This is a genomic window from Geodermatophilaceae bacterium NBWT11 (assembly GCA_014218215.1).
GTDB lineage: Bacteria > Actinomycetota > Actinomycetes > Mycobacteriales > Geodermatophilaceae > Klenkia.
In genome coordinates, this window is the sequence record CP043652.1 from 4127653 (window position 1) to 4242995 (window position 115343).

A 115343-nucleotide genomic window follows, 5' to 3' on the forward strand; every position below is an offset into this window, starting at 1 on the left:
CGGTCCAGGGACACCAGCACCATCGGCGGGTCCATCGACAACGAGGCGAAGGCCGAGACCGTCGTCCCGTGCGGGACGCCGTCGGCCGACACCGCGGTCACCACCGACACCGGGGTCGCGACCCCGGCCATCACCTCACGGAACTGAGCGGACAGATCGGGCTGATCGGACACCTCGGGACCTCCTCGTCCTCGCCGTGCGGGTGGTGCTGGTCAGGGGTGCGCCGAGCCGACCGGTCAGGTGTCGGCCGGCGGGGGAGTGGTGGAGTGGTCGGGTCGGGGGACGACGTCCCCGACAGCTGCGGCGATCCGGACCACGGCACCGTGCGCGACGTCGAACAGGTTGTGCATCCGCAGGAACCCGTGCGCGACCCCGGGGCTGCGCTCGACCACGGTGGGCACCCCCGCTGCTGACAGGGCGGCCGCGTAGGCCTCACCCTCCCCACGGAGCACGTCGTGCTCGGCGGTCAGCACCAGGGCAGGCGGCAGGCCCGCGAGGTCGGTCGCGCGCAGCGGTGCGACGTCGGGGGAGCGGCGGAGAGCGTCGTCCTGGCCCAGGTAGTGGTCCAGGAACCACCGCATGTCGGCCCGGGTGAGCGGCAGCCCGGTGCCGAACTCGCCGTACGTGGGCCCGTCGGTGTCGGTGTCGGTCACCGGGTAGACCAGGACCTGCAGTCGGCACTCCAGCTCCGGGTGCCGGCGAAGCGCGACGGTGAGCAGGTTCGCGCCGGCGCTGTCCCCGGCGGCGACCCACGGCAGGTCGGCCCCGACCAGGTCGACGCGGGCGGACTGCACGTGGGCGAGCACGTCCTCGACGTCCTCGAGGCCGGCCGGGAAGGGGTGCTCGGGGGCCAGCCGGTAGTCCGGCAGCAGCACCGCGCACCCGGTCCGCGAGGCCAGTTCGCGACCGAGGGTCTCGAAGTCCTCGGGCTCACCGACCACCCACCCGCCGCCGTGCACGTAGACCAGCACGCCGGTGACCCCACCGTGCGGCACCAGCAGCAGCGACCGCACCGACCCCGACCGGGTGGGGACGGTGACCTCCCGGCGCTCGAGCAGGTCCGGGCCCTCGCCCAGCCCGGCCCGCCCGGCCGCGACGAGGGCCCGGGCGTCCTCGGGTGAGCCGGCCGAGAGCCCGGGGGCCCCGGCGGCGCGCTGGCGCTCCAGCAGGGCGGCGACGAACGGGTGCAGGGTCACGAGGTCCTCCGGTGGGTCGGTCGGGGCCGGGTCAGTCGAGCTTGAGCCAGACGGTCTTGGTGCCCAGGTACTCGTCCAGGTGCTCCACGCCGCCCTCCTTGCCGTAGCCGCTCATCTTGAAGCCGCCGAAGGGCACTGCCGGGTCGAGTGCGTGGTAGGTGTTCACCCAGACCGTCCCGGCGTCCAGCCGGTGCGCGAGGTGGTGGGCACGGCCGACGTCGCGGGTGAAGACGCCGGCGGCGAGTCCGTACGGCGTGGCGTTGGCCCGCTCGACGGCCTCGTCGAGGGTGTCGAAGGGCATCGCCGAGATGACCGGGCCGAAGATCTCCTCGCGGGCGATCGTCATGGAGTCCTCGACGTCGGCGAAGACCGTCGGTGCCACGAAGTTGCCCGCGGCCAGGTCGCCGGTGGTGAGCCGCTCGCCGCCGGCGACCACGCGCGCGCCCTCCGATCGGCCGGAGTCCAGGAACCCGCAGACCCGCTCCAGCTGGCGGGCCGACACCAGTGGGCCGATCTCGGTGGCCGGGTCCGAGCCGGCGCCGACGGTCAGCGCCCGGGCGTAGTCGCCGAGGCGCTCCACGAACTCGTCGTGGATCGAGCGCTCCACCAGCAACCGTGAACCGGCGATGCAGATCTGCCCCGAGTTCGCGAACGCGGAGAGCCCGACGGTGGGCACCGTGGCGTCGAGGTCGGCGTCGGCGCAGACGATCAGCGGGGACTTGCCGCCCAGCTCCAGCGAGACCCGCTTCAGGTTGCCGGCCGAGGCCCGGATGATGCTCTGCCCGGTGGCGGTCGAGCCGGTGAAGACGACCTTGTCCACGCCGGGGTGCTCGGCCAGCGGTGCGCCTGCCTCGACCCCGGTGCCCGTGACGACGTTGACGACCCCGTCGGGCACACCGGCCTCGGCCATGAGGTCGGCGATGAGCAGCGGGGTGAGGGGAGCTTCCTCCGACGGCTTGAGCACGATCGTGCATCCGGTGGCCAGCGCCGGGCCGATCTTCCAGACCGAGGCGGCGGTCGGGGCGTTCCACGGGATGATCGCGCCGACGACGCCGACCGGCTCACGGCGGGTGTAGGAGAAGTACTCACCCGGCAGCGAGTTGTCGATCGTCTTGCCGTCCAACGTGGTGGCCAGTCCCGCGTAGAAGCGGAGCATCCCGGTGACCCGGCCCTTGTCGGCGCGGCTGCGGGACAGCGGCTTGCCCATGTCCAGGGTGTCCGAGCCCGACAACTCGTCCCAGTGGGTCTCGAACAGGTCCGCGATCCGCAGGAGCAGCAGCTGGCGCTGGGCCGGGGTCCAGCGCCGCCACGGTCCGGTGAAGGCCCGGCGGGCGGCCGCGACCGCGAGGTCGACGTCCGCAGCGCCGGAGCGGGGCACCTGGGCGAGCTCCTGTCCGGTGGCCGGGTCCAGGGTCGGCATGGTCTGCCCGGACACGGCGTCGACCCAGGCCCCGTCGATGAACATCTGCCGGGACCGGCCGTCGATGGGGAAGCGCGAGGTGGTCTGGTCCAGCGTGAGAGTCACTGTCGTGTCCCATCGGTCAACGGGCGGCCCTCGGCGTCCAGGCCGAGGTCGGTGAGGATCCGGGCGGAGTGCTCCCCGAGGTCCGGTGGCGGGTCCTGCCGGAAGGACCGGACGCCGTTGTAGGAGATCGGGTGGTCGACCAGCCGGAAGTCGGGGACGTCGTCCTTCGGCCAGTCCCGGACGAGCCCGAGCGCCTGCACGTGCGGGTCGGCGACCACCTCGTCGACCGTGCGCACCTGGGAGCACGGCAACCCCGCCGCACGCAGCAGGTCCTCCCACTCCTGGGCCTCGCGGGTCAGCAGCACGCCCTGCAGCACGTCGTGCAGGGCGTCCCGGTGGGCGACCCGGTCGGCGTTGGTCGTGTAGTCGGGGTCCTCGAGCAGCTCGGGCAGCTCGAGCGCCACGCACAGCCGGCGGAACAGGCTGTCGTTGAGCGCGGCGAGGAAGAAGTGCCCGGACTTCGTCAGGAAGCCCTCGTAGGGCGCCATCTGCCCGTGCTTGGACCCGTGCGGCCGGGGGACGACGCCGCTGGCGAAGTAGTTGGAGGCCTGGTAGCCCATCCAGGCGACCCCGGTCTCCAGCAGGCTGGTCTCCACCAGCTGGGCGGTGCCGTCGGCGTCCCGCGACCGCAGCGCCGCGAGCACCCCCAGGGCGGCCCACATGCCGGTGCCCTGGTCGACGATCGAGGGGCCGACCCGGGAGGGGATGCCGGCCGGGTCGCCGTTGATGCTCATGACGCCCGAGGCGGCCTGCACGATCGTGTCGTAGCCGGGGCGGTCGCGGTCGGGTCCACGGCTGCCGAACCCGCTGATCGAGCAGTAGACGATCCGTGGGTTGACCGCCTTGACCGCCTCGAAGCCCAGCCCGCGCCGGTCCAGTGCGCCGCTGCGGTTGGACTCCACGACGACGTCCACGTGCTTGGCGAGCTCCAGCAGCACCCGGACACCGGCCTCGGTGTCGATGTCGGCGGTGAGGCTCTCCTTGTTCCGGTTGTTGGCCAGGAACAACGCGCTGTGCTCTCCCCAGGTGGGGGGCGTCCAGTGCCGGGTGTCGTCACCGGTGCCGGGGCGTTCGACCTTGATGATCCGGGCGCCGAGGTCGCCCAGGACCATCGTGGCGTAGGGGCCCGCGAGGTTGCGGGTCAGGTCCAGCACGGTGATGCCCTCCATGGGAGCGGTCACCTCACACCTCCTGGTCCGGCCAGAACAGCTGCCGTGAGTTGTCGTGGAGCACCCGCCGGAGCTGGTCGGCCCCGACGTCGAGTGCACGGGCGTCGCGGGTGGCCCGCGCCATGTCCAGCAGCGGGTGGTCGGAGGCGTAGAGCACCTTGTCGGCGCCCGCCGTGCCGTGCCAGCCGCCGCGGATGAACTCCAGCAGCGGGGCGGGCCAGCGCTTGGGCGACCAGGCCGACGTGCAGATGTAGAAGTGGGGGTGCCGCGCTGCCAGCCGCACCGACGTCTCGGTCCACGGGTCGCCGATGTGGTGCGCCACGATGACCAGGTCGGGGAAGGCCAGGGCGATCTCGTCGAGGTGGGCGGGGTCGTGGTGGCTCATCGGCCACAGCGGGCCTGGTGCCCCGACGTGCACGAACACCGCCAGGCCCAGCTCGACGCAAGCCGCGAAGACCGGCCAGAACCACTTGTGGTTCGGCGGCATCCCCCATGGGGACGGCGTGAGGTGCACCCCGACGACCCCGTGCTCACGGTGCGCGTCCTGCACCAGCCGGACGTTGCGCATGACGTCCCAGTAGGTGCCGGGGCCCAGCTCCGGCGGGATGAGCGTCGCCACGCCCTTCAGCCGGCCACCCGACGCCGCGGTCAGGGCGCCGATCTCGGCGTGCACGGCGCGGACGCCGTCCTCGGAGGCCGCGTAGTAGACCTTGGCCGGCAGGATCGCCCTGGTGGTCCCGGCAGCGTCCATCGTGGCCAGCAGGTCCTCGAGGCCGACCCGCTCGACCGGTCGGCCGTCGGGGTCGGTGTGGGCGAAGGTGTGCATGACCCTGGCCAGCCGGCGGTCGCCGTGCCAGTCGACGGTGTCCCCGCGCGGGTGCGCCGGGTCCTCCCCGCCCAGCCAGGGCGTGTGCAGGAAGGCGTCGACGACGGGGCCGTCGTCCACCGGGGCGGGAGCGGTCACGCCCGGGTCGCGGTGTAGTCGATGAGGCCGCGGATGTTGGTGCCGGCGTGCATGTCCCGGTAGCCCTGGGCGACGTCGTCCAGGGAGTAGCGGGTGGTGATCAGCTCGTCGAGCTGGAGCGCACCGGCCTGGTAGAGCCCCAGCAGCTTGGGGATGCTCACCCCGGGGGAGGAGGCACCGAACAGCGAGCCGACCAGCTTCTTCTGGAACAGCGTCAGCTCCGACAACGGGATCGGGACCCCGACGGCGCCGTGGTCGCCGAGGCCGGTCACCACCACGGTGCCGTCCTTGCGCACCCCGGCGAACGCAGCGGCGACGTGGTCCCCGGCGGTGACACCGACGGTGACGATCGCCGAGTCGGCGCCCTGCCCGTCGGTCATCGACCGGGCCAGGTCGGCTGCCTCCTCGATGCTCGACACGGCGTGCGTGGCGCCCATCGCCTGCGCCGTCTCCAGCTTGAACCCCACCGGGTCGACGGCGATGACGTTCATCGCCCCGGCGTGGGCGGCACCCTGCACCGCGTTGATGCCGATCCCGCCGATCCCCATCACGATCACCGTGTCGCCGGGGGAGACCCCGGCGGAGATGACCGCAGACCCCCACCCGGTGGCCACGCCGCAGCCGACCAGGCTGGCCACGTCCAGCGGGATGCTCGGGTCGATCTTCACCGCCGACATCACGTCGACGGTGGTGGTGGCGACGAAGGTGGAGATGCCGCACATCTGGCCCACCGGCTGCCCGTCCAGGCTGAGCCGGAAGCTGGACGGGTCGTCGAAGCGGTGCCCGGCCAACGTGTACTGCCCGTACTGGCAGAGGTTCTGCCGTCCGCTGGCGCACCAGGTGCAGTGCCCGCAGCCGGGGACGGCGAGCACCACGTGGTCGCCCTCGCGGAACCCACGGGTGTTGAGCCCGACGGCGGTGACGACGCCGGCGCCCTCGTGCCCGCCGGCGAACGGGTAGATGCCGGCGGTGAGGTCGCCGGTGGCCATGTGGTCGTCGGAGTGGCACAGGCCGGAGGCGGCCAGCTCGACCTGTATCTCCCCGGGCCGGGGGTCCTCCAGCTCGAGGTCGACGACCTCGTACTCGCCGGGGGCCTGCCGGATGACTGCGCCGCGGGTCTGCATGGGGTGGGTGCTCCTCTGTCTCGGTCTGGGGGTCTGGAGTCGGTCAGCGGGTGAGGCTGAAGCCGGTGTAGCCGTCGCGGGACACCTCGGCCAGCACCTGGCCGTAGGGGGCGTAACCGCCGACGTAGGGCATGAAGACGCGGGGCTTGCCGGGCACGTTCGCCCCGATCCACCACGAGTTGGCCTTGGGCAGCAGGGTGGCCTCGGCCCTGTCCAGGACGTGCTGCACCCAGCGCGTCTGGTCCGCCGGCTCGGCCTCGACCCGTCGCGTCCCGGTGGCGTGGGCGTGCTCGACGAGGTCGGAGATCCACTCCACGTGCTGCTCGATGGAGGCGACCATGTTCGTCAGCACGGAGGGGCTGCCCGGGCCCGTGACCGTGAAGAGGTTGGGGAAGCCGGCCATCGCCACCCCGAGGTAGGCGGCCGGGCCGTCGGCCCACTCCTCGCGCAGCGACACCCCGTCCACTCCGCGGACGTCCATGGCCAGGAGGGCGCCGGTCATCGCGTCGTAGCCGGTGGCGAACACGATCACGTCGAGCTCGTACTCGGCGTCCGTGGTGCGCACCCCGGCCGGGGTGATCTCGGTGATCGGGGCGGTGCGGACGTCGACCAGGGTCACGTCGTCCCGGTTGAAGATCGGGTAGTAGCCGGTGTCCAGCACGGGTCGGCGGGTGCCGAGCGGGTGGTCGTAGGGGCACAGCAGCTCGGCGGTGACCGGGTCGGTGACGATGGCGCGGATCTTCTGCCGGACGAACTCGGCGGCCGTCTCGTTGGCGGCCTCGTCCACGGTCAGGTCGGTGAAGACGCTGGTGAGCACCGGGCCGCCGTGCTCCCAGATGGCCTCGAAGACCTCCTGGCGCTCCTCCGCCGGGGTCGCCAACGCGGGCTTCTGGCCGGCGTAGGCGGGGACGGGGTAGCCGCGGGTGGTCTGCTTGGCCAGAGCCCGGTGCTCGGCGTACCGGGCCTTCAGCTCCCGTTCGAACTCCGGGTCCATCGGGCGGTTCTGGGCCGGCAGCACGTAGTTGGGGCTGCGCTGGAAGACCACGAGCTCCCCGGCGACGCCGGCGGTGGCGGTGGCGAACTGGACGCCGCTGGAACCGGTGCCGACGAGGCCGACCCGCAGACCGGTCAGGTCCAGGCCCTCGCGCGGCCAGTCGGCGGTGTGCACCCACCGGCCCCGGAAGGTGTCCAGGCCCGGGATGTCCGGGGGCCGGGGTACCGACAGGCACCCGGTGGCCATGACCACGAAGCGGCTGCGGTGGGTCTCGCCCCGGTCGGTGGTGAGCACCCACTGGTCGGCCGCCTGGTCGAAGACGGCGCTGAGCACCCGGGTCGAGCTCTCGATGTCCCGGGCCAGGTCGAAGCGGTCCACGACGTGCCGCAGGTAGTCCAGGATCTCGCCCTGGGCTGCGTACCGCTCGCTCCAGCTCCACTCCTGCTGCAGTGCCTCGTCGAAGGAGAAGGAGTAGTCGAAGCTCTGTACGTCGCAGCGGGCACCGGGGTAGCGGTTGGCCGCCCACGTACCTCCGGGGGCTTCCGGGGCGTCGAGGACCCGGACGGTGAGACCGGACCCGCGGAGGCGGTGCAGCGCGTAGAGACCGGCGAAACCGGCGCCCACGACGAGCACGTCGACGGGGTCCCGTGCTGTGTCCGTCGCGTCCTGGTCGAGGTCCTGCACGTCGTCCTGCACGTCCACGGTGCGCCTCCAGACAGCCCTCCTCGTCGAGGGACGTGGTGCACGTTACACACCGTCGACGTCGGTCGACCATGGTCGACACGGTGCCGACCGGGCTCGGATCTCGGATTGGATACGGCGGTCGACCATGGTCGACAGTGGCGCCGGTCACCTGTACGGTCCGCAGCCAGCACCTGCCCGAGGCGCAGCCCGGGGTCAGGCGCCCTTCCCCCGCAACGACGCGAGAGGCACCGCCATGGACCGCACCACCACGAGATCTGCCCGGAGGTCACGGGCGGGCGCCGCCGTCGCCCTCGCCTCCACCGCCCTGCTGACCGTCTCCGCCTGCACGACCGGGGAGACCACGACCAGCGCCGAGGACGACGGCGGTGCGGTGCAGGTGCTCGTGCTCGCCGACATCACCGGCAAGGCGGCGTTCTTCGGTGAGGCCATCGAGCAGGCTGCGGACTTCGCCGAGTCCTACGTCAACGAGAACGGGGGCATCGACGGGCGCGACCTGGAGCTGACCGTCCAGGACACCACCTCGGACCCGGCCCGGGCGTCCACGTTGATGAACGACGCCGTGCGTGGTGACGTCGACGCCGTGGTGTTCGGCGTCCTGTCCGAGGAGGCGCTGACGATCGCGCCGCTGGCCCAGGACGCGGGGCTCCCGATGATCAACATCCAGGCCGCGGCGGACGGCGTCGTGGAGACCGGCGACGCGATCTGGCGGATCACCCCGCCGCAGCAGAACTTCTACCAGAACTACGCCGACTACCTGGCCGAGGAGAAGGACGTGCAGACGGCGTCGGTCTTCTACGTGACCGACAACGCCCCGTCGGTCACCCTGGCCACCGAGGTCGCCCCGGAGGCCTTCGGCAACGCCGGCATCGAGATCCTCGACTCGGTGTCCAGCACCTCCTCGGAGACCGACCTGACGACCGTCGCCTCACGCCTGCTGGCGGGCAACCCCGACCACATCCAGACCCAGGCGATCGGGGCACAGAACATCGCCCTGATCACCCAGCTCCGCCGCGCCGGCTTCACCGGCACCATCGGCGGTGGCACCAGCCTGGGTGCCGGTGCGCTCTCGGCGCTGGAGGGCGACGAGGCCGACGGCATCCTCTACTACTCCTCCTTCGTGGGGTCCGACGAGCTCGGGTACGAGTCGGGCCGGCAGTTCGTCAGCGACTACGAGGCCGCGGAGGACGTGCAGCCCAACACCTTCCACGCCGAGACCTTCGACGCGTTCCGGCTGATCCAGGAGGCGGTGGCCGCCTCCGGTGACGCCTCCCGCGCCGGCATCGTCGAGGGCCTGGCCCAGGTGGCCGCCGACGGCGGGCTGACCGGTGCCGCCCAGGCCGAGACCGTGACCTTCGAGAACCGTGACGCCCGCACCCCCGGCGTCGTCATCGAGTGGATGGACGGCCGCGAGACCCTGGCCCCCGGTCAGGACACCGGTGAGTGACCTCTCCGGCGTGACGTCGGACCACCCCGCGTTCGGCGGGGTGGTCTGACGTGGCCCAGAACCTGGTCAACGCCCTCTCGCTGGGTGCCATCTACGCCCTCTTCGCGATGGGCCTGAGCATCGCCTGGGCCGGTCTCAACGTGCTGAACCTGGCGCACGGGGCGATCTTCATGGTCGGCGCGCTCACCGCGTGGCTGATGACCGACTCCTTTCCCGGCGTCTCCTTCTTCCTGGTCCTGCCGGCGGCGGTCGTGGTGTGCGGGCTGATCGCCCTGCTGATGGAGCTGCTCGTCTTCCGGCCCATCCGTCAGCGCGCGGTCGACGAGCACCAACGCACGCTCACCACCGTCATCGCGACCGTGGCCACGGCCGCCCTCCTGGTGGCCGCCGCCGAGCAGCTCACCGGCGGGCAGCCCCGCGGCCTGCCCGAAGGGCTGTTCAGCGTGCAGACCTTCCGCATCGCCGGGGTCCAGGTCACCGACATCCAGCTGGTGATCATCGCGGTCGCCGTGCTCGCCTCGGCCGGCATCGCCTGGTTCCTGACCCGCAGCCGACAGGGCCGCGCGCTGCGGGCGCTGTCCTTCGACCGGGACACCGCCAAGCTCACCGGCGTCTCGGTCGACCGGCTCTCCGCCCTCACCATCACCGCCACGGGAGCGGTGGCCGGTCTGGCCGGCGTGCTGCTCGCCGTCCAGGTCAACGCCGTCGACGCCACCATGGGGGAGTCGCTCTTGTTCAAGGCCTTCGCGGTGATCATCATCGCCGGGGTCGGCAGCATCGGGGCCACGGTCCTGGCCGCGGTCGCCCTCGCCGTCATCGAGACCGCCGTCGTCGCCTACTGGGTCTCCGACCTGCGCGACGTCGTCGTCTTCGGACTGATCATCGCCTTCCTGCTCGTCCGCCCGCAGGGCATCGCCGGGCGGGGGTGGCAGCGCGCATGACCGAGTTCCTGGCGGCCAACGCGCCGCTGCTGCGCAGCATCTCCGTGCTCACCCTGCTCGGGTACAGCGTCCACGTGGCGCTGCGGTCCGGGGTGTTCTCCTTCGCGACCGTCGGCTTCTACGCCGTCAGTGGCTACCTGACGGCGAACCTGCTGGAGGACGGTCTGCACCGCTACCTGGTGCTGCTGGCCGTCCTCGTGGCCACCGCGGTCGTCGCGGTGCTGGTCACCCCGGTGCTCACCCGGCTCCGCTACCTCTACCTGGCCATGGCCACCCTGGCGCTCACGCTCTTCGTGCAGTCCCTGGCCCAGTCCTGGCCGACCTACACCGGTGGCGCCCAGGGGCTGTTCGGGATCCCCCGGGTGCTGCTCCAGGGGGAGATGTTCACCCTGGTCATCGGGGTCGTGGTGCTGGTCTGGCTGACCCAGCGCTCGGCGGCCGGCCGGTCGATCGCCGCGCTCCGGCACGACGAGGTGCTCTCGGCCTCGGTCGGGGTCGACGTCCGGGCCACCCAGGCGCGGGCGTTCGTGGCCAGCGCGGTGATCGCCGGGACGGCCGGGTTCGTGCAGACCTCGAGCTTCGGGGTCTTCGGTCCCACCGACATCAGCTTCGGCGTCGTCGTCTCCTCCCTGACGGTGCTCGTCGTGGGCGGCGCCCTGCACTGGGTGGGTCCGCTGCTGGGCGGGGTGCTGGTGGCGGCACTGCCGATCTACCTGTCCGCGGCCGGCTCCTGGAACCTGATCCTGCAGGCGGTGGTCGTGCTCGTCGTCGTGGTCTACCGCCCCGACGGGCTGGCCGGGTTGTTCTCCTGGGCCTCGCGCCGGGTGCGCCGCAGGAAGCCCCCGGCCGCAGCCACGTCCCCCGCGCCCAGCCCTGCCACGACCGAGGAGGTCACCCGATGAGCCGGCTGGAACTGGACGACGTCCGGGTGCACTTCGGCGGTGTCAAGGCCGTGGACGGGGTCAGCTTCGCGGTGGAGTCCGGCCAGCTGGTCGGCATGGTGGGGCCCAACGGCTCGGGCAAGAGCACCACCGTCAACGCCGTCACCCGCACCGCGGACCTCACGTCGGGCCGGATCACCTTCGACGGCGAGGACGTGTCCACGGTGCGTCCGCACGTGCTGCGACGGAAGGGCCTGGTGCGCACCTTCCAGGGCATCCGGCTGATCCCCGAGCTCAGCGTGCGGGACAACGTCCGGCTGGCCGCCGAACAGGACGGGAGCCGTCGCCGCTGGCGCGTCGGCCGGGGGGAGAAGTTGCCCTCCGACGCTGCGTGCGATGCGGCCCTGGAGCGCCTGGACCTGCTCGACGTCCGCGACGAGGCGCCGTCGGCGCTGCCGTACGGGACCCAGCGACGGGTGGAGATCGCACGCGCGCTGGCCACCGGACCGCGGCTGCTCTTGCTCGACGAACCGGTCGCGGGCATGAACCGCGCCGAACGGGAGGAGATCGCCGCCGTGCTCACCGACCTCAACTCCGACGGGCTGAGCATGCTCGTGATCGAGCACGACCTGCGGTTGCTGCTGGCCCTCAGCGACCACCTGGTGGTGCTGAACTTCGGGCGGCTGCTCGCCCAGGGGGAACCGGCCGCCACCGCGGCGCTGCCCGAGGTGCGCCAGGCCTACCTGGGGAGTGCGGCGTGACCGCCCTGGAGATCGTCGGTGCTGACGTCCACCACGGGGCGGTGCACGCCGTCCGGGGCGTCGACCTGCGGGTGGAGGACGGCGAGGTGGTGGTCGTCGTCGGCCCCAACGGGGCGGGAAAGAGCTCCCTGCTCAACGCGGTGAGCGGCCTGGTCCCGCTGACCGCCGGGCGGGTGCTGGCCGGCGGTGTGGACGTCACCGGTCAGCAGGCACACCGGATCGCCCGGTCCGGGTTGGTCCAGGTGCCCGAGGGTCGGCACGTCTTCGGTCCGCTCAGCGTCGAGGACAACCTCCTGCAGGGTGCCTACGGGGTGCGGTCCAAGGCGCGCACGGCCGAGCTGCTGGACCGGGTGCTGACCATGTTCCCGGTGCTGGCCGACCGGCGGAAGGGCGCGGCCGGGCTGCTCAGCGGCGGGGAGCAGCAGATGCTCGCCTTCGGTCGCGCCCTGATGGCCGACCCGACCACGCTCATGCTCGACGAGCCGTCCATGGGGTTGTCCCCGGCGCTGGTCGACCAGGTGGTCGAGGCCATCCGGGACATCGCCGCCCAGGGACTGTCGATCCTCATGGTCGAGCAGAACGCCGCGGCGGCGTTCGGGGTGGCCAGTCGGGCCTACGTGCTCGACCAGGGCTCGATCACCCTGACCGGTCCGGTCGAGCAGGTGGCCGACGACCCGAGGGTGGTCGAGGCGTTCCTGGGGATCGCACCGTGACGCCCCCGGCGGGCACGGCGGCGGTTCGCGGGTGGGATCCTCCTCCGACGGGGACGACGACGTCCGTGAGGTACGCCCAGGGGGAGGTCCCGGTGTCGGAGAAGAGCACGGTGGCCGAGGACGCCACCCTGTACGACCGGTTGCACGCCCAGATCGTGGACGGTCAGCTGGCCCCCGGGTCGGTACTGGTGGAGGGCACCCTCGCCCGTGAGTACGGCGTCAGCCGCACCCCGGTCCGGGAGGCGCTGAGCCGGCTCGGTCACGAGGGGCTCATCGAACGGCACGAGCGGGGCATGCGCGTCCGGGTGCTCCGGCCCGAGGACGTGCTGGAGATCTACGAGGTCCGGATCGCGCTCGAGGCAGCCGCCGCGCACGCTGCGGCCCTGCGTCGGACCGACCTGGACCTGGCCCGGCTGCGTCGGTCGGTCGGGGAGATGCAGGCCCTGGACGACGAGGACACCGACGGTCGACCCCGGCTGGCGCACGCGTTCCACTTCGGCATCTGGGCGGCCAGCCACAACCAGACGCTGCTGGAGACCCTGGAGGGCGTTCACCGGCGCGTGCTGGGCCTGGCCTCGACCACGCTGCACTACCCGGAGCGGTGGCGGGTGTTCCTGGCCGAGTCCGTGGAGCTGGTCGAGGCGGTCGAGGCCCGGGACGCCGACCGTGCCCGCGAGGCCTCGCAGCGCCAGATGACCAACGCCCGGGACTTCCGGGTGCAGCTCTACAGCTCGAGCACCGCCCTCGACGACGGCGGTCTGCCCTTCCTCTGAACCGGCACGGTGGGGTGCGCCCCGCCGGGTCGCGTCGTCGCTCGTCCATGTGTTTGTCAGCCAACAACAAGGAGCCACCGATGTCTTCTCCCCGTCCCCTCGAGGTCTACAGCTACCTCACCCCGACCGAACACGGCCCCACGCTGGCCGACGTCCAACGCAGCGTCGACGAGGTGGCCGGACTGGACCGGGTGCTGATCGGCTACCACAGCTTCGGTCCCGACGGCATCGTCCTGGGCTCCACCGCCCTGACCCACTCCGACCAGCTCAACGTGCTCATCGCGCACCGCCCGGGCGTCGTGCAGCCGACGGTGGCGGCACGTGAGCTGGCCACCATGAGCCTGGTGTCCGGCGGGCGGGTGGACGTGCACGTGATCAACGGCGGGGCGCCGGGGGACCAGTACCGCGAGGGCGACTACCTCGGCCACGACGACCGCTACCGCCGAGCCGACGAGTACGTCGACCTGCTGCGCCGCACCTGGACGGCCACCGAGCCCTGGTCGCACGAGGGCGAGTTCTACAAGGTCGAGGACGTCCGCCCCAACGAGATGCACGACCCGCAGATCCGGGTGCACATGGGTGGGGCCAGCGACGCAGCGCTGACGTTCGGCGCTGCCCGGGCCGACGTCTACATGCTGTGGGGCGAGCCGCTGGCCGAGGTCGGCCAGCGCATCCAGGCGATCGAGGAGAAGGCGGCGTCCTTCGGGCGTCCGCGCCCCCGGATCAGCCTGAGCCTGCGGCTCTACGTCGCCGACACCGACGAGCAGGCCTGGGCGACCGCCAAGGCCGACCCGGCCTACCAGAAGTACCTCGCCAAGGGCGCCGGTGTCACCGACCGCGACCACGCCCAGGACGCCGGCCGCAACCGCCAGCTCGCGGTCGCCCGCGCGGGGGAGGAGCACGACGACTGCCTCTGGATGGGCATCGTCGCCGCCCTGCACGGGCTGGGCAACGCCGCTGCCCTGGTCGGCACCGAGGACAGGGTCATGAAGACCCTCGCCGCCTACCGGGAGCTGGGGGTGGACACCTTCCTCGTCGCCGGGGACGGCGGGAACTGGCGTCCCGAGCTCGCGCCCACCGTCGAGCGCATGCGTCGCGAGCTCTGAGCGCGCCGTGAGCATGGTCGAGGTCGACGACCTGTCCGAGGGCGTCGCCCGGTTGACGCTGACGCGGGGGGCCAAGCGCAACGCGGTGAACTCCGAGCTGGCCGCGGACCTCCGGAGCGCCGTCGAGGCGATGGTCTCCTCCGGCGTTCGCTCCGCAGTGCTCGCCGCCGAGGGCCCGGCCTTCTGTGCCGGCGCCGACCTGAAGGAGCTGGAGACCAGCGGGCACGCCGTCGACGACGTGGTGGACGTGCTGTTGAGCTCCCCGGTCCACTGGGCCGCCGTGGTCCGGCGGCCGGCGTTCGGGGCCGGTCTGGCCATCCTCGCCGCGTGCCCGCTGGTGATCGCTTCGGAGGGGGCGACGTTCGGTCTGCCGGAGCTGCGGGCGGGGTTCTTCCCGTCGGCTCTGATGGCCGGCCAGACGGCGCTGGTCGGGGCCCGGGCCGCCTACGACCTCGCTTTCAGCGCCGAGCCGGTGGACGCGGCCCGGGCCCGGGAGATCGGACTGGTCACCGAGCTGTGTGCCGACGCCGAGGCCGACGCCCGCGCAGTGGAGCGGGCGGAGCAGGTCGCGGCCCGTCCGGCCGAGGCGGTCCGGGAGGGCGTCGCGCAGTGGCAGGCGCTGCTGCGTCCGCAGCTGCTGGGGTGAGCAGGTGAGCGGCCGGTCGTCGGGCCAGAACGGGCAGCAGGAGCGGTCGGACATGTCCACCCGCCGGCTCCTGCAGGCCGCGGTGGACCTGATCGCCGAGCGCGGGTACGAGCGCTCGACGCTGGTGGCCATCGGCGAGCGGGCCGGGTACAGCCGTGGCCTGGTGACCGGCCGGTTCGGGTCCAAGGAGAACCTGCTCTGGCACCTGCTGGAGCGGCACTTCATCCAGTGGAGCGAGGACCGGCTGGACCCCGAGTTGGACCAGCTCGACGTCCCCGCCGCGCTCACGCTGGTGCTGGAGCGGACCCGGCAGAACGTGCACACGGTGCCCACCCACATGCGGGCGCTCTACTCGATCCTGTTCGAGTCGTTGGTGCTGGTGCCCGAGATCCGTGAGCGGGTCGCCGACATGCACCGGCAGCACCGGGCGACGATCGAGCGCCTGCTCCGGCGCGGGATCGCCGAGGGGACGGTGTCGGCGTCGGTCGACACCGTCGCGCTGGCCGGCGTCTGGGTCGGCGCCTTCCGCGGCATCGCCTTCCAGTGGCTGCTCGACCCCGACCACTTCGACCTGGACGGTGCCCTGACGAGCATGGCGCAGGTGGTGACCGGGGCCCTGTCAGGCCCCATGCCGGATCACTGACCCTCGGGGGGAGCAACGGCGCGGCCGGCCAACCGCACGTGGTGGGCGACGACGGCGTGATGGTCGGCGTCGCCGGCCCACAGGTGGGCGGCGTTGCACATCGCCAGCAACGACCGGGCGGTGAGCGAGGGGTCCAGGTCGGGCGCGACGTCACCGGAGGACTGCCCGCGGAGCAGGAGGTCCACGAGCAGGCCCTCGTAGTCCCGGCGGAGGGCGAGGATCTCGGCCCGCAGCGCCGGTTGCCGTTCCAGGGTGGCAAAGCGCTGCGCGTACAGCGCAGACAGGGCGGCGTTGTCCAGCACGTGCCCGACGTGGGCGCCGACGAAGGCCGCGATCCCCGCTGCCGGGTCCAGCAGGCCCCTGAGCGCGGCGGTCGTGTGCGCGCGCAGCTGCTCGTGGTTGCGCCGGAGCACCCAGAACAGCAGGTCTTCACGGCTGTCCATGTACTGGTAGAGGCTGCCCTTGCGCATGCCGACCGCCTCGCCGACGTCCTGCACCGAGGTGGCGTCGTACCCCCGCTCGGCGAAGAGCCGGGCGGCGGCGTCGGTGATCTCGGCGATCCGGACCTCGCTGCGGTCCTCCCCGGCGCGCGGGCGGCCCCGCGGGCGGGGGGCGACCACCCTCAGACCGCCGGGGCCGGCGGCCCGGTGTACTCGACGTCCTCGCTGGAGACGTGCCGCCACTTGTTGCCCTGCTCCAGTTCCTCCACCACGTGTGCGGTGAGCCCCAGGCTGCGGGCCGACATCACCACCCCTCGCACCGCCGTCCAGGGGAAGCCCAGGTCCAGCAGGATGCCGGCGATCGCACCGGTGACGTTGGGCTGCCGCAGGGACTCGCGGCCGGTGGTGTCGGCCAGCACCGCGCCCAGGGTCGCCAGGGCGGTGCAGTACGTGGCGGCGACGCCGTGCTCGGTCGCGATGCGCAGCAGCTGGCGGGCCCGGGGGTCGCCGTCGGTGTGCTGGGGGTGACCGAATCCGGGGACCTGCTCGCGTCGGCTCTTCCGGTCCCGCACCAGGGTCGAGCAGGCCTCGCGGAGGGCGGCCTCGTCGTCGGTGGCCAACGACGTCAGCAGCTGCGCGACCTCCTCCCCGGAGCCGCCGTGCCAGTCGGCGATGCTCAACAGCGCGCCGGAGATGCTGGCCTGCACCGGGGTGCCGCAGGAGGCCAGGGTCCGGGCCACGATCGAGGACGGCGAGATCCCGTGGTCGGCCAGGCTGACCAGGATCGCCTCGAGCGTGGCGCGCTCGGGGGCGCTGGGCAGCGAGCCGCGGATGAGCAGGAACGCCATGTCGCTGTACGTCACCGACCCGACCAGCTCGCTGAGCCGGTGGCCGCGGACCACCACGTCGTCCACCTGCACCTCGGCGATGGCCGTCTTCCACGTCATGTCCGACACGAGGGGTCCTCCAGCTCGACAAGAAATACGAACAGCGTTTGGATACAACCACGACGAGCCCCCGACGACGTGGAGAACCGACCCCGTGCGCAGCCCCCGTGACTTCTTCCAGCCCCTCGCCGTCGGCGCCCCCGCGCCGCTGCGGACCATCCCCCCGGTCGCCTCCCGGATGATCCACTTCTTCGACCCCTCGAACGAGAAGATGGTCGCCAAGCTGCCCGGCCTCGCCCCGCGGGTCGACGTGCTCCTGGGCAACCTCGAGGACGCCGTCCAGGCCTCCCGGAAGGAGGCGGCCCGCGAGGGCCTGGTCCAGTTCGCCCGCACCGCCGACCTCGGGACGACGGCCCTGTGGTCGCGGGTCAACGCCCTGAACTCACCCTGGTTCCTCGATGACGTCACCCGGCTGGTGACCGAGGTGGGTGACCGGATCGACGTGCTGATGATCCCCAAGGTGGAGGGGCCCGAGGACATCCAGTTCGTCGACCGGCTGATCGCCCAGCTGGAGGCCAAGGCGGGCCTCACGCGCCCGGTGCTGGTGCACGCCATCCTGGAGACGGCACGGGGTGTGGCCAACGTCGAGGAGATCTGCATCGCGAGCCCCCGGCTGCAGGGCGTCTCACTGGGCCCGGCCGACCTGGCCGCCGACCGGCAGATGAAGACCACGGCGGTCGGTGGGGGGCATCCCGGCTACCTGGTGCGCACCGACGCCGTCGACGGTGACGTGCACGGCCGGCGGGCCACCGCGCAGCAGGACCTCTGGCACTACACGATCGCCCGGATGGTCGACGCCTGCCGGATGGCCGGCATCCACCCCTACTACGGGCCCTTCGGCGACATCGCCGACGTGGTGGCCTGCGAGGACCAGTTCCGCAACGCCTACGTGATGGGCTGCATCGGTGCCTGGAGCCTGCACCCGGTCCAGATCGAGGTCGCTCGCACCGTCTTCACCCCCGACGCCGACCAGGTCGCCTGGGCCCGCCGGGTCGTGGAGACCCTGGCCGACGGGACCGGTGCGTCGATGGTCGACGGGAAGATGCAGGACGACGCGTCCTACAAGCAGTGCCAGGCCATCCTGGCCTTCGCCGATCTGGTGGCGGAACGGGACGCGGCGACCGCGTGAGGCCGCCCCCGTCTGGCACCTCCGTCTCGCTGGTGCGCGGCGGGCCCGAACACCTCCTGGGCGTGGGTGTCGTGACGCAGCATGCCGACGAGTTCCGCGGCTCGATGCGCACCGGCCGGTGGACGACGACGCCGGACGGCAGCCCCTGCGCCGGCTCGCTGGGGGTCGTGGTCGACGACGTCCTCGGCTCCTGCGTGCTGATGTCCCGCCCGGCGGGCTCGTGGTCGGTGAGCACCGAGATCACCGTCGAACTGGTCGCGGACGTCCCCGGTGACGGGGCGGTGCTCACCGTCGCCGGTCGGGTCGTCGGCCGGGACTCCTCCGGCGGTCTGGCCCGTGGCGAGGTGCGCGACGGGGAGGGACGGAGCGTGGCGGTGGCCACCCAGCGGCAGCGGTTCGTCCCCGGGGACCCCAGCGCCGTCGCCGCCGCCGTCCCCGTGCCGGCGGCTGCGGATGACCCGGACCGCGACGCGCTCGCGGCCATCGGCGGCCGACTGCACCGGCACGGCGAGGACGGCGAGCTGGTGCTCCCGGGGTCGACCGACCTGGCGAACCCGGCGGGGAACCTGCACGGCGGGATCTCGCTGCTGGCCTCGGAACTGGTGGCCGGCGCCGTGCTCGGCGACCCGTCCTTCGTCACCTCGTCGGTGCACATCGTCTACCTGCGGCCGCTCAGCGTCTCCGCGGAGACGACCTTCGGGTCCGAGCTGGTGCACCGGGGGCGCACGCTGGGGATGGTGCGGGTCGTGGGCCGCAACGCCGCCGGGCGGGTGTGCACCATGGCCACGGTGACCCGCCATGCCCCTCGTGGCTGAGGCTGGGCGGGCCGCTCAGGACGGCACCGACGCGGCCTCGAGCTTGGCCGCGATGTCCCGACGCAGCAGGTGCTTCTGGATCTTGCCGGTCGCCGTCGTGGGCAGGGCGTCCAGCAGCTCGAGACGCTCCGGTGCCTTCTGCACGGCCACGTCGCGGTCGAGCAGGTACTGCTTGAGCGTCTCCAGGGACGGCGGATCGGCCGGGTCGGTCGGGACGACGTAGCAGCACACCCGCTCGCCCATCCGCTCGTCGGGCATGCCCACCGCCGCGGCCGCCCGGACACCCGGGTGCGCCGACAGCAGGTCCTCGATCTCGCGGACGCTGATGTTCATCCCGCCGCGGATGATGATGTCCTTCGTGCGCCCGGTGACCCGGACGAAGCCGTCGGCGTCCATCCGGCCCAGGTCACCGGACCGCGAGTAGCCGGCCGGGGTGTAGAGGGCGGTGGTCTCCTCGGGCTGGTGGAGGTAGCCCAGCATGTGGCTGGGGCCGAGGAAGGCGATGTCGCCCTCGTCGCCCACCGGGACCTCGGCACCCCGCCGTCCACGACCTGGATCGAGCTGCCGGGCACCGCGGAGCCGTCGGAAGTCAGTGACCGTTCCGGCGCGTCGTCGACGGTGCAGGTCGTGGTGCACAGGTTCTCGCTGCGGCCGTACAGGCTGAGCACGCGCATGTCGGGCAGGGCGGCGACGGCCCGTTCGACCACGGCGCTCGGGATGGGGGACCCAGCGCACACCCAGGCCCGCAGGGACGAGGCGTCGTGCACCTGGGGGTCGTAGGCGGCCACCAGCATCTGCAGGAACGTGGTCGCGGTGACCGACACGGTGCAACCGAAGCGGGCGATCTCCTCCAGTCCGCGGTTGGGCTCCCAGTCGGCCATCAGGTGCGTGCCGGCGCCGACGAGCAGGGGCAGCAGGACGCTGGTCACCAGGCCGGTCGTGTGGGTGACCGGTGACGGGCCGAACTGCACGTCGTCGGCGGTGTACCCGAAGCCGATGACGAGCTGGCGGGCCCCGGAGCAGTAGGTGTTGAACGTGTGCACGCAGCCCTTGGGGCGGGCGGTCGTGCCCGAGGTGTAGACGACGACGTACGGGTCGTCCGGGCCGACCCCCGGGCCGACCTCCTCGGCCAGCGCGGCCGGGTCGCCGGCGACGGTGACGTCCTCGAGGGACACGACGAGGTCCCCACCGGACGGGGTGTCGCCCCGGACCACGACGACGGTGTGCAGACCGGGGCTCGACGCAGCGAGCTCGGTGATCATCCCGAGGTGGTCGAAGCCCCGGAACGTCCCGGGGGTGACGACGGCGCTGACCTCGGCGTCGGCCAGCACGTGGCCCACCTCGTCGCCGCGGTAGATCGTCATGATCGGCACCATCACCGCCCCGATCCGGCTCAGCGCCGCCGCGACGACGACGAACTCCGCCCAGTTCGGCAGCTGGACGGCGACCCGGTCACCGGGACCGACCCCCCGCCGACGGAGCCCGGCAGCCACCCGGAGGGCGGCCTCGTCCAGCTCGGCGTAGGTCAGGGAGACGGTGCCGTCGGTGACGAAGGTGGCGGACCCACGGGCGGCGACCTGCTGCGCGAGGACGTCCGTGAAGGTGTCGTCGGTCCAGAACCCGGCGGCGCGGTGCTCCGCGATCTGGGTGTCGTCGTAGCGGTCGCTCACGCTGGGCATGTGCATGGATCGGTCCTCACGTCGCTGGGGGGCCAGTGCGCCGGGAGCATGTCACGATCGGTCGCGTAAGCGAAAGGTCTGGCCATAGGCCGAGCAGAGGAGAACCGTGTCCGACACCCTCGTCCAGTACGTCGTCGACGATCGGGGCGTGGCCCGGGTGGTGCTCGACGACCCCGCCACCCGCAACGCGCTCACCGATGCCCTGCTCGACCAGCTGCTCGCCCGGTTGGAGGAGGCGCGCCGCGACCCCGCCGTCCGGGTGGTCGTGCTGGCCTCGACGGGCACCCGGGTGTTCTCCAGCGGGGGAGACCTCAAGGCGTTCTCCAGCACCCGGACGCCGATCGACAAGTACGCCGGGCTGGACCGCTTCCCTCGGGTGTTCCGGCTGCTGCGCGACCTCGGCAAGCCCGTGGTGTGCGCCGCGGACGGCGACCTGTTGGCCGGCGCCTTCGGCCTGGCCCTGGCCTGCGACATGGTGGTCGCCCGCGCCGGGGTGCAGATGGGGTGCCCCGAGATCAACGTGGGCGTCTTCCCGTTCATGATCTCCGCGCTGATCTACCGCAGCGTGCCTCGGGCGAAGGCCAACGAGCTGATGATGACCGGTCGGCTGATGACCGCCGAGCAGGCGCAGGACCTGCACGTGGTCAACGCCGTGTGGCCGGTCGAGGACTTCGACGCCGAGCTGGACGCCTGGGTCGGACACATCGCCTCGCGGTCGCCCCTGCTGATGCGGCTGGGCAAGGAGGCGCTGGCGGCCACCCAGGACCTGCCGTTGGACGGCGCGCTGGCCCACCTGCAGGGCCAGTTGGCCCTCGCGTTGACCACCGAGGACGTCGTGGAGGGGGTCACCGCCCTGCGGGAGAAGCGGCCGCCGGAGTGGCGCGGCCGCTGACGGTTGTCAGCCCGCGATCTCGATGCGTATGGTCTGACCAATTGCAGGACGGCGAGGGGTGGGGACGTGGAACTCCAGGACACACCGGTCGAGGCGGAGTTCCGGGCCCGGGTGCAGGCGTTCCTGGCCGAGCAGCTGACACAGCTGCCCTGGCCCGAGCCCGCCGACCTGGCGCAGAAGGCGCCGTTCTGGCGGCAGTGGCAGCGGATGCTGGTCGACGCCGACCTGGCCGGGCTCACCTGGCCCGTCGAGTACGGCGGCCAGGGGCTCGACGAGGGCCTGCGCGCGGTGTTCACCGAGGAGTGCGACCTCGTGGGTGCCCCCGAGCGGCTGAACACCATCGGTGAGGACTTCGCCGGCCCGACCATCGCGCACCTGGGCACGCCCGAGCAGAAGCAGCGGTACCTGCGGCCGATCCTGGACGGCAGCGAGATCTGGTGCCAGCTGTTCTCCGAGCCCGACTCGGGGTCGGACCTGGCATCGCTGCGCACCCGCGCGGAGCGAGCCGACGGCGGCTGGCGGATCACCGGCCAGAAGATCTGGACCAGCCGCGCGCAGGTCGCCGCACACGCGATCCTGCTCGCCCGCACCGGGGGAGGGGAGCGGCACCGCGGCATCACGTACTTCCTGCTGCCGATGGACACCCCGGGCGTCACCATCCGGCCGCTGCGGCACCAGCTCGGTGAGGCCGAGTTCAACGAGGTCTTCCTGGACGACGTCTTCCTGCCCGACGGGGCCGTCGTCGGCGAGGTGGACGGCGGCTGGTCCGTGGCCATGACCACGCTGGCCTTCGAGCGGGTGGCCATCGCCACCGGACGGGTCAACACCACCAAGGCCGTCCAAGACGTCATCGACGACGTCCGCACGATGACCGGTGCAGACGGCCGACCGCTGGGGGAGCGGCCCGACGTCCGGGCACACGTCGCCGACCTGTGGGCCCGGGCCTACGTGCACCGCACGATCGGTCAGCGGGTCGTCGCCGCGACCGTGGCCGGCGAGCCCCCCGGCCCGGTCACCTCCATCGGCAAGCTGTACTTCTGCCCCCTCGTCGAGGACCTCGCCGACTTCCGGTTGTCGCTGGAGCCGCTGGCCGACCAGTGGGAGCTCGACGAGGAGGAGGCGCCGGCCCGGCGCTGGCTGCGGCTGGCCAACCAGGCCCGGGGCACCGCCATCGCCGGCGGGTCGACCTTCATCCAGCGCAACATCGTGGCCGAGCGGATCCTCGGGATGCCGCGCTCGTGACGAACCGGTCAGGGCACGTCGATCTCGGTGCGGTCCTCCACCTCGAGCACGGCTTCGGCGTAGGCGTGCACGTGCCGGTTCATCCGGCGGACGGCGGCCTCGGGGTCGCGGTCGCGGATGGCCTGGGTGATCGTGCGGTGCGCGTGCACCGTGTGCCCGCGGACCTCGGCGTCGATGAAGCCCTTGTTGTCCGTCGAGGCGTAGATCGCCCGGGACAGCGCGAGCATGAAGCCGGTCAGCAGCTCGTTGTGGCTGGCCTGCGCGACCGCGACGTGCCAGTCGACGTTGGCCTGCAGGAAGTCCTCCAGCGAGCCGGTGTCCACCGAGATGGCGGCGTTGGCCGCCTCGAGGCGGTCCAGGTCCTCCTCGGTGCGGTACTTGGCGGCGAGCTGGGCGCAGACCGGTTCGATGCCCTCGCGGGTCTCCAGCAGGGCGACCATCCGGATGTGCTGCCCGCGGATGAGCAGGTCCACGGTGCTGGCCACCGACTCCTGGCCAGGGCGCTGCACGAAGGCCCCACCGCTGCGACCGGTCTTGATCCGCACCAGCCCCTGCACCTCGAGGATGCGCAACGCCTCGCGCACCGTCGTGCGGCTCATGTGGGTCTGGGTGACCAGCTCACGCTCGGGGGGCAGGGCGGTGCCCTCCGGGTACTCCGAGCGCAGGATCCGCTCGCGCAGGTCGTGGGCGAGCACGTCGGAGGCCTTCGGGACCTGGATCGGGGTCAGCTGCACCGAGCTGCGCAGTGCGGGGCCCGTGCTCGTCGGTTCCACCATGGCGGCACCCACCTCTCCGGTCTTTGGTCAGACCGTGAGCATAGGTGTGCGCCGGTCCCGTCCCGTACCCACCGACCGGTTTGAGGGAGACGACACAGTGCTGTGGTCGATGTCGGAAGAGCTGCTGGACTACGGCAGCGCGCTGCGTTCCTGGTTGGCCGACGCGGCCTCCCTGGAGGCCGCGCGCGGGTGGTACGACGCGCACGACCCGTCGCCGTTCGAGCAGCGGTTCGTGACCGACGGGTGGTCCGGGGTGGGGGTCGCCGAGGAGCTCGGAGGACAGGGTGGCGGGCTCGCCGAGCTCGCCGTGACCGCCGAGGAGCTGGCCCGGGCCTGCGCGCCGTCGTCGCACTGGCTGGCCACGGTGCTCGCCCTGCCGGCCCTCGCCGGGCGGGCCGAGTCGCAGGCCGCGCTGGAGGGCGCCGGTGCGGCGCTCGTCGTCCCGGCCGAGGTGGTGCCGGAGGAGACGGCGGGGCTCCCGTGGGCCGACGGCGTCGTCACCGGCGTGGTGCCCCGGGTGCTGGGGGCCGACCGGGTGCGCTGGCTGGTGGTCCCGGTCGCAGACGCCGAGGGGCGCCGGCTGGTGCTCGTGGACGCCCACGGCGAGGCCGTGCGCGTCGTCGCCCGCCGGCCGCTGGACCGCTCCCGCGCGATCGGTGACGTCCACCTCGACGGTGCCGCCGGGGTGGTGCTGGCCGTCGACGCCGACCTCGTGCTGGGCCGGGCCTCGGTGCGGGCCGCCGTGCTGCTGGCCGCCGACGCGCTGGGGGTCTCGGCCCGGATGCTCGAGCTGACCGTGGAGTACAGCAAGCAGCGGCACCAGTTCGGGAAGCCGATCGCCTCGTTCCAGGCGGTCAAGCACGCCGCCGCGACGATCCTGGTGGGGGTGGAGGCGGCCCGGTCGGTGGTGCCCGTCGCCGCAGCCGTGGTCGAGGCCGGTGGCCCCGACGCCGCCCGCGTGGCAGCGGCGGTCACGTCGCAGGTGACCGCCGAGGCGGTGCGGACGGCGGAGAGCGCGCTCACCGTGCACGGCGCGATCGGCTACACGTGGGAGCACGACCTGCACCTGTACGGCAAGCGCGCACGGCTCACCGAGCAGCTGTTCGGCTCCTCCGACCGGTGGCGCGAGCGGCTGGCGGACCAGCTCCAGCTGGCCTAGTCATTCGGTCTGACCAATGCTAACTTCGGCGGGTCGGCAGTCGAGCGCAGGAGGGTTCCCCATGGACTTCGACCTCACCGAGGACCAGACGACGATCCGCAAGGCCGTGACGGAACTGGCTGCGCAGTTCGACGACACGTACTGGATGGAGAAGGACCAGGCGCACGACTTCCCCACCGAGTTCTACGAGGCCTTCGCCTCGGGCGGCTGGCTGGGCATGACCACGCCGGAGGCCTACGGCGGTCACGGCATGGGGATCACCGAGGCCACCCTGCTGCTGGAGGGCGTCGCGGCCTCCGGTGGCGGGATGAACGCCGCCAGCGCGATCCACATGTCGATCTTCGGCATGCACCCGGTGATCGTGCACGGGTCGGAGGAGATGAAGCAGGAGAACCTGCCGCGCATCGTCAACGGCGACCTGCACGTCTGCTTCGGCGTCACCGAGCCCGGCGCCGGCCTGGACACCACGAAGATCACCACGTTCGCCAAGCGCGACGGCTCGGACTACGTGGTCAACGGCCGCAAGGTGTGGATCTCCAAGGCCATGGAGTCCGAGAAGATCCTGCTGCTCACCCGGACGGCCAAGTTCGAGGACTCCCCGCGCAAGACCGACGGCCTCACCCTGTTCTTCACCGACTTGGACCGAGCGCACGTCGACGTCCGGCCGATCAAGAAGATCGGCCGCAACGCCGTCAGCTCCAACGAGCTCTTCATCGACGACCTGCGGATCCCCGAGGAGCACCGGATCGGCGAGGAGGGCAAGGGGTTCTCCTACATCCTCGACGGGCTGAACCCTGAGCGGATGCTGGTCGCTGCCGAGGCCCTGGGGCTCGGCCGGGTCGCCCTGGACCGGGCGGTCCGCTACGGCAACGAGCGCGAGGTGTTCGGCCGCCCGATCGGGATGAACCAGGGGATCCAGTTCCCGCTGGCGGACTCCCTGGCACGCCTGGACGCAGCCGAGCTGGTGCTGCGCAAGGCCTCCTGGCTCTACGACCAGGGCCTGCCGTGCGCCCGGGAGGCCAACACCGCCAAGTACCTGTGCGCCGACGCCGGCTTCGAGGCCGCCGACCGTGCGCTGCAGACCCACGGCGGGATGGGCTACTCCGAGGAGTACCACGTGGGCCGCTACTTCCGGGAGGCCCGGCTGCTCAAGATCGCGCCGCTGAGCCAGGAGATGGTGCTCAACTTCCTGGGCTCGCACGTGCTCGGCCTGCCCCGGAGCTACTGATGTTCTCCCTGGCAGGGCGCTCGGCCCTGGTCACCGGAGCCGGGGCCGGCATCGGCGCTTCGGTCGCCCGGGCATACGCCGCCGCCGGAGCCGCCGTCCTGGTCTCCGACCTGGACGGCGACGCTGCCGCTGCCGTGGCGGAGGAGATCGTCGGGGCCGGCGGGACGGCGGACTCCGCCGCCCTGGACGTGCGCGACGCCGACCGGGCCGCCGAGGTCGTCGCGCAGGCCGCCGCGCTGACCGGTGGGACGCTGCACGTGCTGGTCAACAACGCCGGTGCGATCGCCCCGGCGATGTTCCACAAGATGACCGCCGACCAGTTCCGGTTCGTCCTCGACGTGCACGTCGGTGGCACCTTCACCGTCACCCAGGCCGCGCTGCCGCACCTGGCCGAGGACGGCACCGGGCGGGTGCTCAACGTGACGTCGGCGGCCGGGCTGGTGGGCACCATCGGGCAGGTCAACTACTCCGCCGCCAAGTCCGCGATCGTCGGCATGACGAAGTCGCTGGCCAAGGAGCTCGCCCGCCGGCAGATCACCGTCAACGCGGTGGCGCCGCTGGCCGCCACCGCGATGACCGAGAACATCCGCAGCAACGAGAAGCTGGCCGCGGTGACCCTGGCCCGCATCCCGCTGGGACGGTGGGCCGAGCCCGACGAGATCGCCGGTGCGTTCGTCTTCTTCGCCTCCGACGCGGCCGGCTACATCACGGGGCAGGTCCTGCCCGTCGACGGCGGGACGGTCATCTGATGGCGCGCACCACCGGGCCCTTCGCCGCGCACGGCCGCGAGGCGCTCCTGGTCGAGGCCCTGCGCACCCCGATGGGTCGCTCGCACCCCGAGAAGGGCTGGTTCCGCGACACCCACCCCAACGAGCTGCTGGGCACGGTCTACACCGCCCTGCTGCAGGCCACCGGGCTGGCGCCCGAGCTGATCGACGACCTCGTCGTCGGCTGCACCGCACCGTTCGGGGAGCAGTCCCGCAACATCGCCCGCAATGCCTGGCTGCAGGCCGGCTACCCGGCCGAGGTCCCGGCCACGGTGTTGGACCGCCGGTGCGGGTCGGCCCAGACCGCGGTGGAGATGGCCGCTGCGTTGGTCTCCTCCGGCACCCACGACCTGGTGCTGGCCGGGGGGGTCGAGCACATGGGACACGTGCCGATGACCGCCACCGGCGTCATCTCCGAGACCTACGGCGACCCCTGGCCGCCTCAGCTGCGCGAGCGCTACGACTTCGTCACCCAGGGCGAGAGCGCCGAGCTCATCGCCGAGCGCTGGGACATCAGCCGCACGGCGATGGACGCCTTCGCCGTCCGGTCGCACGCGCTGGCCGCCGAGGCCCTGGCCGCCGGGCGCTTCGACCGGGAGATGATCCCGACGGAGCGCGACGGCGAGCTGCGGGTCGGCGACCAGACGCTGCGCCCGGGCACCTCGATGGAGTCCCTGGCCGGGCTGCGCACCGTCTTCCGTGCCGAGAACGGGCGGGTCACCGCCGGTACGTCGTCCCCGATCTGCGACGGTGCTGCCGGCGTCATCGTGGCCTCCCGGGACGCCGTCACCGAGCACGGCCTCCGGGCCCGGGCCCGGGTGCTCGACCAGACCACCGTCGGGGTCGACCCGGTCATCATGCTGACCGGACCCATCCCGGCCACCCGCAAGCTGCTCGAGCGCAACGGCCTCTTGATCGGCGACATCGACCTGATCGAGGTCAACGAGGCGTTCAGCTCGGTCGTGCTGGCCTTCGAGCAGGAGCTCCGGCCCGACATGGACCGGGTCAACGTCAACGGCGGCGCGATCGCCCTGGGGCACCCGGTCGGGGCCACCGGCGCCCGGTTGTTCGCCACCGTGCTGGCCGAGATGGAGCGCCGCGACGTCGAGCTCGGACTGGTCACGATGTGCTGCGGCGGGGGTCTGGGCACCGCCACCCTCGTGCAGCGGGTCGACGGTTGATCGACCTCGCCGCCCTGCTCCGGCCCGGCGACGGCGTCTGGTGGGGCCAGGGCCCCGCCGAACCCGAACCGCTGGTCGACGCACTGCTGGACCAGGTCGGTGCGATCGGCCCGCTGCGCGCCTTCAGCGGCCTGACCTGGAACCCGCGGCTGGCCGACCCGCCGCCCGAGCTGACCGTGCTGTCCTACGGCGGGCTCGGCGAGCTGCGCGGCCTGGCCGCCTCGGGCCGGCTGGAGGTCGTGCCCTGCCACTACTCGGCGCTGCCCCGGCTGTTCGCCAGCGGCGCGTTGCCGCACGACGTCGGCCTGCTGCAGGTCTCCCCGCCCGACGCCGACGGCACGGTCTCCCTCGGCATCGGGGTCGAGTACGTCGCCGACGCGATCGCGCACACCCGCACCCTCGTCGCCGAGGTCAACGCGCAGATGCCGGCCACCGAGGGCACCGCGCGGCTGCCGCTGAGTGCCTTCGCCGCCGTGGTCCGCACCGACCGACCGCTGCGCGATGCGCCGGTCCGGGCCCCCGACGACGTCGAACGCCAGATCGCCGCACACGTCGCCGCGCTCGTCGAGGACGGCGACACCCTGCAGCTGGGCGTCGGGTCCCTCCCCAACGCCGTGCTCGAGGCACTGGCCGGGCACCGCGACCTCGGCGTGCACAGCGGCATGATCACCGACGGCGTGCTGGACCTGGTCGAGCGCGGCGTGGTCACCGGCGCCCGCAAGGAGATCGACCCCGGCCTGGTCGTCACCGGCGCCGCGCTCGGCTCGGCAGCCCTGTACCGACGCCTCGCCGACCACCCGGTGCGCTTCCGGGCCGCCAGCTACACCCACGACCCGGCCGTGCTGTCCCGGCTGCGCTCACTGGTCGCGGTCAACTCGGCGATCGAGGTCGACCTGCTCGGCCAGGTCGGCGCCGAGGTCCGGCGTGGTGTGCACGTCGGCGCCGTCGGCGGACAGGTCGACTTCAGCCGGGCGGCCAGCCTCACCGGTGCGCGCTCGGTGATCGCGTTGCGTTCGACGTCCGGCGGGGCCTCGACCATCCGGGCCCAGCTGGACTCAGCGGTGGTCAGCACCGGCCGGGTCGACGTCGACGCCGTCGTCACCGAGCACGGCACCGCACACCTGACCGGCTGCACCGTCGCCGAGCGGGCCCGTCGGCTCGTCGGCGTGGCCGCGCCCGAACACCACGAGGACCTCACCCGCAGCCTGACGGTGCGTCGATGACGCCCCGCCCACCCCACGACGACGTCGTCGTGGCTCCCCGAGAGGAACGCCCATGAGCAACCGCGTCGCACTGGTCACCGGAGGTGCCCAGGGCATCGGCCGGGGCATCGCCACCACGCTGGCCGAGCAGGGCTTCCAGGTCGCGATCGCCGACCGCGCCCTCGACGTCGCCACCCAGACCGCTACGGAGCTGGAGGCAGCCGGCGGAACAGCCGTCGCGGTGGCCATGGACGTCACCGACACCGCCGCGGTGCGGTCCGCGGTCGCCGACGTGGAGAGCCGGCTGGGCCCGGTGGAGTGCCTGGTCAACAACGCGGGCTGGGACGACTTCATGCCGTTCCTGGACACCACCGAGGACTTCTGGGACAAGATCCTCGACCTGAACTTCAAGGGCGCGCTGCGGGTCAGCCAGGCCGTCGTCCCCGGCATGGTCGAGCGCCGCTTCGGCCGGGTCGTGAACATCAGCTCCGACGCCGGCCGGGTCGGGTCGTCCCTGGAGGCCGTCTACTCCGGCGCCAAGGCCGGCATCATCGGCTTCGGCAAGACCCTGGCCCGGGAGGTCGCCGGCTCCGGGGTCACCGTGAACGCCGTGTGCCCCGGGCCCACCGACACCCCCGCGCTGCGGTCTTTCGCGGCCAACGCCGGCGACGCCGAGAAGGTCATCGCCGGGATGACCCGCGGCGTGCCGATGAAGCGGCTGGGCACCCCGGCCGACATCGGACCCGCCGTGGCGTTCTTCCTCTCCGACGGCGCCGGGTTCGTCACCGGCCAGACCCTGTCGGTCAGCGGCGGCCTGACCATGGCCGGATGAGCGACGCCGGGGTGGTCGGCTGGAGCACGTCGGCGCCAGGTGTCTGGTCGGTGGTGCTGCAGCGGCCGCCGGCCAACGCGCTGGCCCCCGAGCTGCTGGACGGGCTGCACGCAGCGCTGGACGCCGCGGAGGCCGCCGGTGACGTCCGGGTGCTGGTGATCTCCTCGACGCTGCCCGGCTTCTTCGCCGCCGGCGCCGACATCAAGCACCTCGCCACGATCGACGCCGAGTCCTTCCTGGCCTACGGCGCGCTGATGCGGGCGGCCAACGACCGGATCGCAGCGGCCGGGTTCCTCACCGTGGCCGCGGTCGACGGGATGGCTCTCGGCGGCGGACTCGAGCTGGCGATGGCCTGCACCCTGCGGGTCGCCGGCCCCGCGGCCCGGTTCGGCCTGCCCGAGGTGGCCATCGGGCTGATCCCCGGCGCCGGCGGCACCCAGCGGCTGCCCCGCCTGGTCGGCCGAGGACGAGCTCTGGACATCATGCTGACCGGTCGCCAGGTGCCCGCCGACGAGGCGCTCGCCATCGGGCTGGTCGACCGGCTCACCGACGGCGACGCGCTCACCGCCGCCCTCGCGCTGGCCGCCGAGCTGTCCCGGGCCTCGCTGCCCGCGCAGCTCGCCGTCGTCCGCGCCGTCGACGCCGCCGACGACCTGCCGCTGGCCGAGGGCGCCGAGTTCGAGGTGGCCCAGGAGCAGGGCCTGTTCACCGACGGCGAGGCCGCCGAGGGCATCGCCGCCTTCGTCGGCAAGCGCAAGCCAGAGTTCCGATGAGGAGTCTCCGATGAGTGAGGACGACGTGGTCGACACCCCGTACGAGACCCTGCTGCTGGACCGCCCGGCCCCCGGCGTCGTGGTGCTGACGCTGAACCGGCCCGGCCGGTACAACGCCATGACCAACACGATGTTCGATGAGCTCGAGCACGTGTCGCACACGCTGGACGCCGACGACGGGTGCCGCGTGGTCGTGCTCACCGGCGCCGGGAAGGGCTTCTGCTCCGGCTACGACCTGGCCGACGCCGAGGAGCTCCCGACGCTGGGCGCGCTGGGCATGCTCGACCAGCAGGAGCGCGCGGCCCGCGCGCTGCTGGCGGTCCGCAGCATGCGGGCCCCGGTGATCGCCGCGGTGAACGGACCGGCCGCCGGCGGCGGCATGTCGCTGGCCCTCGCCGCCGACCTGCGGCTGGGGTCGCCCACCGCGGTCTTCACCGCCTCGTTCGTCCGGATCGGCCTGTCCGCCGGCGACCTCGGGGCCTCCTGGTTGCTGACCCGGCTGATCGGCCCGGCCCGCACCAGCGACATCTGCTTCACCGGCCGGTCGGTCGACGCCGAGGAGAGCGCCCGGATGGGGCTGCTCAACCGGGTGGTGCCCGCCGAGACGCTGCTCGAGGAGGCGGTCGCGCTGGCCACCGCCATGGTCGCGAACTCACCCGGTGGCGTGCGGCTGTCCAAGCGGGCGCTGCAAGCCAACCTCGAGGTCGGCTCGTTCGCGGCCGCGCTGGAGCTGGAGAACCGCGGCCAGGCTCTGCTCACCCGGGGGTCGGACATGCCCGAGGCGCTGGCCGCTTTCAAGGAGCGCCGCCCGCCGGTGTTCACCGGCCGATGACCGTGCTGCTGCCGATGCGCCAGGGCCCGCCGCGCCCCGCGCCGCTGCTGGAGACGCTGTCCCTGGAGGTGCTCGACGAGCCCACGGGGGCCATCGGGGTGCTGCGGATCGACCGGCCGGACAGGATGAACTCCCAGACGGTCGCGATGTTCAGCGAGTACGTGACCGTGGCACGGGTGCTTCGGGACACCAGCCTGCGGGCGTTGGTGGTCACCGGGGCGGGCGACCGCGCCTTCTGCGCCGGCTTCGACCTGGACGAGGTCGAGGTCATCACCACCATGGGGCTCCTGGAGTTCCTCACCTTCCAGGAGACCGCCGCCACCGGGATGTCCCTGCTGCGGCACCTGCCCTTCCCGGTGATCGCCGCCGTCCGCGGCCCGGCCACCGGCGGCGGGCTCTCCCTGGCCCTGGCCGCCGACATCCGCCTCGCCTCGCCGGACGCGGTGTTCAGCACCGCGTTCGTCCGGGTCGGGTTGTCCATCGGCGAGCTCGGCACCTCCTTCCACCTCACCCGGCTGATCGGCACCGGACTCGCCGCCGAGATCGGCTACACCGGCCGGCTGGTCCGGGCCGCCGAGGCTGCAGCGATCGGGCTGGTCAACCGGGTCTCCACCGAGGACGTGCTGGACGACGCCCTGGCCACCGCCCGGCAGATCGCCGGCAACTCCCCGGGCGGGGTGCGGATGTCCAAGCGGTCGATCCAGCGCAACCAGGAGGTCGGCTCCTACACCGCAGCCCTGGAGCTGGAGAACCGCGGCCAGGCACTGCTGGCCCAGACCGCGGACATGGCCGAGGCGCTGACCGCGTTCACGGAGCGCCGGCCGCCGCGCTTCACCGGGTCCTGAGCTCGTGACCACCGACGTGCCGGCCGCGGCGCTGGCGCAGCTTCAGGCGGAGCTCCGTGGCCGGGGGCTGGTGCACGGGGACCTCCGGGCCCCCGAGCGGATCGGCGACGGCCACTCCAACCTGACCTACCGGCTCACCGACGGCACGGCGTCCTTCGTGCTCCGCCGTCCGCCGCCACCTCCGGTACCGCCCGGCGCGCACGACGTGCTCCGCGAGGCGGCGTTCCTGCGGGGCCTGGTCGGCTCCGGGGTGCCGGTGCCCGCGGTGCTCATCACGGCCGCGGCCGGGGAGCTGCTGGACGTGCCGTGCTTCGTGATGGAGCTGATCGAGGGGGACGTCGTCACCACCGATGAGCCACCCACCCTGGCCGACCCCGCTCAACGCCGGGCGGCGGGGGAGTCGCTGGTCGACACCCTCGCCGCACTGCACGCCGTCGACTGGCAGGCGGCCGGGATGGCCGGGCTCGGCCGGCCCGAGGGCTTCAACGGCCGGCACCTGCACCGGATGGCCCGGCTGGTGGCCGACGACGAGGGCCGCCCGCCGGTGGCCTTCCGCGCCGTCCAGGACTGGCTCGCTTCACACGTGCCCGCTGAGTCCGGGGCGACCGTCGTGCACAACGACTACCGGCTGGGCAACGTCGTGCTCTCCACCGGGACGCCGGCCCGGGTCGCCGCGGTGCTCGACTGGGAGCTCGCCACGCTGGGCGACCCGCTGTTCGACCTGGGCTACCTGCTGGCCTCGGTCCCGGTCGCCGGCCGGCCGCACACCCCCACGCAGGAGCTGGGGACGGCGATGCTCGGCGACGGCTGGCCCGACCGGGTCGCGCTGGCCCGCCGCTACCAGGAGGCCACCGGCGCCGACCTCACCGCGCTGCCCTGGTTCGAGACGCTCGCGCACTGGAAGCTCGCCGTGCTCTACGAGTACGGCCGCCGCCGTGCGGTCGAGGGCATCGGTGACCTCTACTACCGCGACCCCCAGCTGGTCCGCTCGTTCCTGCGGGCCGCCCACACCAGCGCCGGGCTGCCGGCCCCCCAGGAGGACCCGTGACCTTCCACGACGACCTCGTCGCCCCCACTGCCACCGGGCTGCCGGACCGGTTCTTCGACCGCTTCGTGTTCAACCTGCACGCCCCGGACTCCACCGACCTGTCCCTCCTCGTGGGCTGCGGTCTGTACCCGCCGGCCGACGTGGTCGACGGGTTCGTCGTCCTGGTGCACGGGGGCCGGCAGCGCAACCTGCGGTTCTCCACCGAGCTGTCGGCCACGGACGGGTCCGGGGTGGGCCCGTTCGGCTTCCGGGTGGTCGAGCCGATGACGACCTGGGCGCTGACCCTGGCCGACAACCCCACCGGGGTGGCCTTCGACCTCGTCTGGCGGGCCCGCACCCCGGCCTGGTCGGGCGACGTCGCGGTGCCGAACGGGGCCGGTCCAGCGTCGTCCTTCGAGCACCTGTTCCAGAGCGGCCGGTACGAGGGCACCGTGACCGTCGACGGCCGGGAGCACGACGTCACGGGGTGGTTCGGCCAGCGTGATCGCAGCCGCGGCGTGCGCACCATGAGCGGCGGTCAGGGTCTGCACCTGTGGTTCCAGGCGCAGTTCCCGGACCGGTCGGTCGGCTTCCTGCTAGTGGAGGACCGCGACCACGGCCGGATCCTGCTGGAGGGCGCCGTCATGCACGAGGACGGCGGGCTGGACCCGATCGCCGACGTCGTGCACGACCTGGTCTTCGACGACCTGCTCGACCTGCGCTCGGGCCGGGTGCGGGTCACCACGGCGACGGGTGAGGTGATGCTGGTCGACGCCGACGGGTCGGCCGATGGTGGCTTCATGGCCGGCGCCGGGTACGGCGGGGGCCACGGCCACCCGGTGGGCCGGGACCACCTCGAGCACGACGAGTACCCGCTCGACGGCACGGTCGGCCCGCGCACGCTGGACTCCGCGCTGACCGACCGGCTGGCCGCCTTCGACTGGGCCGGCGTCCGGGGCACCGGCGTCTTCGAGTTCGCGCACAGCCGCAGCCCGCGGTACGGCTACCGGTCCTCGCTGTGACGCTGGCCGGACAGGTCGACGCCGTGGTGTCGCGCGCGCAGGCCGCGGTGCTGGCCTCCCGTGGCACCGGCTCACCGCGTCGGCGGCTGGTGCTGGCCGACGAGCAGCTGGAGCGGGTCCGCCGGGACGTGCACCGCGCCCTGGCCACCGAGCTCCCGCACGCGGACGTCGTCGTGCTCGCCGGGTGCCTGGCCGCGCTGCACCGGGTCCAGCTGGCGGTGCACGACGAGCTGGGGGCCCGCGAGCTGCGCCGGCGGGACGCCACCGACGACGCGGTGCTCGGCCTCCGGTCCGCCCCGGGGGCCGAGGAGGTGCTGGCGCAGGCCTGCCGCGAGCTCGTGCTGCGCTGCGGTCTCGACCGGGTGATGGCCTCCGAGGTCCGGGGTGGCAGCTGGGTGCCGTCGGCGACCCGGGCCCGTCCGGGTGGTCGTCCGGCCCGGGCCTTCGCCAGCTGGGTCGGGCAGCACCCGACCATCGACCTCGCCCACGGGTTCCCCGAGGCCGACGTCGTGCGCACCGCCCGCAGCGTGCTCATCCGGTCGACCGACGCCCGGGTGCACACCCTGCTGCGGGACGTCTCGGTGGCCGGCAGCTACGTGGTCGAACCGGTCGTCGTCCAGGGCTCGGTGGTGGCCCTGCTGCACGCCGACGTCCGCCCCGACGGACCGGCCGGCGAGGCCGACCTCCGGCACGACCAGGCCGTGCTCCGGTCCTTCGCCGGTGGGCTGTCCGCGGTGCTGGACCGGGCGGTGCTCACCCGGGAGCTCCGGGCCCACCGAGCGGGGGCGGCCCCGGTGCCCGAGGTGTCCACCGCCGATGCCGTCGACCTCACCGCCCGGGAGCGGGACGTGCTCCGGCTCATCGCCACCGGGGCGACCAACGAACGCATCGGCCAGCAGCTGGTGATCACCACCGGCACGGTGAAGTCCCACGTCAAACGGCTCCTCCGCAAGCTCGGCGCGGCGAACCGGGCCGAGGCGACCGCCTGGTACCTGGGGGGCCTGGTCAGTGGCCGGGTGCCGGACCCGGGCGCGCCGGTGCGGGTCGGAACGACCTCGAGATGATCTCCCGCATGATCTCGGAGGAGCCGCCGTAGATCCGCTGGATCCGGGCGTCGGTGAACGCCCGGCTGATCTCGTACTCCTGCATGAAGCCGTAGCCGCCGAAGAACTGCAGGCACCGGTCGGTGAGCCGGCCCTGCATCTCGGTGACCCACAGCTTGGCGATGGAGGCGCTCTCCGCGGTGAGCTCGCCGGTGCGGTTCTGCGCCAGGCACTGGTCGACGAACGCCCAGCCCACGGCGAGGTCCGCCTTCAGGTCGGCCAGGGTGAACCGGGTGTGCTGCATCGCCCCGACCGTCGTCCCGAAGGCGGTGCGGCCGGTGACGTGCTCGACGGTGAGCTCGAAGGCCCGCTGGGCGGCCGCCAGCGAGGCGACGGCGATGATCAACCGCTCCTGCGGGAGCTGACGCATCATCAGCTCGAACCCGCCCCCCTCCTCGCCGAGCAGGTGCGCCGCAGGCACCCGGACGTCGGAGAAGAACAGCTCGGAGGTGTCCGAGCAGTGGTGACCCATCTTGGCCAGGTTGCGGCCCCGCACGAAGCCGGGGCTGTCGGCCTCGACCAGGAAGAGGCTGAAGCCACGGGAGCCGGCGTCCGGGTCGGTGCGGGCGACCACGACGCTGACGTCGCAGTGCTGGCCGTTGGAGATGAAGGTCTTGGACCCGTTCAGCACCCAGTGGTCACCGTCCCGGACGGCCCGGGTCTGCAGGCCCTGCAGGTCGCTGCCGGCCGCGGGCTCGCTCATCGCGATGGAGCACACCGCCTCGCCGGAGAGCATCTTCGGCAGCCAGGCCTGCTGGACCTCGGGGCGGGCGTACTCCTCCACGTAGCCGACGGCGACGTCGCTGTGTGCGGTGAAGTTGCCGGCCACCCCGGCGAACCCGGCGTAGGAGGTCTCCTCGATCACGACGGCGTTGTAGCGGAAGTCCCCGGTGCCGCCGAACTCCTCGGGCAGCTGCGGGCACAGCAGGCTCGCCGCGCCGGCCTTGGTCCACAGGTCGCGGGGGACGATCTCCGCGGCCTCCCAGTCGGCGAAGTGCGGGGCCACCTCGGCGGCCAGGAAGCGCCGGACCTGCCGGCGGAAGTCGCGGTGCTCGTCGTCGTAGACCGGCCGGTGGTCGATCACCGGGCGTCCTCCGCGGCGACCAGCGGGGTCGGGGCGGTGCCGGCCCGACCGGCGTCGGTCTTGGCGAAGAACGCCTCCGACCGCTCGCGGATCGCCGGGTTGTCCCCGCAGATCGCGTAGCCCAGCAGCGCCTCCAGCTTGAGCTGGTCGTCCAGCGGCCGGCCGATGACCTCAAGGATGGTCTCCTTGGCCGACTCCACGGCCCGCCGGTCGTTGCGCAGGATCGAGGCGACGACCTGGTCGGTGACCGTCATCAGGTCCTCGTGCGGCACCACCTGGGAGACCATGTTCACCTGCAGCGCCCGCTGCGCGTCGATCGGCTCCCCGGTCAGCTCCATCTCCAGCGCGATCCCGGCGCCGCAGATGTTCACCAGCCGCACGATGCCGCCGTCGGCGGGGTGCATGCCGCGGCGCAGCTCGAAGGAGCCGAACCGGGCGTGCTCGGAGGCGATCCGGATGTCGCAGGCCAGCGCCAGCTCCAGGCCGCCACCCAGGACCCAGCCGTTGAGGGCCGCGACGACCGGCTTGTAGATCCGGTGCCGGCCGCGGGTGATCCCGCCGGCGAACCCGTCGGGCAGCTTGCTGCGGGCCAGCATCGGACCCACGCCGTCCCACTCGGGGACGTGGGTCTTCAGGTCGGCGCCGGCGCAGAACGCGTCACCGGTGCCGGTGAGGACGGCGACCCGGAGGTCGTCGTCGTCGGCGAAGTCCTGCCAGATGTCGCCGAGCAGCTCGTGGGTCTCGACGTCGATGGCGTTCTTGACCTCGGGGCGGTTCAGCCGGATGTGCGCGACGGGGCCGCGCTTGTCGTACTCGACCTTGGCCATGGGGGCTCTCCTGCGGGTGGGTGGGTCAGTGGGCGGGATCGGCGAGGATCCGGGGTGCCTCGGAGCGGTGGAAGCCGTCGAAGACCGCGGGGTGGTCGACCGGTTGCAGGTCCCACCAGCCCCGCCGGGCGTTCGGGGCGCCGCCGTCGACCCGCAGCGTGGTGCCGGTGACGAAACGGGCGGCCGGGGACAGCAGGTAGACGATCGCGGCGCTGGCCTCGGCCTCGGTGCCGAAGCGCTGCAGGGGGATGGCGGGCGCGACCTCGGTGCGGATGAACTCCCGGTCCTTGGCCTCGTAGGTGTCCAGCCCGCTGGAGGCGATCGCGCCGGGCGCCACGCAGTTGACCCGGACCCCCTTCTCCGCCCACTCGGTGGCCGCGGTCTCCGACAGGGTGTGCATCCCGCCCCGGGCGGCCGCGGAGTGCGAGAAGTAGGGCCAGCCGTGCCAGATGTCGGCGATCATGTTGACGATCGAGCCGCCGTGCTGGGACATGGACCGGTTGAAGACCTCGCGCATGACGATGAACCCACCGGTGAGGTTGCTGCGCACGACGGCCTCGAACCCCTTGGTGGAGATCTCGGCGAGCTTGGCCCGGTACTGCCCGCCGGCGTTGTTGACCAGCCCGTCGATGCGGCCGTGCTCGGCCAGCACCGCGTCGACGACCGCGATGACGCCGGCCTCGTCCCGGATGTCGCAGCTGTGCGTGGAGACGCTGCCGCCGTCCTCGGTGATCTCGGCGTGCACCCGGTCGAGCTTGTCCTGGGAGCGCCCGACGACGGCGACGTGGGCGCCGAGGGAGGCCAGCTCGTGCGCGGTGCAGCGACCGATCCCGCTGCCGCCACCGGTGACCACGACGGTCTGGCCGGTGAACAGGCCGGGGGCGAACACCGACCGGTAGGAGCTCATTGTGGTGCGACCGGGGTGTAGGCAGCGCGCAGCGCGTACTTCTGGGTCTTGCCGGTGGCGGTCACCGGCATCGCCGTGACGAACTCGATCTGCTCCGGGGTCTTCCAGACCGCCAGACGGCACGTGTCCACCAGGTGGTGCCGGACCTCGTCGAGGGTGAGCTGCGAGCCGTCGCGGGTGACCAGGACGGCGCACACCTTCTCGCCGAGCCGGGCGTCGGGCAGCCCGATGACCGAGACGTCGGAGACGGCCGGGTGCTGCAGCAGCGCCTCCTCGACCTGCCGGGCGCTGATGTTGTGGCCGCCGCGGATGATGACGTCCTTGAGCCGGCCGGTCACCCGCAGGTACCCCTCGTCGTCGAGCCGGCCAAGGTCGCCGGTGCGCCACCAGCCCGCGCCGTCGGTGGCCGCGGCGGTCAGGTCGGGCCGGTTCCAGTACTCCAGCAGCCGACCCGGCCCGCGGTAGCGGATCTCGCCGTCCTGCCCGGTGGGCTGTTCCTCCTCGGTGGCCGGGTCGACGATGCGCAGCTCGACGCCGGGGACCGGTGAGCCGTCGGAGGTGGCCACCCGCCCGATCGGGTCCTCGGGGCGGCAGACGGTGGCCATCATGACCTCGCTGGAGCCGTAGGCGCTGACCACCCGGCAGCCGTCGAAGGCCGCCGCCGACTCGGTGACCAGCGCGGCGGGGACCGGGGCGCCGGCGGTCAACCAGAACCGCAGACCGGACAGGTCGTGCACCGCGGGGTCGAAGGCGTCCAGGGTCATCCGGATGAACGCGGCCGGGCTGGCCGTCCCGGTGCAGCCGTGCTCGGTGATGCGCTGGATGGCTGCCGCGGGTTCGAACACGTCCATCAGGTGGACGGCGGCACCGGCGATGGTGGGTGCCATGACCCCGAGGGTCAGGCCCAGGGCGTGGGTGACCGGCGAGGGCATGAAGACCACGTCGTCGCGGGTCAGGCCGAGGGCCACGACCGCCTGCTTGGGCAGGAAGCTGCTGGTGTTCCAGGTGTGCAGGCAGCCCTTGGGCTGGGCCTCGGTGCCGGAGCTGTAGAGCACCAGGTGCCGGTCGTCGGCCGGGGTCGGGTCCGGGAGGACGGCGTCGGACCCGGACAGCAGTTCCTCCAGGGGCAGGGCCCCGGCCGCGGTGCCCCGGACGACGACCCGGAACCGGAGCCCGGGGCTCTCGGCGGCCACGGCGCGGGCCATCTCGGCGTGGTCGAAGCCGCGGAACTCCCCGGCGGTGACCAGGCCGACCGCACCGGAGTCGCGGACGATGAACCCGACCTCGCCGGCCCGGTAGACGTGCACGCACGGGATCGTGATCGCCCCGACGCGGCTCAACGCCGCGTAGACCAGGAAGAACTCGTTCCAGTTGGGCAGCTGGACCACGACCCGGTCACCGGCGGTCACCCCCAGGTCGACGAAGCTGCGGGCCAGCGCCCAGGCGTCGTCACGGAACCGGCCGTAGGAGTACGACGAGGTGCCGTCGGAGACGTAGGCGTGCTCGGGGTCCGCCTCGGCCCACTGCTCGATGTGGTCGACCAGGGTCGTGTCGCCCCACAGTCCGGCCTCGTGCAGGGCCCGGGTCCGCTCGGGTCCCACCAGTTCGTTCAGGCCTGTGGTCACGCGCGCTCCTGGTCCGTCGCGCCGAGTGATCTGGATCACCCGACTGGGTCGGGACCAGCGTGGACCGGGGGCAGCGCCCGCGTCGATCTCCCGAAAGGGGTCATTGCCGGGGTGGGCGCTCAGACCGAGCGGGCCGCCTTGCTGGCCGCAGTGGCCGCCTGGCTGCGCTCGCGGACGTCGGCCCAGTCCTGGGGGGTCAGCGACGTCAGCCCGGCGAACGTGCCCGGGCCTGCCAGCATCTGGCCGCCGTCCATGCCGATCGTCTGCCCGGTCAGGTAGTCGCAGGCATCGGACAACAGGAACATCGTCAGGTGTGCCAGCTCGGCCATGGTGCCGGCGCGGCCGGCCGGGATCTGGTCGACCTGGGTGGCCCCGACCGAGCTCTTCTCGGTGGGGTTGAGCATCTCCCAGGCGTAGTCGGTGGGGATGGGCCCGGGCGCCAGCGCGTTGAGCCGGATGCCGTGCTTGGCCCACTCGACGGCCAGCGACATGGTCATCGCGTGCACGGCGGCCTTGGCCATCGCCGAGGGCACCACGAACGCCGAGCCGGTCCACACCCAGGTGGTGAGCGTGGACAGCACGCTGCCGGGCAGGCCGTCCCGGATCCAGCGCTTCCCGGCCGCCTGGGTGGTGTGGAAGGTGCCGTGCATGACCGTGCCGGTGACCGCCTCGAACGCCCGGGAGCTCAACGTCTCGGTCGGTGCGATGAAGTTGGCCGCTGCGTTGTTGACCAGCCCGGTGAGCGGGCCGTGCTCGGTCCACAGCGACTCCATCGCGGCGTCCACCAGGTCGGCCTTGCGGACGTCGACGGTCTGCCAGTGCACGCTGCCGGGCCGGTCGCCGGCGGCCTCCTCGGCGGCCTCGGCGAGCACCGCCTCGCGGCGTCCCCACAGGTGCACCTGGGCGCCGTGTTCGACCAGGTGCCGGGCCACCCCGCGGCCCAGGCCGGTGCCGCCGCCGGTGATCAGCACCCGCTTGCCGGCCAGCGCCTGGGCGGAGAAGGGCGAGGTCACCTCAGTTGCCGCGGTAGGCGGAGAAGTCGGGGGAGCGCTTCTCGTTGAAGGCGGTGATGCCCTCGCGCGCCTCGTCGGTCTCGCCGAACATCTTCAGGCTGGAGTAGGCCATCTGGCCGGTGCCGGCGAAGTGCTCGGTGTCGGTGTTGAACGACTGCTTGAGCACCTTGAGGGCGGTGGGGGAGAGCCGGAGGATCTCGTCGGCCCAGGAGCGCACCTCGGCGCGCAGCTGGTCCTCGGGCACGACCCGGTTGATCAGGCCCCAGTCCAGGGCCTGCTCGGCGCTGTACTGCCGGCAGAGGAACCAGATCTCCCGGGCCCGCTTCTCCCCGATGGCGCGGGCCATCAGCCCGGTGCCGAACCCGGCGTCGAAGGAACCGACGCGGGGACCGTTCTGCCCGAACCGGGAGCCCTCGCTGGCGATCGTGAGGTCGGCCAGCAGGTGCAGCACGTGGCCGCCGCCGATGGCGAAGCCGTTGACGGCGGCGATGACCGGCTTGGGGACGTCGCGGATGACCCAGTGGAGGGAGTCCACCTCGAACAGGCCGCTCTCCGACGGCCCGTAGTCCCCGGTCTCCATCCGCTGCTTCTGGTCACCGCCGGTGGAGAAGGCCTTCTCCCCGGCGCCGGTCAGGGCGATGACGCCGACCTCGTCGCTGCCCCAGGCCTTCTTGAAGCTCAGCACGAGCTCGTCGACGGTGCGGGCCCGGAAGGAGTTGTAGCGCTCGGGCCGGTTGATCGTGATCCAGGCCAGGCCGTTGTCGACCTCGTACGTGACATCGGTGAACTCGTCCATCTCCATGGGGAGCGTCCTTCCGGTTCGGTGGTGACATTCGGTCTGACCAATCGGACACTACGGTCCCGAGGGACTGCCCTCAAGAGCCGCCTCCGGGCGGGTTGCCGCCGCCAGCACCGACCGGGGCACCCGGACGGTGCGCGAGCGCAGGAACTCGCCCAGGCCCTTGGCCTGGGGGTCGGGCCGGGTGGTGGCGGCGACGCCGTCGTCGAGCAGGTCGTGGACGACGAAGTTCAACGCCCGGAGCCGGGGCAGCGGGTACCGGTCGACGGTCAGGCCGGCCACCTCGGGCAGCAGCTCGCACAGCAGGCCGGTGGTCAGGTGGGCTGACAGCCAGTCGTGGACGACGTCGGACCAGGTCCAGACCCCGATGTTGGCGTTGCCGCCCTTGTCCCCGGAGCGGGCCCCGACGAGTGCGCCCAGCGGGGTCTCGACCAGGTTCCCGTCGTCGTCGGCGGGGGAGGGCGGGTCCACGGTCGGGGTGCTGCTCAGCGGGGCCGTGGTGGCCGGTTCCGGGGGCGTGGTCGGACCCTCCTCGGCGACGTGCACCGACACCGGCACCCGGGTGCGGTCGACCACGGTGGGCACGTAGACGCCGAACGCACGGGCGGAGCGGCCGGCGTCCTCCAGGTACATGCCGGGGTAGCTGGCCAGGGCCAGCCGGTTCGCGGCGTCGAAGACCGGACGGCCGACGACGGCGGGGTCGGCGTCCTTGCAGGTGATCACCAGCCGGGAGACGGCGTCGGCGTTGGTCGCGGCGTCCGCGGCCCGGCCGTGCAGTACACGGGAGTCGACGACGGCCGGGCGGGTGGGTCCGTCGTCGAAGTGGGCCAGGAAGCCGCGCAGCGCCAGGGTCGCCTTGGCCTCGACGTCCAGGCCGGTCAGGCCGAAGGCCACCGTGTTGCGGTGCCCGCCCTCCTGGTTGACACAGACCTTGAGCGTGGGCGGCGGGGGCGAGCCGACGACGCCGGTGATCGCGACCCGGTCCGGGCCACGCTGGGACACCTCGGCGGTGTCGAAGTGGGTGACCACGTCGGGGTTGGCGTAGGCGGGGGAGGCGATCTCGTAGAGCAGCTGGGCGGTGACGGTCTCCACGGTGACCGCACCACCGGTGCCCGGGTGCTTGGTGATGACGCTGGAGCCGTCGGGGGCGATCTCGGCGATCGGGAACCCGGGGTGCAGCAGGTCGGGGACCTCCTGGAAGAAGGAGAAGTTGCCGCCCGTGGCCTGGGTGCCGCACTCCAGCACGTGCCCGGCGACGACGGCACCGGCGAGCCGGTCCCAGTCGTCGGTTGCCCAGTCGAAGGCCCAGGCAGCGGGGCCCACGACCAGGGCGGCGTCGGTGACCCGGCCGGTGACGACGACGTCGGCGCCCCGGCGCAGTGCCTCGGCGATGCCCCAACCACCCAGGTAGGCGTTCGCGGTGACGGCGGGCGCCCCGGTCTCGGCGAGCGGGCGACCGTCCTCCAGGTGCGGGAACGTCTCGCCGGCCGCGGTCAGCTCGGGCAGTCGGGCCAGCAGGTCGTCGCCCTCGACCCAACCGATCCGGGCGCCGACGCCCACCCGGGCGGCGAGCTCGGTGAGCTTCTCCGCCAGCCCCCGCGGGTCGAGCCCGCCGGCGTTGACCACGACCTTGGTGCCCTGGTCCAGGCACAGCCCGAGGGTGTCCTCCATCTGCGCCAGGAACGTCGGTGCGTAACCGACCCCGCCGGGACGGCGGCCTGTCTTCCAGAGCACCAGCATGGTGAGCTCGGCCAGGTAGTCGCCGGTCAGCACGTCCAGCGGGCCGCCCTCGAGCATCTCCCGCAGAGCCTGCGGGCGGTCACCGAAGTAGCCCGAGCAGTTGCCCACCCGGAGCACGGACCGGGGAGTCGACGGGGTGGCGGCGGGCTGGGTCATCGGCGGGTCCTCGGGCTCGTGCGGACGGGGCCACGACGTACCGGGACCCGACGCTGGGCAGATGCCGGCGAGTCTGGCACGCTCCGTCTGGAGTTCGAAAGGTCAGGCCGTTCAGCGAGGAGGGGTCCATGACGACCATCGGGGTGTCCGTGCACGACAGCCTCTTCACCGGCGACGGCGCGAGCCGGCGGGACCTGCTGCAGGCCGTCGTCGACGGCGGCCTGGACCACGTCACGGTCGGCGACCACGTCAGCTTCCAGGACGGCATCGGTTTCGACGGGCTGCTGGCCGCGACCGCGGTGCTGTCTGCGTCGGACGCACTGTCGGTGCTGGTCGGGGTCTACCAGCTGCCGCTGCGCCACCCGATGGTCGTGGCCCGCCAGCTCGCCTCGATCAGCCAGCTGGCCCCGGGGCGGTTGGTCTTCGGCGTCGGCGTGGGTGGTGAGGACCGCCTGGAGGTGTCCAACTGCGGGGTCGACCCCGCCACCCGGGGGCGGCGCACCGACGAGTCGCTGACCGTGCTGGCGGCGCTGGCCACCGGCGACGAGGTGGACCACCAGGGCGAGTTCTTCACCCTGGAGCGGGCCAGCGTCCGCCCGGCGCCCTCGCCGCGGGTGCCGGTGGTGATCGGCGGTCGCGGCGAGGTCGCCGTCAGGCGGACCGTCGAGCACGGCGACGGGTGGCTGGGCATCTTCTGCACCCCGCGCCGCTTCGCGGCCACCCGGGTGGAGGTGCTGGAGGCCAGCGAGGCCGCCGGCCGTGTCGTGGCGCCGGACTTCTTCGGCGTCAACGTGTGGTGCGGCCTGGATCGCTCACCCGACCGGGCCCGGGAGCACGTCGCCACCGCGATGGAGGACCTCTACCACCGGCCCTGGGCCGAGTTCGAGCACCTGTCGGCGTCCGGGACGGCGGAGCAGGTGGCCGAGCGGCTGGCCGAGTTCGTCGCTGGCGGCGCCACCCAGATCACCGTCATCCCAGCCGCGGCCTCCCCGCAGGCGGGCGTCGAGCTGGCCGCCGAGGTCGGGGCGCTGCTCCGGGGGGCCGCGGGATGACCGCACCCGCGCTGGACGGGATCGTCGTCCTCGACCTCGGCCAGGTGTACGCCGGCCCGTACTGCACGCACCTGTTGCGGGCGCTGGGGGCCACGGTGGTCAAGATCGAGCCGCCGGGCGGGGAGTCGCTGCGCTGGCGCGGCGACGGCGCCTCCTCCGGGGCCGCGTTCCTGCTGCTCAACGCCGGCAAGCAGGGGGTGCGGCTGGACCTCAAGGCGCCGCGCGGCCGCGAGCTGTTCCTGGACCTGGTCGACCGGGCCGACGTCGTGGTGGAGAACTTCGCCCCCGGCGTGCTCGACCGGCTCGGGCTGGGCTGGGAGGTGCTGCACGAGCGGCGGCCCGAGCTGGTGCTCGCCTCCGGGCGCGCCTACGGCCGGCACCCGGCCGCGGAGGGTCTGCGCGGCATGGACGTCACCGTGCAGGCGGTCTCCGGGGTGCTGTCCTCGACCGGGTTCCCGGACGGCCCGCCGGTGAAGGCCGGCGCCGCCGTCGTGGACTTCGCGGCCGGCAGCCACCTCGCCGCCGCCGTCCTCGCCGCGCTGTTCCAACGCACCCGCACCGGCCGCGGGCAGCACGTCGAGGTGGCCATGCAGGACGCGGTGCTGCCCAGCCTGGCCTCCAACATCGCCGGGCTGCTGGAGTCCGACGGCGAGTTCCCCGAGCGCACCGGCAACCGGCACGGCGGGCTGTCGGTGTGCCCGTACAACGTCTACCCGGTGGCCGACGGCTGGCTGGCGGTGCTCTGCCTGCGGCCGGTGCACTGGTCGGCGCTGTGCGGGTTGATGGGCCGGGACGACCTCGCCGCCGACCCGGTGCTGGCCACCCCGGCCGGCCGGGTCGCCCGGATGGACGACGTCGACGCCGCGGTGGCGGCCTGGACCGCTGGTCTGGACGGTGACACCGCCCTGGGCCTCCTGCAGCAGGCCGGCATCCCGGCGGCCCCGGTGCGCACCCTGCGCCAGGTGCTCACCGACCCGGTGCTGCGCGACCGCGGGATGCTCGCCGAGACCGGCGACGGGGACCGCCGCTCGACGGTCTTCGGCAGCCCGCTGCAGCTCTCGGACTCACCGGTGACGCTGCCCGGCCCCGCCCCCGAGCTCGGCGAGGACACCGACGCCGTGCTGCGCGACCTGCTGCACCTGGCCGAGGACGAGATCGCCCGGCTGCACGATGACGGCGTCGTCTGACCGCCGTCCCCACCGAGCACTGGAGACCCCGTGCGCCGCACCGTCCTGGACGCCGACCACCGCGACCTCGCAACGTCCTTCGGCCGCTGGCTCGACGCCGAGGTCGTGGACCAGTACGACGCCTGGGGTGCCGCCGGCCGGGTGCCGCGCCCGGTGTTCGACCGGCTCGGCGAGCTGGGGTTCCTGGGGCTCGCCGTCCCGGAGGAGCTCGGCGGCGGGGGCACCGAGGACTTCCGGTTCAACGCCGTGCTGAACGAGGAGTCCTCCCGGCGCGGGCTGAACGCGTTCTCGTTGAGCTTCACCATGCAGAACGACGTCGCCCTGCCCTACCTGCTGGAGCTGTGCACCGAGGAGCAGCGGGCGCGGTGGCTGCCCGGGGTGGCCTCGGGCGCACTCGTGCTGGGGATCGCGATGAGCGAGCCGCGGGCCGGCTCGGACCTGGCCGGGGTGGGCACCCGGGCGACCCGCGACGGCGACGTCTACCGGGTGTCGGGGTCCAAGACGTTCATCACCAACGGCCTGAACGCCGACCTGGTCATCACCGTCGTCCGCACGGGGACCGCCGGGACGCACGGTGACCTCAGCCTGCTGGTCGTGGAGAACGGGGTTGAGGGGTACACCCGGGGCCGCACGCTGGACAAGATGGGCATGAAGGCCCAGGACACCTGCGAGCTCTTCTTCGACGAGGCCGTCGTGCCGGTGGCGAACCGGCTGGGGGAGGAAGGCCAGGGCTTCCGGTACCTCACCCGCAACCTCGCGCAGGAGCGGCTCTCGATCGCGATCGGCAACGTCGCCAGCGCCCGCGGCGTGGTCGACCGGACGCTCGCCTACGTCACCCAGCGGGAGGCGTTCGGACAGGCGGTCGGCACCTTCCAGAACTCGCGTTTCTCCCTCGCCGACTGCTCGACCGAGGTCGCGGTCACCCAGGCGTTCGTCGACCAGTGCCTGGCCGCGCACGTGGCGGGCGAGCTCTCCCCGCAGGACGCCGCGATGGCCAAGTTGTGGGCGTCGGAGTCGCTGGGCCGGGTGGTCGATGCCTGCCTTCAGCTGCACGGGGGCTACGGCTACGTGCACGACTTCCCCATCGCCCGGGACTACGCCGACGCCCGGATCGCGCGGATCTACGGCGGGACCAGCGAGATCATGCGGGAGATCATCGGCCGGGGCCTCGGGCTCGGCGAGAAGCGCAGCTGAGGTCCTCCGTGCCGCACGAGGCGCACCTCCGGTGCGGACACCGGCTGGACTACGAGGCCGGCTGGTTGCTCCCCGCGCCCGGGGACCTCGTCCCGTGCCGGCGCCACGGCCACTGTGCCGTCGAGAGCAGTGCCAGCAGCGGCGGGGACCCGGCGTGGCGGCCCCGGGGCCGCCGGTCGCCGTCGCGTAAGGCCGCGTACGACGACCTGCAGGTGGCTCTCCGAGAGACCCCGTCCACCACCGTGCACGCACTGCGGAGACGCCGGTTCACCCTGCGGATGCTCGTGGCTGCCGAGGCCGACGGGCTGCTCACGCGGGACCTGGTGAGCGGGCGGGTGTCGGCTCGTTCGTGATCGGGGAACGTCATCGGGTGTGGCCGCCGCGGCCGCTCCCGGCCCCGGCGGATGGTTACGTTCTCCCCGTGGCCAGGGCGCTGGAAGTCGACGTCACGGAGTGGACGACCCTCCAGCTCGAAGCACGGGGGAGCGGTGCCAACCGGTGGTTGGAGGACGGCGGTGGGGCCAGCTGGCTCTACAAGGCGACTCGGATCCCCACACGATCCTCAGAACCCCAGGGAGAGGACTGGGCCGAGAAGGTCGCCCACGGCCTGGCCGAACTGATCGGGCTGCCGTGCGCCGACGTCGAGCTCGCGTTCCGGGACACGGGCGAGGGTCGAGAGCCTGGAGTCATCTGCAGGGACCTGGCCGGACCGGGCCTCGACCTCCAGAACGGGGCCATCCTGCTCCAGGACGTCCCCGGGTACCGGTATCGCGAGGTGCACGAAGGCCGTCTGAGGCCACCGCGCAACCACGTCGGTCACTCCGTGTCCACCGTGGTCCAGAAGCTGCGGTCCCTCGATGTGATGCCGCCGGCCGGATGGGACGTCCCCGGCGTGACGGCAGTCGGCCTCTTCGCGGGCTACCTCGTCTTCGACGCGTGGATCTCGAACCTGGACCGCCACGAGGAGAACTGGGCGCTGCTGGTCCGTGCGGACGGGAGCGTGTCCCTGGCGCCGTCCTACGACCACGGCGCATCTCTGGGCTCAGCGCTGACGGAGGTACGACGCCAGGAGATCGTGGCTGAACCCGTACGCCTCGTCCGCTTCACCGACAAGGCGTACGGGAGGAAGTTCCAGGACGGCCACAAGACCCCTCTGACGGCCTTCGCCACAGCGGCGTTGGACGAGGCAGGAGAAGAGGCCCGCCGTCACTGGTCGGGTCGCCTGGCGCGTGTCTCGACTGCCGATGTGGACGATGTGCTGTCCGGCGTTCCGCGAATGTCAGACCCTGCTCGTACCTTCTGTAGGCAACTGCTCCACCTCAACAGGGAAGGGGTGCTCGATGTCTGTCGATGACCTCATTGCTCCGTTGCACCCAGTCCAGACGGGCTGCCGACGGCTGCTGGTCACCGAGAAGGACGTCGACGGCTTCTACCGACCGGTCGGCTTCCTCGCGGCATCTGCCCGGGCGGACAGCGTCGAGTACTCGTTCGACTACCTGCGGACTGCCGTGGGGCGCGAGGGGTTCCGCCCTTTCCTGGGATTCGCCGACGTGTCCCGTTCGTACCGCTCCGAGGGGCTCTTCCCGTTGTTCGCCGAACGGATCATGGACCCTTGCCGTCCGGAGCACCCCCTCTTCCTGGCGGCGCTCGATCTCAGCGGTACTCCCTCACCCCTCGAGGTCCTGGCCCGATCGGGTGGTCAGCGCGCGGGTGACGGCATCATGCTGCTGCCCGAGCCGGAGGTCGATGCCGACGGCGCGTCCCGCTGCTTCTTCCTGGTGCACGGCATCCGGTACGTCGACGGGGCTGAGTCCGTCCTGGGCATGCTGCGCCCAGGTGACCGGCTGACTCTCGTCCCAGAACCATCGAACCCCGCCAACCCGCGAGCCCTCGTCGTCGTCGAGTCGAGCGGACAACGGCTGGGCTGGGTGCCCGATGTCCTCCTCGACCACACGCACTCCGTCGCGGACCCGACCATCACCGTCGTCCGGGTGAACGGTCCCGAGGTCGGTGTCCGCCTCCGCCTGCTCGTGCGTCTCGACGGTCACGTGGCGGGCGGTCTGGCCCCGTTCTCTGGCGCCGGGTGGGAGACGGTCGTCTGAGGCCCGAGGGGGAGCCCGCCAGATCCCCGCCGAGGGTGGCTTGAGACCGGTGGCTCGGGCCTCCAGAAGTACAGCAACCAGTACAGCAACGCGGTCCGGACGAGCCCGCACAGCGACAGACGGCCCCGCACGCCGAACTTGTCTGACCTGCGGAAACGGGAGGTGTGCGGACGACGACGCCCCCCCGCAGCTGGCTGGGGGTCAAGGGGTCGCAGGTTCACATCCTGTCAGCCCGACAGAGGAACAGAAGGTCAGAGGCGGGTCGTCCCCTCGGGGCGGCCCGTTTCGCTGTTGTTGACAGCAACCGTGACAGCAACGCGCTCTGAGCCACTGGGGATGGCCACCGCTACCTGGACCCCGGCGACCGGGCCATGTGGCGAGTTGCTCTGTGGCCGGGGGGTGTCGCTCCCGGAGAGCTGCCGGTTGCTCGTGCTCAGGCACCCGCAGTTCATGAACCCCGGCATGTGAACCGACGACGTACGGCCCAGAACCCGTCCCCAAGGGGTCCTGGGCGACAGCACGGACCGGCTGAGCTCCGCCGATGGGTGCCTGGCCATGCACGTCCCGGGGGAGCCCGCGTCTGACGTCAGCTGTTCGCTGCGATGCGGTCGAGCCAGTCTCCGAGCAGGGCCTTCTCGTGGGCGCTGAGCGCGGTGGTGTCGGGCAGCTGCGTCTTGAGCTGCATGGCTGCGCCAGAGTCCCGGACCCGGGGCGAGGAGTGGGGGTCGATGAGGATGGTGCGTAGCGCTGCTTCGCGGCTTCGTTCGCTCAACCCGTGGTCGCGTTGGATCTCAGGGGTGGCGATGAGGGTGAGGACCACGCCCGCCCCGATCGCACGCAGGGTGCTCACGGCCTGGTCGACCGGCAGGCGGAGAAGGCCGGCGGCGGCAGCCTGCTCGACCAGGGTGCGGAGGATGTCGTCGATGGCCGCCGAGGCCGGGGAGATCACACCGGGGCGGGCCTCGCCGTAGGCGATGGCGTAGACGTGCGGGTTGGCCACGCCCCAGTCGATGTGCGCGTCCCAGCCCCGGCGGATCACGTCGACGGGGTCTGCGCCGGACTCCCAGCCCGTCCAGGTGGCCATGTGCGTGGTGAACCCGTGCACCGCGACGGCGTCCAAGAGGCCCTGCATGTCACCGAAGATCCGGTACATCGTGGGTGCCTGGATGGCCAGGGCCGCGGTCACCGCGCGCGCGGAGACCGCGTCGCGCCCGCCCTCGGTGAGCAGGCGCAACGCCGTGTCCAGGATGCGGATGCGCATGTCCGGTGAACGCGCCACGGCGTGACCCTAGGTCAGGCCGTCTCGAGGGCACGGCCCACGCGGTAGACGGTGGCCTCGTCAAAGTGGCGGCCGACGACCTGGAGGCCCACCGGGAGTCCGGCGACCTCACCGCAGGGGACGCTCAGCGCCGGGTGGTGGGTGATGTTGAACGGGGTCGTGTTCGTCGACATCTCGATCGAGGCCTGGATGGCTGCTCCGGGGCCGTGCTCCGGGTCGGGCAGGGGGCGCGCGGTCTGCGGTGTGGTCGGGGTGACCAGGACGTCGACGTCGCGCAGGGCCGCGTCGTAGGCAGCGCGCAGGGTGCGGGTCCGGTTCACCGCCCGGGCGTAGTTCAGACGGCCCTGCTGGGCGTCGACCCAGCGCCCGACCAGGGTGAAGAGCACGACGTTGGCCGGCCGGCCGCTGACGTCTGCGCGACGGTCGTGCAGGTGCTCCATCATGTCCACCGGGTACCAGTCGGCCCGGCCGAAGCCGAAGCCCAGGTTGCGCAGGACGGTCTCGGCCATCCCCTCGATCGCGATCGCCGTCCACAGGGCCGGGCCCAGCGCGTGCAGTGGGACCGACACGTCCTCCACGACGGCCCCGCGGCCGCGCAGGGACTCGACCGCGGCCCGCACCGTCGCGTCGACCTCCGGTTCGGCGCCGCCCGTGCCGAAGCCCTCCTGCAGGACCCCGATCCGCAATCCCTGGACCCCGGCGTCGATGCCGGACAGGTAGTCACCGACCTCGATGTCGCGCTGGCGCGGGTCGATGCCGTCGGACCCGGCCAGCACGCTGAGCAGCCGGGCGTTGTCGGTGACCGTGCGGGTCATCGGCCCGACGTGGTCGAAGAACCCCTCCAGGGGTGCGATGCCGGTGTAGGGCACCAGTCCGTACGTGGGCTTGAGCCCGACGACGCCCGACCACGACGCCGGCATGCGGATCGACCCGGCCTGGTCGGCGCCCAGGGTCATGTCAGCCTCGCCGTCACCAGCGCGACGGCGCTGCCGCTGGAGGAACCGCCAGCCGATGTCCCCGGCCGGTGCGGGTTGTGCACGACGCCGCTGTGGGCGGTGTGGCTGCCCCCGGACATGCAGAAGTACTCGTTGGTCGTCTTCCCGACGATCTCGGCCCCCGCGGCCAGGGCACGCGTGACCACCGTGGCGTCGATGCTGGGGACGAATTCGGCCAGGACGTCGGTGCCGTTGGTCATCGGCAGGCCGGCGACCATGATGCTGTCCTTCACCCCGAGGCGGATGCCGGCAAGCGGACCGGACTCAGCGCCTGGGATGGAGGTGTAGACCTCCCAGGCGTGGTGTGGGTCCTCCTCGACGGTCGGCCGGCGGAAGTCCACAGGCGGGCGGCCCGGCAGCACTGCCGGTTCAGGCACCGCGTCGAGGGCGTCGTACACCCCGAGCATGCCGCTGATCATGGCGGTGTACTGCACGGCCGAGTCGGCCACTGCCGCGTAGCCCAGCTCGGTGGCGAGGGAGGCGATGTCGGCGGACGTGGGCCTGGGAACGGACACGGAACTCTCCTGACGACGAGGGTGTGCATGCGCGGGTGCGTTAACATCTAAAAGTTAACGCACCGGTGTTAACACTGCAGTGTGAACGCGCTTCGACCACTAGGGCGGGCGCAGGACACATGTCGTCAGCTGCGACGGCCCGTCCGCGATGTACCTGCACCGCGCCTCGGCTGTACCGCCCTCCCGGTCGTCAGTCGGGCGCCCGCGAGTCCGATCCGAACCGGCAGCGTGCCTCGTTGCGCCAGACCCTGCCCCGTCCGGTAGACCTTGCGGCAGCGCTCGAGCACCGTCCGTCGGGGCACCGGAACGAGAGTTGACCGCATGAGCAGGGCACTGGCGCAGTTCGTGCGGGACAGGGCGACGGAGGAGATCGTGGAACTGGGTCGATCGACGACGACGAACGCCCGTGATCCGGTCGGTCGTCTCAATGCTCAGGCGGAGACGCGGATCGAGGTCGCCGAGCAGTACCTGCGGCTGTGCGGGTCACCGATGGCGCTGGCCACGGGGCGGGCGCACGAGCTGTTGCGCACGGTGTGTCTGCTCGCCCGGCTGGACCAAGACCATCCTGGGTACGACCAGGCCAGGGCGGACTGTGCCCTGGATTGTCGTTCTCCGTTGTGGTGACACGCGGGGACCAGCCCGGCTCCTCCTCCCTTCCGGTCTTCGTCCCACGAACTGGGGCGATGCCCACGCTGCGCCGAGACTGGTTGGCCGGACCCTCACGCACCCCCTGCGAGAGGCAGGTCCCTGAGATGAAGGGCATCGTGCTGCGTCATTGCGCGGGGTGAGCCGGTTCGGGTGCGGAGTCCGGCACGACGTTGGGTCCCGCTTCGGCAGGGCGGGGGCGGTCTTGTGGGTGCAGCCGTACAGCGACCAGGGCGATGTCGTCGTCGTACTCGGCGGTGCCCATGCCGTCCAGGATCCCCTCGCACAGCTCCTCCAGGGTCCCGGCCGTGAGCTGCAGGGCCAGATCGAGGAGCCGCTGCTGACCCGCATCGAGGTCGGAATCGCGCCGCTCCACCAGGCCGTCCGTGTACAGCAGCACGGTGGCCTCTCGCTCCAGCACCACGGTGCGGTCGGTGCGGACGACCTCGACCTGTGCCCCCACCAGCATCTCCGCCGTGCCGTCCGGGGTGAGGAACTCAGCGGTGCCGTCGGGATGCAGGATCAGCGGTGGTGGGTGGCCGGCGTTGGAGAACACCATGCGGGTGGTGCCCTCCTCGACCTCGTGCGGGGTCTGCTCGAACCGGGCGAGCGCCAAGGTGGCCAGACCGTCGATCATGAGGATGTCCTTGGCGTGGTCGACGCCTTGCAGCACCCGGGCGGGGCGGGCGTCGCTGAACGCCGCGATCCCCCGGACCAGGCCACGCAGCTGGCCCATGGTCGCTGCGGCGACGGAGTCGTGGCCGGCGACGTCGCCGATGGCGATCATCGTGGTCCCGCCGGGTTGGATGAAGGCGTCGTACCAGTCTCCGCCGACCTTGGCCGACTCCGCGGCAGGCTGGTACCGGACGACGATCTCGCCGTGGTCGGGCTGCGGGGGATCGGTGAGCAGGCTGCGCTGGAGCCTCTCGGTGAGCTGCTCCTGGGCGTGGGCCAGCCGCTGGTTGTCCATGGCCAGGCCCACCCGGCCCGCGATGCCCCGCACGGTGACCTCCTCCTCGGCCAGGCTCGGGCGAGCCTGGGAGGAGAACACCGTGAGCACCCCCAACATGGTGTTGCGGCCCCGGATCGGTGCGTGGAACCAGCGGGTGTCGCCCAACTGCTCGAGCAGTTCACGAGCCGGGCCCGCGGGCAGCATCGCTGCCACCGTCCGGGAATCAGTGCTCTGCGGTCTCCCGGTGTCGAGGACCTGGCGCAGCGGCGAGTGTGCGGGCATGACCTGGTGCCGCAGACCCACCCACTGCGAGAGCACCGTGCCTCGGACCTCCTCGCGGTGCCACCAGGCGTGGTCGCTGAACCTGCCGTCCTCCCCGCGCAGGGAGATGACGCACCCATCCGCCAGGGTCGGGACCAGGAGCTCGGGCAGCTGCTTGATCACCCGATCCAGGTCATCCCATCCCTCGGCGTCGGCCAGGTCGTTGCTGGCCTGGGCGAGGACGGCCAGCCGCTGGTTGGCCGCGTCGGCGAGTACTGCGGCCTGGCCGGCTGCGTCCTGGGAGGCCAGCAGTTGGAGTTGGGAACTGCACGCCCCGGCCAGGTCGGCCAGGACCGCCAGGTCCTCCTCGGCCCACTGTCTGGGCACCGAGTCGATGGCGCACAACGAGCCCACGACCGAACCATCGGCGGCCGTCAGTGGCCAGCCGGCGTAGGCCACCACCTGGAGGTCGACGATGGCCAGGTTGTCCTGGACCAGGGGATCCAGCCGCGCATCCTCGATCACCAACGGCTTCGCTGCCAGCACGACGTGCTGGCAGAACGAGTGGGTCAGTGGTGTGCGACGTGTGGTCTGCCACGGCTCGGGCAGCCCCAGGGCCCCGGGAAACACCTGCTCGTCTGCTGAGACCAGCGTGACCAGCGCGGTGGGTACGCCCAACTGCCGGCGAACCAGGCGAGCGAATCGCTCCAGCGCTGGATCTGACACCGCCGGCCGAGCGGGAGTGACCGGCAGGCCCACGACCACCGTCCCTCCCGTCCGATCGAACTGGCGACGGGATGTCACGTGATCACGATCAACCGGGACAGTAGTGGTCGTGTCCATGGGGGCCGACCCTCCCCGGGGTCCGCCCACCACCTCGAGCAGTGCCGGCTGCCCTCCGCTGGTGCGCCCCGTTTCCGGGCTCTCGGGGGTGGCGGGGCACCGTGACCGTCGTCCGCGCGCCCGCAGGGTCCTGCCACACCAGCTGGTTCCCGGCTGGGCCTGAGCCAGCGGGCCGTGACGCCTCGGGCGACGTCCCACTGGGGTGACCGGACCGTCAGCAGCGACGGCGGGGCACTGAGGCGGTGCCCGCGACGACACCGACAGCGAGCAGTCCGAGCACCGGGGCGGCCACGGTCCAGGGTGCCCGTTCCAGGTAGTCGAGGGACTCGGCCAGCATCGCGCCCCACTCGGGGGAGTCCTGCGCGGCGCCCAGGCCGAGGAAGCTGAGCGCGGCCAGGGACAGCGAGACCGCAGGAACCCGTGCGGCAGCATGCCGGGTCAGCGGTCCGACCACGGCGGGCAGCACGTGGGCGACCAGCGCCTGACGCCGGGTCGCACCGGCCAGCTCGGCGGCCCGGACCGGCCCGGACGCCAGGCCCTGCACCACCAGCGCCCGGCCGTGCACGGCCAGCGGCACCCAGGCGACCGCGGCCACCCCGGCCGCGGCGGGCAGCAGGCCGGGACCGGTCACCCCGGTCACCGCGACCCCCACCAGCACCGCGGGCAGCGCGTTGAGCACGTCGGCCACCCCGGGCCGGGTGTCCCGGGCGGTGGCGGCGACGGCGAGCGCGACCACCAGGGCGAACAAGCTCACCGCCAGCCCCACCCCCACGGTCAGCACCGCACCCTGGGCGAACCGGGCCAGCACGTCCCGGCCCACCGCGTCGGCGCCGAACGGGTGGGCGGCCGACGGGGTGGCCAGCCGGTCGCCCAGCACCACCCCGCCGCCGCCGCGGACCAGCCCGACGGCGACCACGAGGACGAGCCCACCGGCGACCAGCAGCGGCACCAGGGTGCGCGCGGCCGGTACGGGCACCGGGACGACGTGGTCGCCGGCCCCCGCCGCCGGCCGCAGCAGCGCCCGGTGGGCCCAGCTCCCCGCCAGCCCCAGCAGCAGGCCGGTGAGCACCAGCGCCAGCACGCAGCCCTGCAGCAGCGGCAGGTCCTGGGCCAGCACCGCCCGCAGCGCCGTCCGGCCGGCCCCCGGGACGGCGAAGAGCTGCTCGACGGCCACCGAGGACCCGAGCAGCCCGACCGCCACCAGGGCCAGCTGGGGGGCGGCGACGGCGCCGGCCGGTCGGGTCACCGACCCCAGCACCGCCCGCGTGCCGGCTCCGTTCAGCCGGGCCGTGCGCACCCACGGCTCGGCCAGCGCACCGTCCACCGAGGCACCCAGCACCCGGGCGAGCAGCCCGCCCGAGGGCAGCCCCAGGGCCAGCGCGGGCAGCACCACCTGCGCGGGGGTGCCCCAGCCGGAGGTCGGCAGCCAGCCGGCGGCCGTCCCCAGCACGGCGAGCAGGACGACGCCCAGCACCACCTCGGGCAGCGCGCCGAGCAGGGTGGGCAGCGCCCCGGCCCGTGCGCCGAGCGGGCCACCCCGGCGTACCGCTCGGGCGGTGGCCGGCAGCAGCAGGGCCGCCGTCACCAGCACCGCGACCGCGAGCGCGGCCCCGGCCAGCCCGGCCGAGACCGCCAGGGCCCGGGCCACCTCGGGGCCGACCGGGTCGCGATCGACCCAGCTCACCCCGAGGTCCCCGCGCAGTGCTCCGGACAGCCAGGTCCAGGCGCCCTGCCACGGGTCGTCGGGCAGCCGCAGCTCCCGGCGCAGGTCGGCGACCACCGCCGGGTCGGGCACCCGCTCCCGGTAGAGGGTGCGCAGCACCGTGGCCGCCGGGTCCTCGTCCCGAAGCCACGGCAGGGCGGCGACCGCCAGCACGAGCACCAGCACGGTGCCGAGGACCGTGAGCCCGCTGCGCAGGGGCCTCACGCGGGCAGACGCAGGACGGCGTCGACCAGTCCGGCGGTGGCCGGGTGAGCGGGGGAGCGCAGCACCGCGGCGCTCGGGCCCTGCTCGACGACGCGACCCGCGTCCAGCACCGCGACGTCCCCGCCGAGCGCGGCCGCCACGGCCAGGTCGTGGGTGACCAGCAGCAGCTGCAGGCCCTCGTCCGTGGCCAGCCCGAGGAGCAGGTCGAGCAACTGCCGGCGCAGCACGACGTCCGCGCCGCTGAGCACCTCGTCGGCGACCAGCAGCCGGGGCCGGGCCGCTAGCGCCCGGGCCAGCGCCACCCGGGTGCGCTGGCCGCCCGACAGCGACCCCGGTCGTGACCCGGCGACGGCCGGGTCGAGGCCGACGGCGGCCAGCACGTCCGCCACCCGGCCGGGGTGGTCGCCGGGGACGGCGAGCAGCCGCAGCGGCTCGGCGACGACCCGGCCCACCGTCCACCGGGGGTCCAGCGACCCGCCGGCGTCCTGCAGCACCACCCCGACCGCGGCCCGCAGCCAGCGCAGCGCGCCGGCGGGACCGGGCACGACCGGCCGGTCGAAGGCCCGGACGGTGCCGGCGTCGGGGGTGTCCAGGCCCAGCAGCACCCGGAGCAGGCTGCTCTTGCCCGCCCCCGAGCTGCCGACCAGGGCCAGGTGTCGGCCGGCCGGCAGCGTCAGGTCGACGCCGTCCAGGGCCCGCACCACGCCTCGACGGGTGCGGTGCTGCAGCACGACCCCGGCGAGCTCGGCGGTCGGGCTCACGCACCCACCCCGGTGGCCGGTTCGGCGGCCCGGGCCGCGGCCACCAGGGACCGGGTGACCGGGTGCTGCGGGGCGGCCAGCAGGGTCGCGGTGGGTGCTGCCTCCACCACCCGGCCACCGGCCAGCACCACCACCCGGTCGCAGAGCTGCGCGACCACGGCGAGGTCGTGGCTGACCAGCACCAGCGCGGGCGCGCCGGGGGCGTCGAGCACGGCGCCGAGCAGCCGGAGCACGGTGGCCTGGGCGACCGTGTCCAGCGCCGTCGTCGGCTCGTCGGCCACCAGCAGCCGGGGCCGGGCCGCGAGCGCCACCGCCAGCGAGACCCGCTGCCGTTGGCCCCCGGACAACTGGGCCGGCCAGGCACCGGCGACCGCCGCGGGGTCGGCGAACCCGAGGCGGCCCAGCAGGTCCAGGGTCTCCGCCCGGGCCGCAGTCCGGGACAGCCCGCGCACCCGGCGTGCGGGCAGCCCGACCTGGTGGCCCACCCGGGCCAGCGGGTCCAGCGCGGTGGCGCTGTCCTGCACCACCGCGGCGGTCACCCGGCCGCGCAGCGCGGCCAGGTCCCTCGGCAGGGCGTCGAGCAGGTCGACCCCGGCCACCCGCGCCCGGCCGGTGGCCCGGGTGCCCGGTGGCAGGTCCCCGAGCAGGGCTGCGACCGTCAGCGACTTGCCCGACCCCGAGGGGCCGACCACGCCGACCCGTTCGCCGTCCTCGACCCGCAGGTCCACCGGGCCGACCAGCCGTCGGCGACCGGCGGCGACCTCCAGGGCGGTCAGCTCGGCCAGCGGCGTCACCGGAGTGCGGTCTCGACGGTGATGATCGACCGCTCCCACGGGTCGCTCGCCAGGCCCGTGAGGCCCGCGGCCACCCCGAACCGGGTGCGGTCGTGCACCACCGGCACGACCGCGGCCGACCCCAGCACGGTGCGCTCGACGTCGAGGGCCACGGCGGTGCGGGCGGTCACGTCGGTGAGCCGGGAACCCGCGGCCAGCTCGGCGTCCACCGCCGGGTCGCAGTACAGCGACAGGTTGTAGCCGCCCGCGCAGCCCACGTCCGAGGACAGGTAGGAGAGCGGGTCGGCGGTGTCCTGGCCGTAGGAGCGGCTCATCAGCACCGCGTCGTACGTGCCGGCCAGCAGGTCCTCCTCGAGCTCGGTGTACAGCCGGACGACCAGCTCCACCTCGAAGCCCGCGGTGCGCAGCGCGTCGGCCAGCGCGGTGGCCACCTCGGGCATCTCGGCCCGGTCGGAGAACGTGGCCAGGGTGACCCGCTGCCCGCCGGCCGCCACCGGGTCCGGGTACGTCGGCGCGGTCCGGTCCGCCGCCCACGTCGAGGTGGGCCCGAACAGGCCCTGCGGGGCGTCGGCCTGGCCCTCGAAGACCGTGCCGGCGAGGTCCAGGTCGGCGACGGCCCGCCGCGCGGTCTCCCGCAGGCCGGGGTCACCGAACACCGGAGAGGTCGTGGTCAGGTGCAGTGCGACCGTGCGCGGCAACGGCACGCTGAGCAGCTCGTCCTGGTCGCCGAGGGTGGCCAGCTGGCTGACCGGCAGGGCCTGGGCGACGTCGACCTCGTCGGCGCGCAGGGCCGCCGTCCGGGACGAGCCCTCGGACAGGAACGACACGTCCACGCCGTCCGCGGCCGGGGCGCCGGCCCAGTGTCCGGGGAAGGCGTCCAGCGTGGCGCCGGAGGTGCCCTCGAGCGCGGTCAGCTCGTAGGGCCCGGTGCCGGTGCCCACCAGGTCCGGGCTCGCCGGGTCGGCGTAGGCCGCGGGGGACAGCACGACCAGTTCCGGGGAGGTCAGCCGCTGCGGCAGCACCGGGTCCGGGGCGGTGGTGGTGAGCACGACGGCGTCGGCACCGTCGGTGGCGACGCCCAGCTCGACCCCGGACAGCGCCCGCGGGGTCGGCTGGGCGTCCACGGCGTGCTGCAGGCTCTCGGCGACGACGTCGGCGGTCAGCTGCGTGCCGTCCTGGAACACCACGTCGGGGCGCAGGTCGAACCGCCAGGTCAGCGGGTCGACCCGGGTCCAGGACTCGGCCAGCACCGGCTGCGGGGCGCCGGCCGGGTCGAGCGAGACCAGCGTCTCGGTGGCGCCGATGCCGTAGCCGATGACGGCGTCGTCGCTGTAGGGCGAGAGCCCGGCGACCGGGACGAAGGCGTAGGCCAGCCGGATGCGGCCCTCGGCGCCAGCGGTGGTGGACCCGCAGGCGCCGAGCACCAGGGCGGCGGCCAGCCCTGCTGCGGCCAGGGCGGGACGGGGGAACGGGACGGGCACGGCTCTCTCCTCGCGAGCGGTGGGGTGTCCACGGCACGGGGAGGAGAGGGGGCGGCTGCGCGGGGGGCAGCCGTCGTCCGGGCCCACCCACGAGGCCGCCGACAGACCGCGTGGGGTCCACGCGGTGCCGCTGGCAGGTCTTCGGACTCGCGGGCTCGGACCGCGGCACCGCTCACGCGGCCCCGTGCTCCACCTACCGGCCGTCGCTTCCCGGACCCGGGGGTCCAGTGCTCCATGACGGCTGTCGTTCCCGCTCACCGCTGCGGGGCAGTCCCGGAGTCGCACCGGGTTCCCTCTCACGCCGACCACCGGGGTGGCCGGACCAGCAACGAGCCGACCGTAACGAGGCAGTGCTGCCCGGCCAACTGCGCGCATGCGCAGGTCCTCGGTGTGCCGTGGGGGGATCTCGTCGCGCGAGCTCCCCCGAGGGCTGCCGAGGCCATGACCGCCGTGGCGGGGCTCCGGAGCGACTCCGTGTCGCGCTGAGTGACCCGGGTCAGGGGGAGGGTTGGTGGTGACCCTGCCCAACGGGACGCAGCTGGCCGTCACCGGGTTCGACCTCGCCTTCCAGGGCGGTGTGGCCCTGCTCCTCCTGGTCGCGGGCGGACTCGTCCTCTGGACCCAGCGGCGTCGCGGCTGAGGGCGGCAGGGTGGGGCCCGGTCGCTCGCGCCCGGCCCGGGGACCGTCGTCGGTGACGACTGCGGTCCTCGGTCCAGCCCCCTGCGCGGACGGGGAGGACCGTGGTGCCACGATCGTCTCCGACCGCTGGAGTCGGTATTCTCCCGCCGGCTGGTCCCGGGCCTCGTCCCGAGCCAGGGCACGGTGACCGAGGTGGACGATCAGGGCGACCTCGGCCACGAGCCCGAGCACGGTCACCAGCACCCACATCCCGCGGCTCCTCGGGTCCGACGCGTCCGGTGCTTGCACCGTGTCGTCCGGACGCCTGCGGCGGGTCACCCCCAGCGGGTGATCGCGGACTGCCGTCCGCGCACGAGGCGGTCAGGGCTGTCGGTGGGTGACCTTGATCGTGGTGGGTGGCCCGACCGTGTGACCAGGTCATCCGTGCGGTCACCGAGGGAGCTCTCCTCCGACCCATTTGTGGAACACTTTCGTCCGCATGGGGGCTGAGGAGAGGGGGCTGGGCATGGACTCCTACGTGCCCCCGAGCAAGCTGCACCGCCCCCGGCCCACCCGCTCGTCGGTGGACCGGACGTCGCTCGTGCAGCGGACGGGCCGTCGTGGGGGACCGCACGAAGCCGGTGATGCCCCCTCGGGGTCGGTCACGCTCGTGTCGGCTCCTCCGGGCGCCGGGAAGACCGTGCTGATGTCGGGCTGGGCCGATCAGCGCGCCCGTGCGGGAGACGAGGTCGCCTGGGTCTCGTTGGACGAGGGGGACGACGAGCCGGACCGGTTCTGGTCGGGCGTGCTGCAGGCGGTGGGTGGGTCCCGCTCCCCGTCCCCGCCGAGCCCGGCGTCCGAGCTCGGGCCCGTCGTCGCGCTGGAGTCCCTCACCGGGGACGCCCCGACCCCGACCTGGCTGTTCCTGGACGACCTGCACGAGGTCGCCGACCCCCGGGTCCTCCGTGGTCTGGACACGCTGGTCCGGCGGCCACCGAGGGGCCTGCAGCTGGTGGTGGCCAGTCGTCGTGATCCCCCGTTCGCGTGGCACCGCCTGCGGTTGGACGGTCGGCTGCACGAGATCCGGTCGTCCGACCTGGCCTTCGACAGGGCGGCGGTCGTGCACGTGCTGGCCGAGCACGACGTCGTGCTCGATCCCGCCGACGTCGACCTGGTCCTGGCCCGCACGGAGGGGTGGGCCGCCGGGGTGCGCCTGGCGGCGATGGCCCTCACGGGGGTCACCGACGTCCACGCTGCCGTGGCCCGTTTCGCCGGCGACGACCACTCGGTCGCCGACTACCTCACCGCCGAGGTGCTCGCCCGGATGGCCCCTCGGCCCCGCGCGGTCCTGGAGGTGTGTGCCGTGCCGGAACGGCTCCCGTCAGGGCTCGCACCCGTGCTCACCGGTGACCCGGCTGCCGAGCTCGTCCTGGACGGGTTGTGCCGGGACAACGCGCTGCTCCGGCGGTCCACGGCGGCTGACGGCGGCTTCCACCTGCACCCGCTGCTGCGCGGGCACCTGGTCGCCCGGCTCCGCCTCGGCGACCCGGTTGCCCACCGGGAGGCCCACCGCCGCGCCGCCGAGTGGTTCCGAGAGCGCGGTGCCCCGGTGCCGGCCGTCATCCATGCCGCGCAGGCCGGTGACGACCGGCAGACGGTGCGCCTGTTGGCCGCCTGCGGCCCGGCCCTGCTGGCGACCGGCCGGTCCGCGGAGCTGCGCACCCTCGTACGCACCGCCCCGGTGCCCGTCCAGGAGCACCCGACGGTCCGGCTGCTGGACGCCCTCGTGGACGACGGAGCGACGGATGCACCGCCCGGACCGCCCCTGGTCCCGCGGCCCCGGGACGGGCGGGCCGCCAGCCGGGTCGAGGAGCCCGTCGACGGTGTCGTCCACGAGCCGATCGCGTTGCTGGCTGCCCTGGGGCGGGCCCATCGGGAACCCGCACTCGCTGCACCGGCGCTGGCGGCCAGCGCCGGACCCGCCCGGGACAGGGCCGACGACGTCGGCCTGCTGCTGCACCTGGAACGCGGGCAGGTCGGCTACCGGTCCGGCCAGCTGGATCTCGCCGAGCAGGAGTTCACCGCAGCGGCCGCCATCGCCCGGAGGGCCGCGAACGGCCATGCCCTCGTCCGGGCGTCGGCCGGGCTCGCTGCAGCAGCCGGTCAACGCGGCCGGTACCGGGATGCCTGGACCCGCGCCGACGAGACCCTCCACTGCGCACACCGCTTCGGACTCCTCGGCAGCACCGCGGTCCAGTTCGCGGTGGTCATCGCGGCCCGGTGCGCCCGCGAGCGGTTGGACCCGGCAGCCGCCCGTGGCTTGACCGAGGTGGTGGTCCGCCGCGGGGTCGCCGAGCACCCCGCCCTGCGGGAGACCGCGGCCCGACTGCGGGCCGTCCTGGACGTGGACGCGGGGGGCAGCCCGGCCGACGCCGCCCGCTGGCTGCAGCAGGGCTGGACGGGCTCCGGGGACCGCACCGGAGTCTCCTCCTCGGCCGTGGACCTGGCCTACCACCAGCACCGGTACGCCTGGATGGCGGGCCGTCCCACGTGGGCGTACGCCGCGCTCGTCGAGGTCGACCGGCAGGGCGGGCCGGGTGGGGAGGCCGCGACACTGCACGCCCTGGACAACCTCCACCGCGGACGCCGCGATGCCGCCCGGCGGACCGTCGCACCGGTCCTCGACGGTCGCACTGCCTGCCGGGCGCTGCCCACCCGGCAGCTCGCCTGGCTCGTGGAGGCACTCGTCGCCTCCCACGCCGGGCAACCGGCCCGCAGCCACGCCGCCGTGCTGGAGGCCCTGGTCCTGGCGGAGGAGTCCGGTGCGCTGCGCCCCTTCCTCGACGTGCCCGGCATCGCGGACCTGCTCATCGAGGACGCGGGGAGGTTCGGGCAGCTCGAGCACCTCGTCGAGCGGGTCCGGACTGCCGCCACGACCCGTGGCGACCGCGCCCCACTGGCCCTCACGCCGGCTGAGCTGGCACTGCTGCCGGACCTGCCGTCGCAGTTGACGCTGCAGGAGATCGCGGCACGCCACCAGGTCTCGGTGAACACGGTGAAGACCCACGTGCGGTCGATCTACGCCAAGCTCGGTGCCACCAGCCGCCGGGAGGCTCTGGTCGCCGCGCGGCGATGCGGGTTGCTCTGAGGCCTCAGTCGGGCAGCTGACGCAGCTCGACCACCGTGAGACCCAGGGCGTGGAAGCGGTCCAACAGGCCGTGCAGCTGGGCCGAGTCCAGCACCGGGCCGAAGAAGGTCGTCCCGGCGGCGAGCCCGGCCCGAGCGGTCAGTTCCGGGAACGCCGCACCCAGGGCCGCGGAGACGGCGCCCACGACCCGGAACTCGTACCGCACCGGGGCGGTGCGCCCCGGGGACCTGCGCGCTGACCTGGTCATGCCCGCCTCCTCGTCGACCACGGGTCCTCGACCACACCGGGGACCTGCTCGGTCATGAGGCTCTGCGCCTCCCGGTGCCGGGGGCACCACCCGACGCGGGTGACGTGAGGGTGTCGGCCCGGATCACCCGCTGCGGGTGACGCCTGCCGCACTGCGCTGCCGAAGCCTCGACGTCGTCCACCGACGACCTGGAGGCCCGGCGTGCCCACCACCCAGCACCGCTCGTCCGATGCGGGGAGCCCCCCACCGCACCCGGACCTGCCCCGGGGGAGCCGGAGGCTGTCCGTCGCCGGGTGGGTCGGCCTGGTCATCGGCTACCTCGTGCTCCTCCAGGGCCTGGCCTGGGTGCTGACGAGGGGACGGGAGTCCCGGTACGGCTCGCCCACCTCGGTCGACGAGCTGTGGCGCAGCATCACCGTGCCGGTCGCCTGCTCCGTCGCACTCATCGTGGTCGTCGTCGGGGTGCTGCGGTGGGACCGGCCCGTGTGGACCGATCGTCGTCCGGTCCAGCGGTGGGTGGCCGTCGTCCCGGTGGCGATGCTGCTGGCCGTCGTCGCTGCCACCGACTACGCCGGCCTGGCAGACCGGGGCGTCGTGTTCTCCCTGCTGCTTTTGGCCAGCACCCTGCTCGTGGGGTTCGGGGAGGAGCTCATGTTCCGGGGTGTCGGCCTGACGGTCTTCCGGAGCAACGGTTTCTCCGAGGGCAAGGCGGCCTTGTGGTCCACCGTCGTCTTCGGCTCGGCCCACGCCACCAACCTGGTCAGCTCCGGCCCCGGCGCGTACGTCCAGGTCTTCGTCGCCGCCCTGTCCGGCTACTTCCTCTACCTCGTGCGGCGGCGATCCGGCGGCCTGCTGTTGCCGGCCCTGGTCCACGGCCTCTGGGACTTCTCGCTCATCTCCGGCTCGGTGGTGCCCGACCGGGTCCACCCCGGGGTCGCGGTGAACGTGCTGGTGATCGTCGTCCTGGCGGTCCTGCTCGTCGTCCGCCGGCACCGCATCGAACCCCGTCCGGCTCCCGTGCCAGTCCCGTCCCAGGAGGAGATCAGATGACCGCCGTCGCCCTCGTCCCACCGCCACCCACCCGACACCGGGTGCCTGTCGAGCACCGGTTCCTCGGGCTCGACCGGCGGACGATCCCGCTGGCCGCGGTCGCCCTGGTGGTCTGGCTGCTCTGGGCCGTCGTGCTGCCCTGGATCGACTCCCGGATCGCCTACACCGACGAGATCGAGGCCGGGGACGTGCTCCAGGTGGACCAGACGGTCACGTTCGTCCCCGCCGCGGGGTGGGAGCTCATCCAGGGCCTGCGCACGACCGACGAGACGACCAGCGGCGACACGTTCACCCAGGCCACCGAGGTGTCCGCGGTGGGTGTGGCCATCGCCGCCCAGCCCGGGCCCTGGACCGGGACGGACACGGAGCTGCTCGGCCAGATCACCGACATCCCCGCTGCCGGCATAGACACCCAGGGCCTGCGACTGGCCGGGGACCCGGTCACCGTGACCACCGACTCGGGACAGCAGGGCGTGGCCCAGGGCTACGTGACCCCCCGGACCTCTGGCATCGCGGTGGCCTTCGTCTACGAGGAGGGCGGCGACAGCCGCGGCCTCGTCGTCAACGTGATCGGACCACCGGCCCAACTGACCGACCACGCACAAGAAGTGGCAGACATGATCGAGAGCTTCACCTTCGAGGACGCGGCATGAGCACCATCGACCGATCCACGCACACCCAGCCGCAGGACGCGGACGAGATCGAGCGCCGGCGGCAGACCATCCGGATCACCGGGTGGGGGTCGACCTTCCACTTCTTCCAGCCCCGCAACGCCTGCTTCTGGATCTACCTGGGACTGACCCTCGCCGGCGGCAAGTACGTCGTCACCACCGTCGCCCAGAACGCCGGCCCGTTCGCCGCCGGGTACACCGCCTCGGTGCTCACCACCGGTGCGTTCACGGCCCTGTTCCTGGTCTTCCTGCACCGCAAGGACCGCTGGGAGCGGACCCCGGGCCGCCTGGCCCTGGCCGCCTTCGTCATCGGTGGGGTGGCCGTCCCCTGGGCGCTGGCGCTGCCGGGCAACTCCGCCCTGATCTCGATCTACGGCAAGCTGTTCGGCCAGGCCTGGACCGAGGACTGGCAGGCCGGGCTCAGCGCGCCCTTCGTGGAGGAGAGCGCCAAGGGCATCGGGTTCCTCCTGCTCCTCGGGCTGGCACCCCGGGTCATCCGCACCGTCTACGACGGGCTGGTCGTCGGGGCCTACGTCGGGCTGGGTTTCCAGATCCTGGAGGACCTGTTCTACGGCCAGAACGCCGCGATCAGCAGGTTCGGCCAGGACCAGGCCGGTGCCGTGCTGCACAGCTTCGTGCTGCGCTCGCTCACCGGCCTGGCCTCCCACGCCCTGTACACCGCGCTGTTCGCCGCCGGGCTGGTCTACCTGATCGGCACCGTCGCCCAACCTCGCCGCGTCGGCCGGGGACTGGCCCTCATGGCCGCCGCGATGGTCCTGCACGGCCTGTGGGACTCCATGGCTGCGCTGGCCCGCGGTTCCGGCCAGGTGATGGTCGCGCTGATCGTGGCCATCACGATCACCAGCTTCGCGCTGCTCTACACCGCGCTCCGACTGGCCGGCGGCCAGGAGCGGCGCTGGCTGGGCGACGTGCTGGCACCCGAGGTCACCAACGGCACCCTCACCCCGGCCGAGCTCGCCGCCCTCACCGGCCGCAGGAAGGAGACCCGCGCCGCCGTCCGCGGACGCGAGGCGGGGGTCAGCAGGCACCGCGAGAAGCACGTCCTGCACGCCGCCCACGACCTGGCCCACGACCTCGCCGTCGCAGACGGGGAGGACAGCCCCGACGTGCAGCTCTCCCGCGCCGAGATCGCCCGCATCCGCCGGGGTCACCGCCCCGCGAGCGGGGACTGACCCGGGAACGCCCACGGGGGCGTCGTCCGCACGGACGACGCCCCCGTGGGGTGTGCTCAGTCGGCGCCGAGCGGTCTCACTCGCCGCCGGTGGGCCGACGTCGCTGGGCCAGGAGGACGACGGCACCCGCGACGAGCAGGAGCAGCGCCAGACCCCCCTGCCAGGCGAGGTCGAACCCGGTCACGGCCAGTTGCGAGCCGTTGGGCAGGGTCACGGTGACCCCGCCCCCCGGCCCCGGGCTCTGGGCGATCCCGGGGGCCGTGACGGTGAAGGAGACCGTGGCCACCGCCCTGGTCCCGTCGCTGTCGGCCACCGAGTACTGGACGACCGCGGTCCCGGTGAAGGCCGCCTCCGGTGTGAAGGTGATGGCCCCGGTGATGGTGTCCACGGTGTACCTGCCCTGGCCGGGCACGGCCAGGCTGGTGGTCAGCTGCCCGTTCGGGCCGACCAGTCGCAGGGACGTCGGGTCGAGGTCCCCGGTGCCGGGCTGGTCGTTGCCCAGGGGATCCACCGTGATGGGTCGACCCTGGCCGCCGGTGGCGGTGTCGTCCCGGACCACAGGGGGGGTGGGCGTGACCGCCGCGGTCATCGTGGCGGTCACGGTGAGACCGTCGCCGTCGGTCGCGGTGTACCCGACCGGGGTCGCGGTGCCGGTGAAGCCGGTGACCGGGGTGAAGACGACGGTGCCGTCGCCACCCAGAGTCCACGTGCCCTGCCCGGCGACGGTGACCGTGGTGGTCGGGCGGCCGGTGGCCGGGTCGACGAGCCGCAGCGACGTCGGGGCCGGCGTGGCCCCGGTGCCGCTGGGGATGTCGTTCGACAGCGGTCGGAACGTGACGGGTGCGCCCTCGGGGCCGCTCGCCACGTCCGGCACCCCCACCGGCGGCGCGGCGACCACGACGGTGACCGTGGAGCCGGCGGTGTTCCCGTCGTCGTCGGTCACCTCGTAGGGCACCGACACCGAGCCGGAGAAGCCGGCGACCGGCACGAAGGTGACCCGTCCGTCGGTCGAGACCGTCCACGTGCCGACCCCGGGCACCTCCAGGGTGTCCACGGCGTCCCCGTCGCCGTCCCGCAGGACGAGGGTCTGCGGCAGGAGGGTGGCCGCGGTGCCCGGGGCGTCGTTGTCCAGGACGTCCACGGTGGCCGTGCGGCCGTTGGGGACGGTCAGCGAGTCCGGGGTGGCGACGGGCGCCGCCCCGCTGGTGACGGTGATCCGGGCGCTGACCACGTCACCCGCGGTCGTCGTGGCCCGGTAGGTCAGCGGTGTCGCCGGCCCCTCGAAGCCCGGGACCGGGGTGAACGTGACCCCACCGGTGGCGGTGTCGACGGTCCAGGTGCCCTGGCCGGCGACGGTGACGCTGTCCGTCGCCGCTGCGGTGGCCGGGTCGACCAGCTGCAGCGAGCTGGCCACGAAGGTCACTCCGGGGTCCCCGGTGGTGTCGTTGGCCAGCGGGGTGACGACGACGGGGTCACCGGACGGCGCCGAGCCGGCGTCGTCGGTGGCCGCCGGGGTGCCCGGGGCAGCCGTCGTGGGGGTGATGGTGGAGGTCACCGTGCCGCCGAACGTCGTCGAGGCGGTGTAGGTCACCGGTGTCGCCGGCCCGCGGAAGGTCGGCAGCGGGGTGAACGTGACCTGACCGGTGTCCCCGTCGACGGTGTAGGTGCCCTCGTCGGCGACGGTCAGGGTGGTGACGGCTGCACCCGCGGGGTCGATCAGGCGTACGGAGCCCGGGGTGAAGGTGGCTCCGTCGGCACCGGGGTCGTCGTCGGCGGTCGGGTCGAGCACGATCGGGGTGCCGTAGGCCCCGCTCGGGGTGTCCGGTCGGCCTGTGGGGGCTGCGGCCGGGGTGACGGTGACCGTCACCAGCGCGGTGGTGCGGGTGCCCTGGTTGTCGGCCACCGAGTAGGTGACCGGGGTGGCCGGGCCCGAGAACGTGGGCAGCGGGGTGAAGGTCACGAGACCCTCGGCGTCCACCGTGTAGGTGCCCTGGTCCGGCACGGTGAGGGTGCCCACCAGGCTGTCGGTGGCGGGGTCCACGAACTGGACGGAGCCGGCGTCCAGGCCGGCGGGCCCGCCCTCGTCGTTGGTCAGGACGTCGATGCCGACGGCGGTGCCCTGGGCCGTCGTGGCGGCGTCGTCGTCGGCCGAGGGTGGCGGGTCCACCACGACGGTCACGGTCGAGGTGGCGGTGTTGCCGTCGGAGTCGGTGACCCGGTAGGGCACGACGACGGTGCCGGTGAAGCCGTCCACCGGGGTGAAGGTGACTGCACCGGTGACCGGGTCCACGGTCCAGGTGCCGGCATCCGGCACCACGAGGCTGGTCACCCCGTTGCCGGCGCCGTCGACCAGGACCACGGAGTCGGCCTCGAGCGTCGCACCGGTGCCGGGCACGTCGCCGTCGAGGACGTCGACGGTCACGGGCCGGTCGTACCGGGCGGTCCCGGTGTCGGGGTCGGCCGTGGGTGCGGCACCGGTGGTCGCCGAGAGGGTGGCGCTCGCGGTGTCCCCGACGTTGGTGGTGACCCGGTAGGTCAGCGGCGTGGCAGGCCCGGAGAACCCGACGAGCGGGGTGAACGTGACCTGGCCGGTGGCGGTGTCGACCTGCCAGGTGCCCTCGTCCGCGACGGTCACCGTGGTGGCCTCGTTCCCGGTGTCCGGGTCGACGAGCGTCAAGGACCCGGTGACGAAGGTGGTGCCGGTCGGGCCGGCGGTGTCGTCGGTGAGCGGGGTGAAGGTGACGGGCCGGCTGAACGGGGCCGAGGCCGTGTCGTCGGTGGCGGTGGGGAGGGCCGGACGACCGACCGTCGGGGTCACCGTGGACGTGACGGTGGTCCCGAACGTGGTCGCCGCGGTGTAGGTGACCGGCGTGGCCGGCCCGGTGAAGCTGGCCAGCGGCGTGAAGGTGACGCCACCGGTCCCGGCGTCCACGGTGTAGGTGCCCTCGTCGGGCACGGTCAGGGTGCTGACCCCCAGACCGGTGTCCGGGTCGGTCAACTGCACCGAGGAGGCGACGAAGCTGGTGTTCGTCGCACCGGGGGAGTCGTTGGCCGTCGGGACGACGCTGACGGGGGTGTTGTAGGCCGCCGAGGGCGTGTCCGGGGTGGCGGTCGGGGCGGGAGCTGCCGTGACCGTGACTGCGACGGTCGCGGTGGACCGGTCGCCGTTCTGGTCGGCGACCGAGTAGGTCACGGGGGTGGCCGGGCCGGTGAACGTCGGCAACGGGTCGAACGACACCGTCCCGTTCGCGTTGGCGGTGTACGTGCCCTCGTCGGCGACCGTGAGGGTGGTGACGAGCGCGCCGGTCCCGTCGACCAGGCGCACGGACGCAGGCGCCAGGGTGGTCGCGTTGGCCGTGTCGTTGCCCAGCACGGAGACCGCGACGGTGGTGTCCTGGGTGGTGGTGGCCGTGTCCGCGGACGTCGCCGGGGCCACGCGCACGAGGAACGGCGTCGAGTCGGTCGCGCCGGGCTGGTCGGGGTCGTCGGACCGGATCAAGGTGCCGTTGTAGTCGACCGTCGCGGTGTTCTCGGACTGACCTGCCGTCGGCGTGCCGGTGATGCTGGCCCGTGCGGTGAAGGTCAGCGGGCCCCCTCCGGCGTTGCTGGGGACGCTGATGCCGTCGATGCGCAGGGTCGCGCCGGAGACCGTGACCGTGCCCCCTCCAGGGGTCGCCGGGGTGACGGGGTTCGTCTCCCAGGTGAGACCGGAGGCTGTGGGCAGGGTGTCGACGAAGTTCGTCGTCGAGATGACCCCGGGTGAGGGGTTGGCGATCTGGAACCGGAAGGTGATGGTGCTGCCGTCGACGACCGAGCCCGGGTCGGCGGTCTTGGTCATCGACGGGGGCAGGCAGGCGGTCGCGTCGAAGGTCTGCACCCGCTGGGCGTTGGACACGATGGAACCGGCACCGGTCTGCGGGTCGTACCGCCAGATCTTGCCGTTGGCGCTGGTCGCGGACGTGCTGGCGTTGCCGTTGTCGAAGAAGTACATCCGGCCGAACGAGTCGGTCCAGGACCCACCGGCCGAGCTCGGTGGCGCGACCCCGCTCACGGTCACGGCCGCGCCGGCGCCGGTGGCGGGGTTGATCCGGTACAGCACCGCCTGTCCGGTCACGATGCCGTAGAGCTGCCCGTCGAAGGGGTTGAAGGACACGTCCGAGGGCCCGTCGGCGAGCAGTCCGGCGGGGCCGGTGATGGTGCGGAAGGTGCCGGGTAGGGCGGGGTCGTTGAGGTCGACGTCCCAGATGCGGCCGGGGGTGCTGCCGTTCCGGGGGGTGGTGAAGACGTAGTGCCCCGTTGCGGTGACCGCAGCCGACGCCGTCGACACCGCGGTGGCGGTGCCCCCGACGGTCGGACGGCCGAGCACCTCGTAGCCGGTGCTGCCGTCCTCGCCGAACCGCACGATCTGGCCCGCGGGGTTCACCCCGTACACACGACCGTCGACGGTGTTGAACCCGATGCCGTTGACGACCTCGGGGAGCAGACCCGATGCGATGGGGGTGCGGGTGACCGTCGTGGTCCCGTCGGGCTGGGTGGTGAAGCCCAACCGTTCTAAGGTGCTCTGCGTCGATCCGGCGGGGGCGCTGACGATCACGCCGGCCGGCGTGCACTGCAACGGCAGCGGCGCTGCGCTGGCCGCCGGGGCGGCCACGACGGTCGCCACCCCCAGTGCCAAGGCCGCGCTCACCGAGCCGGCCAGGAACCTCGTGGTGTTCATCGGGTGGGTCCCTCGGTCGTGGGTCGGCGGACGGCCACGAGTGCGGCCGTCCCGATCAGGAGCAGAGCCGTGGCGCCGGTGAGCACCCCGGTGATCTCGGTGCCGGTGACGGCCAGGACCCCGCCGGAGGGGCGGGAGCCGGAGCTCGTCCCGGCGTCGACGACCGGCGATGCGCCGGGGCCGGTGCCGACGCCCCCGGTGACCGGCTCCGTGCCGGTGGTGGGGGGCCCGGGTGCGGCGGCGAGCACGGTGAAGCCGTCGGCGGCGGAACCCGACTGCGGACCGGTCAGGGTGACGGTGTGGGTGCCCGGGTCGAAGCCGGCGGTCACCGTCCAGGTGAAGGCGACCGTCCCGCTGGCGTCTGCGATCTGGGCACCCAGGTCCACGGGGTCGGAGGCCATGACCCCGGTGACGGTCTCCCCGGGCTGGAAGCCGGTACCTGTCGCGGCCTGCTCACCGCCCTGGACGACCTCCTCCCGGCCCACCGAGACCGTCAGGGTGGTGGCGCCGAGGGTGAAGGTCACCGTCGCAGGCGAGGGCTCGGTGTTGCCGGCGGTGTCGGTGGCCCGGACGGTGAAGGTGTGCTGCCCCGGCGTCAGGAGCGGTGCGGTGTGGGGCGAGGTGCACGGGAAGGGGGTGCCGCCGTCCAGGGAGCACTGGAAGGTGGCGTCCTCGTCGGCGGAGAAGCTGAAGGTCGGCGTCCGGTCGGTCGAGCCGTCGGCGGGCCCCGGGTCGAGGGTCGTCCGCGGCGCGGTCGTGTCACCGCCGACGGTCACTGCCGGCGACGTCACGGCCAGGGCCTGGTACCCGGCCTGCTGGCCGGTCACCTGGACCGTGATCCGGCCGCCGTCGGCACCGGCCGGCGGCACGAAGGTGCTGGAGCGGGCCCCGTCGACGGCGACACCGTCCTGGAACCACTGGTAGCGGTAGCAGGACCCCGGGGTCCAGTCGGTGGGGGTGGCGGTCAGGGTCGCCCCGACGGCGGAGGATCCGGCGATGGCCACGGTGCCGGTCTGGGTCGGTGCGGCCGGTCCCGCGGGTGCGGCGGGGTCGGTGACCGTCACCGTGACCTGCGCCGTCGCGGTCGCCGACGTCCCCGCCTCCAGCGCGTCGACGTGGATGACGACGCCGGCGTCGGTGAAGGTCTGGCCGGCGGTGTAGGCGGCCACGAGGCCCCGGGAGTAGTCAGCCGGGTCGACCGGGTGGGTGAGCATCGTCGCCGAGGCGCCGTCGGGCTCGATCCGCTGCACGGTGACGCCGGCGTTGAACCGCCCGAACGTCGTCGGAGGCCGGTACTGGGTGTACATGGCCCCGGCGTCCCGGCCCGTGTGGTTGCGCCAGTCGATCGAGTACTGCTGGCCGGGCGGCGTGGTGATGCGCAGCCCCCGGGTGCCGTCCGTGGTCCCGCGACCGAACAGGTCGTAGGTGGAGGTCTGGGTCTGCTGTCCGGCGCCCAGCGCCACGGCCGGCACCTCGCACGCCCCCGCGATGCCCAACCGGGTCCGCTCGAAGGAGTCCAGCGAGGCGGGGGTCTGGGGGTTGTTCGCGAAGACGGTCGCGCCCATGATCGCGTAGAGGTTGCCGTAGTCGCTGGTCGTACAGGCACCGGATTCGTCGCACGTCGAGCCGTGCGCGTGGCTCAGCCCGAAGTTGTGACCGAGTTCGTGGAGCATCGTCTGCGTGCCGTAGGTCGGCTCGTTGGCGGTGTAGATCTTGCCGCCCGAGCTCAACCCGTTCGCGGCACTGCCCTGCGTGCCGTGCCCGCCGCCGCAGCCCTGCGGGCCCATGGCGATGAGGTTGTTCCCCGATGTCCCGGTGAAGTCGACCCCCGGGAAGAGGGTGGCGGAGGCGGCGAACACCGTCAGGTGCGGGTCGGGCAGGGAGCAGTCGACGTCCATCGTCTGCGGGGACCCGACCCGGGTGAACGAGCTGATCAGCTGGTCGGACTCGACCACCCACCGCTGCAGGGCCGTGTCGATCTTGGCCAGTCGCTGCTCTTCGGTCTCCGGGTAGGTCTTCTGGCCCGACGTGTCGTTGACGAAGACCACGTACGCCTGGTGCGCCGGCGTCGCGATCGCTGCTGCACCCGGACCGGGGGCGGCCGTCGCCAGACCGGGGGCCAGCAGCCCCCCGCTGATCAGCAGAGCTCCGACGCCCCCCACGGTGGCGGTGCGCGCGGCTGTCCGGCGCTGTGCCGGAGCTGCTCGTCCGTTCCCCCGACCTCGATCGACGGACCCCCGTCGTCGTCGGGTGCGAGCACCCACGAGCCCGTGCCATGCGCGTGCGACAGCCACTACGTCGTTCCCCCGTGATCTGAACCGGCCGCGCGCAGGCCTCGTTGCTGTGCGTAGCGGCGCGAGTTCGTTGTGTCAGCAAAGTAAGGATCGGGCCAGGTCGAAGTCGACGACCCGCCGAGAAACCACCCGCTCGTGTCACCCCACGGCCACCTCGTGCACCACCAGCAACGGGGCGGTGGTCGCCGCAACGTGCTCGAGGTCGGGCCGAGTGCAGCAGCGCCGTCTGGACACCACAGCGCGAGGAGGAGTGGGGGCTCAGACACCGGACTCGGTCATGTGACGGAACGAGACGTGCGCGAACGACCAGGGACCCGCCGGTGCTGTCTCGGGGCTCACCGTTCGACAGCAACGTGCTCTTGGTCCCCCCGCGCGTCGAACTGCTGGATCGAGGTCCGGCCTCCGGTGGGGGCGACTCGCATCCGCCGTGTCTGGGGGCGTGGGCGCACGTCGGACCCGGACGCCAGCCCGGCCCAGCCTCTCCTCGGTGCAGTCGGCCCCCTCGCGGTGCTGGCTCGGGCCACATGCGCTCGGGTGCGGAGGGCGAGTTCCTCCGTCAGCCTGGTGCGTCGCAGGCGGGCGGGGGAGAGGCCCTTCGCCACTGCCACTGCCACGGCGGCGGCCCGGAGCGCCCGACGTGCAGCACCGGCCGGTCGCGCTCCCGTCGTCCGGCCCGGGGGCAGGGTGGGCGGCATCCTCGCGCAGGGCGGGGTCGGTGCCGTTGGGTGCGCGTGTCCCAGCGACTCGGGCTCACTCACCGCCGTCGTGGGGCACCGCGTGGTCTGAGTGGGCGGCGAGCTCCGAGCTCAGTCTCCCGGTCGGATCAGGGTGTCGTTCGCGACGGGTTGGGAGTGGATGCGGCGCGGCATCCAGGCAGAGACGTCGGACCAGGTGCCGTCTGTGTCGTACCGCTGGAGGCGGTAGGCCGTCAGCTTGGTGGTCGCAGTTCCGCCAGCCATGACGCGCGCCAGTTGCTGGGCGGTGTCGTCATCTGCGGCGTCGAAGGTGCCGGCGGTCGCCCCGTGGTCGGCGACGAGGCGGTAGGCGGTCACGCGAGCAGTCTGGGAGGCCACGATGGACCACGCGACTCGGATCACCTGAGGTCACGCCGGCACGACGGGCACTGGCTGGTCAGCACGGGTCTTGTCTAAGGTCGCCGCACTGCCCTGGACCCGGTGGTCATCCCACCATGTCGAGGAGCACCCATGACGGTCGCCCGGATCCGTGGCTGGGGCGGGTGACGAACTCCGGGCCCGCCGCCGGGGCGGTGCGGGTTGCTGACGTCCTGGCCGCGTTGGTCTCCCGTGGTGACCGTTCGACGTGGGCCGCGTCGCTGGTCGAGGACTGCGCCCGGGCGTGTGGTGCGGTCGGGGTGGGCCTGGCCGTGGCGGATGCCTCGGGTCCGGTGGGCATCGTGGCGGCGACGCCCGGCGCTGGACGGGCCGGGGAGGACCTGCAGTTCGCTCTCGGGGAGGGTCCGTGCCGTCAGGCAGCGGACACGCGGCGGCTGGTCCAGGCGCCGGTGTTGGCCGGCGACCCCCGGTGGGTGCAGTTCGCCGCGGAGGCCGAACGGGCGGGCATCTGCGCTGCGTTCAGCACGCCGCTGCAGGTCGGTGCCGTGTTAATCGGGGTGCTGGACGTGTACCGGGGGAGCACCGGCGCACTGTCGGACGGCGACGCCGCCACGCTGGCGGTGTATTCCCAGGTCGCCACTGCAGTCCTGCTGCTGCTGGGCGACACCGTGAACCCGGTGGGGGACGAGGAGCGTCTGGCCGAGCTCGCCGACATCCGCCCCGTGGTGCACCAGGCTGCCGGGATGGCGGCCGTCCAGTTGGACACCGACCTGGCCACGGCGTTGGTGCGGCTACGCGGGCACGCCTTCGCGACCGGACGCCCGCTCAGAGACCTGGCCTTCGACATCGTCACCCGCCGGCTGCGGATGGACGACACCGCGGCCGGACAGCACCCTGCGCCAGCTCCCTCTCCCACCGTCCCGACAACCGAGGACCACGACTCTCCACCCGACCCCGCTGCGGCGGGGGAGGGGACCGACCGTCCCGAGCCACCGGATTTCAAACAGAGGAATCACTGATGGACACCCGTGAAGACCTGATCGCCGACGCGTTCGTGGAACTCGCCGACTGCCTGGTCGACGACTTCGAGGTCACCGACCTGCTGCACCGGCTCATCGACCACGCCCTGGTCCTGCTGGACGCCGACGCGGCCGGCATCATGCTGGCCGACGCCCACGGCCAGTTGCAGGTGGTGGCATCCAACAGCCATGCGGTGGAGATGCTCGAGCTGTTCGAGCTGCAGGCGGATTCGGGGCCGTGTGTGGACTGCTTCCGCACCGGGGAGGCGGTGACCCCGCCCGACCTGGCCACCGTGCGGTCGTGGTGGCCGACCTTCGCCCCCCGGGTGGAGGCGCTGGGGTTCGCCTCCGCCCAGGCGATCCCGATGCGGCTGCGCAGCGACGTAATCGGCGCGTTGAACATCTTCCGGACCAGGGAGGGCGCTCTGGTCGACCGGGACCTCAAGCTGGGCCGGGCGCTGGCGGACGTCGCCACGGTGGCCTTGATCTCCGATCGCACGATCACTGCCCGCCAGCTGGTGGCCGATCAACTCCAGGAGGCCCTGAACTCGAGGGTGGTCCTGGAGCAGGCCAAGGGCATGCTCGCCCAACAGGCGGGAGTCAGCGTGGAGGAGGCCTTCACCGTGATGCGCACCTACGCCCGACGCAGCGGGCGCGGGTTGCGCGAGGTGGCCGCCGACGTGGTCGCCGGACGAGGAGCCGTCCCCCACTGAGCCTCGGGATGTCGACGCGCCTCTCGCCATGCCTGCCGTGGACAACTAGGTTGCCTGCATGCGCCACGTAGGCGCTGGTTGCCCTGGACCCCGGCACCCCTGTCGGAGGGGCGGGCGGGTCGATGACGAGCGTGCAGATCACCGCGGTGGACGTGGGGGGATCTCTGCAGGTCGAGGTGCATGAGCACGTCGAAGAGCCGGGTAGCGCCGTCATCACCGTGGACGGCGAGCTCGACCAGGTCACCGGGGCGGTGTTCGACCTCGCTCTGGTCCGGGCCTGGGACCAGTGGCCCGACGGGGTGACCGTGGACCTGCGAGGGGCGACGTTCATCGACGCCCGTGGCCTGGCCAGCCTGCTGCGGGCCAGTCACACAGCCAGGACGCGCGGTCTGCCCTTCACCGTGCAGTGCGGCCCGGGGTTGGTGGCCCGCATGGTGTCGTTGATCGGACTGGGGAACCCGGTGCCGATCGTGGCACCGGCCTCGGCTGTCACGACGCCGCCGTCCGGCGACGACGTGCCGACGGTGCGCAGGGCAGCGTCGGCCTTGGCTGCGCTGGTCGAGCTCGACCGCTTGACGGCTGCCGCCCCCGGTGGTCGCCAGCCCGACCTGCAGGTGGTCCTGGCCCACATCCGGGAGCACGTTGCCGGCGCTGGGCACAGCAGTTTCACCCGCGGACACGCCCAGCGGCTGTCGGCCACCACCACGTCCGACAGCCCCTCGGCGATCGTGCTGGCCGACCTCCAGCAACGCACCCGCCAGGGGCCGGCCAGGGACAGTCAGCGGCTGCAGCAGCAGGTGTACTCGGCGGACCTACGACGAGACACCCGCTGGCCACAGCTGACCCGGCTGGCCGCCGGGGAAGCAGTCCGGAGCCTGTTGGCCCTGCCCGTGGTCCACGAGGGGAACCGGTTGGGGGTGGTCACCGTGCTGAGCGACCGACCCGACGCCTTCGACGCCGACGCACGGTTCGTGGCCGCTGCACTGGTCGCCCGGGCCGGAACCGGGCTCGGCAACGCCGACCTCCGGGCCGGGTTGGAGAAGGCCCTGGCCAGCCGGGACGTCATCGGGCAGGGCAAGGGGATCTTGATGGCACGCCACGACATCACTGCCGACCAGGCATTCGCGCTGATGAACGAGCGGTCCCAGCGCACCCACACGCGGCTCGTCGACGTGGCGGAGGCGCTGACCCGCAGCGGCCACCTCTGACCCAGCGCAGCTGCATCACCGTTCGACGACCACCACGCGGCCCCGGACCCGGCCACACCCCTGAGGGAGACCCGTGTCCGAGACGCCCCCGATCGAAGAGGGCACACCGCCGGGCATCGTCGTGTGCCTGAGCGGAGCGCTCACCGGTGACGGCGCGCACGACTGGGAGGTCCTCGTCCACCGGATCTGGGCCACCGGCCCTCACCCGGTGTCCCTGGACCTCTCCGCCGTCAGCCTGCTCACCTGCTCGGCGGTCCACGCGATCGTCCGCGTCGCGGCGGGTGCCCGCCATCGTGGGCTGTCCCTGCAGCTCCACCGGGTCCCGCCGCAGGCCTGTCGCCTGCTGCACTGGGCGCACCTGGGTCACCTGGTGGTCAGTCGGTCCGGCCCGTCACCCGAGCCGGTCGGCGATGCACCTCCCGTCGTCCCCTCGGACGGGCCACGGTCCTGGGCCGGTCTGCCGCGGACGACCACCACCGCCCACGGCCCCATCTCCACCGAAGAACTGCGGACGGCGTTGCACCGTTCGGCGATCGGTGACGCACAGCTGGAACGGGCCATCACCGACCTCGCGTGCGCCGGGCCCAGCCTGCTGCGATGGCTGACGGCCGGGCTCATCACGGTGGAGCCCGATGTCGATGACACGGGAGGTGGTTGGTGGGCCGAGATCGCCTGGGCCGACCTCGACGCCGCCATGACCAGCAGGCTCGTGGCCGTGACACGGGCCGAGACGGTCCGGGTCCAGCAGGCGGTCATCGCCAGCGGACGACTGCTGTGACGGGACCCGAGACCGGCCGAGCCGCACGACCTGCGGCGCTTCCGTGACCGGTGGTGATGACGTCGCCACCGGTCGCTCCTCGGTCTCGACGGCCGTCGACACCCGGAGCGTGGTCGCTACCGCAGGTCGACCATGTGGGCGTAGAGGTCGATCAGCGCCTGGGTCAGCTCCTGCTGGCGCGAGGGGTCCTCGGCCACTCGTCGAGCGAAGGTGTGGACGATCCCGGTGACGGCTTCCGCCATCAGCGGGGGTGCCACCGGTGGGTGGGCGAGCCCCTGGTCGACCAGTCGTTGCAGGAAGCGGCTGTGCCGTCGATCGGCCTGCTGGTGCAGCTCGAGGTGCAGGCGGCGCATGCCGGGGTCGACGAGGGCCTGGTGGGCGATGACGGTCAGCATCGCGGAGTGGCGGGTGTAGGCCGTCAGGTAGGCGGTGAGCGAGCTGCGGAGGGTCTCGCGGGGCGAGGTGGTGTCGGCCTGTTCCTGGAGGGCGAGGAACTCCAGGCGGACGCGGTCGGCCAGCGCCGCGAACACGTGTTCCCGGGACGGGAAGTAGGCGTACACGGTGGGCCGGGTGACACCGGCCTCTGCGGCCAGGGCCGACATGGTGGCCCCGGCGTGCCCGGAGCGCACGAAGACCCGCTCGGCCGCGTCGAGCAGCAGCCCGCGCTTGTCGTCGGCCTCCACGGTGCGCCCACCGAGCCCGGTCACGTGATCTCCCTGCCGCTCTGCGGTCTCTCGCTGTTTGACACGACTGTAAAGTCTGTGCGGTCGGCCCGCGCCGTGGCGGGCTGCTGCTCCCCTGGAGGATGCATGGCCGGCCTGCCCGACATCGCCGCTCGCACGCTGCTGGCTGCATACGAGCGGGTCCTGGCTGTCGCTCCCGACGACGTCGCCCAGATCGGTGACGACGGAGTGCACTGGACGTTCGCGGAGAGCTACGCGAGGGCGCTGCGGCTCGGGGCGGGGCTGGCCGACCTGGGCCTGGAGCGCGGTGACCCTGTCGCGATCATGCTGGACAACTCCCTGGACTTCGTGCACGTGTGGACCGGCGTGGGTCTGCTGGGCATGGTCGAGGTCCCGGTGAACACGGCCTACACGGGACCGTTCCTGGCCCACGTCCTGGCAGATTCCGGTGTGTCGGTCCTGGTCCTGGAGGAGCACCACCTGGAGCGCGTGCTGGCCGTCGCGGACGACGTGCCCCTGCTGCGCACGCTCGTCGTCCGCGGTACGGCGCCGACAGACGGCGATCTGGGCACCCGTTTCGACGTCGTCCCCCTGGCCGGCATGGAGAACGGCGACGCCCGGGAACCCGTTCGCTCCGCCCCCGAGGACCTGCTGGCGTACATGTACACCTCGGGCACGACGGGACTGTCCAAGGGCGTGCTCATCTCCCACGCGCAGGCGTACAGCTACGCCTCGCGCGAGGACCAGGAGCGGCCGCGCCGCGGAGACCGGCTCCTGGTCACGCTCCCGCTGTTCCACCTGGCGGGCCAGTGGTTCGGGGCGTACCAGGCACTGATCCACCAGGTCCCCTTCGTCCTGCAGCCGCGCTTCTCGGTCAGCCAGTTCTGGGCCGTGGTCCGTGCGCACGGCATCACGGTCACGGTGCTGCTCGGCGCGATGGCCGAGCTGCTCCAGCAGCAGCCACCCCGACCCGAGGACGCCGACAACCCCCTGGACCTCGCGATCATGGCGCCGCTGGCCAGTGACGTGCACGGCTTCCGGGCCCGCTTCGACATCGAGGTCGCCGCCGTGTACGGTATGAGCGAGATCGGGGCGGTCCTCAACGGACCGCCGGGCACCATCGTCGGCGGCGAGGCCGGCTTCCCCCGACCCGGGTACGACCTCAGGCTCGTCGACGCCGAGGGCGAGGACGTCGCGGTCGGGGAGGTCGGAGAACTGGTCGTGCGCCCGGAGCACCCCGCCATGGTCATGGCCGGCTACCACGGCCTGCCCGAGAAGACCGCCGAGACGATGCGGGACGGCTGGGTGCACACCGGCGATGCCTTCCGGCGCGATGACGAGGGCCGCTTCTTCTTCGCCGACCGGATGAAGGACGCCCTGCGGCGGCGCGGGGAGAACATCTCCAGCTTCGAGGTCGAGCGGGTGATCAACGAGTTCCCTGCCGTGTACGAGAGCGCCGTGGTCGCGGTGCCCGCCGAGCTCGGCGAGGACGAGATCAAGGCCGTCGTCGTCGCCAGGGAGGGCGCGACCCTCGACCCGGCCGCACTGACCCACTTCTTGATCGAGCGGTTGCCCTACTTCATGGTGCCGCGCTACGTGGAGACCCGGGACGAGCTCCCGCGCACCCCGACGCAGAAGGTGGTCAAGCACGTCCTGCGCGCAACGGGTGTGACCGCGGACGTCTGGGACAGGGAAGCCGCCGGCATCTCCGTGCGACGGCCTCGGTGACCGCCCCGGCCGACGGCCCGGTCGCCGTGCTGCTCGTCGCCAACCGCGGGGAGATCGCCGTGCGCATCACGGCCGCCGCCGCAGCTCTGGGCATCCGGACCGTGGCGGTGGCTCCGGCGGACGACGCCGACTGCGCCCACGTCCGGGCAGCCCACGAACACGTCGAGATCCCCGGAACAGGGCCGGCTGCCTACCTGGATGCCGGCGCGCTCGTGGCAGCTGCGGTGAGCGCCGGTTGCGACGCCCTGCACCCCGGCTACGGCTTCCTCTCCGAGAACCCGGCCTTCGCCACCCGCTGCGCCGAGGCCGGGGTGCGCTTCGTCGGCCCGAGCCCGGACGTGCTCGCCCTGCTGGGCGACAAGTCCCGCGCCCGCGACCACGCCCGGGCGCTGGGCATCCCCCTGGCCCGGGGGACCGACGGCCCCACCACCCTCCCGCAGGCCCGGTCGTTCCTGGGATCGCTGGGTCCGGGTGGCGCGGTCATGGTCAAGCCGCTGGCCGGCGGGGGCGGGCGCGGCATGCGACCGGTCGCGGACATGGCGGACCTGCCGCCGGCCTGGGAGAGAGCGCAGTCGGAGGCGGAGCGGGCCTTCGGTGACGGCGCCCTCTACGTCGAGCAGCTGTTCCCCGCCGCCCGGCACATCGAGGTCCAGCTGGTGGGGGACGGGACGGGCGCGGTCGTGGCCCTCGGCGACCGGGACTGCAGCCTGCAGCGCCGGCGGCAGAAGCTCGTGGAGATCGCCCCTGCACCCCAGCTGCCGCCGGAGGTGCGTGCCGCCCTCCACGAGGCGGCGACGACCATCGGGGCCTCACTGGACTACCGGGGGCTGGCCACCGTCGAGTTCCTCGTCAGCGGCCACGAGTGGGTCTTCCTGGAGGTCAACCCACGTGTGCAGGTGGAGCACACCGTCACCGAGGAGGTCACGGGCGTCGACCTGGTGGAGGCCTCCCTGCTGATCGCCGGCGGGGCGGTCCTGACGGACCTCGGCCTGGCCGCATCGGTCCCCAGCCGGGGCACGGCGCTCCAGGCGCGGCTGAACACCGAGACCGTGGAGCCCGACGGCGACGTCACCCCGGGGACCGGGACCCTGACGACGTTCGACCCACCCTCGGGCCGCGGGGTGCGCGTGGACACCCACGGGTGGGCGGGGTACACCGTCAGTCCCCGGTACGACAGCCTCCTGGCCAAGGTCGTCGTGTCCGACCCGCGCCGGGACCTCGCTGCGCTCACCGCGCGAGCCGGGCACGCGCTCGCCGGATTCCACGTCAGCGGTGTGCCGACCAACCTGGGTCTGCTGCGCGCGCTCCTGGACCGACCGGAACTGGCCGCGGGGACCATCTCCACGACGTTCGTCGAGGACCACCTGGCCGAGCTGCTGGCCGACGTCCCGCAGGACCCGGCGCCACGGTCTGCCCCCGGAGCAGACACCTCCGAGCCCGGAGCAGCGACCGAGGACGTCGTCCCCGCAGGTGCCGTCGCGGCACGCACCCAGCAGGCCGGTGTCGTCGTGCAGGCCGTGGTCGCCGTCGGCGATCGGGTCACCGCGGGCGACACCCTCGTCGTCGTCGAGGCCATGAAGATGGAGTCCGTCGTCGCGGCTCCCGTCGGGGGAGTCGTGCAGGCGGTGCTGGTCAGCGCCGGTGAGGTCGTGGGCGCCGCCGCACTGGTCGCGGTCGTCGAGCAGGACGACCAGACCACCGCGACCACCGAGGACGTCGTGCCGACCGATCTCGACCACCGCCGACCCGACCTGGCCGAGGTCGACCGCCGCCACCAGATCGGCCTCGACGAAGCCCGCCCCCGAGCGGTGGAGAAGCGACATGGCGCCGGCCGCTGGACGGCGCGGGAGAGCATCGCTGCCCTGGTGGACGCCGACACCCTCACCGAGTACGGCGCCCTCACGATCGCCGCCCAACGTCGCCGGCGGACGCTCGAGGACCTCGTCGAACGCACCCCCGCCGACGGTCTGGTCACGGCGACCGCCCGGGTCGCCGACCGGCCCGTGGCGGTCATGTCCTACGACTACACCGTGCTCGCCGGCACCCAGGGGATCCAGAACCACCGCAAGACCGACCGGCTCCTCGAGCTGGTGCACCGCCGACGACTCCCCCTGGTGCTCTTCGCCGAGGGCGGCGGCGGCCGTCCCGGGGAGACCGACACCACGGCCGTCGCGCAACTCGACGTCCCCACGTTCCGCATGGCTGCAGCGCTGTCCGGACGGGTCCCGATGGTGGCGGTGGTCTCGGGCTGGTGCTTCGCCGGCAACGCGGCCCTGGCCGGGGCGTGCGACGTCATCATCGCCACCCGGGGCAGCAGCCTGGGCATGGGCGGCCCGGCGATGATCGAGGGAGGGGGGCTGGGCGCCGTGGCCCCCGCCGACGTCGGACCGATGGACGTCCAGGTCGCCAACGGCGTGGTCGACGTGCTGGTCGAGGACGACGCGGCCGCCGTCGACACCGCCCGCCGCTACCTGCACTACTTCACCCACCCCCGTACCGGCTGGGAGTGCGGCGACCAACGGTCCCTCCGGTCGGCCGTCCCGGAGAACAGGCTCCGCACCTACGACGTGCGGCCGGTCCTGAAGACCATCGCGGACACCGGGCTCCTCCTGGAGCTCCGTTCCGGGTTCGGGACCGGGATCCTCACCGCCTTGGCCCGGATCGAAGGTCGTGCCGTCGGGATCGTCGCCAACAACTCCCTGCACCTGGGGGGCGCCATCGACGCCGACGCCTCCGACAAGGCCACCCGGTTCCTCCAGCTGTGCCAGACCCACGGCCTCCCGGTCGTGTCCCTGTGCGACACCCCCGGGTTCATGGTCGGCCCCGACGCGGAACGAGGCGGCACCGTCCGTCGGTTCAGCGCGATGTTCACCGCCGGCGCCCGGCTCACCGTGCCGTTGTGCGTCGTCGTGCTGCGCAAGGGCTACGGGCTGGGCGCGATGGCCATGGCCGGGGGGGACCTCAAGGCGCCGGTCCTGACCGTCAGCTGGCCCACCGGTGAGTTCGGCGGCATGGGCCTGGAGGGTGGGGTCCGCCTGGGCTTCCGGACCGAGCTCGAGGCCATCGACGACCTCGACGCGCGACGGGCCCGGTACGACGAACTGGTCGCCGAGGCCTACGAACGGGGCAAGGGCCTCAGCGCGGCCGCGGCCTTCGAGATCGACGACGTCATCGACCCCGCGGACACGCGGGCGACCCTGGCCCGGGCACTCGCCACCGACACCTGACCCACGAGACCGGGCGCACGTCGGCACAGGTCGACGTGTCGGTCACGTGGGGTCGTCGAGGGCGCCGTTCCCGGACAGCCACGCGTCCTCCCTGGCGTGGAAGGCCGTCACGCCTTCCCACCGGTCGTCTCCGAGCAGGTCCGGGTCCAGCCGGACACCGCGGTCGATCTGCAGGTAGCCGAGGAAGCGGTAAGAGGGTCGCAGCGACGCCAGCAGGTCGCGGTCGAGCACCGGGGTGTCACCGGCCGTGGCGGGTCGCAGCTCGTCCCACTCGAAGAGGACGTGGAAGGTCAGCAGCCGCCACCGCCCGTGCTCCCGGACGGCCCGGGAGAAGAAGCGGCAGTGCGCGTGGACGTCCACGTGGACGCCGTGCAGTTCGCGTCGCTCGAAGATGGTGGCGGGGCTCTCCACGGTGGCCCGGTCCCCGCGCACCCGGGCGAGGGCCGGGAAGACCCAGTGTCTGCCGGAGGTGTCCCCGGCCGGGGAGTCTCCGAGGAGCGCGCGGGTGGAGGCGACGTAGGCGTCCCCGCCGACGCCGTCGTACCAGGTGGTGCGAACCCAGGCGTTCTCGTGGAAGCAGTCGGCCATCACGTCGAACAAGCGCTGGTCCCGGGCGAAGCGCTCACGCCGGACGAGGTCGAAGAGGTCCTCCCGATCGCGGGGGTCAGCGAGGTCTGCGGGCGTGGCCACGGGGTGTCCTCTCGAGACGGTGGTGGGGTCGGTTCAGTCAGCCTCACCCCCGAGCTCGGCGGTGAGGGCTGCGGCGGTCGACGTCAAGGGCGCGAGCAGCAGAGCCAGGTCCAGTTCGCCGGCGCCCAGGAGTGCCACGGTCGCGACGAGCCCGCGGCTGCCGAACACCGGGGCGGCGACGGCGAAGGTGCTCTCCTGCCACGCGACGCTGTGGCCGTTCTTCCGGGCCTCGTAGACCTCCTGCTGGTGTCGGGCCCGGTCGGCCGGTGAGGAGTCCGGTGAGTCGGTGTCCGTCAGCGGATCGCCGAAGGCCTCCATCAGCAGCGACTGGGCGGCGTTGCGGTCCAACTTGGTGCCCGGGCGCACGGTCACCACCACCGACCGGCTGGTGTCCTCCTCGACCAGGGCGACGACCGCGCCCTGGGTGCCCCGGATGCTCAGCACGGCCGTCGACCGGGTCGCGGTCCGCAGCCGTTCCAGGTGTGGTCGGGCGAGGTCCACGACGCCGTCGCGGCCCAGCGCCAGGACGCCGAGCTCGAGCATCAGTCGCCCGAGGGAGAACGTCCCCCGGCGGCTGCCCTTGTCGAGGATCCCGGCGCTGGCCATCGAGGTGCAGTACCGGTAGGCGGTCGTGCGGTTGAGTCCGGTGCTCTCGGCGACCTCTGCTGCGGTGAGCTCAGGGGCGTCGGGACCGAAGAGCGCGCAGATCTGACCGACCCTGGCGACCGACCGGATGTCAGCGGTCGATACCTGGGCGTCGTCTGCGTTCGGCATGGCCGCACGGTAGTCGGCGACCGACCCCGCACCGGCGCAGCGGTGCGGGGCCGGTCCGGGTCAGCCGGCCAGCCAGATGGTCAGGCGTTGCACGGCGTCGTTGTAGTTCTCGCCGTACCAGTCGAGGTCCTGCGAGACCGTCTCGCCGGTGTTGGCCGGACCGTTGTACTGGACGAGCTCGGCGTTGGGTGACAGGTCCAGCGGGGCCGAGGTGTTGACCGGGCTGACACCCAGGTCCCGGGCGATGCCGGCGGCAGGCTCGGGGCTGGTGACCGAGGAGGCGAAGGCCTGGGCGGCGGCGAGGTTGGGTGTCCCCTTGGGGATGGCGAGAGCGTTCAGCGACGTCACGGTCGTGTCCCACACGATGGTGATGTCCACCCCCTGGTCCAGCAGCGGGACGAGGCGGGAGTCGGGCAGGAAGAACATGTCGACCTGGCCACTGCCGACTGCCTGCTGCAACGCACCGACGTTGGGAGCGAACGTCGTGACGTCCCGGATGGTGTCCAGCCGCTCCAGTGCACGGTCCACGTCGAGGGGGTACAGGTCGACGGGTGCGACACCGTCGGCGAGCAGCGGGTACTCCAGGATGCCGTTCTGGACGTTGGTGACCAGCCCGCGCTGACCGGGGAAGGCCTCGGTGTCGAAGAAGTCCTCGACCGAGGTCGGTGCCGTCGCCGGGTCCGGGAAGGAGTCCGTGCGGTAGGCGAAGGGAGTGGACAGCACGAAGTTCCCGACGTAGCAGTCACCGACCGCCCCCTCGACCAGGTCGTCCTCGCTCACCCCGGTGTACTCGATCTCCTCGAAGAGGGTGCCGCAGTTCTGCTGCGCGGCAGCTGGTGCGGCCGCGATGACGTCCCACGTCACGGCATCGGCCTCGACCTGGGCCTGCACCTGGGCGAAGTCCGGCGGTGAGGTGTTGACGAACGTGATGCCGGGGTTGGCCTCGGTGTAGGGCTCCTGCCAGTTGGCGATCATCGCGTCCTGACCGTCGCCGCCGTAGCCGACGAAGGTCAGCGTCGCCTCGTCCGCCGAGGCGTTCGGGGTGCCGCTGTCACCTCCGCAGGCCGCCATCGTGGTCAGGAGCAGGACCGCACCGAGGGTCCCGAGCGCACGGGTTGTTCGTGGCACCGTTGTCACTGTCCTTCGTGTCGGGGGCGGGCTGCCCCTGGATGTTCGCGATGCGAAGTTCTGGATCGCTGAGTGAACGTAAGGGTGAGCCGGCTCACCCGACAAGGCGCCGCAGCCCTTTCTCGCCGCTTTTCTCCGTCATGCGACACAGCGGTCCGCATCGTGACCAGGCGGCCGCGCAGGGTCTGCCGACGGCGGGTCAGCCGGCCACGACGCGCTGCCTGGCGACGGGCCACCAGGCCACCACGGACTGGCCCACGGACAGTTCGGACTCCATGGCGTCGACCCGGGCCCGGCCGACGACGGCGGGCTCGTCGCCGCCGGGCACGGACAGCACGGCCGTGCGGTAGGAGCCCAGGTACTGGACGTCGGTCAGGGTCGCGGCGACGTGGTTGGCGCCGGCCGGGACGTCGGCCTCGTTGGGCACGACGCGGACGTCCTCGGGTCGCACCACCAGTGCGGTGGTGGGCGCCGTCCGGGCTCGGGCGGCGACCGACCCCGGGGCCAGGGACCACGTCGAACGACCCCACCCGAGGGACCGCTCGTCCATCCCGCGGAGCGGGAAGAACGTCGAGTCGCCGAGGAAGCGAGCGGTGAAGAGGGTCTCGGGGGCCGCGTAGAGCTCCTGCGGGGTCCCGACCTGCTCGATGCGCCCGGCGTTGAACAACGCGATCCGGTCCGAGAGGCTCATCGCCTCTTCCTGGTCGTGGGTGACGAAGACGAACGTCGAGCCCACCTCGCGGTGGATGCGTTGGATCTCGGCCTGCAGGGCGCCGCGCAGATTGCGGTCCAGGGCTCCCAGTGGCTCGTCGAGCAGCAGCGCCTTGGGGTCGAAGACGATGGCCCGCGCGAGGGCGACGCGCTGCTGCTGCCCCCCGGACAACTGCGTGGGGACGGCGTCGTCCCGCCCGGTCAGCTGCACCAGCTCGAGGACCGCCGCCACGCGACGGGCGATCTCGGCCTTGGGTACACGTCGTTCCCGGAGGGGGTAGGCCACGTTCTGGGCAACCGTCATGTGCGGGAAGAGCGCGTAGTTCTGGAAGAGCATCCCCAGGTCCCGCTTGTGTGGGGGCAGGTCGCTGACGTCGCGGTCGTCGAGGGAGACGTGCCCCGACGTCAGGGACTCGAAGCCGGCGATGAGGTTGAGCGTGGTCGTCTTGCCCGACCCGCTGGGCCCCAGCAGCGTCATGAACTCCCCGGGCTCGATGGTCAGGGAGACCGCGTCGACCGCGGGGGCTGCCTGGCCGTAGTCCTTGGTCACCTCGGTGAGCTGGATCTGGGTGCCCGACCGGGTGGCGGTGGGCGGGGCGACGTGGCTGGACGTGGTGGTCACGGTTTCTCCTGACGGGAGGGACGTGTGCGGCCCAGCAGCAGCGGGACCAGGCAGATGACGGTGACGACGGTGACCACGAGGCTCGAGGACGCCGCGATGGTCGGGTCGACCTCGAAGGTGACGCTGTTGAACATCTGGACGGGGAGCGTCTGGAACGTGGGGGAGCGCAGGAAGAGGGCGATGACGACCTCGTCGAAGGAGGTCACGAAGGCGAACACCGCCCCGGTGACGACGCCGCGGCTGATGAGCGGGAGCGTCACGCTCCGGAACGCCCGCCACGGGGAGGCCCCCAGGGAGGCTGCTGCGCGCAGCAGCTTGGCGTCGAAGCCCCCGAGTGCGCTGGTCACCGAGACGACGACGAACGGGACGCCGATCGCGGCGTGCGCCAGCGTGTACCCCCAGAAGCTGCCGACGAGGTGCCAGCGCAGGAAGGACACGTAGACCGCTACGGCGACGACGATGCCGGGGGTGACGATGGAGATCATCAGCACCGTGCGGGCGAGGCCCGCGACCCGGCCGGTGAGCGCGTGCAGACCGACGGCGGCGGCGGTGCCGACCACCGTGGCGAGCACGGCCGCGGCCGTGGCGACGAACACCGAGTTGCGCAGGGACGTCAGCCAGACCGGGTCGGTGAAGAAGTTCCGGTAGAGGTCCAGGGAGAAGCCCTGCGGCGGGAAGGAGAAGGTCGTCGAGGAGCTGAAGCTCATCGGGATGACGAAGAGCGTCGGCAGGACGAAGAACAGCGCGACCGCGGCGGCCAGCAGCCGCAGCCACCACGGCACGGCGTCCAGGCCCGGGCGTCGCCCGACCCGTCGCACCCGGGGGGTCTGGGCCCGGCGCGGGGCAGGCCCGTGCGTCCCGACGGTGGGACGCTCGGTGGTCGCGGTCATCGCTTGCCCTCCGGGGTGCTGGTGGCGACGACCCCGATGGCCGACACGGTCCCGCCGAGCCGGTTGGCCCAGGCGACGAGTCCGAGGGTGGCCACGAGGACGACCATGCCGAGGGCGCCGGCGCCCTCGAAGTCCAGGAGCTGGGTGGTGCGGGCGGCCAGCAGCTGGGCCACCAGGGACTCCTGTGGTGTGCCCAGCAGCGCCGGGGTGACGTAGAAGCCGAGGCTGAGGGTGAAGACGAGGATGAGTCCGGCGGTCACACCGCCTCGGGACAGCGGCCAGTAGACCTTCCAGAACGCGACGAGAGGACGCGATCCCAGGCTCTGTGCTGCCAGCAGCAGCCGACGGTCGATGCCGCTCAAGGCGCTGAACAGCGGGAGCACCATGAACGGCAGGAGCACCTGGCTCATGGCGATGACCACGCCGGCCTGCTTGCCGTAGAGCACGACGTCCAGGCCGAAGAGGCCGAAGAAGGAGTCGACGGGCCCCCCGCGCTGGAGGATGAGGATCCAGGCGAAGTTGCGGGCCATCACCGAGGTCCAGAACGGCACGAGGACGACGACCAGCAGGAGTGCCCGCATGCGGGGCCCGACGCGGGTCATCACGTAGGCGTAGGGGTAGCCCAGCGCGAACGCGATGACGGTGACCAGCACCGCCGTCTGCACGGTGCGCCAGAGGACCCGGAGGGTCACCCCGTCGGTGAACAGCTCGGTGTAGTGCTCCCCGGTCAAGGTGGCCGGGGCGCCGATGCTGCGGAGCAGGCTCTGGCCGAGCGGCAGCACCAGCACGGCGACGACCAGCGCCAGCGCCGGCAGCAGGAGCAACCAGTGCGGCCGTGGTCGGCGACGTCCTGCTGGGGCCGGCGACTGCTCCGATGACGTGCCCTGTGCGGTGCCTGGTTCGAGAACGGTCTGTGTCACGGGTTCCTCTCCTCTCAGCCCGACACGGTCGAGCTGAGCGTGGCGGCGGCGCCGCGCAGGGCGCGCACCTGGTTGGTCGCCCCGGATGCCCGGTCGACCATCGTGGTGGTGCCGATCAGCGCCATCGCAGCCTGGACGTCGTAGGTGGCCAGCACGGGGACGGCGACGGAGGCCAGGCCGGCCCTGCCCAGGTCGGCCCAGGCGACGCGCTGCTGGCGGACCTCGTGGAGCACCTGTCGCTCGACCGCGGCCTCGGCGTCGGTGAGGCGGGCGTGCGCGCGGGTGACGGCCGTGGGGTCGGACTGGAAGGCCAGCAGGGCCCGGGTCTGGGCGGCCCGCACCTCGAGCACCGTGCCGATGCGGACGGTGATGAGGATGGTGCCCTGCAGTGGCTCCTCGACGAGGGTGACGACGGCCCCCGTGCGTCCCAGGAAGCTCAGCACCGTGGTCAGACCGGTCGTGTCCGACAACTGACGCATGATCGCCGGCGCCGTGGTGAGGATCTGCTGGCGGACCGAGGTGAGCGCGGACAGCTGGTCGAGCAGCGGCCCGGGTCCACCGGTCGCACTGAGGAAGCCCGAGCGCCGCAGGGACTGCAGGTAACGGTGCGCCGTCGTCCTGTTGAGTCCCAGCCGCTCCGCGACGAGGGGCGCGCTGAGGGTGCCGGTGTCCTGGTCCAGCAGCGCCAGGATGTTCGCGGCCCGGTCGATCGCCTGGATCAGCCCGCCCTCGGACTCGCTCGTGTTCGCGGCCGCGGCGTGACCAGGACCCCGCGACGGTCCGCCTGCCGGGTGACGCAGCGTCTCCACGGTGCCTCCTCTCGTGACGTCGGTGCGGTCCACGTCACGGAGTGAAGCAGCAGTTTGTTCATCATGCAATCACCGGTTTCACATGACGAACAAAGTTGCTGGCGCCCCTAGACGCGACCCGGCCGTTGTGCATAGCGTGAACTCCAAGCTCACGATACGAACAACGGAGGCACCAGGGCATGACCACCACGGAGGCCGGTACGTCACCGTCGCCGGCACTGCTGCAGGTCCTCGACGGCACCGTCGACCTGCACTGCCACTCGGGTCCCAGCCCGTTCCCCCGCCGACTCGACCACGTCGAGGCGTCCCACGACGGGGCTCGCATCGGGATGCGCGCGATCCTCGTGAAGTCCCACCACCACAACACCGCCATGGACGTGTTGGCGATGGGGCCGCAGCTGGCGCAGGCGCCCACCCCGGTCTACGGCGGGGTCGCGATGAACTCCGAGGTGGGCGGGATGAACCCGTCGGCCGTGGCCGTGGCCGTGCTGATGGGCGGGCGTTGCGTCTGGGGCCCGACCGTCTCAGCCGGTCAGCACCTGCTCGCCCACCAGCACGACGACGGTTTCCCCAACAACACCGGCAACCTCTACGAGGAGGAGGTGTCGGTCTTCGACTCGACCGGCGCGGTCTCCCAGCAGGCCGACCTGGTGACCAGGCTCGTCTCCGACGCCGGGATCCTGCTGACGGGCGGTCACCTGGACGGTGAGTCCATGTCCGCCTTCTTCGCCACCGCAGCCCGCAACGGGGTGAAGCGGCTGCTGGTGCACCACCCGGACTACATCATCAACGCCTCGGAGACCGCGATCGAGGAGATGCTGGGGCACGGTGCGTTCATCGAGCACGAGCTGTCGATGTACCACCCCGACGTCGCCGCCCCGCACTGGCCGATCGAGCAGCTCGTGGACTGGATCCACAAGATCGGCCCGGAGCGCACGGTGCTGGACTCCGACCTCGGCCAGGTCGGCAACCCCCTGCCGGTGGACGCCTACCTGCTGATCGTCCAGCAGCTGCTCGACCACGGCATCAAGGCCGAGGACATCCGGCAGATGACCTGTCGCAACACCGCGTTCCTGCTGGGCCTCGAGGAGACCAACCGGTGAAGCGGGCGGAGAAGGTCGTCATCACGACCGCGGTGACCGGCTCGGTCAACGTGCCCTCGCAGAGCCCGCACCTGCCGCTCTCGGCCGATCAGGTGGTCGCCTCCGCGCTGGAGGCGATCGAGGCGGGGTCGGCCGTGGTGCACCTGCACGCCCGGCACCCCGACGGCCGGCCGGCGTTCGAGGCCGAGGTCTTCGAGCAGATCGTCCCGCGCATCACCGAGGCCACCGACGTCGTCGTCAACATCACCACCGGCGGTTCCTCGGCGATGACCATGGAGGAGCGGCTGGCCGGCGCACTGCGCTTCGAGCCCGAGCTCGCCTCGATGAACATGGGCTCGATGAACTTCGTGTACTCGGGGATCGCGGACAAGGTCACCGCGTGGCAGCACGACTGGGAAGAGCCCTACGTGCGCAACACCTGGTCGCACCCCTTCATCAACACCTTCGACCGGATCGAGCACACCCTGCGCGTGCTCGGGGACCGCGGGACCAAGTTCGAGTTCGAGTGCTACGACATCGGCCACCTCTACTCCTTGGCGCACTTCGTGGACAAGGGCCTGGCTGAGCCGCCGTTCCTGGTCCAGGGCGTGTTCGGGATCCTCGGCGGCATCGGGGCCGACCACGAGAACCTCGCGCACATGGTCCGCATCGCCGACAAGCTCTTCGGCGACGACTACGCCTTCTCCGCCTTCGCCGCCGGCCGCAGCCAGTTCGAGTTCGGCACCCACAGCGCCTGGCTCGGCGGGCACGTCCGGGTCGGCCTGGAGGACAGCCTCTGGATCGGCAAGGGCCGCCTCGCCGAGAGCAACGCCCAGCAGGTCACCAAGATCCGCGCCGTCCTCGAGGACATGGGCAAGCAGATCGCCACCCCCGACGACGCCCGCGCCCAGCTCGGGCTGCGCGGTCGGACCACCCCCACCACCGACAGGAGCGCCCGCGCATGACCACCTACGCAGCCGACGACATCCGCTCGACACTGGCCCCCGTGGCGCCGACCCGCACCGTGGACGCCGGCACCCCCATCCGGCCCTCGCAGTGGGTGGAGTTCCTGGCCCTGCCGCCCACCGAGACCACCCGCGCCGGCAGCCGGACCTGGATCGCCCGGGCCGCCAACATGGTGGTCGCCTACACCGACGCCCGCGCCGGGGACGTGTTCAGCCGGACCGGCCAGCCCGACGAGTACCTGGTGCTGGTGCACTCCGACAGCAGCGCCATCCAGGTGCAGGCCGGCGGTGCCACCCGCGCTGTCGACGACGAGGCGCTGGTGGTCGTCCCTCCCGGGGACAGCGAGATCCGGGTACAGACCGACGGCCCGCTCATCCGGGTCTTCTCCGTCGTCGCCGAGGACCTCGCCGCAGCCGCACTCAACGCCGAGGTCTACGCCGAGCCCGACCCCCGGGCGACGCCGATGGTGCCCGGGCCGGACCCCGTCGGCGGTTTCGCGCTGCGGGTCTACCCGCTGGCCGAGCACCCCGTCGTGGAGGGACGGTTCGGGCGGGTCTTCCGGACGACCAACCTGATGGTGAACTTCCTCGCCGAGGAGCCCACCCCGCGCCCGCCGCACAAGCTGTCCCCGCACCACCACGACGACTTCGAACAGGTGTCGATGGCGGTCAAGGGCCGCTTCGTGCACCACATCCGCTACCCGTGGGGCCCGGACTCCGCGCAGTGGCGACCCGACGAGAGCCGGGAGATCGCCACACCGTCGATCTGCGTCATCCCCCCGCCCACCGTGCACACCACCCAGGGTGTCGGCCCGTACCAGCAGCTCATCGACCTGTTCTCCCCGCCCCGGGCGGACTTCGCCGCCTCCGGCTGGGTGGTCAACGCCGAGGACTACCCCCGCCCCGCCTCGTGAGCCCCCGGCGCAGCCTGCTGCGTGCGGCCCTCGCCGACACGTCCCGGCCGGCTCTGGGCACCTGGCTGAAGATCGCCTCGACCGAGCTGCTGGAGCTCGTCGCGATCGCCGGGTTCGACTTCGTCGTCCTGGACCTGGAGCACTCCCCGATGGACCTGGAGTCCGCGTCCGGGCTCATCGGCGTCGCCCGGCACGCGGGACTGCCCGCGGTGGTCCGGGTGCCCGACCTGCACCCCGGTCTCGTCCAGCGGGTCCTCGACGCCGGCGCCGAGGGCGTGATGGTGCCGCACGTGGACACCGTCGAGCAGGCGCAGGCTGCGGCCGCCGCGGTGCGCTTCCCGCCACGAGGCACCCGCGGCGTCGGCGCCACCAGCCGCGTGGGGGACTGGGGGGCGCTGCCACTGGAGGAGTACCTCCGCTACGGACAGGAGGAGGTCGTGCTCATCGCCCAGGTCGAGAGCGCCGACGCCGCCCGGCAGGCCGCCGCGATCGGCGGGGTGGACGGCGTCGACGCCCTCCTCGTCGGGGCCGCCGACCTCGCAGTCAGCCAGGGCGCCGCCGTCTCCGATTTCGTCGTCCAGGACCTCATCGCCGAGGCGGTCCGCGGCGCCCGGGCTGCCGGGGTGCCGGTCGGCAACGCCGGCGGGGCCACCGCCGAGGCCGTTCGGGCCGCTCTGGAGACCGGGTTCGGGTTCACGATGCTCAGCAACGACGCGAGCCTGTTCGGTGCCGCGGCCACGGCCGCGGTGCAGGCCGCCCGGAGCGTGCCGCTCCCCACGCTCGACCCCCACCCCACAGCAGGAAGGACGTCATGACCCACCCCACGCCACACCGCCCCCTGGAGGGGCGGGTGGTCCTCGTCGTCGGCGCCAGCAGCGGCATCGGCGCCGACGCCGCTCGACTGCTCGCCGAGGACGGCGCCCGCCTCATGCTCGTCGCCCGTTCCGCCGGCCCCCTGGCCGCGATCACCGACGAGCTCACTGCCGCCGGCCACGACGTCGCCTCCAGCACCGGCGACGTCTCCCGGGCCTGGGACGTCGCCCGGTTCGTCGACGCGACCGTCGAGCGGTTCGGGCGGCTGGACGGCGCGCTGAACAACGCCGCGGCGACCCAGGCCGGCCGGCTGGACCAGGTCTCCGAGGCCGACTTCGACCAGCTGATGGCCGTCAACGTCAAGGGCACCTGGCTGTGCCTGCGCGAGGAGGCCAGGGTCATGGTCGCCCAGGGGCAGGGCTCCATCGTCAACGTCAGCAGCATCGGCGGACTGCGCGGCAGCTCCGGCATGGGCGCCTACCAGGCCTCCAAGCACGCCGTGATCGGCTTGACCAAGACCGCCGCGCACGACCTGGGACCGCTCGGCGTCCGGGTCAACGCCGTCGCCCCCGGCCCCACCGAGTCCCCGATGCTGGACGCCACCCGGCGGGCGATCCCCGGCGGCGTCGAGGCCCGCGTCGCAGCGACGCCGCTGCGCAAGACCGGGACCGGTCGGGACGTCGCGGCCGCGGTGTCCTTCCTGCTCGGCGACCGGGCGGGGCACCTGTCCGGCGTCGTCCTCCCCGTGGACGGTGGGTTCCTTGCCTGACTCCCTCAGCACCGTCGGCACGCTGCGGCTGCCGGCCCGGGTGCACGTCGGGTACGGCGCCCGCCACCAGCTGCCCGAGGTCCTCGCCCTGCACGGCCGCCGGGTGCTCGCGGTCGTCGACCCCTTCCTGCTGGGCACACCGGTGCTCACCGAGACGGTGGACCGGTTGACCGCGGTCGGCCTCGAGGTGCACGTGCACGCCGACGTCACCCCGGAGCTGCCCGTCGACAGCCTGGTCGCCGGGGCCGAGGTGGCCCGCGGGTTCGGCGCAGACGTGGTGCTGGCCATCGGCGGCGGCAGCGCACTGGACGCGGCGAAGGTCCTCGCCCTGCTGTGCACCCACGAGGGCCCACTGAGCCGGTACTACGGCGAGAACCAGGTGCCCGGTCCGGTGCTGCCGGTCGTCGCGGTCCCCACCACCGCGGGGACCGGTTCCGAGGTCACCCCCGTCGCCGTCGTCTCCGACCCCGACCGGGAGCTCAAGGTCGGGATCTCCAGCCCGTTCCTGGTGCCCGTCGCCGCCGTCGTCGATCCCGAGCTGACCCTCGGCGCCCCCGCCCCGGTGACCGCGTTCTCCGGGATCGACGCCCTGGTGCACGCCGTCGAGTCCTACACGGCGCGGTCCCTGGAGGTGGACTGGACGTCGCCGCTGCCGGTGTTCACCGGCCGCAACGCCCTGGCCGAGCCGCTGTCCCTGCAGGCCGCGGCCCACCTGGGCCCCTGGCTGCCGGTGGCCGTGGCCCAGCCGGGCAACAGGGTGGCCCGGGAGGAGGTGGCTCGCGGGGCGCTGCTGGCCGGCGTCGCGTTCGGGTCCACCGGCACCCACCTGTGCCACGCCCTGCAGTACCCGATCGGGGCGATGACCAAGACCCCGCACGGCCTGGGGACCGGACTGCTGCTGCCCTACGTGATGGACGCCGTCCGTCCGGTGGCCGCAGACCGGCTCGCTGCCCTGGGTGCGGCTCTGGAGGGCATCGCCCCGGCCGAGTCCTCCGCCGAACGCACCCGGGCCAGGGTCGCGGAGATGAACGTCGCGATCGGCGTCCCCGCCGACCTCGCCGCCATCGGGATCACCCGGGACCAGCTGCCCCGCATCGTCGAACTGGGCCTGCGTTCGGCCCGACTCCTGGCCATCGCCCCGGTGGACCCCACGCCCGAGCTCCTGCTCGACGTCCTCGAACACGCCTACGCAGGGAGCGCCTCGTGACCGACACCCCGCTGCACACCGACCTCTACATCGACGGCAGGTGGCGCCCGGGATCCGGTGGCGAGCGTCTGGACGTCCTGGACCCCGCCGACCTCTCCGTCATCGCCGACGTAGCGGTGGCCACCGAGCAGGACTGCATGGACGCCGTCGACGCCGCGGCTGCGGCCGCCGAGGGCTGGGCGGCGACCGCCCCGCGCGTGCGCAGCGAGCTGCTGCGCACCGTCTTCGACATCCTCACCGCCGAGGCCGAACAGCTCGCGGAGCTGATGGTCCGGGAGAACGGCAAGTCCTGGGGTGACGCCATCGGCGAAGCCGCGTACGCCACCGAGTTCTTCCGCTGGTTCGCCGAGGAGGCCGTCCGCGTGCCCGGGGACTACCGGCTCTCGCCGGCGGGGGACAAGCGGATGGTCGTGGACCGCCAGCCGATCGGGGTGTCGCTGCTCATCACCCCGTGGAACTTCCCGGCCGCGATGGCCACCCGCAAGCTCGCCCCGGCGCTGGCCGCCGGCTGCACCACGATCCTCAAGCCCGCGCCGGAGACCCCGCTGACCGCCGGCTACGTCGTGGACGTGCTGCACCGGGCCGGGGTGCCCCGCGGGGTGGTCAACCTGGTCATGCCGACCCCGCCGGACGTCCCGGTGCGCGCCATGCTCGACAGGCCGGAGGTCCGCAAGCTGTCCTTCACCGGCTCCACCGAGGTCGGTCGCGCGCTCCTGCACGCCTGCGCCGACTCGGTGGTCAGCGCCTCCATGGAACTGGGTGGCAACGCGCCCCTCGTCGTCCTCCCCGGCGCCGACCTCGAGGAGGCCGTGGCCGGTGCGCTGCTGGCCAAGATGCGCAACGGCGGCGCCGCCTGCACGGCAGCCAACCGGTTCTACGTGCACGACTCCGTGCACGACGAGTTCGTGGCACGGATGGACACCGCCCTGGCTCAGGTCACGGTCGGACCAGGGGTCGACCGCCGCAACACCCTGGGCGCGCTGGTCTCCACCGGCGAGCGGGACAAGGTGGCCTCGCTGGTCGAGGAGGCGGTGGCCGAGGGCGCGACCGTCGTCCGCGGCGGGACGTCGCACGAGGTCGGTGCCTTCTACGACGCGACGCTGCTGACCGGGGTCCGGCACGGGTCGGCGATCACCCGCACCGAGGTCTTCGGTCCGGTGACCCCCGTCGTCCGCTACAGCGACGTGGACGAGGCCGTGGCGATGGCCAACGACACCGAGTTCGGGCTCATGGCCTACGTCTTCGGCGAGGAGCGGGAGGCCATGGCGGTCGCTCGGCGACTGGAGTCCGGGATGGTCGCGGTCAACCGCGGGGTCGTCAGTGACCCGGCCGCACCCTTCGGCGGGGTGAAGCAGAGCGGGCTGGGCCGGGAGGGGAGCTCCGAGGGGATCTTGGAGTTCCTCGAGGAGAAGTACATCGCGCTGACCGCATGATCGCCGACCCCCCAGCACCCCGGAGGAAGGCGGACATGGACAAGGTCGTTGCCAGCACAGCCGAGGCGGTGGCCGACATCGGTGCCGGCTCGTCGTTGGCGGTGGGTGGTTTCGGGCTCTGCGGGGTGCCGATCAAGCTGATCGACGCGCTCCTGGAGCAGGGCGCGGACGGGTTGACCACGATCAGCAACAACTGCGGGGTGGACGACGCCGCGCTCGGGGTGCTGCTCTACGCCGGCCGGATCGCCAAGACGATCTCCTCCTTCGTGGGCGGCAACAAGGAGCTGGCCCGGCTCTACCTGTCTGGCCAGCTCGACGTCGAGCTGACCCCGCAGGGCACGCTCGCCGAGCGGCTGCGCGCCGGCGGCTGCGGGATCCCCGCCTTCTTCACCCCCACCGGCGTCGGCACGATGGTCGCCGACGGCGGGATCCCGGTGCGCTACGACGCCGACGGGAACGTCGTGCTGGTCAGCGAGCCCAAGGAGACCCGGGACTTCGGTGGGCAGGACTTCGTGCTGGAGACCGCGCTGACCGCCGACTTCGCGCTGGTCCGAGCTGCGGTCGGTGACCGGCACGGCAACCTGGTGTTCCACGAGTCCGCGCGCAACTTCAACCCGCTGTGCGCGATGGCCGGCACCATCACCATCGCCGAGGTGGAGCGGCTGGTCGAGCCCGGGGAGATCCTCCCGGAGTCGATCCACCTGCCCGGGGTCTTCGTGCAGCGCGTGGTCGAGGTCGGTGTCGAGGGCAAGGACATCGAGAAGCGCACCACCCGCCCCCGCCCCGCCGCGCAGATCGAGGAGGCCTGACCGATGGCTCTGACCCGTGACCAGCTCGCCGCCCGCGTCGCCCTGGACCTGCAGGACGGCCAGTACGTCAACCTCGGGATCGGCATGCCGACCCTGGTCCCGAACTTCATCCCCGACGGCGTGCACGTGGTGCTGCAGTCGGAGAACGGCGTCCTCGGTGTCGGCCCCTACCCCTTCGAGGGCGAGGAGGACCCGGACCTGATCAACGCCGGCAAGGAGACGATCACCCTGCAGCCCGGGGCGAGCTTCTTCGACTCGGCGCTGTCGTTCGGGATGATCCGCGGCAAGCACATCGACGTCGCCGTCCTGGGCGCCATGCAGGTCGACCCGCGCGGTGACCTCGCCAACTGGCTGATCCCCGGCAAGATGGTCAACGGCATGGGCGGGGCCATGGACCTCGTCCACGGAGCCCGCGCGGTGATCATCATGATGGAGCACGTCGCCCGCGACGGATCCCCCAAGCTCGTCGAGGAGTGCACCCTGCCGCTCACCGGCAAGGCCTGCGTCGACCGGATCATCACCGACCTCGCCGTCGTCGACGTCACCGGGACCGGCTTCCTGCTGCGCGAGACCGCCCCAGGCGTGTCCGTCGAGGACGTCGTGACAGCCACCGGCGCACCGCTCGCGGTCGCCGACGACGTCCGCGAGATGGCCGTGGGCGCACCTGCGTGACTCGGGTGGGCCCGGGCCGTGCTGTCAGCGGTCGAGTCCGACCGTCCGGGTCGCCCGGACCGCTGGACCGCCTGCGGACCCTGCTGGCTCGCCGGCCAGGCAGTCGGACTCCCGGGACGTCCTCGAGCACTGCGGGTCGCGCGGACTCGAGCTGGGTGTTCGTCGGAGCTGCCGAGGGGACGATCGTCTTCCGCTCCCGCTGCGGGTCGGACCTGATGGTCAACGGGGTGGTCATCCCGGGGTCCGACGGCCGGCCCGGGGCCGGACTGCCCACCGGTCCGTCGTCCTGACACCGGGCTGGCGCACGAGCGCGACCGAGACGGTGCCCAGGTCAGGCCCGGCGGACGGCCACCACCAGCGTCGGCCGCACCGCTCCCGCGGACAGCAGCGCTCCCATCCGCCCGGACTGTTGGGAGGAGCGGCGGAAGCGGGGGTCCGCGCCGTGCCGGCGCTCCATCTCGGCGTCCACCGCGTCGGCCGCGTCGTCCCAGCCGGGTGGGTTGTCGTCCAGGTCGGCGACCGCTCGGTCCACCACGTCGAAGCCCGCAGCCCCGAGCAGGTCGTCCAGGTCGTCGTCGGTGGGGAACGAGTTCCCCTCCGGCGCGGGAGCGGGCAGCGGGTCGACCGCCTGCACGAAGACGAGCAGCCCCAGCCGTCCTCCCGGGCGCAGGACCCGGTGCAGCTCGGCCAGCGCGCCGGCCTTGTCGTCGGTGGTGCAGAGGACCCCCAGGCTCCAGGCCGCCGCGGTGACGCCGTCGAGCAACGGGAGCGACTGCCCCATCGCGACGGCCGACGGCAGCCCGAACAGGTGGCGGGAGGCGTGCACCGCACCGGCCATGGGCTCCAGGCAGACCGGCCGCACCTGCCGGTCACCGGCCGCCCACGCGGCCGGGCCGCCGACCCCCGCCCCGGCATCGACGAGCAGGTCACCCGGGTGCAGGGCCATGCGGTCGGCGAGCCAGCGCAGTGACCCGACGCTGCCCGAGCCCCGGCAGCCCGCAGGGACGGCGTGCCCCGGGCCGAGCACGCGTGCGGCCTCCTCGGTCCACGCCGCGGTGACGTCGAACTCGTCCTCCATCGCGGCGCTGTCCAGTTCGCTCATGCTTGTTCCTCCCGGATCCGTCGTGCCACCTCGGCCTTGACCCGTGCCCCGTCCAGCCCCCCGCGGTCGGCGGCCCGTCCGGACAGGTTGACCCCGACCACCCCGGGCACCGAGAGCAGTGCCCGGGCCTCGGCGACGGCTGCGGCGATTCCGGCCTCGACCGGGTCCGGGGCGGCGAGCACCCGTTCGACAGCGGTGCCGTCCAGGTGCAGGCCGGGGAAGCGCTGCAGCGTCCGTGCCGACGGCTCGTCGCTGTAGACCGCGACCGAGGCCAGGAACGGCAGCGTGGCCCCGGCTGCCCGGGCCGCTCCCACGAAGGCCGCCACCTCCGCCGGACCGGACACGTGGTTGAGCACGCAGAGGGCGGCGCCGGCCTGCTGCTTGAGTGCCACCCGCGCCGGTCGACCGGCGGTCGGCGGGGTCTGCGGCGACTCGGGGACGGCGGCGCTCAGCCCGGCCCGGGCGGCCAGTGCGGTGAGCCGGGGCCCGTCGAGGTCGAAGACCTGGGTCACCCCCGGTCGCACACCCGGTCCCCGGCCGTCGCCGGTCACGCAGAGCACGCCGTCCACCCCGACAGCCGCGAGACCGGCCAGCTCCTGCTCCAGGACGAGCTGGTTGCGGTCCCGGCAGGCCAGGGTGACCCAGGGCCGACCGCCGGCGGCGACCACCTCGGCGGCGACCAGGGTCGGAGGCAGGTCGGGTTGGTCCTGGTGCTCGGCGGTGAGCAGGCCGTCGCTCACCCCGGCCAGCACCGCCACCACCGACCGCACCGAGGCCAGGTCGCCCGGCGCAGCAGTGAGGTCGGTGAGGACGACGGGCCCGCGCTGGGCGCGGGCCAGCAGACCGCCTGGCCGCGGTGCGGGCGCGGCGACCGGCGTGGACCAGCCGGGCGCCGGCTCGCTGAGGAAGGGGCACGGGTGGTCGGCGAGCTCGCACCGGCCGTCGTCGCGCACGCCCCCGCAGGGCCCGAAGACCATCCTCTTGGGGCAGCCGATCCGGGCGGCGTCCACGGCGGTCGTCGTCACCCCCAGGCGCTGCCCACGGACCGGGGGTGCGAACCGCCCGACGCCGCCGGCCTCGCGAGGGAGGTGGGCCTCGGCGAGGTGTCAGCGGTCCTCGGCGCCGGCCACGAGCGGGGCCGGTGCCGCTCAGGCAGTGCCGGGCAGCGACCAGGTGCGCAGGGCCTCGAGGCAGTGGACGAGGTGGTCCCGGGCGTCGCCACCCGTGGCCGCCCAGGTCTCCACGGCCAGTCGGTTGGCGGTCACGACGAGGGTGGCGCCGAAGCGGAGGGGGAGTGGGTCGAGGGCGGCGGGGAGCCGGGGTGCCAGCAGGGGCACCAGCCCGTGGACGCACTCCTCGTGCATGCGCAGCCACACGGAGAGCAGTTCGGGTTCGCCGACGACCAGGCGCACCCGCTCGGCCTCGCGTGCACCGTCCGGGCCCTCGAAGGTGACGGCGAGGGCGTCCACGAGGGCGGCGCCGAGCTCGTCGAGGTCGTGTCGGCGCGAGGGGATCGAGGCGACCGCGGCCAGGTAGTCCTGCAGGCCCTCCCGGAGCACCGGGGCGAGCACGTCGGCCTTGTTGGCGAAGTACCGCTGCACGGTGCGGGTGCTGACCTCCGCGGCGGCGGCGATGTCGGCCAGCGTCGTCGTCGCCACCCCGTCACGCAGGAAGAGCTCGGCCGCCACCGCCGAGATCTCCGTCGCGGTGTGCAGACGGCGGCGCTCGCGCAGCGAGGGCCGGCGGTCGCGTTCGTCGGGGCCCGTCACGGCGTCCACCGTAAGACCCGTCCTCGTGTCGTGTTGCGCCTTCTTGTCGCTTTGCGACAGGCCGGGCTAGGTTGTGACCGGGAACACCGGACGGTCGAGGGAGCGCACGTGAGGTTGGAAGAGAAGGTCGTCGTCATCACCGGTGGCGGTTCGGGATTGGGGCGGGAGTCGGCGCTGCTGTTCGCCGAGCAGGGCGCGAAGGTCGTGGTCACCGACCTGCAGGCCGCTCGGGCGGAGAAGGTCGCCGGGGAGGTCACCGAGGCGGGCGGTCACGCGGTCTGGCTTAGGGCCGACGTCCGCTCCGAGGCCGACATGCAGGCCGCGGTCCGCTTGGCCACCGACACCCACGGCCGACTGGACGTCCTCTTCGCCAACGCCGGCATCGGCGAGATCGGCTTCGGGTCGGTCCCGTTCGAGGAGCTGACCGAGGAGAACTGGGACGCCGTCCAGAACGTCAACCTCAAGGGCGTGTTCCTCGCCGCCAAGGCCGCCACCCCGGTCATGAAGGCCCAGGGCGCCGGGAACATCGTGGTCACCAGCTCGGCGTCCTCCTACGCGGCCTACCCGCACTTCATCAGCTACACCGCCTCCAAGCACGGGGTGAACGGGCTGGTCAAGGTGCTCGCGCTGGAGCTGGGTCGGTTCGGCATCCGGGTGAACGCGCTGTGCCCGACCCACGGGATGTCGATCAACCTCGCGCTGGCGCCCGACGCCGAGGTGCTGGGGAAGTCCTACGAGCAGATGCAGCCCTGGGACAAGGCGAACGCGGCGATGCCGCTGCGCCTGGACCGGCCCCCGGCGCTGCGGGACAACGCCAACGTCGCGCTCTTCCTGGCCAGCGACGAGTCGGCCTACATGTCCGGGGTCTGCCTGCCGGCCACCGACGGCGGCACGCTGTCCCGGGTCGCGATCGTCTTCCCCGAGGACGTGGGCGGCGAGGGCCTCGGCGCCCCGGGGGTGGACGCCTGATGGGCAGCAAGCTCGCCGGCCGGGTCGCCTTCGTCACCGGGGCCGCCCGCGGTCAGGGCCGGGCCCACGCGCTGGCGCTGGCCGGGGAGGGTGCCGACGTGATCGTGTGCGACACCAGCACCCGCCCACCCGTACCGACTACCGGCCGGCCACCGCCGAGGACCTGGCCGAGACCGTCCGGCAGGTCGAGGCCCTGGACCGGCGTGTGGTGTCCGCCGACGTCGACGTGCGGGACATGGCCGGGATGCAGGCCCTGGTCGACCGCGGGGTCACCGAGCTCGGCGGGCGACTGGACGTCGTCGTCGCCAACGCCGGGGTCGTCTCCTGGGGCCGGTTCTGGGAGATGGACCTGGACCGCTGGAACGACATGATCGACATCAACCTGACCGGGGTCTTCCACACCATGCGGGCCGCGGTGCCGGCCATGATCGCCGCCGACAACGGCGGGTCGATCGTCCTGACCAGCTCGGTCGCCGGGCTGAAGTCACTGCCCGGGCAGGCGCACTACAGCGCCGCCAAGCGCGGCGTGGTGGGCCTGGGCAACTCGGCCGCCCTGGAGCTCGCGCCGTACCGGATCCGGGTCAACACCGTGCACCCGTGGGGCGTGGCCACCGCCATGGGCGAGCTGGGCGCCGACGGCGCCCAGGTGTTCGGCGACAACCCCTCCTACGCGGCCTCGATGGGCCAGGCCTGGTTCACCCCACCGGTCTCCCAGCCCGAGGACATCGCCGCCGCCGTGCTGTTCCTGGCCAGCGACGACAGCCGCACCATGACCGGCGTCCAGCTGCCGGTGGACCACGGAGCCACCAAGGTCTGAACCGATCGGGGTCCGACACGAGGCCCCGTCCGCGCTGTCCGCGTGGCTCGATCAGCCGGGGACGGTGGTCGCGGCGGCCCGCGTGGCGGTGACGACGAGTGCGGCCATGGGTGCCGTGACGGGCCCTCTGCCGTACCGGGCGGCCAGCGCCCGGCTCTCGAGGACCACCTCCCGCACGTCGACGTCGCCGAACCCGGCAGCCTGGAGGTCGGCGTGCACCCGGTCCGGGTCGGCGTAGCCGTGCGGGACGTCGCGGACGAAGGTGGGCGGATCGGCCGGTGAGGCCGCACGCAGCGCCAGGCGTCCGGCGCCCGTCGTCCTGGACCTGCTCACGAGGGCACCTGCCAGCGCAGGCGTGTGCCACCACCGTCCCGGGGGTGCAACCAGAGGGTCCCGCCGTGTCCGGCGGCCCGTTCCCGCAGGTTGCGCAGGCCGCTCCACGCCCCCTCCGGTGGTGGGCCGACGCCGTCGTCGACGACCTCCACGACCAGGTGGTCGGTGAGGTCGACGGTGACCTCGACGGTGCCCCCACCCGAGTGCCGCACCGCGTTGCTCACCGCCTCCCGGACGACGGCCACCACGTCGGTCGCCAGGGGACCGGTCACCCGGGTGTCCACGGCGCCGGCGGTGCGCAGGCTGGACCGCAGCTCTCCCGAGCCCTCGGCGAGCACGTCGAGCACGCGGCGGCGCAGGCCGGCCCCCGGGGCGCCCCCGGGCGGGGTGTGCAGGTCGAAGATCGTCGTGCGGATGTCGTGCACCGTGCCGTCCAGCTGTCCGACGATGGCGGCCAGCCGGTCCCGGTCGGCCGGGTCGGGCACCCGGGTCAGCATCGACTGCAGGCTGAGCCCGGCGGCGAACAGCCGCTGGATGACCACGTCGTGCAGGTCGCGGGCGATCCGGTCCCGGTCGGCGAGGAGGTCCAGCTGGCGGGCCACCCGCTGGCGGGCGGCCGCGTCCAGGGCCAGCGCGGTCTGGTCGGCGAAGGAGCGCACCAGCTCCGCCAACGCCGGGTCGAAGGGCTCGGCGCCGCGGTACCGGGCGGCCACCAGCACGGTCTCGGTGTCGGGCCCGGTGCTCAGGGGGGCCACCAGCACCGGACCCCAGTCGACGTCGGAGGCCGGGCCCTCCCAGTCCACCGAGGCCAGGTCGAGGGTGTGCACCGTGCCAGGGTCGCCGGTCAGGGCGGCCACGGCGGGGGAGGTCTCGGCGGTCAGCGGCACGCCGGTCAGGTCGTCGAGGCCCTCGCCGCTCTGTGCCTCGCTGACCCAGCGCAGGCCGTCGGGCATGGGGCCGATGAGGAAGACGGCGTCGGACCCGGTGAGAGCCCGCACCTGTTCGGTGATCAGCTCCAGCACCTCGTGGGGGGCCAGGCCGCCGAGCAGGGACTCCCGGACGTCGGCCACCGCGGTCAGCCAGCGTTGCCGCTCCTGCTCGACGGCGAGGCGACGGGCGTTGTCGACCGCGATGCCCGCGGCCCCGGCCAAGGCGCCGACCAGCGCCTCGTCGGCCGCGGTGAACCCGCCCCCGGCCTTCTCGGTCAGGTAGAGGTTGCCGTAGACCTCGCCACGGACCACGACGGGCACCCCGAGGAAGGACCCCATGGGCGGGTGGTGCGCCGGGAAACCGACCGACGCCGGGTGACCGGACAGCTCGGCCACCCGCAGGGGCACCGGGTCGGTGATCAGCTGACCGAGCACGCCGCGGCCGGCCGGCAGTGCCCCCATCCGGGCGGCCTGCTGGCCGTCGATGCCGACGTGGACGAACCGGGACAACCCGCCGCGGGGCCCCAGCACCCCCAGGGCGCCGTACCTCGCCCCGACCAGCTCGACGGCCGCCTCGACGACCCGCAGCAGGGTCTCGTCCAGGTCCATCCCGGTCTGCACGCTGAGGTAGGCGTCCAGCAGCGCCTGCACCCGCTGCTGGGTGCGGGCGATGGTGCCCAGCCGGTCCTGCACCTCGGCGACCAGCTCGGTGAGGTCCATCGACGCCAGGGGACCGTGCGACACCCCTCCTGCTCCCGGGGTGGGGCCGCTGCTCGACACCGGTGGAGCGTGTCACGTCACCGGCCCACGGCGGTCCCGTTCTCGAGCGGCGTCGCACCGGCGGCCCCGAGCGTGGCGAGCAGCTCCGCCCCGGGGAGCGCCGGCGAGTAGAGGTGGCCCTGGGCCGTGGCGCAGCCCGCGCGCCGCAGCCACTCGTGCTGGTCGGCGGTCTCCACGCCCTCGGCGACGACGTCCACGCCCAGTGCGGTGCTCATCCCGAGCACGGCCCGCACGACCGCCTCGCAGGCCGGGTCCACGCCGAGCCCGGCGACGAACAGCCGGTCCACCTTGAGCGTGTCCACCGGCAGCTCGGTCAGCCGGACCAGGCTGGACCAGCCGGTGCCCACGTCGTCCAACGCCAGCCGGACGCCCCGGGCACGCAGCCGGTCCAGGTCCCGGCGCATGCTGTCGGCCAGCGCCGGCACGTGGGTCTCGGTGAGCTCGAGCACCAGCTTGTCCGCCGGCAGGCCGGCTGCCTCCAGCGCGCCCAGCACGTCAGCGGTCAGGTCGCCCTCCTCCAGCTGCCGGCCCGACACGTTGACGTGCACGTCGGGCGCCGCCGGCCCGAGCCGCGCCACCCACTCGGCCGCGAGGGCGCAGGAGGCCGTGAGCACCAGCCGACCCACCGGCAGCACCAGGTCGGAGGTCTCGACCACGTCGATGAACTCCGCCGGGAGCAGCAGGCCGCGGGTGGGGTGCTGCCAGCGGAGCAGGGTCTCCACGGCGACGACAGCGCCGGTGACCAGCTCCACGACCGGCTGCCCGTACAGGACCAGCTCCCCGGCGGCCAGTGCCCGGCGCAGCTCCGGGAGCACGCGGGTGGTGCGCGCTGCCCGGGTCTCGGTCTCGCTGGTGTGCACCGAGACCCGGCCCTTGCCGGCGGTCTTCGAGGCGTACATGGCCTGGTCGGCGTCGTGCAGCAGCTGCTCCACGGAGCCGCCTGCTCCGGAGGCGACCAGACCGATGCTGGCGCTCACGGTGTGCGTGCGTCCACCGATCGGCACGGGGGTGGACACGGCGGCCAGCAGTCGATCGGCGACGGCGTGCAGGTCGTCGGGGTCGCCGACGTCGGGGCACAGCACGGCGAACTCGTCGCCACCCAGCCGGGCCACGGTGTCCCCGGGCCGGACGGCGGCCCGGAGACGGCGGCCCACCTGGACCAGCAGGGTGTCACCGGCGGCGTGCCCGGCGGTGTCGTTGACCGCCTTGAACCCGTCCAGGTCCAGGTAGAGCAGCCCGACCCGGTGGTGGGACCGGGTGAGACCGCCGAGGGCCTGCTCGATCCGGTCGACCAGGAGCGACCGGTTCGGCAGTCCGGTGAGGGCGTCGTGCAGGGCCTGGTGGGTCAGGGCGTCCTCGGCGTGCCGCCGGGCCGTGACGTCCTCGACGAGGAGCACCACCTGGCCGGGGGCGGTGGGGTCCGGGCGCATCACCGACGCCGAGCACCGGCCCCAGACCACCTCGCCGTCCGGGTGCCGGAACCGCTGTTCGGCGGACCAGTCCTCCCGCTCGCCGGCGGCCAGCTGGGCCAGCACCCCGGAGGTCACCCGCGTCTCGTCGGCGTGCAGCAACCCGGTCAGGTCGAGCCCCGGCAGGGCGGCCCGGGGCAGTCCGGTCAGCGCGGCCATGGCCTCGTTTGCCTGCAGCACCACCCCGATCCGGCCCGGTGCCAGGTCGAGCAGCGCCAGCCCGACCGGGGCGGTGTCGAAGGCGAGCCGGAAGCGCAGCTCGCTGTCGGCCAGGGCACGCTCGGCGGCCAGCTGGGCGGTGACGTCGCGGGCGACGCCCAGGTAGCCGGCGAGTGCGCCGCCGGGGCCGGTGCGCAGCGCCGTGACGGTGAGCCGGACGGCGAGCCGGTCACCCCCGGCGGTGCGGAAGGTCCAGGGCCGGGTCTCGACCTGCCCGGCCCGGACGGCGTCGACGAACACCTCGTACCCGGGTGCGACGCCCAGCTCGACGGCGCGGGCCGCCACCTCGTCGGGGTCCCAGAAGAGACTGGCCTGTCTGCCCAGCACCTGCTCCTGGGTCCAGCCCAGCATCAGCTCGGCGCCCCGGGAGAACAGCGTGATCGAGCCCTCGGCGTCCGCGGCGATGATCGCCTGCTCGGTCGCGGAGTCCAGCACGCCCTGCAGCAGGTCGCGGGAGTTCTGCACCCGGCGGGCGGCGGCCCGGGCGTCGGTGACGTCGTGGAAGGCGGCGACGGCTCCCCGGCCCTCGGGGAGCGGCCGGGCGCTGACCGACAGCACGCGGTGGCCACCGTGGGCGCGGCTGACCAGGTCCGCGCCGGGGACGACCTCCCCGCCCAGGGCGCGGACCAGCGGCAGCCGGTCGACGGGGAAGGGCTCCCCGGTCGTCGTCTCCAGGGCGAAGTCGAGCGGCCACCGGGCCGGGCCGACGCTGGCGGGGACGACGCCGAGCAGGTCGACCGCCGACGGGTTGTGCAGCAGGAACCGGCCCGCCGCGTCGACGACCACGATGCCGTCGTTCGTGCTGGCGAAGACCGCCTCCAGCAGCTCGGTCTGCTCCCGGGACCGTCGCGCCGAGTCCAGCACCCGACGCAGCAGCACGAGCCGGTCGTCGCGGTGGAGTGCCAGCACGAGCGTGACCGTGGTGAGCACCAGGAGGAACAGCTGGGAGGTGAGGGCGCGCTCGGCCAGGGGGAGCCCGCCGAAGGGTCCGCGGCCCGCCAGGGTGGCGACGACGACGGCGGTGCCCAGGGCGGCGGTGGACAGGGCGGCCGACCGGGTGGGCTGTCGCAGACCCGCCCAGACCCCGACCGGGACCAGCAGGAAGGACAGCGGCACGCCGCGCGTGAGCGCCAGCACGGTGACGGCGAGGGCCGTGCCGCCGAGCAGCAGGGCAGCGGTCTCGGCGCGGGCGGGGTGCGGTCGGTGTCCGGCGGGTGCCGGTGCTCTCCAGGCCAGTCCCACGGCGGCGACCACGACGGTCCCGGTGGTGGTGCGCACCGTCCACTGCGCGGCGAGGGTCAGCAGGTCGCCGTCACCGACGAGGGCGGCCACGGGCGGCCCGACCAGGGCGCTCGCGACGGCTCCGGCGAGAGCTGCGAGCAGCAGCGCCGCCAGGTCGCGCGGCACGTGCAGCGCGTCGTCGGGACCCGAGCGCCACCGGGACCACGCCGTCACGGCCACCCCGGCGAGCACGGTGGTGGCCAGACCGAGGGCGACGGCGAGCACCACCGGCGCGCCCGTGACGACGTTGACCGCGCCGGTCGTGACGGCCAGCAGGACCCCGTCGACCAGCGGGCGCCCGGTGCGTGACCGGGCGCTCAGGAGCCACAGGAACGCCACCCCGGCGGCCGGCCAGCAGAGCGCGAGCTCGCCGTCCTCCGGGCGGGTCCAGCGGCCCAGCAGGACGGCGACGGCGAGACCGGTCGCCCACCCCGCTCGCTCTCGCCAGCTGATCACCGGACTCCCTCCCGTCGACCGGACGCGACGCGGGGTGCCTCCCGGGTCCGGTGGCGACCGCTCCGGCCGACACCCCCTACAGGCACCATCCAGCAGCCCTGCGGCACCAGGGTCCAACGTCCCTGCCGGAGCGGACCACCCCTCTGCCACAGTGCCGGCCATGCCCTCCTACCGGCTCATCGCCGACCACGGGGACCCGGTGGCGGCGTTCGACGCACCGGACGACGACGAGGCCGAGCGCCTCGGCCGACGGCTGTCCGACCGGGTGCCCGCGGCCCGCACGACGGGCTTCCACGTCGAGCGCCTGGACGCCGGGCGGTGGCGCACCGTGCTGACCTGGATGCCGGCCCGGGCTCGCCGGACGTCCGCACCGGTCGGCGCCGAGCCCCCGGCCCCCTGAGACCCGTCGGCTCACAGCAGCTGCTGCCGCCAGCGCGGCTCCACGGCAGCCCAGCCGGCAGCCCACCGGCGGGCGCGTGCGCGGTCGAGCAGGGCGACGCCGGCCAGGTAGGCCAGCCCCGCACCCACGACGCTCATCAGGGCGGCCACCACCCCGATCGCCCCGGACTGCACTTTGACGTCCTCGGCCTCCAGCGGCGCCGGCCGACGCCGGCCGTCGGCGCCGACCCACACGACGACCCGGTCGCCGGACCGGGCGTCGACGGCGGCCAGCACCTGGCCCTCGACCTGCTCGCCGTCGGGGGACTGCCAGACGGCAGGGGCCCAGCCGGTCTCCTCGGGGGACGGGTCGGGGGACGTCGAGGGCGGCCCGGTCAGCTCGGCCTCGACCTCGACCAGCGAGGCCCGGACGGCGTCGGCGGTGGCGGTCAGTGCGGCCCGTGAAGCTGCGGCCGCGGTCAGCCCGACCTGGGGGCTGGAGACGACCGCCAGGGCGAGCAGCACCCGGAGGAGGACGTGCACCCGGTCGGTGGACCGCTTGAGGGGTCCGCCGCCGAGGACGACCCGCCGGACGGCGTGCCCCAGGCACAGCACCGGACCCGCACCCATCGCCTGGCCCGGCTCAGACCGGCGGGACGGGCCGGACCGGCGGCCGGTTCACGGGGTGCGTGCTGCGCAGGTGGTGGCCGCCCTGGGGCAGGGTCAGGGTCAGGGTCACCACCGGACGTCGACCACCCAGCCAGGACACGACGTGGCGGGCCGACGTGTCGCGCAGGTCGGTGAGCACGCCCCCCAGCGGGCGGGGAGACCACGCCTCGGCGGCCCTCCCGGAGCAGAGGGCGACGACGTCGCCGGCTCCGGACCGGTGCACGTGGTGCACCACCCGGACCGGGTCTGCTGCCGGGTCTGTCGCCGGGTCCACGGGCACCTCCAGGTCTCGGCGACCCGAGCGGGGCGCCCCGGAGCACACGGTCTGACCCGGCCGCCCCGACGGACAGGGCCCAACGTCCCGGAACCGGTCAGGCGGGCAGCCGCTGGGCGATCTGCTCGGCCCACGCGCTCAGCGCCGGCCAGTCGCGGGAGTCCCCCAGGGGTGCCCGCATCGCCGTCACGACCGCTCGCTCGGCGAACCCCAGGCCGGCGACGTCGAGCCGACCCGGGAGCGTGCACCGTCCGAGTGCACCCACCTGGCGGGCCAGGGGGCCCATGTCGTGGGCCTCGTCCGTCGGGAAGGGCGGATGCCCGATGGGACCGCTGCTGAGCAGCCAGACCGGGCGGGCGCGCAGCGCGGACAGGTGCCGGGTCGCCCACGTGCGGGCGGGCTCGGCCCAGCGGCCCGCGTACACGCAGCTGCCCAGCACCACGGCGTCGTAGCGGGCCGGGTCGGGGTCCCGTTCGACCCGCAGCGCGACGGCGGTCAGGCCGCACCGGAGGCCGGCGGGGGACTCCGCCAGGGCGACTGCCAGGAACTCCGCCATCTCCGCAGTGGCCCCGTGCCGGCTGGCCACCGTGACCAGCACCCGTCGGCCGGTGGGTCGTTCGCCGACGGTCGGGCTCACGGGACGGGGACGCGTGCAGGCATCGGTGCTCCTCGGGAGAGGGACGGGACCGGGACACCGGTGTCCGTCGCTGCCCCGATCCTGCGACCGGGGCCCCGGTCCGGGTCGGGGTCCGAGGTCCTGCGTCCCCGAGCCCTTGCGCCCTGCTCGGCGCGCACCTCTCCGCGAGGTGACAGCACCCCCATGACCGACCGACGGTCCGCCGCCGCCGTCCCAGGACGCCAATACCCCCACAGCTGCAGGGCACCGGCGGGGAGTTCCACACCTTCACCGAGGTCGCGGCCTTCGGTGGCGGGTGCGTGGCCCCGCTCAACGACCTGCTCGGGCTCACCCCCGTGCCCGAGTGCGCCCCGGAGGCCGCGCCGGGGGTCCCTCTGGCGTTCGTCACCACCGGGGTCGCCCCGGGTGGACACCACGACGTAAGCGGGCTCGGTGCGGGCCGGCACCTGTTCGAGTGCCTGGTGCACCCGTGGATGCGGGCGGTGGTGACCGTCCGCGCCTCCTGACCCGTCGGCCCCGGACCCCGCGCCCCCCACGCGGGCCCGGGGCCGGCGTCCGTCGCGGTCCCGCTGCGCCGTCACGGGGGAGCGCCGGCCACCGCCCAGCCCAGCCGCAGCACGGCCTGTGGGACGTGCCCGTCGGCCAGCTCCGCAGCGACCCGGGCACGCACCTCGGGCACGTCGAAGAGCTGGGTCACCGGCCGTCCGGCCAGCCCGGCGACGGCGGCCTCGAGCAGCACCGCGCTCAGCGCCTCCCCGGCGCGCAGGCGGGACAGTCGGCTGTCGTCCCGGGTGACCAGCAGGGCGGGCCAGGTGCCGGGGCCCTCGTGCCCGTCGCTCTCCACGACCGCACCCGGGGCGAGTGCCCGGGCGACGGCGGCCCCGTCGGCGAGCCGCGCCGCGCGCCACCGCGCGACCGGGCCGTCCCACGGGACGAGCAGGGTGCCGGCCGCGGCGGCCAGGTCGCAGAACCCCTCGCGCAGCCGGGCGGGCACCGGCCGGGAGGTGTGGCTGCGTCGAGCGGTGCGCCGTCGGTCGATCGCCACGGCCAGGGCGAGGTCCTCCGGTCGGGTCCGACCCGGGCGCACCTCGACCGCCGCGAGGTGGTCGGGCCGGGCGGGGTGGGGGAGGTGGTGCACGACCGAGTCCCAGCCGACGGCACGCAACGCCACCTGCAGGTGGTGCACTGCTGCTCCGCAGGAGAGCAGCAGGCCCCGCTCGTCGGGGTCGAGCGCCGCCGGCCTGCGGTTCCGCTCGAGGAACAGGTGCAGCTCGGTGGGCCCGATGCGCCACCGCCACGGCCGTGTGTGGTGCACCGACGGCGCCCGGCAGGCCAGCTCGACCGCGGTCCACGCGGTCACCGGGTCCAGGAGGTCCTCGTGGTCGCTGAGCACGGGGGCAGGCTGCCGGGCCCGTCCGGAGTCCACCAGGGACTTCCGTCCCTCTGTCCGTCCCGGGAGGGCCCGGCGCCGGTCAGCTCCCGGGCCCGACCCCGGGGCTCACCGGGACGGTGCCGACGGGTCGGAGCGGCGGGCGAGGGGACCGAACACGAGGACCAGCAGCCAGACCACCCCGGCGGTGAGCACCATGGCGCCGGGGACGTGGACCCACAGCGTGGAACGGCCGCCGACGGCGGCCTGGGCCAGACCGGCGAGGAAGACCACGACCGCGAGGGCCGGGAGCAGCAGGGGCGCACCGTGGCGCCGCCACAGGTAGAGCGCGGCGAGGGCGCCGACACCGGAGAAGACGTGCAGCACGATCGCGCCGGCGGCGTGCAGCTCCTCGGGGCCGCCCTGGGGGAAGAGCCGGCCGGCGGTGACGAACTGGGCGAACACGTTCAGGGCGGCCAGCACCGTGCTGACCTGGAGGACCCGGACGACGGCGGCGGGCGTGCCGGTGGTGGGGGCGTGCGTGGTCACGGGTGGTCCTCTCGGGGTGGGGACGTGCTCGTGACCGCATCGTGCGCGCTGCGCGGCGGGAACGCCGGACCTCGACCGCAACAGGCAGCACGGAGGGCGCCGTGCTGCGGGCCCTCAGCCGACGTGCACGTGCGGACGGCGGGCCCGGTCGGGCTCGGCCTCCCGCAGCACCTCGCGGGTGACCGGGGCGACCTCGCCCGAACCCAGCAGCAGGAAGCGCAGCAGCTGGGTGAGCGGGTTGCCCTCGGTCCACTCGAAGTAGACGTGCGGGATCGTGCCGCTGCGGTCGCGGACCTGCAGCAGCAGGGCGGCGATGGCGTTGGGCACCGAGGAGCCGGTGACCGCGAGCACCCGGTACCGGTCGTGCAGGATCTCCCCGCGCACGTCCAGCCGGCTCTCGAAGTCCGAGGGGTCGCGGACGGTGACCTCGACGAAGACGACCTCCTCGTCGGGGATGTCGTGGTCGCGGCGGATCTGCTCGAGCTTGGCGCGGTACTCCTCGGGGTCCCTCCGGTCGGGCTCGTTGGCGACCAGCCGGATCCGGCGGTGCCGGCAGTCGCGCAAGAACACCTCGGCCGTGGGGTCGAAGGAGACCTCGGTGGTGCGCAGCTCCAGCGACCGGCGGGAGCGGGAGACGAAGGAGACCGCGACGATCGCGGCGATGAACAGCAGCCCGATCTTCAGCCCGTCGGGACGCTCGACGATGTTGGCGACGGTCGTGTAGGTGAAGACCGCGGCGACGACGCCGAAGCCGACCGTCGCCCTGCGCTGGCCGGCGGCCCGGGCGGAGAGGGTGACGGCGACCGAGGCGGAGGTGATGAGCACCAGGACGCCGGTGGCGTAGGCACCGCCCTGGGCGTCGACGTCGGCGTCGAAGAGCCAGGTGACCACGAACGCGATGGCGGTGAGCACCAGGACCATCGGCCGGACGGCGCGGGCCCACTCCGGTGCCATCCCGTAGCGGGGCAGGTAGCGGGGCACGATGTTGAGCAGGCCGGCCATCGCCGAGGCCCCGGCGAACCACAGGATCGCGATCGTCGAGACGTCGTAGACCGTGCCGAAGACCGGGCCGAGATACTCGTGGGCCAGGTAGGCCAGGGCGCGCCCGTTGGCCTCGCCGCCGGGCTGGAACGCCGCCTGCGGGATGAGCAGGGTCGTGATCAGGCTGGACGTGAGCAGGAACCCGCTCATGATCAACGCGGCCGTGGTGAGCAGCTTCTTCGTGCCGGCGATGCGGCCGGCCGGGTGTGCCTCGGTGTCTGTCGGTGCGCCCTGCACCAGCGGCATGACGGCGACGCCGGTCTCGAACCCGGACAGGCCCAGGGCCAACCGGGGGAAGACGATCAGGGCGATCGCGATGACCATGAACGGGTTGCCGTGCTGGGTGGTGAGCGCCTGCGACCAGTCGGTGACCAGGCCCGACGTCGTCGCCACCTGGTAGAGCCCGACGAGGACGACGACGAGGTTCAGGGCCAGGTAGACGCCGACGAGGGCGACGGCGACCCCGACCGCCTCGCCCAGGCCCTTGAGGAAGACCGCACCGAGCAGGGCGAGCAGCACCAGGGTGATGACCACCCGGTGGTCGCCCAGGCCCTCGGGCAGCAGCGGGTTCTCCACCAGGTGCGCGGTCGCGTCGGCGGCCGACAGGGTCATGGTGATGAGGAAGTCGGTGGCGGCGAACCCGAGCAGCACCAGCACGAAGAGCTTCCCCCGCCAGAAGGGCAGCAGCTTCTCCAGCATCGCGATCGACCCCTCCCCGTGGGGGCTCTCGCGCGCCACGCGGCGGTAGACGGGCAGCGCGCCCAGCAGGGTCAGCGCGACCAGCACCAGGGTGGCGATGGGGGAGATGACGCCGGCGGCCAGCGCGGCGATGCCGGGCTGGTAGCCCAGGGTGGAGAAGTAGTCGACGCCGGTGAGGCACATGACCTTCCACCAGGGACGCCGGTGCTCCTCGTGCTGGGGCTCCACGTGCGGGCCGGGGTGGGCTGCGACGCGGTGCGCCTGGTCCTGGAGCAGCCAGTCACGGACCGGCTGCCGGGCCTCCTGTGCACCCGTCGTCGCTGTCGCCACCACTGCTCCCCGTCTCGGTCGGCCACCGGTGTGGCCCGTCGGCGACGGTAGGAGCAGTCCGGACCCCCGGACCGACGACGGG

At 73.2% G+C, this 115343-nt stretch carries 101 protein-coding genes, 2 pseudogenes and 1 riboswitch (1 of these 104 running past the window's edge); of the genes and pseudogenes, 53 read left to right on the forward strand and 50 right to left on the reverse strand.

Annotated features, from left to right (window positions below; genetic code table 11):
• The 7 genes from F1C76_20055 to F1C76_20085 all read right to left on the reverse strand — a co-directional run.
• Positions 1–131 carry the 5' portion of a flavin reductase family protein gene (locus F1C76_20055; GenBank protein QNG38534.1) on the reverse strand. It extends 325 nt beyond the left edge of the window, so only the first 131 of its 456 coding nucleotides appear in the window; the start codon lies at positions 129–131; its stop codon lies beyond the left edge, outside the window.
• A 105-nt stretch (positions 132–236) separates the two neighbouring features.
• Complete coding sequence (locus F1C76_20060) at positions 237–1196, reverse strand: alpha/beta hydrolase (protein QNG38535.1); 960 nt, start codon at positions 1194–1196, stop codon at positions 237–239.
• A gap of 31 nt (positions 1197–1227) precedes the next feature.
• Positions 1228–2661 (reverse strand): aldehyde dehydrogenase family protein, encoded by a 1434-nt coding sequence (locus tag F1C76_20065; protein ID QNG39416.1) that lies wholly within the window; start codon positions 2659–2661, stop codon positions 1228–1230.
• 56 nt (positions 2662–2717) lie between these two features.
• The gene (locus F1C76_20070; protein QNG38536.1) at positions 2718–3902 is read right to left on the reverse strand and encodes a CoA transferase; all 1185 of its coding nucleotides are present in this window, start codon (positions 3900–3902) and stop codon (positions 2718–2720) included.
• A gap of 1 nt (position 3903) precedes the next feature.
• Positions 3904–4854, reverse strand: coding sequence for an amidohydrolase family protein (locus F1C76_20075; GenBank protein ID QNG38537.1), 951 nt, complete (start codon positions 4852–4854; stop codon positions 3904–3906).
• Positions 4851–5978 (reverse strand): NDMA-dependent alcohol dehydrogenase, encoded by a 1128-nt coding sequence (locus F1C76_20080; GenBank protein QNG38538.1) that lies wholly within the window; start codon positions 5976–5978, stop codon positions 4851–4853. The genes F1C76_20075 and F1C76_20080 overlap by 4 nt, the downstream gene beginning before the upstream one ends.
• Before the next feature lie 43 nt (positions 5979–6021).
• Positions 6022–7656 (reverse strand): NAD(P)/FAD-dependent oxidoreductase, encoded by a 1635-nt coding sequence (locus tag F1C76_20085; GenBank protein QNG39417.1) that lies wholly within the window; start codon positions 7654–7656, stop codon positions 6022–6024.
• Positions 7657–7801: 145 nt separating this feature from the next.
• On the opposite strand from F1C76_20085, the gene F1C76_20090 reads away from it, so the two are divergent.
• The 9 genes from F1C76_20090 to F1C76_20130 are packed head-to-tail and all read left to right on the forward strand — an operon-like array spanning position 7802 to position 15585.
• On the forward strand, positions 7802–9121 hold the full coding sequence (locus F1C76_20090) for an amino acid ABC transporter substrate-binding protein (GenBank protein ID QNG38539.1): 1320 nt from the start codon (positions 7802–7804) through the stop codon (positions 9119–9121).
• A 50-nt stretch (positions 9122–9171) separates the two neighbouring features.
• Positions 9172–10062: a branched-chain amino acid ABC transporter permease gene (locus F1C76_20095; protein QNG38540.1), complete on the forward strand. Its 891-nt coding sequence runs from the start codon at positions 9172–9174 to the stop codon at positions 10060–10062.
• Complete coding sequence (locus tag F1C76_20100; GenBank protein ID QNG38541.1) at positions 10059–10964, forward strand: branched-chain amino acid ABC transporter permease; 906 nt, start codon at positions 10059–10061, stop codon at positions 10962–10964. The genes F1C76_20095 and F1C76_20100 overlap by 4 nt, the downstream gene beginning before the upstream one ends.
• Complete coding sequence (locus F1C76_20105; protein ID QNG38542.1) at positions 10961–11704, forward strand: ABC transporter ATP-binding protein; 744 nt, start codon at positions 10961–10963, stop codon at positions 11702–11704. The genes F1C76_20100 and F1C76_20105 overlap by 4 nt, the downstream gene beginning before the upstream one ends.
• On the forward strand, positions 11701–12417 hold the full coding sequence (locus tag F1C76_20110; protein QNG38543.1) for an ABC transporter ATP-binding protein: 717 nt from the start codon (positions 11701–11703) through the stop codon (positions 12415–12417). Before F1C76_20105 ends, F1C76_20110 begins: the two co-directional genes overlap by 4 nt.
• A complete protein-coding gene (locus F1C76_20115; GenBank protein ID QNG38544.1) occupies positions 12414–13190 on the forward strand; it encodes a GntR family transcriptional regulator in 777 nt (258 codons plus the stop codon). The genes F1C76_20110 and F1C76_20115 overlap by 4 nt, the downstream gene beginning before the upstream one ends.
• A 47-nt stretch (positions 13191–13237) precedes the next feature.
• Positions 13238–14296 carry an LLM class flavin-dependent oxidoreductase gene (locus tag F1C76_20120; protein QNG38545.1) on the forward strand — a complete coding sequence of 353 codons (1059 nt, stop codon included), beginning with the start codon at positions 13238–13240 and terminating at the stop codon, positions 14294–14296.
• A 7-nt stretch (positions 14297–14303) separates the two neighbouring features.
• Entirely contained in the window at positions 14304–14942 is a 639-nt protein-coding gene (locus F1C76_20125; GenBank protein ID QNG38546.1) for an enoyl-CoA hydratase/isomerase family protein, read from the forward strand.
• 4 nt (positions 14943–14946) lie between these two features.
• Positions 14947–15585 carry a TetR family transcriptional regulator gene (locus F1C76_20130; protein ID QNG38547.1) on the forward strand — a complete coding sequence of 213 codons (639 nt, stop codon included), beginning with the start codon at positions 14947–14949 and terminating at the stop codon, positions 15583–15585.
• Here the strand turns inward: F1C76_20130 and F1C76_20135 are convergent.
• Positions 15579–16355 (reverse strand): TetR/AcrR family transcriptional regulator, encoded by a 777-nt coding sequence (locus F1C76_20135; GenBank protein QNG39418.1) that lies wholly within the window; start codon positions 16353–16355, stop codon positions 15579–15581. The genes F1C76_20130 and F1C76_20135 overlap by 7 nt on opposite strands.
• Positions 16208–17131: a citryl-CoA lyase gene (locus F1C76_20140; protein QNG38548.1), complete on the reverse strand. Its 924-nt coding sequence runs from the start codon at positions 17129–17131 to the stop codon at positions 16208–16210. The genes F1C76_20135 and F1C76_20140 overlap by 148 nt, the downstream gene beginning before the upstream one ends.
• Between F1C76_20140 and F1C76_20145 the strand changes: the two genes are divergently transcribed.
• Together F1C76_20145 and F1C76_20150 are read left to right on the forward strand one after the other, a co-directional pair.
• The gene (locus F1C76_20145) at positions 17067–18101 is read left to right on the forward strand and encodes a CoA ester lyase (protein QNG38549.1); all 1035 of its coding nucleotides are present in this window, start codon (positions 17067–17069) and stop codon (positions 18099–18101) included. The genes F1C76_20140 and F1C76_20145 overlap by 65 nt on opposite strands.
• 71 nt (positions 18102–18172) lie before the next feature.
• Positions 18173–18916: a PaaI family thioesterase gene (locus tag F1C76_20150; GenBank protein QNG38550.1), complete on the forward strand. Its 744-nt coding sequence runs from the start codon at positions 18173–18175 to the stop codon at positions 18914–18916.
• A 15-nt stretch (positions 18917–18931) separates the two neighbouring features.
• Here the strand turns inward: F1C76_20150 and F1C76_20155 are convergent.
• A pseudogene (locus F1C76_20155) lies at positions 18932–20601 on the reverse strand (AMP-binding protein).
• 100 nt (positions 20602–20701) lie between these two features.
• Here F1C76_20155 and F1C76_20160 point away from each other — a divergent pair.
• Positions 20702–21487 carry an enoyl-CoA hydratase/isomerase family protein gene (locus F1C76_20160; protein QNG38551.1) on the forward strand — a complete coding sequence of 262 codons (786 nt, stop codon included), beginning with the start codon at positions 20702–20704 and terminating at the stop codon, positions 21485–21487.
• A 66-nt stretch (positions 21488–21553) separates the two neighbouring features.
• Entirely contained in the window at positions 21554–22729 is a 1176-nt protein-coding gene (locus F1C76_20165; protein ID QNG38552.1) for an acyl-CoA dehydrogenase, read from the forward strand.
• 8 nt (positions 22730–22737) lie between these two features.
• On the opposite strand, the gene F1C76_20170 is transcribed toward F1C76_20165, so the two are convergent.
• The gene (locus F1C76_20170) at positions 22738–23505 is read right to left on the reverse strand and encodes a FadR family transcriptional regulator (protein ID QNG38553.1); all 768 of its coding nucleotides are present in this window, start codon (positions 23503–23505) and stop codon (positions 22738–22740) included.
• Between the two features lie 97 nt (positions 23506–23602).
• Here F1C76_20170 and F1C76_20175 point away from each other — a divergent pair, with 97 nt between their 5' ends.
• The 12 genes from F1C76_20175 (at position 23603) to F1C76_20230 (ending at position 35437) form a co-directional block, all read left to right on the forward strand.
• A complete protein-coding gene (locus tag F1C76_20175; GenBank protein QNG38554.1) occupies positions 23603–24664 on the forward strand; it encodes an acyl-CoA dehydrogenase in 1062 nt (353 codons plus the stop codon).
• Between the two features lie 61 nt (positions 24665–24725).
• Positions 24726–25892 carry an acyl-CoA dehydrogenase gene (locus F1C76_20180; protein ID QNG38555.1) on the forward strand — a complete coding sequence of 389 codons (1167 nt, stop codon included), beginning with the start codon at positions 24726–24728 and terminating at the stop codon, positions 25890–25892.
• On the forward strand, positions 25892–26641 hold the full coding sequence (locus tag F1C76_20185; GenBank protein QNG38556.1) for an SDR family oxidoreductase: 750 nt from the start codon (positions 25892–25894) through the stop codon (positions 26639–26641). The genes F1C76_20180 and F1C76_20185 overlap by 1 nt, the downstream gene beginning before the upstream one ends.
• Entirely contained in the window at positions 26638–27840 is a 1203-nt protein-coding gene (locus F1C76_20190; protein QNG39419.1) for a thiolase family protein, read from the forward strand. The genes F1C76_20185 and F1C76_20190 overlap by 4 nt, the downstream gene beginning before the upstream one ends.
• Complete coding sequence (locus F1C76_20195; GenBank protein QNG38557.1) at positions 27837–29063, forward strand: acetyl-CoA hydrolase/transferase family protein; 1227 nt, start codon at positions 27837–27839, stop codon at positions 29061–29063. The genes F1C76_20190 and F1C76_20195 overlap by 4 nt, the downstream gene beginning before the upstream one ends.
• Positions 29064–29115: 52 nt before the next feature.
• Positions 29116–29874: an SDR family oxidoreductase gene (locus F1C76_20200; GenBank protein QNG38558.1), complete on the forward strand. Its 759-nt coding sequence runs from the start codon at positions 29116–29118 to the stop codon at positions 29872–29874.
• Positions 29871–30647, forward strand: coding sequence for an enoyl-CoA hydratase (locus F1C76_20205; GenBank protein QNG38559.1), 777 nt, complete (start codon positions 29871–29873; stop codon positions 30645–30647). The genes F1C76_20200 and F1C76_20205 overlap by 4 nt, the downstream gene beginning before the upstream one ends.
• Positions 30648–30657: 10 nt before the next feature.
• Positions 30658–31479, forward strand: coding sequence for an enoyl-CoA hydratase/isomerase family protein (locus tag F1C76_20210; protein ID QNG38560.1), 822 nt, complete (start codon positions 30658–30660; stop codon positions 31477–31479).
• Positions 31480–31493: 14 nt separating this feature from the next.
• Entirely contained in the window at positions 31494–32324 is an 831-nt protein-coding gene (locus F1C76_20215; GenBank protein QNG39420.1) for an enoyl-CoA hydratase/isomerase family protein, read from the forward strand.
• 16 nt (positions 32325–32340) lie between these two features.
• Positions 32341–33372, forward strand: coding sequence for a phosphotransferase family protein (locus tag F1C76_20220; GenBank protein ID QNG39421.1), 1032 nt, complete (start codon positions 32341–32343; stop codon positions 33370–33372).
• Positions 33369–34373: a hypothetical protein gene (locus F1C76_20225; protein QNG38561.1), complete on the forward strand. Its 1005-nt coding sequence runs from the start codon at positions 33369–33371 to the stop codon at positions 34371–34373. Before F1C76_20220 ends, F1C76_20225 begins: the two co-directional genes overlap by 4 nt.
• Positions 34370–35437 (forward strand): hypothetical protein, encoded by a 1068-nt coding sequence (locus F1C76_20230; GenBank protein QNG38562.1) that lies wholly within the window; start codon positions 34370–34372, stop codon positions 35435–35437. Before F1C76_20225 ends, F1C76_20230 begins: the two co-directional genes overlap by 4 nt.
• Here the strand turns inward: F1C76_20230 and F1C76_20235 are convergent.
• The 7 genes from F1C76_20235 to F1C76_20265 all read right to left on the reverse strand — a co-directional run bounded on the left by F1C76_20235 (position 35379) and on the right by F1C76_20265 (position 43627).
• Entirely contained in the window at positions 35379–36560 is a 1182-nt protein-coding gene (locus tag F1C76_20235) for an acyl-CoA dehydrogenase (GenBank protein QNG38563.1), read from the reverse strand. The genes F1C76_20230 and F1C76_20235 overlap by 59 nt on opposite strands.
• On the reverse strand, positions 36557–37387 hold the full coding sequence (locus F1C76_20240) for an enoyl-CoA hydratase/isomerase family protein (GenBank protein ID QNG38564.1): 831 nt from the start codon (positions 37385–37387) through the stop codon (positions 36557–36559). Before F1C76_20240 ends, F1C76_20235 begins: the two co-directional genes overlap by 4 nt.
• Positions 37388–37412: 25 nt before the next feature.
• Complete coding sequence (locus F1C76_20245) at positions 37413–38294, reverse strand: SDR family oxidoreductase (protein ID QNG38565.1); 882 nt, start codon at positions 38292–38294, stop codon at positions 37413–37415.
• Positions 38291–39826: an AMP-binding protein gene (locus F1C76_20250; GenBank protein QNG39422.1), complete on the reverse strand. Its 1536-nt coding sequence runs from the start codon at positions 39824–39826 to the stop codon at positions 38291–38293. Before F1C76_20250 ends, F1C76_20245 begins: the two co-directional genes overlap by 4 nt.
• Before the next feature lie 212 nt (positions 39827–40038).
• Complete coding sequence (locus F1C76_20255) at positions 40039–40932, reverse strand: SDR family oxidoreductase (protein ID QNG38566.1); 894 nt, start codon at positions 40930–40932, stop codon at positions 40039–40041.
• Between the two features lies 1 nt (position 40933).
• Positions 40934–41728 carry a 1,4-dihydroxy-2-naphthoyl-CoA synthase gene (locus F1C76_20260; protein QNG39423.1) on the reverse strand — a complete coding sequence of 265 codons (795 nt, stop codon included), beginning with the start codon at positions 41726–41728 and terminating at the stop codon, positions 40934–40936.
• Between the two features lie 57 nt (positions 41729–41785).
• Positions 41786–43627 (reverse strand): DUF1446 domain-containing protein, encoded by a 1842-nt coding sequence (locus F1C76_20265; GenBank protein ID QNG38567.1) that lies wholly within the window; start codon positions 43625–43627, stop codon positions 41786–41788.
• A 128-nt stretch (positions 43628–43755) separates the two neighbouring features.
• On the opposite strand from F1C76_20265, the gene F1C76_20270 reads away from it, so the two are divergent.
• The 5 genes from F1C76_20270 (at position 43756) to F1C76_20290 (ending at position 49162) form a co-directional block, all read left to right on the forward strand.
• Positions 43756–44679, forward strand: coding sequence for an LLM class flavin-dependent oxidoreductase (locus F1C76_20270; protein ID QNG38568.1), 924 nt, complete (start codon positions 43756–43758; stop codon positions 44677–44679).
• The gene (locus F1C76_20275) at positions 44676–45866 is read left to right on the forward strand and encodes a CoA transferase (GenBank protein QNG38569.1); all 1191 of its coding nucleotides are present in this window, start codon (positions 44676–44678) and stop codon (positions 45864–45866) included. The genes F1C76_20270 and F1C76_20275 overlap by 4 nt, the downstream gene beginning before the upstream one ends.
• A gap of 30 nt (positions 45867–45896) precedes the next feature.
• A complete protein-coding gene (locus F1C76_20280; protein ID QNG38570.1) occupies positions 45897–47060 on the forward strand; it encodes an acyl-CoA dehydrogenase in 1164 nt (387 codons plus the stop codon).
• 421 nt (positions 47061–47481) lie between these two features.
• Positions 47482–48414: a hypothetical protein gene (locus tag F1C76_20285; GenBank protein ID QNG38571.1), complete on the forward strand. Its 933-nt coding sequence runs from the start codon at positions 47482–47484 to the stop codon at positions 48412–48414.
• Entirely contained in the window at positions 48401–49162 is a 762-nt protein-coding gene (locus F1C76_20290; GenBank protein ID QNG38572.1) for a hypothetical protein, read from the forward strand. The genes F1C76_20285 and F1C76_20290 overlap by 14 nt, the downstream gene beginning before the upstream one ends.
• Before the next feature lie 586 nt (positions 49163–49748).
• Here the strand turns inward: F1C76_20290 and F1C76_20295 are convergent.
• Genes F1C76_20295 through F1C76_20305 form a run of 3 tightly spaced genes read right to left on the reverse strand, consistent with a single transcriptional unit; the run spans position 49749 to position 51951 of the window.
• A complete protein-coding gene (locus tag F1C76_20295; protein QNG38573.1) occupies positions 49749–50441 on the reverse strand; it encodes a TetR/AcrR family transcriptional regulator in 693 nt (230 codons plus the stop codon).
• 14 nt (positions 50442–50455) lie between these two features.
• The gene (locus F1C76_20300; protein QNG38574.1) at positions 50456–51397 is read right to left on the reverse strand and encodes a hypothetical protein; all 942 of its coding nucleotides are present in this window, start codon (positions 51395–51397) and stop codon (positions 50456–50458) included.
• The gene (locus F1C76_20305) at positions 51394–51951 is read right to left on the reverse strand and encodes a hypothetical protein (GenBank protein ID QNG38575.1); all 558 of its coding nucleotides are present in this window, start codon (positions 51949–51951) and stop codon (positions 51394–51396) included. The genes F1C76_20300 and F1C76_20305 overlap by 4 nt, the downstream gene beginning before the upstream one ends.
• Before the next feature lie 321 nt (positions 51952–52272).
• Between F1C76_20305 and F1C76_20310 the strand changes: the two genes are divergently transcribed.
• Positions 52273–52575 (forward strand): hypothetical protein, encoded by a 303-nt coding sequence (locus F1C76_20310; GenBank protein QNG38576.1) that lies wholly within the window; start codon positions 52273–52275, stop codon positions 52573–52575.
• Between the two features lie 148 nt (positions 52576–52723).
• On the opposite strand, the gene F1C76_20315 is transcribed toward F1C76_20310, so the two are convergent.
• The 5 genes from F1C76_20315 to F1C76_20335 all read right to left on the reverse strand — a co-directional run bounded on the left by F1C76_20315 (position 52724) and on the right by F1C76_20335 (position 59720).
• Positions 52724–54652, reverse strand: a complete 1929-nt coding sequence (locus tag F1C76_20315; protein QNG38577.1) for a SpoIIE family protein phosphatase — start codon at positions 54650–54652, stop codon at positions 52724–52726.
• Positions 54653–54866: 214 nt separating this feature from the next.
• Positions 54867–56579 carry an ABC transporter permease subunit gene (locus tag F1C76_20320; protein QNG38578.1) on the reverse strand — a complete coding sequence of 571 codons (1713 nt, stop codon included), beginning with the start codon at positions 56577–56579 and terminating at the stop codon, positions 54867–54869.
• The gene (locus F1C76_20325) at positions 56576–57280 is read right to left on the reverse strand and encodes an ATP-binding cassette domain-containing protein (protein QNG39424.1); all 705 of its coding nucleotides are present in this window, start codon (positions 57278–57280) and stop codon (positions 56576–56578) included. Before F1C76_20325 ends, F1C76_20320 begins: the two co-directional genes overlap by 4 nt.
• 56 nt (positions 57281–57336) lie before the next feature.
• Positions 57337–58173 carry an ABC transporter ATP-binding protein gene (locus tag F1C76_20330; protein ID QNG38579.1) on the reverse strand — a complete coding sequence of 279 codons (837 nt, stop codon included), beginning with the start codon at positions 58171–58173 and terminating at the stop codon, positions 57337–57339.
• Complete coding sequence (locus F1C76_20335) at positions 58131–59720, reverse strand: ABC transporter substrate-binding protein (protein ID QNG39425.1); 1590 nt, start codon at positions 59718–59720, stop codon at positions 58131–58133. Before F1C76_20335 ends, F1C76_20330 begins: the two co-directional genes overlap by 43 nt.
• Before the next feature lie 9 nt (positions 59721–59729).
• Positions 59730–59957, reverse strand: a riboswitch (cobalamin riboswitch).
• Between the two features lie 947 nt (positions 59958–60904).
• On the opposite strand from F1C76_20335, the gene F1C76_20340 reads away from it, so the two are divergent.
• Positions 60905–63382 (forward strand): hypothetical protein, encoded by a 2478-nt coding sequence (locus F1C76_20340; GenBank protein QNG38580.1) that lies wholly within the window; start codon positions 60905–60907, stop codon positions 63380–63382.
• A gap of 4 nt (positions 63383–63386) precedes the next feature.
• Here the strand turns inward: F1C76_20340 and F1C76_20345 are convergent, their stop codons facing one another.
• Complete coding sequence (locus F1C76_20345) at positions 63387–63587, reverse strand: hypothetical protein (GenBank protein QNG39426.1); 201 nt, start codon at positions 63585–63587, stop codon at positions 63387–63389.
• A 243-nt stretch (positions 63588–63830) separates the two neighbouring features.
• Between F1C76_20345 and F1C76_20350 the strand changes: the two genes are divergently transcribed.
• Genes F1C76_20350 through F1C76_20360 form a run of 3 tightly spaced genes read left to right on the forward strand, consistent with a single transcriptional unit; the run spans position 63831 to position 66543 of the window.
• A complete protein-coding gene (locus F1C76_20350) occupies positions 63831–64679 on the forward strand; it encodes a CPBP family intramembrane metalloprotease (protein ID QNG38581.1) in 849 nt (282 codons plus the stop codon).
• Positions 64676–65332 (forward strand): hypothetical protein, encoded by a 657-nt coding sequence (locus F1C76_20355; protein ID QNG38582.1) that lies wholly within the window; start codon positions 64676–64678, stop codon positions 65330–65332. Before F1C76_20350 ends, F1C76_20355 begins: the two co-directional genes overlap by 4 nt.
• Positions 65329–66543, forward strand: coding sequence for a PrsW family intramembrane metalloprotease (locus F1C76_20360; GenBank protein ID QNG38583.1), 1215 nt, complete (start codon positions 65329–65331; stop codon positions 66541–66543). Before F1C76_20355 ends, F1C76_20360 begins: the two co-directional genes overlap by 4 nt.
• Before the next feature lie 76 nt (positions 66544–66619).
• Here F1C76_20360 and F1C76_20365 read toward each other — a convergent pair whose 3' ends face one another.
• The 3 genes from F1C76_20365 to F1C76_20375 all read right to left on the reverse strand — a co-directional run bounded on the left by F1C76_20365 (position 66620) and on the right by F1C76_20375 (position 74606).
• A complete protein-coding gene (locus F1C76_20365) occupies positions 66620–71260 on the reverse strand; it encodes a tandem-95 repeat protein (GenBank protein ID QNG38584.1) in 4641 nt (1546 codons plus the stop codon).
• Positions 71257–73422 carry a hypothetical protein gene (locus tag F1C76_20370; protein QNG38585.1) on the reverse strand — a complete coding sequence of 722 codons (2166 nt, stop codon included), beginning with the start codon at positions 73420–73422 and terminating at the stop codon, positions 71257–71259. The genes F1C76_20365 and F1C76_20370 overlap by 4 nt, the downstream gene beginning before the upstream one ends.
• Positions 73423–74360: 938 nt before the next feature.
• Complete coding sequence (locus F1C76_20375; GenBank protein ID QNG38586.1) at positions 74361–74606, reverse strand: hypothetical protein; 246 nt, start codon at positions 74604–74606, stop codon at positions 74361–74363.
• 137 nt (positions 74607–74743) lie between these two features.
• Here F1C76_20375 and F1C76_20380 point away from each other — a divergent pair, with 137 nt between their 5' ends.
• From F1C76_20380 to F1C76_20395, 4 genes are all read left to right on the forward strand, one after another.
• A complete protein-coding gene (locus tag F1C76_20380; protein ID QNG38587.1) occupies positions 74744–75646 on the forward strand; it encodes a GAF and ANTAR domain-containing protein in 903 nt (300 codons plus the stop codon).
• Positions 75646–76359: a GAF and ANTAR domain-containing protein gene (locus F1C76_20385; protein QNG38588.1), complete on the forward strand. Its 714-nt coding sequence runs from the start codon at positions 75646–75648 to the stop codon at positions 76357–76359. Before F1C76_20380 ends, F1C76_20385 begins: the two co-directional genes overlap by 1 nt.
• 122 nt (positions 76360–76481) lie before the next feature.
• Positions 76482–77567, forward strand: a complete 1086-nt coding sequence (locus F1C76_20390; protein ID QNG38589.1) for an ANTAR domain-containing protein — start codon at positions 76482–76484, stop codon at positions 77565–77567.
• A 73-nt stretch (positions 77568–77640) separates the two neighbouring features.
• A complete protein-coding gene (locus F1C76_20395) occupies positions 77641–78345 on the forward strand; it encodes an STAS domain-containing protein (protein QNG38590.1) in 705 nt (234 codons plus the stop codon).
• A 116-nt stretch (positions 78346–78461) separates the two neighbouring features.
• On the opposite strand, the gene F1C76_20400 is transcribed toward F1C76_20395, so the two are convergent.
• Positions 78462–79262, reverse strand: a complete 801-nt coding sequence (locus F1C76_20400; GenBank protein QNG38591.1) for a TetR/AcrR family transcriptional regulator — start codon at positions 79260–79262, stop codon at positions 78462–78464.
• Here F1C76_20400 and F1C76_20405 point away from each other — a divergent pair.
• Together F1C76_20405 and F1C76_20410 are read left to right on the forward strand one after the other, a co-directional pair.
• On the forward strand, positions 79155–80756 hold the full coding sequence (locus F1C76_20405; GenBank protein ID QNG38592.1) for an AMP-binding protein: 1602 nt from the start codon (positions 79155–79157) through the stop codon (positions 80754–80756). The genes F1C76_20400 and F1C76_20405 overlap by 108 nt on opposite strands.
• A gap of 26 nt (positions 80757–80782) precedes the next feature.
• Positions 80783–83983, forward strand: a complete 3201-nt coding sequence (locus tag F1C76_20410) for an ATP-grasp domain-containing protein (GenBank protein QNG39427.1) — start codon at positions 80783–80785, stop codon at positions 83981–83983.
• Between the two features lie 42 nt (positions 83984–84025).
• Here F1C76_20410 and F1C76_20415 read toward each other — a convergent pair whose 3' ends face one another.
• From F1C76_20415 to F1C76_20445, 7 genes are all read right to left on the reverse strand, one after another.
• Positions 84026–84673 (reverse strand): nuclear transport factor 2 family protein, encoded by a 648-nt coding sequence (locus tag F1C76_20415; protein QNG38593.1) that lies wholly within the window; start codon positions 84671–84673, stop codon positions 84026–84028.
• Between the two features lie 33 nt (positions 84674–84706).
• Entirely contained in the window at positions 84707–85447 is a 741-nt protein-coding gene (locus F1C76_20420; protein QNG38594.1) for a helix-turn-helix domain-containing protein, read from the reverse strand.
• Between the two features lie 60 nt (positions 85448–85507).
• Positions 85508–86575: an extracellular solute-binding protein gene (locus F1C76_20425; GenBank protein ID QNG38595.1), complete on the reverse strand. Its 1068-nt coding sequence runs from the start codon at positions 86573–86575 to the stop codon at positions 85508–85510.
• Between the two features lie 199 nt (positions 86576–86774).
• Positions 86775–87908, reverse strand: coding sequence for an ABC transporter ATP-binding protein (locus F1C76_20430; protein QNG38596.1), 1134 nt, complete (start codon positions 87906–87908; stop codon positions 86775–86777).
• Entirely contained in the window at positions 87905–88798 is an 894-nt protein-coding gene (locus tag F1C76_20435; protein QNG38597.1) for an ABC transporter permease, read from the reverse strand. The genes F1C76_20430 and F1C76_20435 overlap by 4 nt, the downstream gene beginning before the upstream one ends.
• On the reverse strand, positions 88795–89622 hold the full coding sequence (locus F1C76_20440; GenBank protein ID QNG38598.1) for an ABC transporter permease: 828 nt from the start codon (positions 89620–89622) through the stop codon (positions 88795–88797). Before F1C76_20440 ends, F1C76_20435 begins: the two co-directional genes overlap by 4 nt.
• A gap of 110 nt (positions 89623–89732) precedes the next feature.
• Positions 89733–90596, reverse strand: a complete 864-nt coding sequence (locus F1C76_20445) for a helix-turn-helix domain-containing protein (GenBank protein ID QNG38599.1) — start codon at positions 90594–90596, stop codon at positions 89733–89735.
• Positions 90597–90706: 110 nt separating this feature from the next.
• Between F1C76_20445 and F1C76_20450 the strand changes: the two genes are divergently transcribed.
• Genes F1C76_20450 through F1C76_20490 form a run of 9 tightly spaced genes read left to right on the forward strand, consistent with a single transcriptional unit; the run spans position 90707 to position 99191 of the window.
• Positions 90707–91630, forward strand: a complete 924-nt coding sequence (locus F1C76_20450; protein QNG38600.1) for a hypothetical protein — start codon at positions 90707–90709, stop codon at positions 91628–91630.
• The gene (locus F1C76_20455) at positions 91627–92574 is read left to right on the forward strand and encodes a 3-keto-5-aminohexanoate cleavage protein (GenBank protein QNG38601.1); all 948 of its coding nucleotides are present in this window, start codon (positions 91627–91629) and stop codon (positions 92572–92574) included. The genes F1C76_20450 and F1C76_20455 overlap by 4 nt, the downstream gene beginning before the upstream one ends.
• The gene (locus F1C76_20460) at positions 92571–93488 is read left to right on the forward strand and encodes a hypothetical protein (protein QNG38602.1); all 918 of its coding nucleotides are present in this window, start codon (positions 92571–92573) and stop codon (positions 93486–93488) included. Before F1C76_20455 ends, F1C76_20460 begins: the two co-directional genes overlap by 4 nt.
• The gene (locus tag F1C76_20465) at positions 93485–94303 is read left to right on the forward strand and encodes a 2,4-dihydroxyhept-2-ene-1,7-dioic acid aldolase (GenBank protein ID QNG38603.1); all 819 of its coding nucleotides are present in this window, start codon (positions 93485–93487) and stop codon (positions 94301–94303) included. Before F1C76_20460 ends, F1C76_20465 begins: the two co-directional genes overlap by 4 nt.
• Positions 94300–95070, forward strand: a complete 771-nt coding sequence (locus tag F1C76_20470) for an SDR family oxidoreductase (GenBank protein QNG38604.1) — start codon at positions 94300–94302, stop codon at positions 95068–95070. The genes F1C76_20465 and F1C76_20470 overlap by 4 nt, the downstream gene beginning before the upstream one ends.
• Positions 95071–95110: 40 nt before the next feature.
• Positions 95111–96277 (forward strand): iron-containing alcohol dehydrogenase, encoded by a 1167-nt coding sequence (locus tag F1C76_20475; GenBank protein QNG39428.1) that lies wholly within the window; start codon positions 95111–95113, stop codon positions 96275–96277.
• Positions 96274–97710, forward strand: a complete 1437-nt coding sequence (locus tag F1C76_20480; protein QNG38605.1) for an NAD-dependent succinate-semialdehyde dehydrogenase — start codon at positions 96274–96276, stop codon at positions 97708–97710. The genes F1C76_20475 and F1C76_20480 overlap by 4 nt, the downstream gene beginning before the upstream one ends.
• A 35-nt stretch (positions 97711–97745) precedes the next feature.
• The gene (locus F1C76_20485) at positions 97746–98519 is read left to right on the forward strand and encodes a CoA transferase subunit A (protein QNG38606.1); all 774 of its coding nucleotides are present in this window, start codon (positions 97746–97748) and stop codon (positions 98517–98519) included.
• Between the two features lie 3 nt (positions 98520–98522).
• A complete protein-coding gene (locus tag F1C76_20490) occupies positions 98523–99191 on the forward strand; it encodes a CoA transferase subunit B (protein ID QNG38607.1) in 669 nt (222 codons plus the stop codon).
• 331 nt (positions 99192–99522) lie between these two features.
• Here the strand turns inward: F1C76_20490 and F1C76_20495 are convergent, their stop codons facing one another.
• The 3 genes from F1C76_20495 to F1C76_20505 form a co-directional block, all read right to left on the reverse strand.
• Complete coding sequence (locus tag F1C76_20495) at positions 99523–100269, reverse strand: class I SAM-dependent methyltransferase (GenBank protein ID QNG39429.1); 747 nt, start codon at positions 100267–100269, stop codon at positions 99523–99525.
• Positions 100270–100289: 20 nt separating this feature from the next.
• Positions 100290–101303 carry a methylenetetrahydrofolate reductase gene (locus tag F1C76_20500; protein ID QNG39430.1) on the reverse strand — a complete coding sequence of 338 codons (1014 nt, stop codon included), beginning with the start codon at positions 101301–101303 and terminating at the stop codon, positions 100290–100292.
• A gap of 138 nt (positions 101304–101441) precedes the next feature.
• Positions 101442–102062: a TetR family transcriptional regulator gene (locus F1C76_20505; GenBank protein ID QNG38608.1), complete on the reverse strand. Its 621-nt coding sequence runs from the start codon at positions 102060–102062 to the stop codon at positions 101442–101444.
• 108 nt (positions 102063–102170) lie between these two features.
• Here F1C76_20505 and F1C76_20510 point away from each other — a divergent pair, with 108 nt between their 5' ends.
• Together F1C76_20510 and F1C76_20515 are read left to right on the forward strand one after the other, a co-directional pair.
• On the forward strand, positions 102171–103031 hold the full coding sequence (locus tag F1C76_20510; GenBank protein QNG38609.1) for an SDR family NAD(P)-dependent oxidoreductase: 861 nt from the start codon (positions 102171–102173) through the stop codon (positions 103029–103031).
• Positions 103031–103848: pseudogene (locus F1C76_20515) on the forward strand (mycofactocin-coupled SDR family oxidoreductase). The gene F1C76_20510 and the pseudogene F1C76_20515 overlap by 1 nt, the downstream one beginning before the upstream one ends.
• A gap of 51 nt (positions 103849–103899) precedes the next feature.
• On the opposite strand, the gene F1C76_20520 reads toward F1C76_20515, so the two are convergent.
• The 3 genes from F1C76_20520 to F1C76_20530 all read right to left on the reverse strand — a co-directional run bounded on the left by F1C76_20520 (position 103900) and on the right by F1C76_20530 (position 109477).
• On the reverse strand, positions 103900–104181 hold the full coding sequence (locus F1C76_20520; protein QNG38610.1) for a hypothetical protein: 282 nt from the start codon (positions 104179–104181) through the stop codon (positions 103900–103902).
• Positions 104178–105830, reverse strand: a complete 1653-nt coding sequence (locus tag F1C76_20525; GenBank protein QNG38611.1) for a GAF domain-containing protein — start codon at positions 105828–105830, stop codon at positions 104178–104180. Before F1C76_20525 ends, F1C76_20520 begins: the two co-directional genes overlap by 4 nt.
• A 77-nt stretch (positions 105831–105907) precedes the next feature.
• The gene (locus F1C76_20530) at positions 105908–109477 is read right to left on the reverse strand and encodes an EAL domain-containing protein (protein ID QNG38612.1); all 3570 of its coding nucleotides are present in this window, start codon (positions 109475–109477) and stop codon (positions 105908–105910) included.
• Here F1C76_20530 and F1C76_20535 point away from each other — a divergent pair.
• A complete protein-coding gene (locus tag F1C76_20535; GenBank protein ID QNG38613.1) occupies positions 109476–109715 on the forward strand; it encodes a hypothetical protein in 240 nt (79 codons plus the stop codon). The two genes, F1C76_20530 and F1C76_20535, sit on opposite strands and share 2 nt — an antisense overlap.
• A gap of 11 nt (positions 109716–109726) precedes the next feature.
• On the opposite strand, the gene F1C76_20540 is transcribed toward F1C76_20535, so the two are convergent.
• The 6 genes from F1C76_20540 to F1C76_20565 all read right to left on the reverse strand — a co-directional run bounded on the left by F1C76_20540 (position 109727) and on the right by F1C76_20565 (position 115264).
• Complete coding sequence (locus F1C76_20540; GenBank protein ID QNG38614.1) at positions 109727–110323, reverse strand: hypothetical protein; 597 nt, start codon at positions 110321–110323, stop codon at positions 109727–109729.
• A 13-nt stretch (positions 110324–110336) separates the two neighbouring features.
• Positions 110337–110636, reverse strand: coding sequence for a hypothetical protein (locus F1C76_20545; protein QNG38615.1), 300 nt, complete (start codon positions 110634–110636; stop codon positions 110337–110339).
• A gap of 97 nt (positions 110637–110733) precedes the next feature.
• The gene (locus F1C76_20550) at positions 110734–111273 is read right to left on the reverse strand and encodes a hypothetical protein (GenBank protein QNG38616.1); all 540 of its coding nucleotides are present in this window, start codon (positions 111271–111273) and stop codon (positions 110734–110736) included.
• Between the two features lie 577 nt (positions 111274–111850).
• The gene (locus tag F1C76_20555) at positions 111851–112666 is read right to left on the reverse strand and encodes an NAD(P)H nitroreductase (GenBank protein QNG38617.1); all 816 of its coding nucleotides are present in this window, start codon (positions 112664–112666) and stop codon (positions 111851–111853) included.
• A 105-nt stretch (positions 112667–112771) separates the two neighbouring features.
• Positions 112772–113191, reverse strand: coding sequence for a hypothetical protein (locus F1C76_20560; GenBank protein ID QNG38618.1), 420 nt, complete (start codon positions 113189–113191; stop codon positions 112772–112774).
• Between the two features lie 114 nt (positions 113192–113305).
• The gene (locus F1C76_20565) at positions 113306–115264 is read right to left on the reverse strand and encodes an amino acid transporter (protein QNG38619.1); all 1959 of its coding nucleotides are present in this window, start codon (positions 115262–115264) and stop codon (positions 113306–113308) included.
• Positions 115265–115343: the final 79 nt, after the last annotated feature.

Excerpts from the sequence above, each read along its gene's own strand:
- F1C76_20355 (QNG38582.1), top strand. The coding sequence starts at position 64,676 with ATGACCGCCGTCGCCCTCGTCCCACCGCCACCCACCCGACACCGGGTG.
- F1C76_20170 (QNG38553.1), bottom strand. The coding sequence starts at position 23,505 with ATGGTGGAACCGACGAGCACGGGCCCCGCACTGCGCAGCTCGGTGCAG.
- F1C76_20100 (QNG38541.1), top strand. The coding sequence starts at position 10,059 with ATGACCGAGTTCCTGGCGGCCAACGCGCCGCTGCTGCGCAGCATCTCC.
- F1C76_20180 (QNG38555.1), top strand. The coding sequence starts at position 24,726 with ATGGACTTCGACCTCACCGAGGACCAGACGACGATCCGCAAGGCCGTG.
- F1C76_20240 (QNG38564.1), bottom strand. The coding sequence starts at position 37,387 with ATGGCCAAGGTCGAGTACGACAAGCGCGGCCCCGTCGCGCACATCCGG.
- F1C76_20490 (QNG38607.1), top strand. The coding sequence starts at position 98,523 with ATGGCTCTGACCCGTGACCAGCTCGCCGCCCGCGTCGCCCTGGACCTG.
- F1C76_20065 (QNG39416.1), bottom strand. The coding sequence starts at position 2,661 with ATGTTCATCGACGGGGCCTGGGTCGACGCCGTGTCCGGGCAGACCATG.
- F1C76_20310 (QNG38576.1), top strand. The coding sequence starts at position 52,273 with ATGAGCAGGGCACTGGCGCAGTTCGTGCGGGACAGGGCGACGGAGGAG.
- F1C76_20390 (QNG38589.1), top strand. The coding sequence starts at position 76,482 with ATGACGAGCGTGCAGATCACCGCGGTGGACGTGGGGGGATCTCTGCAG.
- F1C76_20215 (QNG39420.1), top strand. The coding sequence starts at position 31,494 with ATGCGCCAGGGCCCGCCGCGCCCCGCGCCGCTGCTGGAGACGCTGTCC.
- F1C76_20185 (QNG38556.1), top strand. The coding sequence starts at position 25,892 with ATGTTCTCCCTGGCAGGGCGCTCGGCCCTGGTCACCGGAGCCGGGGCC.
- F1C76_20260 (QNG39423.1), bottom strand. The coding sequence starts at position 41,728 with ATGGACGAGTTCACCGATGTCACGTACGAGGTCGACAACGGCCTGGCC.
- F1C76_20105 (QNG38542.1), top strand. The coding sequence starts at position 10,961 with ATGAGCCGGCTGGAACTGGACGACGTCCGGGTGCACTTCGGCGGTGTC.
- F1C76_20435 (QNG38597.1), bottom strand. The coding sequence starts at position 88,798 with ATGACCGCGACCACCGAGCGTCCCACCGTCGGGACGCACGGGCCTGCC.
- F1C76_20090 (QNG38539.1), top strand. The coding sequence starts at position 7,802 with ATGGTCGACAGTGGCGCCGGTCACCTGTACGGTCCGCAGCCAGCACCT.
- F1C76_20300 (QNG38574.1), bottom strand. The coding sequence starts at position 51,397 with ATGACCCTGGGCGCCGACCAGGCCGGGTCGATCCGCATGCCGGCGTCG.
- F1C76_20525 (QNG38611.1), bottom strand. The coding sequence starts at position 105,830 with ATGGACCTCACCGAGCTGGTCGCCGAGGTGCAGGACCGGCTGGGCACC.
- F1C76_20290 (QNG38572.1), top strand. The coding sequence starts at position 48,401 with ATGTCTGTCGATGACCTCATTGCTCCGTTGCACCCAGTCCAGACGGGC.
- F1C76_20200 (QNG38558.1), top strand. The coding sequence starts at position 29,116 with ATGAGCAACCGCGTCGCACTGGTCACCGGAGGTGCCCAGGGCATCGGC.
- F1C76_20210 (QNG38560.1), top strand. The coding sequence starts at position 30,658 with ATGAGTGAGGACGACGTGGTCGACACCCCGTACGAGACCCTGCTGCTG.
- F1C76_20360 (QNG38583.1), top strand. The coding sequence starts at position 65,329 with ATGAGCACCATCGACCGATCCACGCACACCCAGCCGCAGGACGCGGAC.
- F1C76_20540 (QNG38614.1), bottom strand. The coding sequence starts at position 110,323 with ATGGGTGCGGGTCCGGTGCTGTGCCTGGGGCACGCCGTCCGGCGGGTC.
- F1C76_20315 (QNG38577.1), bottom strand. The coding sequence starts at position 54,652 with ATGGACACGACCACTACTGTCCCGGTTGATCGTGATCACGTGACATCC.
- F1C76_20080 (QNG38538.1), bottom strand. The coding sequence starts at position 5,978 with ATGCAGACCCGCGGCGCAGTCATCCGGCAGGCCCCCGGCGAGTACGAG.
- F1C76_20205 (QNG38559.1), top strand. The coding sequence starts at position 29,871 with ATGAGCGACGCCGGGGTGGTCGGCTGGAGCACGTCGGCGCCAGGTGTC.
- F1C76_20245 (QNG38565.1), bottom strand. The coding sequence starts at position 38,294 with ATGAGCTCCTACCGGTCGGTGTTCGCCCCCGGCCTGTTCACCGGCCAG.
- F1C76_20405 (QNG38592.1), top strand. The coding sequence starts at position 79,155 with ATGGCCGGCCTGCCCGACATCGCCGCTCGCACGCTGCTGGCTGCATAC.
- F1C76_20420 (QNG38594.1), bottom strand. The coding sequence starts at position 85,447 with ATGCCGAACGCAGACGACGCCCAGGTATCGACCGCTGACATCCGGTCG.
- F1C76_20495 (QNG39429.1), bottom strand. The coding sequence starts at position 100,269 with ATGGAGGACGAGTTCGACGTCACCGCGGCGTGGACCGAGGAGGCCGCA.
- F1C76_20460 (QNG38602.1), top strand. The coding sequence starts at position 92,571 with ATGACCACCTACGCAGCCGACGACATCCGCTCGACACTGGCCCCCGTG.
- F1C76_20270 (QNG38568.1), top strand. The coding sequence starts at position 43,756 with ATGACGACCATCGGGGTGTCCGTGCACGACAGCCTCTTCACCGGCGAC.
- F1C76_20450 (QNG38600.1), top strand. The coding sequence starts at position 90,707 with ATGACCACCACGGAGGCCGGTACGTCACCGTCGCCGGCACTGCTGCAG.
- F1C76_20530 (QNG38612.1), bottom strand. The coding sequence starts at position 109,477 with ATGGCCGGCACTGTGGCAGAGGGGTGGTCCGCTCCGGCAGGGACGTTG.
- F1C76_20535 (QNG38613.1), top strand. The coding sequence starts at position 109,476 with ATGCCCTCCTACCGGCTCATCGCCGACCACGGGGACCCGGTGGCGGCG.
- F1C76_20380 (QNG38587.1), top strand. The coding sequence starts at position 74,744 with ATGTCGAGGAGCACCCATGACGGTCGCCCGGATCCGTGGCTGGGGCGG.
- F1C76_20275 (QNG38569.1), top strand. The coding sequence starts at position 44,676 with ATGACCGCACCCGCGCTGGACGGGATCGTCGTCCTCGACCTCGGCCAG.
- F1C76_20470 (QNG38604.1), top strand. The coding sequence starts at position 94,300 with ATGACCCACCCCACGCCACACCGCCCCCTGGAGGGGCGGGTGGTCCTC.
- F1C76_20365 (QNG38584.1), bottom strand. The coding sequence starts at position 71,260 with ATGAACACCACGAGGTTCCTGGCCGGCTCGGTGAGCGCGGCCTTGGCA.
- F1C76_20265 (QNG38567.1), bottom strand. The coding sequence starts at position 43,627 with ATGACCCAGCCCGCCGCCACCCCGTCGACTCCCCGGTCCGTGCTCCGG.
- F1C76_20120 (QNG38545.1), top strand. The coding sequence starts at position 13,238 with ATGTGTTTGTCAGCCAACAACAAGGAGCCACCGATGTCTTCTCCCCGT.
- F1C76_20140 (QNG38548.1), bottom strand. The coding sequence starts at position 17,131 with ATGGTCCGCAGCGGCGCGGGGGCGCCGACGGCGAGGGGCTGGAAGAAG.
- F1C76_20385 (QNG38588.1), top strand. The coding sequence starts at position 75,646 with ATGGACACCCGTGAAGACCTGATCGCCGACGCGTTCGTGGAACTCGCC.
- F1C76_20485 (QNG38606.1), top strand. The coding sequence starts at position 97,746 with ATGGACAAGGTCGTTGCCAGCACAGCCGAGGCGGTGGCCGACATCGGT.